Source organism: Arthrobacter sp. NPDC057009 (assembly GCF_042673905.1).
In the GTDB taxonomy this organism is placed as follows: Bacteria; Actinomycetota; Actinomycetes; order Actinomycetales; family Micrococcaceae; genus Arthrobacter.
Genome location: NZ_JBHUSB010000008.1, coordinates 114565 through 214284 on the forward strand (window position 1 = coordinate 114565; position 99720 = coordinate 214284).

Annotated in this window: 84 protein-coding genes and 4 pseudogenes (1 of these 88 only partly in view); 44 read left to right on the plus strand and 44 right to left on the minus strand. The window is 64.2% G+C overall.

What is annotated here, in order from left to right; all coding sequences use genetic code 11:
- From ACFTR6_RS10670 to ACFTR6_RS10680, 3 genes are all read left to right on the plus strand, one after another.
- Positions 1-727 carry the 3' portion of an amino acid ABC transporter ATP-binding protein gene (locus tag ACFTR6_RS10670; RefSeq protein WP_377957892.1) on the plus strand. It extends 65 nt beyond the left edge of the window, so 727 of the gene's 792 nt are visible here — the last part of the coding sequence; the start codon falls outside the window, past its left edge; the stop codon is at positions 725-727.
- Positions 727-1770 carry a Gfo/Idh/MocA family oxidoreductase gene (locus ACFTR6_RS10675; RefSeq protein WP_377957893.1) on the plus strand — a complete coding sequence of 348 codons (1044 nt, stop codon included), beginning with the start codon at positions 727-729 and terminating at the stop codon, positions 1768-1770. Before ACFTR6_RS10670 ends, ACFTR6_RS10675 begins: the two co-directional genes overlap by 1 nt.
- Before the next feature lie 125 nt (positions 1771-1895).
- Positions 1896-3014 (plus strand): NAD(P)/FAD-dependent oxidoreductase, encoded by a 1119-nt coding sequence (locus ACFTR6_RS10680; protein WP_377957894.1) that lies wholly within the window; start codon positions 1896-1898, stop codon positions 3012-3014.
- Between the two features lie 562 nt (positions 3015-3576).
- On the opposite strand, the gene ACFTR6_RS10685 is transcribed toward ACFTR6_RS10680, so the two are convergent.
- The 12 genes from ACFTR6_RS10685 to ACFTR6_RS10740 all read right to left on the minus strand — a co-directional run bounded on the left by ACFTR6_RS10685 (position 3577) and on the right by ACFTR6_RS10740 (position 20505).
- Positions 3577-4515, minus strand: a complete 939-nt coding sequence (locus tag ACFTR6_RS10685) for a carbohydrate kinase (RefSeq protein ID WP_377957895.1) — start codon at positions 4513-4515, stop codon at positions 3577-3579.
- A 28-nt stretch (positions 4516-4543) separates the two neighbouring features.
- The gene (locus tag ACFTR6_RS10690; protein WP_377957896.1) at positions 4544-6049 is read right to left on the minus strand and encodes a glycoside hydrolase family 32 protein; all 1506 of its coding nucleotides are present in this window, start codon (positions 6047-6049) and stop codon (positions 4544-4546) included.
- Between the two features lie 118 nt (positions 6050-6167).
- Positions 6168-7778, minus strand: a complete 1611-nt coding sequence (locus tag ACFTR6_RS10695; RefSeq protein ID WP_377957897.1) for an ABC transporter substrate-binding protein — start codon at positions 7776-7778, stop codon at positions 6168-6170.
- A gap of 87 nt (positions 7779-7865) precedes the next feature.
- Positions 7866-8825: a carbohydrate ABC transporter permease gene (locus ACFTR6_RS10700; protein ID WP_377957898.1), complete on the minus strand. Its 960-nt coding sequence runs from the start codon at positions 8823-8825 to the stop codon at positions 7866-7868.
- A 7-nt stretch (positions 8826-8832) separates the two neighbouring features.
- Positions 8833-9807 (minus strand): ABC transporter permease, encoded by a 975-nt coding sequence (locus ACFTR6_RS10705; RefSeq protein ID WP_377957899.1) that lies wholly within the window; start codon positions 9805-9807, stop codon positions 8833-8835.
- Positions 9804-10847, minus strand: coding sequence for a LacI family DNA-binding transcriptional regulator (locus ACFTR6_RS10710; protein ID WP_377957900.1), 1044 nt, complete (start codon positions 10845-10847; stop codon positions 9804-9806). The genes ACFTR6_RS10705 and ACFTR6_RS10710 overlap by 4 nt, the downstream gene beginning before the upstream one ends.
- A gap of 883 nt (positions 10848-11730) precedes the next feature.
- On the minus strand, positions 11731-13110 hold the full coding sequence (locus ACFTR6_RS10715; protein WP_377957901.1) for an MFS transporter: 1380 nt from the start codon (positions 13108-13110) through the stop codon (positions 11731-11733).
- A 161-nt stretch (positions 13111-13271) separates the two neighbouring features.
- Positions 13272-14000, minus strand: coding sequence for a GntR family transcriptional regulator (locus ACFTR6_RS10720; protein ID WP_377957902.1), 729 nt, complete (start codon positions 13998-14000; stop codon positions 13272-13274).
- A 54-nt stretch (positions 14001-14054) separates the two neighbouring features.
- Positions 14055-15008, minus strand: a complete 954-nt coding sequence (locus tag ACFTR6_RS10725) for a TAXI family TRAP transporter solute-binding subunit (RefSeq protein WP_377957903.1) — start codon at positions 15006-15008, stop codon at positions 14055-14057.
- The gene (locus ACFTR6_RS10730) at positions 15005-16519 is read right to left on the minus strand and encodes a sensor histidine kinase (protein WP_377957904.1); all 1515 of its coding nucleotides are present in this window, start codon (positions 16517-16519) and stop codon (positions 15005-15007) included. The genes ACFTR6_RS10725 and ACFTR6_RS10730 overlap by 4 nt, the downstream gene beginning before the upstream one ends.
- Before the next feature lie 3 nt (positions 16520-16522).
- Positions 16523-17182, minus strand: a complete 660-nt coding sequence (locus ACFTR6_RS10735; RefSeq protein ID WP_377957905.1) for a response regulator transcription factor — start codon at positions 17180-17182, stop codon at positions 16523-16525.
- Between the two features lie 83 nt (positions 17183-17265).
- Positions 17266-20505: a 2-oxoglutarate dehydrogenase E1 component gene (locus ACFTR6_RS10740; RefSeq protein ID WP_377957906.1), complete on the minus strand. Its 3240-nt coding sequence runs from the start codon at positions 20503-20505 to the stop codon at positions 17266-17268.
- 158 nt (positions 20506-20663) lie between these two features.
- Here ACFTR6_RS10740 and ACFTR6_RS10745 point away from each other — a divergent pair, with 158 nt between their 5' ends.
- Positions 20664-21593 carry a LysR substrate-binding domain-containing protein gene (locus ACFTR6_RS10745; RefSeq protein ID WP_377957907.1) on the plus strand — a complete coding sequence of 310 codons (930 nt, stop codon included), beginning with the start codon at positions 20664-20666 and terminating at the stop codon, positions 21591-21593.
- A 35-nt stretch (positions 21594-21628) separates the two neighbouring features.
- Here ACFTR6_RS10745 and ACFTR6_RS10750 read toward each other — a convergent pair whose 3' ends face one another.
- Complete coding sequence (locus ACFTR6_RS10750) at positions 21629-21874, minus strand: hypothetical protein (RefSeq protein WP_377957908.1); 246 nt, start codon at positions 21872-21874, stop codon at positions 21629-21631.
- Positions 21875-21883: 9 nt separating this feature from the next.
- Positions 21884-23047: an acyl-CoA dehydrogenase family protein gene (locus ACFTR6_RS10755; protein WP_377957909.1), complete on the minus strand. Its 1164-nt coding sequence runs from the start codon at positions 23045-23047 to the stop codon at positions 21884-21886.
- A gap of 209 nt (positions 23048-23256) precedes the next feature.
- Here ACFTR6_RS10755 and ACFTR6_RS10760 point away from each other — a divergent pair, with 209 nt between their 5' ends.
- The 7 genes from ACFTR6_RS10760 to ACFTR6_RS10790 all read left to right on the plus strand — a co-directional run bounded on the left by ACFTR6_RS10760 (position 23257) and on the right by ACFTR6_RS10790 (position 29847).
- Complete coding sequence (locus ACFTR6_RS10760; protein WP_377957910.1) at positions 23257-23823, plus strand: MaoC family dehydratase; 567 nt, start codon at positions 23257-23259, stop codon at positions 23821-23823.
- Positions 23820-24686: an HpcH/HpaI aldolase/citrate lyase family protein gene (locus ACFTR6_RS10765; RefSeq protein ID WP_377957911.1), complete on the plus strand. Its 867-nt coding sequence runs from the start codon at positions 23820-23822 to the stop codon at positions 24684-24686. Before ACFTR6_RS10760 ends, ACFTR6_RS10765 begins: the two co-directional genes overlap by 4 nt.
- Positions 24687-25847: a CaiB/BaiF CoA transferase family protein gene (locus ACFTR6_RS10770; RefSeq protein ID WP_377957912.1), complete on the plus strand. Its 1161-nt coding sequence runs from the start codon at positions 24687-24689 to the stop codon at positions 25845-25847.
- 196 nt (positions 25848-26043) lie between these two features.
- Positions 26044-26826, plus strand: a complete 783-nt coding sequence (locus tag ACFTR6_RS10775) for an RraA family protein (protein ID WP_377957913.1) — start codon at positions 26044-26046, stop codon at positions 26824-26826.
- Between the two features lie 11 nt (positions 26827-26837).
- Entirely contained in the window at positions 26838-27827 is a 990-nt protein-coding gene (locus tag ACFTR6_RS10780; RefSeq protein WP_377957914.1) for a Bug family tripartite tricarboxylate transporter substrate binding protein, read from the plus strand.
- Positions 27820-28314: a tripartite tricarboxylate transporter TctB family protein gene (locus ACFTR6_RS10785; protein WP_377957915.1), complete on the plus strand. Its 495-nt coding sequence runs from the start codon at positions 27820-27822 to the stop codon at positions 28312-28314. Before ACFTR6_RS10780 ends, ACFTR6_RS10785 begins: the two co-directional genes overlap by 8 nt.
- A gap of 9 nt (positions 28315-28323) precedes the next feature.
- On the plus strand, positions 28324-29847 hold the full coding sequence (locus tag ACFTR6_RS10790) for a tripartite tricarboxylate transporter permease (RefSeq protein WP_377957916.1): 1524 nt from the start codon (positions 28324-28326) through the stop codon (positions 29845-29847).
- Here ACFTR6_RS10790 and ACFTR6_RS10795 read toward each other — a convergent pair.
- The 6 genes from ACFTR6_RS10795 to ACFTR6_RS10820 form a co-directional block, all read right to left on the minus strand.
- Positions 29813-30736 carry a LysR substrate-binding domain-containing protein gene (locus ACFTR6_RS10795; protein WP_377957917.1) on the minus strand — a complete coding sequence of 308 codons (924 nt, stop codon included), beginning with the start codon at positions 30734-30736 and terminating at the stop codon, positions 29813-29815. The genes ACFTR6_RS10790 and ACFTR6_RS10795 overlap by 35 nt on opposite strands.
- 499 nt (positions 30737-31235) lie before the next feature.
- Positions 31236-31907, minus strand: a complete 672-nt coding sequence (locus ACFTR6_RS10800) for a carboxyltransferase domain-containing protein (RefSeq protein WP_377957918.1) — start codon at positions 31905-31907, stop codon at positions 31236-31238.
- A 33-nt stretch (positions 31908-31940) separates the two neighbouring features.
- A complete protein-coding gene (locus ACFTR6_RS10805; RefSeq protein ID WP_377957919.1) occupies positions 31941-33683 on the minus strand; it encodes an acetyl/propionyl/methylcrotonyl-CoA carboxylase subunit alpha in 1743 nt (580 codons plus the stop codon).
- On the minus strand, positions 33676-35295 hold the full coding sequence (locus ACFTR6_RS10810; RefSeq protein ID WP_377957920.1) for a 5-oxoprolinase/urea amidolyase family protein: 1620 nt from the start codon (positions 35293-35295) through the stop codon (positions 33676-33678). The genes ACFTR6_RS10805 and ACFTR6_RS10810 overlap by 8 nt, the downstream gene beginning before the upstream one ends.
- Positions 35279-36610, minus strand: coding sequence for an MFS transporter (locus ACFTR6_RS10815; protein WP_377957921.1), 1332 nt, complete (start codon positions 36608-36610; stop codon positions 35279-35281). The genes ACFTR6_RS10810 and ACFTR6_RS10815 overlap by 17 nt, the downstream gene beginning before the upstream one ends.
- Positions 36611-36677: 67 nt before the next feature.
- Entirely contained in the window at positions 36678-37436 is a 759-nt protein-coding gene (locus ACFTR6_RS10820) for a LamB/YcsF family protein (protein WP_377957922.1), read from the minus strand.
- A gap of 137 nt (positions 37437-37573) precedes the next feature.
- Between ACFTR6_RS10820 and ACFTR6_RS10825 the strand changes: the two genes are divergently transcribed.
- Entirely contained in the window at positions 37574-38284 is a 711-nt protein-coding gene (locus tag ACFTR6_RS10825; RefSeq protein WP_377957923.1) for a GntR family transcriptional regulator, read from the plus strand.
- 75 nt (positions 38285-38359) lie between these two features.
- On the opposite strand, the gene ACFTR6_RS10830 is transcribed toward ACFTR6_RS10825, so the two are convergent.
- Genes ACFTR6_RS10830 through ACFTR6_RS10860 form a run of 7 tightly spaced genes read right to left on the minus strand, consistent with a single transcriptional unit; the run spans position 38360 to position 44313 of the window.
- Positions 38360-39898 (minus strand): amino acid permease, encoded by a 1539-nt coding sequence (locus tag ACFTR6_RS10830; RefSeq protein ID WP_377957924.1) that lies wholly within the window; start codon positions 39896-39898, stop codon positions 38360-38362.
- Positions 39899-39953: 55 nt separating this feature from the next.
- A complete protein-coding gene (locus ACFTR6_RS10835) occupies positions 39954-40799 on the minus strand; it encodes an alpha/beta fold hydrolase (protein ID WP_377957925.1) in 846 nt (281 codons plus the stop codon).
- A gap of 54 nt (positions 40800-40853) precedes the next feature.
- Positions 40854-41141, minus strand: coding sequence for a hypothetical protein (locus ACFTR6_RS10840; protein ID WP_377957926.1), 288 nt, complete (start codon positions 41139-41141; stop codon positions 40854-40856).
- Positions 41138-42310 (minus strand): pyridoxal phosphate-dependent aminotransferase, encoded by a 1173-nt coding sequence (locus tag ACFTR6_RS10845; protein ID WP_377957927.1) that lies wholly within the window; start codon positions 42308-42310, stop codon positions 41138-41140. Before ACFTR6_RS10845 ends, ACFTR6_RS10840 begins: the two co-directional genes overlap by 4 nt.
- 59 nt (positions 42311-42369) lie before the next feature.
- Positions 42370-42987, minus strand: coding sequence for an RraA family protein (locus ACFTR6_RS10850; RefSeq protein ID WP_377957928.1), 618 nt, complete (start codon positions 42985-42987; stop codon positions 42370-42372).
- Positions 42987-43643 carry an RraA family protein gene (locus tag ACFTR6_RS10855; protein ID WP_377957929.1) on the minus strand — a complete coding sequence of 219 codons (657 nt, stop codon included), beginning with the start codon at positions 43641-43643 and terminating at the stop codon, positions 42987-42989. Before ACFTR6_RS10855 ends, ACFTR6_RS10850 begins: the two co-directional genes overlap by 1 nt.
- Position 43644: 1 nt before the next feature.
- Complete coding sequence (locus ACFTR6_RS10860) at positions 43645-44313, minus strand: RraA family protein (RefSeq protein WP_377957930.1); 669 nt, start codon at positions 44311-44313, stop codon at positions 43645-43647.
- A 236-nt stretch (positions 44314-44549) separates the two neighbouring features.
- On the opposite strand from ACFTR6_RS10860, the gene ACFTR6_RS10865 reads away from it, so the two are divergent.
- Together ACFTR6_RS10865 and ACFTR6_RS10870 are read left to right on the plus strand one after the other, a co-directional pair.
- Entirely contained in the window at positions 44550-45362 is an 813-nt protein-coding gene (locus ACFTR6_RS10865) for an alpha/beta fold hydrolase (protein ID WP_377957931.1), read from the plus strand.
- On the plus strand, positions 45362-46270 hold the full coding sequence (locus ACFTR6_RS10870; protein ID WP_377957932.1) for a LysR family transcriptional regulator: 909 nt from the start codon (positions 45362-45364) through the stop codon (positions 46268-46270). Before ACFTR6_RS10865 ends, ACFTR6_RS10870 begins: the two co-directional genes overlap by 1 nt.
- 31 nt (positions 46271-46301) lie before the next feature.
- Here ACFTR6_RS10870 and ACFTR6_RS10875 read toward each other — a convergent pair whose 3' ends face one another.
- Entirely contained in the window at positions 46302-46940 is a 639-nt protein-coding gene (locus ACFTR6_RS10875; protein WP_377957933.1) for a GntR family transcriptional regulator, read from the minus strand.
- A 102-nt stretch (positions 46941-47042) separates the two neighbouring features.
- Positions 47043-47726 carry a DUF2848 domain-containing protein gene (locus ACFTR6_RS10880; protein ID WP_377957934.1) on the minus strand — a complete coding sequence of 228 codons (684 nt, stop codon included), beginning with the start codon at positions 47724-47726 and terminating at the stop codon, positions 47043-47045.
- 199 nt (positions 47727-47925) lie between these two features.
- Between ACFTR6_RS10880 and ACFTR6_RS10885 the strand changes: the two genes are divergently transcribed.
- From ACFTR6_RS10885 to ACFTR6_RS10920, 8 genes and pseudogenes are all read left to right on the plus strand, one after another.
- Complete coding sequence (locus ACFTR6_RS10885; protein ID WP_377957935.1) at positions 47926-49248, plus strand: MFS transporter; 1323 nt, start codon at positions 47926-47928, stop codon at positions 49246-49248.
- 46 nt (positions 49249-49294) lie between these two features.
- Positions 49295-50113: a carbon-nitrogen hydrolase family protein gene (locus tag ACFTR6_RS10890; RefSeq protein ID WP_377957936.1), complete on the plus strand. Its 819-nt coding sequence runs from the start codon at positions 49295-49297 to the stop codon at positions 50111-50113.
- A 94-nt stretch (positions 50114-50207) separates the two neighbouring features.
- Complete coding sequence (locus tag ACFTR6_RS10895; protein ID WP_377957937.1) at positions 50208-50546, plus strand: cupin domain-containing protein; 339 nt, start codon at positions 50208-50210, stop codon at positions 50544-50546.
- Between the two features lie 149 nt (positions 50547-50695).
- A complete protein-coding gene (locus ACFTR6_RS10900; RefSeq protein ID WP_377957938.1) occupies positions 50696-50926 on the plus strand; it encodes a hypothetical protein in 231 nt (76 codons plus the stop codon).
- A gap of 110 nt (positions 50927-51036) precedes the next feature.
- Positions 51037-51318, plus strand: a pseudogene (locus ACFTR6_RS10905) (DUF1016 domain-containing protein); the annotation flags it as partial.
- A gap of 67 nt (positions 51319-51385) precedes the next feature.
- Positions 51386-51550: a PDDEXK nuclease domain-containing protein gene (locus ACFTR6_RS10910; RefSeq protein ID WP_377957939.1), complete on the plus strand. Its 165-nt coding sequence runs from the start codon at positions 51386-51388 to the stop codon at positions 51548-51550.
- A gap of 305 nt (positions 51551-51855) precedes the next feature.
- Positions 51856-54258 (plus strand): phosphoenolpyruvate synthase, encoded by a 2403-nt coding sequence (gene ppsA, locus ACFTR6_RS10915; RefSeq protein ID WP_377957940.1) that lies wholly within the window; start codon positions 51856-51858, stop codon positions 54256-54258.
- Positions 54259-55101: a pyruvate, water dikinase regulatory protein gene (locus ACFTR6_RS10920; protein ID WP_377957941.1), complete on the plus strand. Its 843-nt coding sequence runs from the start codon at positions 54259-54261 to the stop codon at positions 55099-55101.
- Positions 55102-55411: 310 nt separating this feature from the next.
- On the opposite strand, the gene ACFTR6_RS10925 is transcribed toward ACFTR6_RS10920, so the two are convergent.
- From ACFTR6_RS10925 to ACFTR6_RS10940, 4 genes are all read right to left on the minus strand, one after another.
- A complete protein-coding gene (locus tag ACFTR6_RS10925) occupies positions 55412-57841 on the minus strand; it encodes an AAA family ATPase (protein WP_377957942.1) in 2430 nt (809 codons plus the stop codon).
- A gap of 465 nt (positions 57842-58306) precedes the next feature.
- The gene (locus ACFTR6_RS10930; RefSeq protein ID WP_377957943.1) at positions 58307-59905 is read right to left on the minus strand and encodes an ATP-dependent endonuclease; all 1599 of its coding nucleotides are present in this window, start codon (positions 59903-59905) and stop codon (positions 58307-58309) included.
- Positions 59906-61469: 1564 nt separating this feature from the next.
- Positions 61470-62054, minus strand: coding sequence for a hypothetical protein (locus tag ACFTR6_RS10935; protein WP_377957944.1), 585 nt, complete (start codon positions 62052-62054; stop codon positions 61470-61472).
- Positions 62055-62134: 80 nt separating this feature from the next.
- The gene (locus ACFTR6_RS10940) at positions 62135-62851 is read right to left on the minus strand and encodes a TetR/AcrR family transcriptional regulator (RefSeq protein WP_377957945.1); all 717 of its coding nucleotides are present in this window, start codon (positions 62849-62851) and stop codon (positions 62135-62137) included.
- Between the two features lie 132 nt (positions 62852-62983).
- Here ACFTR6_RS10940 and ACFTR6_RS10945 point away from each other — a divergent pair.
- From ACFTR6_RS10945 to ACFTR6_RS10955, 3 genes and pseudogenes are all read left to right on the plus strand, one after another.
- Positions 62984-64408, plus strand: a pseudogene (locus tag ACFTR6_RS10945) (flavin monoamine oxidase family protein); the annotation flags it as partial.
- Positions 64409-64461: 53 nt separating this feature from the next.
- Entirely contained in the window at positions 64462-65976 is a 1515-nt protein-coding gene (locus ACFTR6_RS10950; RefSeq protein WP_377957946.1) for an APC family permease, read from the plus strand.
- Positions 65977-66065: 89 nt separating this feature from the next.
- Positions 66066-66548: a pyridoxamine 5'-phosphate oxidase family protein gene (locus ACFTR6_RS10955; protein WP_087872058.1), complete on the plus strand. Its 483-nt coding sequence runs from the start codon at positions 66066-66068 to the stop codon at positions 66546-66548.
- Positions 66549-66613: 65 nt separating this feature from the next.
- Here the strand turns inward: ACFTR6_RS10955 and ACFTR6_RS10960 are convergent, their stop codons facing one another.
- A complete protein-coding gene (locus tag ACFTR6_RS10960; RefSeq protein WP_377957947.1) occupies positions 66614-67942 on the minus strand; it encodes an MFS transporter in 1329 nt (442 codons plus the stop codon).
- 223 nt (positions 67943-68165) lie between these two features.
- Between ACFTR6_RS10960 and ACFTR6_RS10965 the strand changes: the two genes are divergently transcribed.
- The 4 genes and pseudogenes from ACFTR6_RS10965 (at position 68166) to ACFTR6_RS10980 (ending at position 73159) form a co-directional block, all read left to right on the plus strand.
- Positions 68166-68888 carry a GntR family transcriptional regulator gene (locus ACFTR6_RS10965; protein WP_377957948.1) on the plus strand — a complete coding sequence of 241 codons (723 nt, stop codon included), beginning with the start codon at positions 68166-68168 and terminating at the stop codon, positions 68886-68888.
- 192 nt (positions 68889-69080) lie between these two features.
- Positions 69081-70427 (plus strand): L-fuconate dehydratase, encoded by a 1347-nt coding sequence (locus ACFTR6_RS10970; protein ID WP_377957949.1) that lies wholly within the window; start codon positions 69081-69083, stop codon positions 70425-70427.
- Positions 70424-71955 (plus strand): annotated as a pseudogene (locus tag ACFTR6_RS10975) (aldehyde dehydrogenase (NADP(+))). Before ACFTR6_RS10970 ends, ACFTR6_RS10975 begins: the two are co-directional and overlap by 4 nt.
- Positions 71952-73159: pseudogene (locus ACFTR6_RS10980) on the plus strand (fumarylacetoacetate hydrolase family protein). Before ACFTR6_RS10975 ends, ACFTR6_RS10980 begins: the two co-directional pseudogenes overlap by 4 nt.
- Here ACFTR6_RS10980 and ACFTR6_RS10985 read toward each other — a convergent pair.
- From ACFTR6_RS10985 to ACFTR6_RS11000, 4 genes are all read right to left on the minus strand, one after another.
- A complete protein-coding gene (locus ACFTR6_RS10985) occupies positions 73143-74306 on the minus strand; it encodes a cytochrome P450 (protein ID WP_377957950.1) in 1164 nt (387 codons plus the stop codon). The pseudogene ACFTR6_RS10980 and the gene ACFTR6_RS10985 sit on opposite strands and share 17 nt — an antisense overlap.
- Before the next feature lie 96 nt (positions 74307-74402).
- A complete protein-coding gene (locus ACFTR6_RS10990; RefSeq protein ID WP_377957951.1) occupies positions 74403-75326 on the minus strand; it encodes an AEC family transporter in 924 nt (307 codons plus the stop codon).
- A gap of 155 nt (positions 75327-75481) precedes the next feature.
- Positions 75482-75688 carry a hypothetical protein gene (locus tag ACFTR6_RS10995; protein ID WP_076799368.1) on the minus strand — a complete coding sequence of 69 codons (207 nt, stop codon included), beginning with the start codon at positions 75686-75688 and terminating at the stop codon, positions 75482-75484.
- 42 nt (positions 75689-75730) lie between these two features.
- Positions 75731-76366 (minus strand): hypothetical protein, encoded by a 636-nt coding sequence (locus ACFTR6_RS11000; RefSeq protein ID WP_236783166.1) that lies wholly within the window; start codon positions 76364-76366, stop codon positions 75731-75733.
- 97 nt (positions 76367-76463) lie between these two features.
- On the opposite strand from ACFTR6_RS11000, the gene ACFTR6_RS11005 reads away from it, so the two are divergent.
- From ACFTR6_RS11005 to ACFTR6_RS11020, 4 genes are all read left to right on the plus strand, one after another.
- Positions 76464-76841 (plus strand): VOC family protein, encoded by a 378-nt coding sequence (locus ACFTR6_RS11005; protein ID WP_076799367.1) that lies wholly within the window; start codon positions 76464-76466, stop codon positions 76839-76841.
- A gap of 6 nt (positions 76842-76847) precedes the next feature.
- Positions 76848-77870 (plus strand): PHP domain-containing protein, encoded by a 1023-nt coding sequence (locus tag ACFTR6_RS11010; RefSeq protein ID WP_076799366.1) that lies wholly within the window; start codon positions 76848-76850, stop codon positions 77868-77870.
- A gap of 118 nt (positions 77871-77988) precedes the next feature.
- Positions 77989-79371 carry an MFS transporter gene (locus ACFTR6_RS11015; protein WP_076799365.1) on the plus strand — a complete coding sequence of 461 codons (1383 nt, stop codon included), beginning with the start codon at positions 77989-77991 and terminating at the stop codon, positions 79369-79371.
- 14 nt (positions 79372-79385) lie between these two features.
- Positions 79386-80162 (plus strand): SDR family NAD(P)-dependent oxidoreductase, encoded by a 777-nt coding sequence (locus ACFTR6_RS11020; protein ID WP_076799364.1) that lies wholly within the window; start codon positions 79386-79388, stop codon positions 80160-80162.
- A 19-nt stretch (positions 80163-80181) separates the two neighbouring features.
- Here the strand turns inward: ACFTR6_RS11020 and pdxA are convergent, their stop codons facing one another.
- A complete protein-coding gene (gene pdxA, locus ACFTR6_RS11025) occupies positions 80182-82521 on the minus strand; it encodes a 4-hydroxythreonine-4-phosphate dehydrogenase PdxA (protein ID WP_076799363.1) in 2340 nt (779 codons plus the stop codon).
- 162 nt (positions 82522-82683) lie between these two features.
- Between pdxA and ACFTR6_RS11030 the strand changes: the two genes are divergently transcribed.
- The 11 genes from ACFTR6_RS11030 to ACFTR6_RS11080 all read left to right on the plus strand — a co-directional run bounded on the left by ACFTR6_RS11030 (position 82684) and on the right by ACFTR6_RS11080 (position 93270).
- Positions 82684-84258 (plus strand): ABC transporter substrate-binding protein, encoded by a 1575-nt coding sequence (locus tag ACFTR6_RS11030; RefSeq protein ID WP_377957952.1) that lies wholly within the window; start codon positions 82684-82686, stop codon positions 84256-84258.
- A 3-nt stretch (positions 84259-84261) separates the two neighbouring features.
- Positions 84262-85197, plus strand: coding sequence for an ABC transporter permease (locus ACFTR6_RS11035; protein WP_076799362.1), 936 nt, complete (start codon positions 84262-84264; stop codon positions 85195-85197).
- Positions 85194-86099 carry an ABC transporter permease gene (locus ACFTR6_RS11040; RefSeq protein ID WP_076799361.1) on the plus strand — a complete coding sequence of 302 codons (906 nt, stop codon included), beginning with the start codon at positions 85194-85196 and terminating at the stop codon, positions 86097-86099. Before ACFTR6_RS11035 ends, ACFTR6_RS11040 begins: the two co-directional genes overlap by 4 nt.
- 1 nt (position 86100) lies before the next feature.
- The gene (locus ACFTR6_RS11045; RefSeq protein ID WP_076799360.1) at positions 86101-87000 is read left to right on the plus strand and encodes an ABC transporter ATP-binding protein; all 900 of its coding nucleotides are present in this window, start codon (positions 86101-86103) and stop codon (positions 86998-87000) included.
- Positions 86993-87820 (plus strand): ATP-binding cassette domain-containing protein, encoded by an 828-nt coding sequence (locus ACFTR6_RS11050; protein WP_076799359.1) that lies wholly within the window; start codon positions 86993-86995, stop codon positions 87818-87820. Before ACFTR6_RS11045 ends, ACFTR6_RS11050 begins: the two co-directional genes overlap by 8 nt.
- A gap of 60 nt (positions 87821-87880) precedes the next feature.
- Positions 87881-88870 carry an aldo/keto reductase gene (locus ACFTR6_RS11055; protein WP_377957953.1) on the plus strand — a complete coding sequence of 330 codons (990 nt, stop codon included), beginning with the start codon at positions 87881-87883 and terminating at the stop codon, positions 88868-88870.
- Between the two features lie 54 nt (positions 88871-88924).
- On the plus strand, positions 88925-89716 hold the full coding sequence (locus tag ACFTR6_RS11060; RefSeq protein WP_076799357.1) for an HpcH/HpaI aldolase/citrate lyase family protein: 792 nt from the start codon (positions 88925-88927) through the stop codon (positions 89714-89716).
- 4 nt (positions 89717-89720) lie between these two features.
- Positions 89721-90968: an exo-alpha-sialidase gene (locus ACFTR6_RS11065; RefSeq protein ID WP_076799356.1), complete on the plus strand. Its 1248-nt coding sequence runs from the start codon at positions 89721-89723 to the stop codon at positions 90966-90968.
- Entirely contained in the window at positions 90965-91645 is a 681-nt protein-coding gene (locus ACFTR6_RS11070) for an SDR family NAD(P)-dependent oxidoreductase (RefSeq protein WP_076799355.1), read from the plus strand. Before ACFTR6_RS11065 ends, ACFTR6_RS11070 begins: the two co-directional genes overlap by 4 nt.
- A gap of 81 nt (positions 91646-91726) precedes the next feature.
- Positions 91727-92509, plus strand: a complete 783-nt coding sequence (locus ACFTR6_RS11075) for a DeoR/GlpR family DNA-binding transcription regulator (protein WP_076799354.1) — start codon at positions 91727-91729, stop codon at positions 92507-92509.
- Positions 92510-92538: 29 nt separating this feature from the next.
- Positions 92539-93270 carry an ANTAR domain-containing protein gene (locus ACFTR6_RS11080; RefSeq protein ID WP_377957954.1) on the plus strand — a complete coding sequence of 244 codons (732 nt, stop codon included), beginning with the start codon at positions 92539-92541 and terminating at the stop codon, positions 93268-93270.
- A gap of 63 nt (positions 93271-93333) precedes the next feature.
- Here the strand turns inward: ACFTR6_RS11080 and ACFTR6_RS11085 are convergent, their stop codons facing one another.
- The 5 genes from ACFTR6_RS11085 to ACFTR6_RS11105 form a co-directional block, all read right to left on the minus strand.
- Positions 93334-95493 (minus strand): transglycosylase domain-containing protein, encoded by a 2160-nt coding sequence (locus ACFTR6_RS11085; protein ID WP_377957955.1) that lies wholly within the window; start codon positions 95491-95493, stop codon positions 93334-93336.
- 108 nt (positions 95494-95601) lie between these two features.
- Complete coding sequence (locus tag ACFTR6_RS11090; protein ID WP_377957956.1) at positions 95602-96195, minus strand: histidine phosphatase family protein; 594 nt, start codon at positions 96193-96195, stop codon at positions 95602-95604.
- A gap of 37 nt (positions 96196-96232) precedes the next feature.
- On the minus strand, positions 96233-97258 hold the full coding sequence (locus ACFTR6_RS11095; RefSeq protein ID WP_377957957.1) for an ATP-dependent 6-phosphofructokinase: 1026 nt from the start codon (positions 97256-97258) through the stop codon (positions 96233-96235).
- A gap of 7 nt (positions 97259-97265) precedes the next feature.
- Positions 97266-98771, minus strand: coding sequence for a glyceraldehyde-3-phosphate dehydrogenase (locus ACFTR6_RS11100; protein ID WP_087871722.1), 1506 nt, complete (start codon positions 98769-98771; stop codon positions 97266-97268).
- Between the two features lie 159 nt (positions 98772-98930).
- Positions 98931-99593, minus strand: coding sequence for a DUF5134 domain-containing protein (locus ACFTR6_RS11105; RefSeq protein ID WP_377957958.1), 663 nt, complete (start codon positions 99591-99593; stop codon positions 98931-98933).
- Positions 99594-99720 lie beyond the last annotated feature (127 nt).

Sequence of the window (99720 nt, forward strand, 5' to 3'; positions counted from 1 at the left end):
CCACGGCTCAAGCCTGGAACTGCGGAACCTGACCATGGCCTACGGCGACATTGACGTGCTCCGGAACGTCAGCCTCTCCGTGGCCCCTGGTACCACCACCTGCATCATCGGCCCGTCCGGTTCCGGCAAGTCCACGCTGCTGCGCGGCGTCAACCGGCTGCATGAACCCAAGAGCGGCGACGTGCTGCTGGCCGGTGAAAGCGCCCTGCAGGTCAAGCCGGACACCCTGCGGCGCCGCATTGGCATGGTGTTCCAGCACTTCAACCTCTTCCCGGACCACACCGCGCTGGAGAATGTGGCCCTTGCCCTCTGGAGCGTCAAGGGCATGCCCAAGGCCGAGGCCATGGAACGCGCCCGCCGCCGGCTGGCCGAAGTGGGCCTTGCCGAGCGCGCCGACCACCGCCCCCGCGACCTGTCCGGCGGCCAGCAGCAGCGGGTGGCCATCGCCCGGGCGCTGGCCATGGAACCGGAAGTGATGCTGTTCGATGAAGCGACCAGCGCCTTGGACCCGGAACTGGTCAAGGGCGTCCTGAACCTGATGGCCGGGCTCGGCCGCCGCGGGATGACCATGCTCGTCGTCACCCACGAGATGGGCTTCGCCCGCAAGGTCGCCGACCAGGTTGTTTTCATGGACGAAGGCGAAGTGGTCGAATCCGGATCCCCTGCCGACCTGTTCGATAGCCCGCGCAGTGAACGCCTGCAGCGTTTCCTCTCGGAGGTGCTGTGATGGCGACGGTGACATCCGCACCTATCCGGACCGCCGTCGTCGGCTTTGGAATCTCCGGCAAGGTCTTCCATGCGCCGTTGATCGCGGCAGACCCGCAGTACTCCCTGGACGTGATCGTGACGGCGGATCCGGCACGGGCCGCCGAGGCGGCGCGGCTCTACCCCCGGGCGCGGATCGTTCCGACGCCGGAGGAGATGTTTGCGCTGTCCCCGGACCTGGACCTTGTGGTGCTGGGCACGCCGCCGCACACCCACCTCGACCTCGCCGCGGCCGCCATTGCGCACAGCCTTCACGTCGTGGTGGACAAGCCCTTCGTGCCCACCTCCACCCAGGGCGCGGAGCTGATCGCCCTGGCATCCGACGCCGGTGTGCAGCTCACAGTGTTCCAGAACCGCAGGTGGGACGCCGACTTCCTCACACTCCGGAAACTGCTTCAGCGGCAGGGTCTGGGGGAGGTGCGCACGTTCGAATCACGGTTCGAATGGTGGCGGCCGGAGGGCTTCGGTAACTGGCGTGACAGCACCGCCCTTGCCCAGGGCGGCGGAATCCTTCATGACCTCGGCGCGCACCTGATCGACCAGGCCATCCAGCTGTTCGGCCCGGTGGCACGGAGCCGTGGTGAGACCGCCAATCGGGGACCCGACCCAGACGCAGCCGACACGGAGGCCTTCGTCTCCCTCCTGCATGAATCCGGCGTCCGCACCAGGCTATGGATGAACGGCATGGCAGCCCAGGTCGGCCCGCGCTTCCACGTTCTCGGCTCCGCAGCCGGGTATACGAAGTGGGGCCTGGACGGCCAGGAGCCCGCGCTGGCCGCCGGCACGAAACCGTCCGACCCCGCCTACGGCATCGAACCCCAGGAGTCTTGGGGGCTTCTGGGAGTGGACGGTGCCACCAGCCCTGTTCCGGCAGAGCGGGGCGCATACCCCGAGTTCTACGTGCAACTCGCCGCCGCCCTCCGCGGGACGGGCCCCCTTCCCGTCGACCCGGCGGAACCGCTTGAGGTCCTCAGGATCATCGAGGGCATCCACGCGCTGGCCTGACTCGCAACGCCTTTCACAACCCGGTGCGGTGACGACCCGCCGCCCATCCTTTCCGGACGCAACCCTGTCTCAAATCCCCGCGTCCCTACCCAACCATGTCCAAAATCCACAGAAAGGGAGAACGCATGTCCTCCACCGCCACCCAGCACGTCGCCGTTATCGGCGGCGGTATTCTGGGCGTCTCCACCGCTGTCCACCTGCTCCGCGAAGGTGCATCCGTCACGCTGCTGACCGAACGCGGCCTGGCCAGCGAAGCCACCGGCCGTTCACTCTCCTGGCTCAACTCCGCCGGCGAACGTTCCACCCCCTACCACCAGCTCCGCCTCGCCGGCGTTGACAGGTACCGCACCCTCTTCGCGGCAGATCCCAGTCGGGAGTGGCTGCAGTTCGGCGGCGGACTGATGTGGAACGCCGGTGGACAGCGGGAGGCCACGGAGGCGCGGCATGCCTACGAGAAGTCCATCGGCTACGACTCAAAGCTGCTCACGCCTGGAGACATCGCCGGGGTCACGCCCGGCATCGATGCGGGCGCTGTTCCGGAAAACGCCATCTTCAACCCGGGTGAGGGCTGGGTCAGCCTGCCGGACCTCGTGGATTTCCTGATGGAGGAATTCTATGGGCTCGGCGGCAAGCTGGTCCTGAATGCCGGGAAGTCGTCGGTCGTCGTTGACGGTGGCCGGGCGGTGGGCGTTGAGACGGCAGCGGGTGAGACGTACGACGCCGACGCGGTGCTGGTGGCATGCGGGGCAGCGACGCCCGCCGTCGTCGCCCCCCTTGGCGTGGAGATCCCCAACGGATCCCCGGTATCCATGCTGGTGCTGACCAAGCCGGTGGACCATGAGGTCCGGGCCGTGATGAACACTCCGCGGGCCGCCGTCCGCCCCAACCCGGGCAGCACGTTCGCCCTCGACCACGACTGGTACGAGGAGCACATCACCGAACATGCCGATGGCACGTTCGGCGTCCCGGACGACGTTGTCCACGAACTCGCCGATGAAGCCTCGAAGCTCATTGCCGGCAACCCGGAGCTGAAGCCCGCAAGCTGGAAGATCGGCTACAAGCCCATTCCGGGTGACGGCGAGCCCGTGCTGGGAGAGCTCGGCCAGGTGCCCGGCTGCTTCGTAGCGTTCACCCACTCCGGTGCCACACTCGGACTCGTCGTCGGCGAACTCCTCGCCGGTGAGATCCTGACTGGCAACAAACACCCCATGCTGGCCACGTTCCGCCCCGCCCGGTTCTCCTGAATCACGCAAGCGGAAGCCCCGCACCGGACTCACGAAGAGCGGTGCGGGGCTTCTTTGGCAAATCCTCCGGGCTGGGGTCCCGAAGTGCTTCCCTAAAGCTACCCGTCAGTAACTAAAAGTCAAGAGGCGGTCAAAATCACGAGGCGGCTATCGGATGGTTCGGGAAAAGGGCCACTCTATAGCCAACGAGACGACCAGCATGACCCGGAACAGAGCTTCAGTGAGGCCAGGTGATGTCAGATTGATCTCTAAGAGCGTCTTGAGCCCGTGTCAGACAAGGCCGAAACGGACCCTGTTCTGACATCCCTGTGCCTGGTTTCTGACGTCAGGCTGGGGTGTGCCGCAATTGGACGCACTTCCCGGATGTCAGTCAAGGTCTCTGAACCAAAATGGGGGTCCGGCTACAAGAGGGGCGTTCCGGAAACTTTGAGGGGTCTGGTGCGACAGCATTTTTCGGGGCATGAATAGTTCGGTATCGAATATGCCTGCGGACTGTAGTTTGCTTGGTGTCGAATAGCGTGGGCTTCGAATACAGCCTTCCCCCTGTTTGTGCCCACGGCAGTTAGTGGTGTCGCTGAAGTTGGGCGCGGAGTTCATGAGCGGTCGGGGGGTTCGCACCGGCCCTGCCCACGGTAACGGCGGCGGCCATCCCTGCCGTGCCTCCGAGCTGCTCAAGGACAGAGGGCGCGTAGCCGTCGGTTGCTCGGGTGAGGAGTCCCAGGATCAGCGCGGACATGTAGGAGTCTCCGGCGCCGATGGTGTCAACGACGGGGGACTTGACGGCCGGGATGCCGAGGGAGGCGGAGGGCGTTGCCAGCAGAGAGCCGGATGAGCCCTTAGTGATGACAGCGAGTTCTGCGCCCAGGCCCAGGATGTGAGTTGCGGTTTCTTCTAAGGCCTTTTCCGGGTAGAGCCATTCGGCGTCCTCGTCGCTGAGTTTGACGACGTTGACGAGGTGTACCAGTTCCTCGAAAGCGGAGCGTGCTTCGGCGTGGGTTCCGAGCAGGGCTGGTCTGATGTTGGGGTCGTAGGTGATGGTGCAGTCATCACGGAGTTGTTGGAGGATTTCCTTGACCTTGCCGGCGCCCGGTGCCAGAAAACTCGCGATCGAACCGGTGTGAAGGACCCGGGGCGGGGTGGGCGCAAAGTCATGTGGGTCAACATCCCAGGTGATGTCGAAGCTGTAGCTGGCTGAACCGTCGAGGGTGATGGTGGCGGTCGCCGTCGAGGTCTTCTCCAGTGAGTTGTAGCCGGGCAGGAGGGCCACGCCGGCGCCGGCCAGGTGTGTTTCGAGTGCCGCGCCGCAGCGGTCACCGCCGATGGCGGTGACCAGCCCGGTGCTGACTCCCAGCCTGGCCAGGCCGTAGGCGACGTTGGCAGGTGACCCTCCGGGGTGTTCGGTGGTGCCCTCAGGTGTGGTGACGATGTCGGTGAGGGCTTCGCCGATGACGACGACGTCCAGCACCTGCCGGGGAGGGCTTGGCTTGCCGTTGTTCTGCATGTTTGTCTTTCCTGGCTGGGGTGCCGTCTTACGCGAACTGCGTGACCTGAAGGCTGTTGACGGTTGCTGTACCGCCGACGGCGTAGACGGAGAGATCGGTGCTGGTCTCGGCCGGGAAGATCAGTTCAGTCATGGTGACCTGGCCGCCCTGGGCGAAGACTTCAACCGAGCAGCGGTCCACGTAGATGGTGAGGTCGTAGGCCCCGTCCGTGGGTCGGATGGGCGCGGTGTCGATGGAGGGGAATGATTCGTGGAAGTCTGTCTGCCCGGATTCCCGCCGGTCGACGAACAGCGCGCCTTCGACGGGCCGGATGCCGACGCGCGTGCCTTTCGCTCCATGTCCTCGCAGGATGAGGCCGAATTCTTCTGCGCTTCCGGGCGTCACGGTGATGTCGATGCGCTGGACCGTGCCGGCCCCGCCGGGGAGCACTTGAACGCCCTCGTGAAGGATGGTGTCGGTTAGGCGAAACGACTCCGGACCGGCCATGGCCGTCCAATCGCCCGCGGGTTGCTGGACCAGGCGCAGTTTTCCGTTGCTGCTCTTGAGTGTGATTTCGCGGGCGAGGCTCATGGGGCTGCGCCAGGGTGTGGTGGGGATCTGGTTGGCGTATTCCCAGTTGTTCATCCAGGCGATCATGAGGCGGTGGTTGTCGGGGGCGTCGCTGAATGAGACGGCGGCGTAGTAGTCCCGGCCCCAGTCCAGCCACTGGTAGTCGCCCAGCCGGGCAGGGTCCTGCAGGCCTTCGGTCACGGTGCTGGTGGAGGTGAAGGTGGTTCCGTCGAAGTCGCCGATGAAGTATTGGCCGGCTGAGCCGTTGTTGGGTCCGCCGGGGTTGAGGTTGACGGTAAGGACCCACTTGAGGTTTTCCGGGTCACCGTCGACCGGCAACTGGAAAAGGTCGGGGCATTCCCAGACGCCGCCGGTGGCGTTGGCCGGGCCGAAGGTGCTGAGCAGTTCCCAGTCCTTCAGGTTCTCGGACTTGTAGAGCACCGCTTGGAAGTCTTTGGCTTCGACGGCGACCATCACCCAGTAGCTGCCCGCGGCGCCGTCGTAGCGGATGACTTTGGGGTCGCGGAATTCCGCGGAGCCGCGGGTCAGGACGGGATTGCCGATGTGTTTGGTCCAGGTGTAGCCGCCGTCGAGGCTGTAGGCCAGGGACTGCGCCTGAGTGCCCTCATGCGCGGAGCCGGGTTTGAAGGCGCTGGTGTAGATGGCCACGAGGGGCGCAACAGAGTCGTTGCCGAATCCGCTGGTGTTCTCGCGGTCATAGATGATGCTGCCGGAGAAGATGTCTTCGTTCTCGTCGCAGGCGATGGCGACGGGGTGTTCGGTCCAGGTCAGCAGGTCGGTGGAGGTGGCGTGGCCCCAGGACATGTTTCCCCAGACGTTGCCCAGTGGGTTGTTCTGGTAGTAGAGGTGGTAGACGCCGCCGTGAAAAATGAGGCCGTTGGGGTCGTTGAGCCAAGTGTTTTGGGCTGCGTAGTGCAGGGCCGGTCGGAAGGTCTCGGCTGTCGTGGCGGTCGCGGCAGTCATGAAGGTGGCATCTCGATTCTTGGCAGGTCTGGTTCCTGCAGGTTCTTGGGGATACCGCAGGTTGATGAGCGGGGTGGGGCCGGCGGGGTCGGCGCCGGCCCCACCCCTTTTCCGGTGGTTAGGAGTTCTTTTTGTAGCGGTCGTAGGCCTGCTGGTAGACCTCAATCATTTGGTCAACGCCGACATTCTTGAGCTGGGAGACGTAGCCGTCCCATTCCTGCTCGACTCCGCCGGAGACGATCCATTTGGCGATGTTCTGCTTTACCAGGGAGGTGACATCGGTCTGGATGGTGCTGATTTGCTGGAGCTCTTCGTTGGACAAAGCGACAGGGGGGTAGCCGTCGTTGCCGGCAAAGGGCTTGTAGAGTTCGTTGACGGTCTTCTGCCGCTCAGCTGCGCGGGGTTCGGGGGCGACGACGGTCTTGAAGTTCTCAACGGTGTTGGCCTTCGGCCCGCCCGGGGCGACCTTTTGGCGTCGTTCGCCTTCGCTGGTTCCCGCCGGAGCCGGGATCTGGACCAGGAGCCCGGTGGCGGGGTCCTTCTTCAACGTTTCGCCGATCGGTCCCCAGTTGGCCTGGGCAGACTGGGTGGGGTCATAGAGATTGTCGGCCCAGCGCATGGTCGCGGCCGGGTACTTGTTCTCTCGGGTGATGGCGAAGGCGCCGCGGGCGATTTCCTGGTTGTTGGACTGGCTGGCGATCCGCTTGCCGTCCACACCTTCGAGTACGGGGACCAGGGAGTAGTTTTTGGCGCGGTCCGCGCCGACCATTTCAGGGATTTCCCACCAGACAAAGGACCCGAGGTTTTCCTGCGCGGCCTTGCCCTTGGCCAGGTAGGCCTTGTCGTCCTGCGAGAAGGACTCGGGGTCAATCAGGCCTTCCTTGTACCACTCGTGCAGGGTCTGGATGGCCTTTTTGTAACCGTCCTGGGTGGCGGTGAAGATGACCTTGTCGTCCTGGACGATGCGGTGGTCCATGTTGTCGGGCACGCCGCCGAGGGCTGCGATGAGGTCGACGATGTCCCCGCACCAGGATCCGGGCATGAAGCTCAGCGGGATCGTCTTGCCGGTGCCGGAGGCGTCCTTGGTCTTGAAGGCCAGCAACGCGTCGTGGAACTCGTCCACCGTCTTCGGCATGGGGATGTTGAGCTTTTTCAGCCAGGAGGTGTTGATCGCCAGGGTGTGGGGGAACTGGACCAGGCCGAGTTCCTCGATCGAGGGCAGGGAGTAGATGTGCCCGTCAGAGGAGGTGATGGCTGCCTTGATGTCGGGCCGTTCGGAAAGCAGTTTGGAGAGGTTGGGGGCGTTCTTCTCGATCAGGGACTCGAGCGGGATGAGGGTGCCGTTGGCGGAGTAGGTGGCGATCTCGGCATCGGTCAGGCCGGTGTTGAAGAACGCGTCCGGCAGGTCGCCGCTGGCGAGGATAAGGTTCTTCTTCTCCTGGAAGACCGTCTCGGGCAGGTTCTCCCAGTTGATGTGGATATTGGTGGTTTTTTCCCATTCCTTCACCACGGCCATGGTGTTGTAGTCCGGTGCCAAAGCGGTCTTCGTGCCGGAGAACGTCAGGTCAAGTTGCTTGCTGACGATGGGGAAGCCTGTTTCCTGGAAGCCGAAGTCAGCGGAGGCGTCTTTGATCTCCGTGGTGGCGGTGCCTCCGCCGGAGCAGGCGGTGAACATCAGTGTTCCGGCCAGGACTGCGCCGAGGGCGGCGTGTTTGCGGCTGAGTGCCATGGTCATTCCTTATCTGAAGTGTGTGGTGCGGGGTTGGGGGTTGCGGTGGCTGCCCGATGGCGGTTGCCGGGGCGTGCCGGGAAGGGGCTATTTGACGGCGCCGATCATGGCGCCCTTGGTGAAGTGCTTCTGCATGAATGGCAGGGCGATCATGAGGGGCAGGCTCGAAACGACGATCATGGCGTACTTGGTGAGCTCTGCGATGCGTTGCGCTGCGGCATAGGATTCGATGTCTCCGCCGGTGGTTCCGGTGGAGGAGACGTCGGACTGGATCAGGATGTTGCGCAGGACGAGCTGCAGCGGGTATTTGGTGTCGTCGTTGAGGAAAATCAGTGCGTCGAAGAACGAGTTCCAGTGCGCCACGACGTGGATCATGATCATGAGCATGATCAGTGGCTTGGACAGGGGGAGCACCATTTTGAAGAAGAACGTGAAGTCAGTTGCCCCGTCCATCTGGGCGGCTTCGCGCAGTTCGTTCGGGATGGTGTGTTCGAAGAATGACCTGGCAATGATCAGGTTCCAAACGCCTACGGCTCCGGGCAGGACGACTGCCCAAACGGTGTCGAGCATGCCCAGGTCGCGGACCACGAGGTACTTGGTGATGAGTCCGCCGTCGAAGAACATGGTGATGACGAACAGGAGCATGAGGATTTTTCGGCCTGGCATGTCCTTGCGGGAGAGGGCGTAGGCGCCGCAGAGGATGGTGCTGACGCTGACGGCCGTGCCGAGGACGGTGTAGATGAGGGTGTTGCCCAGTCCGTTCCAGATCCTGCTGTCGGCGAAGATCCGCTCGTACCCTTCGGTGGTGATGCCCGAGGGGAAGAGCCAGACCTTTCCTTCGTAGACGGCGTTCGGGTCGCTGATGGAGGCGATCACGATGAAGTACAGCGGATACACCACGGCCAGGATGGACAGCACGAGGACGATGGTCGCGGCGATGGTGAAGGCACGATCGCCGTACCTGTCCCGCAGCGATCGCTTGGGGCGGGCCTGGCTGACGGTCCGGTTGGGGGTGGCGGTAGGGCGGGGTTTGGTTGTCAGGGACATGTCGGCATCACCACAGGGTCGCTTGGTTGGCCCGGCGCGCAATCGTGTTGAAGACGAGCAGCAGTGCCAGGTTGAGGAGGGAGTTGAAGAGGCCGATGGCGGCCGAGTAGCTGAACTGCGCCTGCTGCAGGCCCGCGTGGTAGACGTACGTCTGGATGATCTCCGAGGATGAGATGTTCAGCGGCGTCTGCATCAGCAGTGCCTTCTCAAAACCGACGTTGAGCAGGTTGCCGATGGCAAGGATGAACAGGATAGTCACCACGGGCATGATGCCGGGCAGGTCAATGTGCCGGATGCGCTGCAGGTTTGAGGCGCCGTCCACCTTGGCCGCGTCATGCAGCGCCGGGTCGATTGCTGCAAGGGCCGCGAGGTACACGATCATCGAGAAGCCGGCATTCTGCCACACGTCGGAGATCACGTAGACGGGCCGGAACCATTCGGCGGAGCCCATGAAGAAAACGGGCTCCCCGCCGGCGAGCTGGATGGCGTTGTTCACCAGCCCCGACCTGGGGGAGAGGAGGACGAACATGATGCCCACCACCACGACGGTGGAGATGAACGCCGGCGAGTAAAGCACCGTCTGGGTGAACTTCTTGAACTTCTCGCTTTGAAGCTGGTTGACCAGCAGCGCCAGGATGATCGGGATCGGGAACGCGACCAGCAGGCCGAGTATGGCGATCCACAGCGTATTTCCAACGACCTGGCCGAACTGGTAGGAGTTCACAAACCTGATGAAGTGGGTCAGGCCCACCCACGGACTGTCCGTGAACCCGTCCACCGGGTTGTAGTTCTTGAAAGCGATCTGCACGCCGTACATCGGCCAGTACTTGAAGACCAGGATGTAGAGGACAGCAGGAGCTAGTAATACGTATAACTGCCAGGCACGAAAAATTCTCTTCAGGCGGAGCGAAAAAGAGTTTTTCCGCTGCGGCAACGGTGCCGCAGCTGGAACGCCGTGTCGGGCCGGGATGGTGCGGCTCATGGCATCTCCTTGGGATGGGTCACTGAGTTCCGTTCGATCAGAGGGCAGTCCATCAGCTCGACCCGGCCATCGGGTTCGGCGTCCTGGAGGATCAGTTCAACCGCGCGCCGGCCCATGGCGACGAACGGCAATTCAAAGGTGGTCAGGCCGGGCCGGAGGAACGGGGCCAAAGTCGCCTGGTTATCGAAGCCCACAATGGACACGTCCCCAGGGATTGAGAGGCGAAGGTCTGACACGGCCTGGTAGGCACCCCACGCACCGCGGTCATTGACGCAGAAGATCGCGGTTGGCGGTTTGCCGGAGGTCAGCAGCTCCATCGCGTACTTGTAGCCGTCTTCCTCCCCGCCTTTGCCGAAGCGGACCAGGTCCGGATCAAGTTCCAGCCCTGCCTCCTCAAGGGCTTTCCTGTAGCCCTCGTACCGTCCGACGGCGGCCGGCAGTCCACTTTCCAGGCTCTCGATGTTGATCAGTGCTATCCGGTGGTGCCCTGCATCGAGCAGCCGGCGGGTGCCCGAGTAGCCTCCCTTGACTTCATCCGGAGCCACACTCGCAACCCGTCCAGCCCGGTCCTGGGAATTCAGCACCACGGAGCGGACCCCCGTCAGGGCCTCCGGAACATCCAGGCGCCGGTGATACATGCCGGCATAAACCACTCCGGCAACCTTGTACGAGAGCATGGTGTCCAGGGAGGCCGCTTCAAGTTCCCTGTCTCCGCCGGTGTTGACGGTGAGCAGGAGGAGTCCGTCCTCCCAGGCCCGCTGCTGCGCACCTTCGATGATGGCGCCGGCAAAAGGAGTGGTGGCAACCGTATCGCCGATAAAGCCGATCATGCCGGCCACGCCTTCGCGAAGCGTCTTGGCGTGGGCATTGGTGCGGTAGCCCAGCCGGTTCACGGCGTCCCGGACCTTCTTCCGCGTCTCCTCGGAGAACCGTGAGCCGGACGCCGCATTAAGCACCAGGGACACGGTCGCCTGCGAGACGCCGGCGGCAGCAGCAACGTCATGCATCGTCGGTCCGGACTTTGGCCGTGCTCCAGCCACGGGCACCTCCTCGGGCCTCTACTAATCAGGGAGTTATTCGTATAACTGCTTCAACTGTAGCTTGCATCACACCGAGCGTCAACAGGGAACGCGGCCCTGCAACGCTTGCAGACATATCGCTGCTGCGGGGTTGTTAACCGGTCTAAAGACAACCCTGTCCGAACGCCGGTAACGGATATTCGGTCAAATAGCGGCGGGTTATGCCGGCGGGAACAGCACCCCGAGCAGGGTCCGGTACACGCCCCACCCGCCAACGCCGCGTCAGAATAGGGCGAAATTCCATTTCATTGACAGTCGCTCCGTACTGCTCTCAGATTCCACCTTGACAGCTAGGAGGGCGGGAAACCCGGATGCAGTGCATCGAGAATCATCGGCCTAGTCCCGAGAAATCAGGGCTGGTGAAAATCTCTTGGGATGCGGGCTGGCGAGGTCACCTCTTGCCGCTCTACAGGTATCCAAGAACCGACCTGAACTCCGCAGCTAGGTGAATCCTCGCTGGTCACGCGTCCCCGACGTCAGGTTGGGGTGTACGTGAGTTGAAGTACCAAGGCGCCCGGGGCGTCAGATTAGAAACTCATCTTTCATTCGGGGAACCTGTCACCGGCTGTCGTTAGGGGGGTTATGACGGCGGGCCAGTGCCCATTCATGCGAGGGCTGACCCTGTATGCATGTCTAGTCTTGGCCTACGCGCCCGTTACGACTTTTTGGTGAGGCGGGCTCCTGCGATACGCGAATGTTTGAAAAGGCAGGCTTGGTCAATGTTCTCGGTTCGGTGCGGATGTTCGATCTGCTTCTGTCACGGCCTGAGCCTTGCCACTAATTGAAAAGAGCGCACGACGGGGAGAAGTCCGCCGTCGTGCGCTCTTTTCAGGTGTGTTAAGAACTAAACTGCCGAAGCCTGGGGGCTGGGGACTCCTTCCTTCTGTCCCTGAAGGGGCTGCAGGTCAGCTTCCAGCATCGAATTCTTCGAGGGGTCCTTGACCATGATTGCCGCGATGAGTGTCAGGGCGATGCAGCCCGTGACGTACCAGAAGAACGTGGATTCCATACCACCCTGCTTCAGTGCGAGGGCGATCGGCTCGGCGGTGCCACCGAAGGTGGCTGCCACCAGGGCGTGTGGGAGGCCTACACCAAGGGCGCGGACCCGGGTCGGGAACATCTCGGCCTTGACGATGGCAGCGCAGGCCGTGTAGCCGGAGACAAACAGCAGACCGAGCATCATCATTCCGAAAGCGGCCCAAACGTTGGTGGTCCCGGCGAGCAGGGTCATGACGGGGACGGTGATGAGGGTGCCGCCAATGGAGAAGAAGAGCATGACCTTCCGCCGGCCGACTCGGTCGGATGCGGCACCGGCGATGGGCTGCAGGAACATGAAGACCAAGAGGGCGAAGAAGCTGATGACGGAGGCGTCTTCCTTGGCGATGCCGGAGGTGTTCACCATGTACTTCTGCATGTAGGTGGTGAAGACGTAGAAGGAGACGGTACCGCCGATGGCGAGGGCGAAGACTGCTGCGAGCTGCTTGGGGTACTGCATGAGGGCGCGGAGGGAGCCGACGGGCTTGGCACCTTTTTCCAGGCCTGCTGCTTCGCGGGCTTTTTCGATCTTGTAGTGCTCGGATTCATCCATGGTGCGGCGCAGGATCATTACTGCGAGGCCGGCGACGGCGCCGATGATGAAGGGGATGCGCCATCCCCATTCGCCCATTTGTTCGGGGGTGAGGATGCGCTGGAGGATGATCATGACCAGCAGGGCTGACAGTTGGCCGATGATGATGGACACGTACTGGAAGCTGGAGAAGAACCCGCGCCGGCCCGGCGTGGCTACTTCAGACAGATAGGTTGCGCTGGAGCCGAACTCGCCGCCGACGCTGAGTCCCTGCAGGAGCCGGGCGATGACGAGGATGATTGGGGCCAGCAGTCCGATTGCCTCGAAGGACGGCGTGAGTCCGATGGCGAGTGAGCCGCCACTCATGAGCAGTACGGAGAGTGCCAGTGCGTTGCGGCGGCCGTGCCGGTCGGCGTACATCCCGAGCAGCCAGCCTCCGAGGGGGCGCATGAGGAATCCGACCGCGAAAACAGCGGCAGTGGAAAGCAGCTGCACCGTGGCATTGCCGGCCGGAAAAAATTCAGCGGCGAAGTAGATGCTGAACGAGGCGTAGACAAACCAGTCATACCATTCGATCAGGTTGCCTAGGCAGCCCTTGACCACGTTACTGACAACGCGCGACTTTGCTGCCGGCGCAGGGGCTTGGTGCGTGTTCATTTGAACTCCTTTGTCCTTGACTGACGCCGTTGGCAATCTCTGCCGCTGGCCTCCATTCGGGTCTTTCACCCGAGAACTAGTTCAAATGTGTCCCAAGTCACCGCTAATGAATATGGAAACGCTGAATTCTTAGGAGTCCCTTAGGGTTGTTGTGGTTTGGCCTACACCCGGGCGAGTCCGGGTGCCTTTTTGGGCGTTTCGTCCGGCGTCGTCTCGGCGGACTTCTCCGACGATGCCACCCGCTCGTCGAAATGGGCGGCGAGCAGCTCTCCGGAATGCATGATGTGTTCTTCCATTTCCTGCCTGGCAGTGTCTGCGTCCTTGGAACGGATGGCTTCGAGCAGCTTGGAGTGGTCATCCACGGTTGCCTGTGGCCAGCCTTGGATAGTGGAGTAAAAGCGGCGCGGCACGTACCGGGATACCAGGCCCATAACCCAGATGATCTTGCGGGAGTCGGCAAGGAGATTGATCTCGCGGTGGAACGCATGGTTCTTTTCCTCAAGAAGCACTTCGTCGTGTCTGGCGGCAGCGGCGATGAGTTCATGGTGAAGGGCTTCAAGCTCGGCGAGATCGCTTTCTGTCGCTTTCAGGGTGGCCCTTGCAGCAAGTTCACCGCCGATCAGGGCCTGTACGCGAAAGATGTCGCGGATATCCTGCCCGGTGAGTGGCGCTACCTGAAAGCCTTTGCGCGGCACCAGTTCCAGGAAGCCTTCGACACGCAGGGACTGCAGAGCTTCCCGGACAGGCGTGGTGGAAATTTGGAGTGCCTCGCCCAGGACTTCCGGCCGTACCTGTGCTCCGGGGCGGAGGCTCCCGGACATGATCAGGGCGCGGATGTAGGCGGATGCTTCGTCACTTAGTTGCGGACGAACCCTTTTGCGCTCGATCATGGCTATTTCTCTCTCTACTGGCGTGCATTTCCAAGTTACGGCATTCGCGTGTGGTTAGCCGTGGTGGCGCCGGTACGCTGCCGCCGCACCGGGGTGCAGCGGGACACCGGAGGTATAAATGAGGGCACGGGTGTCCAGGTATTGGACGCCGGCTGTCCCTGGAGGAACCAATTCTGAGGATCGATCGATGAGAACATCGACGATTCGGCCGACGATGTCGTCCGGGAGGTCTTCCCTTGCCAGCAGCAGGCTGGCGATCCCGATTGACCCTACTTCAACCTTTGATCCGTAGAGGCCGACAGGTAGCCGGACCTGCTGGTAAACGGGTCCGTACTCGGCCTGGAGTTTCGGCAGCTGCCCCGACAGGTCGATCAGGCGGATGCCCGAGGCGGGCCCACGCCCGCTGCGGGTGTCGATCTCCGGGTGCGGGACGCCGCCGGCAAACAGCGCGGCGTCGACTTCACCGCTGGCCAAGGCGTCCAGCACACCCGTGATCAGAACCGGCCGGACGTGGATGTCGGACTCGGTCAAGCCTCCTGCGGCGAGCAGCAGTCCACCTGCTCTGGTCGTCGCTGAGCTGGCCCCCAGGCTAACGGTCCGACCCCGAAGGTCGGCCAAGGTTCGAATGGAGGAATCCGCTGGAACGGCCAGTTGCAGATAGTTCAGGTAGACCCGGCCTACTGCCCGCAGATTCTTCCGCTCAGTCGCGGCGACGTCGGCGAGGGCCAACGCCAGGTCCAGTTTGCCAGTCATGACGTCGGGTATGTTTTGCACCGAGCCGCCCGTGATCTTTGGATCCAGGTGGAAGCCAACGTTTGCGTGCGCAACGGCAGTCGTCAGGGATTGGCCAAAGTCGTAGAAGAATCCCCTTTCTTCGGCTGTGCCCAGGCTGTAGGTCCGAAGCTCTTGCCGGCAACTGCTCAGGAAGGTGGCCGCCGCAAGCGCTGCCATTCCCGTGATCACCCGACGTCGGGAGAGCGGGTGTGGCGCGTTCAGGTGCTTGATCACGCGCCACCCGCCTCCGCCGTGCGGCCCGCTTCCGGGCCGGGTTCCGAAACGGGACGAGCGGTTTCATCAGGAGCGGCTTCGAAAGCCAGCTCCACTGTGAGACCTCCGCCTTGTGTGTGCCGTAGTTCAAGGTGGCCGCCGTTGCTTTCCACGAGTGCTTCGACGATGGATAAACCCAGGCCGGTGCCGGCGGGATGTGTTCTGCCTTCGGTCAGGGTGCTGCCGGAACCACCGCGGTAGAACCGGCGCGAGATCAGCTGCAGCTCCGCATCTGCCACCCCTGCGCCGTTGTCCGAGACTGTGAGGACCGTGCGCCGGCCGGTGTCGCTGCCCGGCCGGAGAGTCGTGTCGGTTGAGATCGTGACAGTTGTCCCGGACCCCGAATATTTGCAGATGTTGTCGAACAATACGTCGAGGATCTGCTCCAGATCCGCGGCGCTGACTCTTGCCACGGGCTCCTTAGCGGATTCCAGGACCTGGAACGTTACACCTGCTTCCTCGGCCATTTCGTGCCAATAGTCTGCACGTTCGGCAGCCACAACGTACGGGGTGCAGCTGTGTGTGGCGCCTTTGGGCCTGGGCACTTCCGCCACGGAAAGTGCCAGCAGGTCATCGAGGATCTCCTCGAGCCGGATGGCTTCCCCAACGGCGCGCTCATGGCTTCGCCGGCCTTCCTCCTGCACACGGGGGCCCAGCGTATCCAGCCTGAGCTGAAGCGCGGCCAGCGGGTTCCGGAGCTGGTGGGCAGTGTCGGCCACCAGCCGGCGCTGGGCTGCGGCCGAGGTCTGGACGGCGGTGTCCATTGTCTGAAACGCCGCGGAAAGCGCCCGCAGTTCCGGCGGTCCACCCCTGCCGGCAGAGGGCGAATCGTCGGTGCTGCCGCTGTTGAGCGCCACAAACGGAAGGCTCTTGATCAGCAGCTGCATGCGGGCACTGACTTCTGCCAGTGGTCGGAGCACCCACCTGCTTACCACCAGGGCAAGGACGCCGAATCCGATGACGGCGGCCGACGCTCCGATGCCGATTGCCAACCAGCCCCGTGAAATATCATTGCGCGCTGATTCAGTGGAGGCCACGATCACGACCGCCCCGTTGACTTGAGCACCGGTACCAATGGGCTTGGCAAAGACCGCGGTGCCGGCGCTCCATGGAGTGACCAGTTCCACGGCCGAGGATCTCTCGTTTCGCAGAGCCCGCCCGATGGCCTCCGAGACAATCGGGGCCTCCAAGCTGGTGCCGTTCGTTATCGGGGCAGAGCCCCTCGTGGACACCACAGCCAAAGCTTCGCCGTAGAGGGCGTGATAGGCCTCTGCCTCTTCCCGAAGCAGGCCGGGCGTTCCGTTCCGGGTGTAGCCGTCCGCGAGGTCAGCGAAGCGCTGGAGGTCAGCATCGCGGCTGAGAACAAACTCGCGGGTGCGCGCTTCGGCCACCGAGACCGCCAGCGGGAAAGCGAACGCAGCGACGACGGCGGCGCCCAGCACTGCCAGAACCACGAGAAGACGTGTCCGCATGGCTCAGCCGATCCACCGATAGCCGAAGCCACGGATGGTTTCTATCCTGGCCGGACGCCCGAGTTTGGCCCGGAGCGCAGTCATATGGACGTCCAGAGACTTCGACACGGAGACAAAAGCGTCACCCCAAACCTGGTCCATAAGCTGCTGTCTGCTGACGGCTGCCCCTGGATTGTCCACCAACGCGGCCAGCAAGTCGAACTCCTTGGTAGTCAGGGTTAGCGGCTGCCCGGCAAGGCTGAGGCTTCGGGCCGCCAGATCGATGGTGAGGTCACCGAACTGCCGTGTTGACGTGGTCGTTTGCCGGGCGCGGGAGGCACGTCGGCGGATGGCCTCAATACGGGCCAGCAGTTCGGTCATGCGTGCGGGCTTGACCAGGTAGTCGTCGGCACCGTTACGCAGTCCGCGGACCACCGACCGCTCGTCGTCGCGGGCGGTGAGGATGATGACCGGCACGGCCGAGACCTGACGAAGACTGCGAAGCACTTCGATTCCGTCCATGTCCGGCAGGCCCAGGTCCAGGAGGACAAGATCGAATTCAGGGTGCCGGGTCAGGAGGTCACGGCCCCGGACCATGCGTTGTGCAGGGATCCGGTGGGCAGCCAGCGCGTCAATCAGCGCGTCAGCTACGCCGTCATCGTCTTCGACGACTCCTATGCGCATATTCCGTTTGCTCCTTCCAACGACAGCGGGCGATGCAGGAAAGCCTGCACCGCCCGGCGTCTTTCGATACTGTAGGCCTCCGGTCAGCCGATGCGGTAGTCCACTTCGCCGACCAGGGCGCCGGACGCCAGCAGCCGTTCCTGCCCGGCCTTGTGGGCAGCGGAGTATCCGTCGGCAGGGGAGGCTGCTTCGGGCCGGCCGACGTAGCCCAGCTGGAACTTGCCTAGCCCCAGCTTGAGCAGTTTCGGCAGCACGTAGTTCCATGCCCCCATGTTCTCTGGTTCCTCCTGAAGCCAGACGATCTCCTCAAGCGAGGTCGCGGCGGCGACTTCCTGCATGATTTCCTCGTGCGGGAACGGGTACAGGCCTTCGACCCTGAGCAGGCGTACGCCTTCGCCGAGGCGGTCCATGATTTCCACCCCGACCTTTCCGGAACAGAGCAGCAGCCGACGTGCCTGGCTGCTGTCAGCACCGTTGGCCAGCACCGGCCGGAAGCTGACCGGAGCAAAGTCCTCCACCGGCGATTTCGCAGCCTCTGCCCGAAGCAGCGACTTCGGCGTAAAGATCACGTGCGGGCGGGGATCGTCGGCAGCAGCAGCTCCAACCAGCGCCGCAAAGTACTGGGACGCCGTGGTGGGCACCAGAATGCGGGAATTATCCCGTGCCGCAAGCTGAAGGAACCGCTCCAGACGGGCGGAGGAATGCTCCGGTCCGGCTCCCTCCCAGCCATGCGGGAGGAGCACGACGATCCGGCTGTCCCGGCCCCACTTGTCGCGTCCGGCCATGATGAACTGGTCGAACATCACCTGGGCCACGTTGACGAAGTCGCCAAACTGGGCTTCCCAGATCTGCAGTGAGTCAGTGTTCGTCCGCCCATAACCGTACTCGAAGCCGACGGTAGCCACTTCGGTCAGCGGCGTGTTGGCGACCAGGAACGGTGCACCGTCGAACGCGAGCCGTTCCGTTTTGTCTCCGGTGGCGGCATCATGGACCACGATATGGCGGTGGCTGAAGGTTCCGCGCTCGACATCTTCACCGGTCAGTCGGACAGGGACGCCCGCTTCGTTGATCAGCTTGAGAGCCAGGAGTTCGGCCTGCCCCCAGTCAACCAACGTGTCTTTTGCCCTGGCCGAACGGCGCTTGGAGAACTGGCGCATCAGCTTGGGATGGATGGTGAAATCGTCCCGGTCCTGCTCGGCATCGTCAAGGACCTGCAAGGCCCACTCTGCGGGCGCGGCTTCCAGGGCTGATTGGATGTTGGGGCGGCTCTGCAGGTGCTGGTTAACGACGCTATCCAGGTCGAACATCCTGGCCTTCTCCAGTCCGTCAACCAGGGCTGCCCGGGCTGCAGATTTCGTCGTCTCCACGTAGCCGGAGGGCACCAGGCCTGCGGCTTCGAGCCTGGCGGCGTAAATCTCGTGCACGGGGGGATGCTCGTCGATATCGGCATAGTAGACCGGTTGGGTGTAGCGCGGTTCGTCGGTCTCATTGTGTCCGTGCCGCCGGTAGCCCAGGACGTGGATGATCACATCTTTGCCGAAACGCTCGCGGTATTCGAAGGCGATCCTGGCAGCGACCAGGTTGGCATCAACGTCGTCCGCGTCCGTGTGGATAACCGGAACGTCGAATCCCTTAACGACATCGGAGGGCCACAGTGTGGAGCGCAGTTGGAAGGGGGTCGCGGTGAAGCCCAGGCGGTTGTCCTGGACAATGTGAACGCTGCCGCCCACATCGTACGGGGCGAGGTTTTGCAGGTTCAGGGTTTCGTAGACCACGCCCTGACCGGTAAAGGCGGCATCGCCATGCAGGAGCACGGGCAGGACCCGCCGTCGGGCTTCTTCACGCGACATTCCGTCCGCGACAAGCTGGTCCTGCTTGGCACGGACTGCACCCAGTGCCACCGGTGAGACAAATTCGAGGTGGCTGGGGTTCTGTTCCAGGGTGACGTTGATGGAGGCGCCATCGACGTCGTCAAAGCGCCCTTCGCCGCCCAGGTGCTGGCGGACGTCGCCCACGGGTGCGTTGGGGGTGGCGTGGGCTGTGGGCAGGAATTCTGCGAGGAGCCTTTCGGCGGGCCAGTTCAGAATACGGGCCATGATGCTTAACCGTCCGCGGTGCGCCATGCCCAGAACAGTGTCTGTGTAGCCGGCCTTGGCGGCATGCCCCGTCATTTCGGCGAGGGCCAGGACTGTTGATTCGAGCCCTTGGACCGACAGTGTTTTCTGGCCCAGGAACTGGGTCTGCAGATATGCCTCAAAGACGTCCAATTCGGTGGCCAGCTTTAATGCCTGAAGCCGTCGGGAGGAAGCGGGCGTCGGCATGCCGTTGCGGAGCAGTTCGGCAAGCCACTGGCGGGATTCCGGGTCGGAGAGGTGGCTGAACTCCACTTCAACGCCGTTGGGAAGCCAGGACCCTTCGTCACGGGCGCGGACAGGCTCAAGCCGTGCGACCGCGGAGCTGGCGGTGCTTTCGTATTCTGCCAGTCGGATATCGTCGTGGTCCGTGCCCGGCTGGGCGGGAAGGTCCAGCAGGACGCCCGACGGCGTGCCGCGGAGCTCGCTTTCGAGTTGGTCCAAAAATTCCGAAGACCTGAGCAGTTTTTCGACGGTGCCCAGGAACAATCCCGAGTCTGCGCCTTGAATGGCGCGGTGGTCATAGGTGGAGGACAGGGTGATGACCGGATCCACGTGCTGGGTGCGGGCAAGGGTCTCCAGTCCGGCGGGGATACCGATTGCTCCGGCGGCGACGATAATTCCCGGGCCGGCTGGCAGCAGGGGCACACCGGTGGTTGAGCCGAACCGGCCGGTGCTGGTCAGGATCAACGTGGCGCCGCGGAGGTCCGCCACGGCCACGGTTCCCGCGCGGCAGGCCTCGGACAGCTCACCGAGGCGCCCGACGAATTCAGGGAAGGTAAGGCTGCCGGCGTGCCGGATGACAGGAACCATGATGGAGTGGCCCGCGGCAGTTTCCACATCCACGGCCACACCGAGGTTCACAGTGCCTTCTTCCACCATGATCAGATCTTTGTCCGCAGCTTCGATCCGCCGGCGCGCCGCTGGTACCTGGGTTTGGGCGGCCCGCGCCATGGCAGTTGCCAGGACAGCGGCGATCGGGACATTAAATCCCTCGGCCCGCAGACGGTCACGCCATTGCATGAGGGCAGAAACTTCGAAGGTGCGGATCGTCGAGGCGGTAGGGATTGCCAGACTGGCCTCCATGTTCCGCGCCATCGCGGCTGCCCGGCCGCGCAGGACTTTACGGGAGTCCGCCTCTGGGGCCGGACCGGGCTGGCTGGAATGCGGGGTGCTGGTGTCTTGAAGCATATCTTGTCTTTCGCACAGGGTTAGCGGGCTGGGAGGAAGGGCCAAAGTTAGGCGCTGGAGGTGATCTATCCCATACTGTCTGTTATGGATGAGCCTTACCAATACCTATTCACGATGGCAACATGCCGTACTGTTATCCCTTCGCCCGGGAGCACGGCATGGAAATAAGGCAGTTGCAGTCTCTGCTGGCCGTCGCAGACACCGGAAGCGTGACAAGAGCAGCCGAACTGCTCCATGTCGTCCAACCCGCGGTCACCCGGCAGATCCACAACCTGGAGACGGAACTCGGCGCGTCCCTGTTCGAACGAAGCCGAACCGGCATGAGACCGACGGAAATCGGACTCCAGGTTGTCGAAAGGGCCCGGCGCGCCCTCGCAGAGCTTGAACGCGCACGTGAGGAAGCGCGGTCTTCGGGGGCAGGTTTGCACGGAATCGTGACTGTCGGCCTCCTAGCCAGCACTGCACCGTTGCTCGCTGTGCCCTTGGTTGCAGCTGTGACGGAGCGGCACCCCGGGGTGAGGCTGCGGATAGTCACAGGCTTTGGAGGACACCTAAGCAGATGGCTCGAAGCCGGTGACGTGGACGTTGCCCTGACGTATAACCTGCCGCCGGCAGCAGCCCTGAGCGTGAAACCCCTGCTGGAAGAGGACCTGTGGGCGGTCGCACCACCGGCGACCGCCACTCTCGCCTCTGACGGAATTGAGCTCCGGGACCTCCTCCAGCGCCCGCTGGCGATGCCCAGTGCCCCACACGGCATACGGTCGCTGGTGGAAAGTGCTGCCGCGCGCGCCGGCCTCTCACTCGAAATCGCCGTGGAAACGAATGACGCCGGGGTCCAGAAGCAGCTCGTGGAGAACGGCTTCGGTTGGACGGTGCTGCCGGGCATCATGGTGGCCGACGAAGCCGCTGGCGGCAGACTCAATTCGGCCCCCATTGTCAATCCCGGAATACCACGGAGGATTGTGCTGGCCAGGCCAAGCAACGCCCGATCCTCCGGTGCGCTCAGAATGGTCGCGGATCTCCTTGAAGAGACTGTTCTTAGCCGCATTGAAGCCGGAGGCTGGCCGTCCGCACGACTGGTCCATTGATCGGGGTGCTCCCGCGCCGCAACCACCAGTGGCTCCTAGCCGAACTTGATCGATGATCCGAGTTGCCGCGGATGAATCCACACCTGGTAGTCATCTGCGGCAGCGTACATCATCCGCTGATTGGTGGCGTCCGCAGCCAACCACAATGCGGACGAGTCCGGCATCGCGTCCTCCACGACGCCTCGCCGAACTGTTCGCTGGTCCCGCCGGATCTCGACGAACGCACCAACCAGCCGCGCCCAGTTTCCGTTTCCGCGGCTGCCCGCTGTTTGAGCGTTCATCTGGCTTTCCTAGTAAGACCGGGGGAGGCCCAGTACCTTGGTGCCGATGAAGGATTTGATCATGTTGTTGTTGATCGGTGCTACTTGGAACATGCGGGTCTCACGGAACTTTCGCTCGACATCATACTCATCCACGAAGCCGTAGCCTCCGTGCGTGTCAAGGCAGGCGTTGCCGGCGGCCCAACTGGCCTCTGATGCGAGATGCTTGGCCATGTTCGCCTCTGCCCCGCATGGTTCACCGGCGTCGAAGAGCCGAGCCGCTTCGTAGCGCATCATGTCCGCCGCCCGCACCTTCATATAGGCGTCAGTAATGGGGAATTGGACGCCCTGATTTGTGCCGATCTTGCGGCCGAAGACGCTCCGCTGGTTGGCGTACTCAACGGCGCGGGTCGTGAACCAGTAGCCGTCACCGATGGCTTCCGATGCCAGCAGGATGCGTTCGGCATTCCATCCGTCAATGACGTAGCGGAAGCCCTTGCCCGCTTCACCGATCACCGCGGACGCCGGAACACGCATGCCCTTATAAAAGATCTGGTTGGTGGCGTAGTTGAACATCGTCCGGACCTTGACCACTTCCAAAGTCTCCGGCTGTTCGGCGCGCACTTGACGCAGGTCCACCAGGAAGAGCGTGAGGCCATGCGTCCGGTCCTCTGCACCCTTGGCCGAAGTGCGGGCGAGTACGAACGCGAGGTCTGACTCGTCGATGCGGCTGGTCCAGCTCTTATGGCCTGTAATGATGTAGTCATCGCCATCCTTGACCGCGGCGGTCTCGATGCTGGTTGTGTCGGAACCGGCGGCGTCCTCAGTAATGGAGAACGCCTGAAGGCGGAGGTCGCCCGACGCGATAGCCGGCAGATAGGCCTGCTTTTGTTCCTCATTTCCGTGGCGGAGCAGCGCGCCCATGGTGTACATCTGCGCATGGCAGGCAGCGGAATGGCCGCCGGACTTGTTGATTTCCTCCATGATCACGCTTGCCTCGGTGAGGCCGACGCCAAGGCCGCCATATTCAGCGGGGATCAGCGCGGCCAAGAGTCCTTCCTTGGTCAGCCTGTCCACAAACTCCTGGGGGTACCGGCGGTTGCGGTCGGTCTCACGCCAGTATTCGTCGGGAAACAGGGCGCAGAGAGAGCGGGTCTTGTCCCGCAGTTGCTCAACAGAGGTTTGGGCAGTCATGGAGTGCTCCTTAGAGGTATTTGGCTAGGGCATCATTGGTAGCCGACATCAACTCTACAAAATATATTTCGCTAAAGGCAAGCCCTCCATGCGCGGCGGATCGCACTCAGGATCCTTGACAACACGGGCGTAATGCGCGGATCCTTGAGTTACTGCATAATATATTTGCGACAATCTGTTGCGAGCCCACCAGTCGAAGGAGACATGAAATGGCAGAAACCATGCCCGCCCCAGCCGGAGATCGGACCCGGGTGGTTCAGGGATGGACGGGAAGGCTCTTCGAAGACTTCGCCGTTGGCGACATCTACTATCACCCCTTCGGCAAGACCGTGACTGAGGCCGACAACCACAGCTTCACCCTGATGACACAGAACGTCGCCAAAACCCACATCGACCGCAACTTCGCCGAAGCCACAGAGTTCGGGCGGCCGTTGGTTAATTCAACATTCACTCTCGCCCTGGTGACCGGGCAATCCACCATCGATTTGTCCATGAACGTTTTCGCAAACATGGGATGGGATGACGTCCGCATGCCGAATCCGGTCTTCGAAGGCGACACGATCTATTCTCGTTCCAAGGTCCTTGCCATCCGTGAGTCAAAGTCCCGGCCCAACCTGGGTCTGGTGACTGTTGCCACCGAGGGGTTCAATCAGGACGGCAAAATTGTCATCACGTACCGCCGCACCTTCATGGTGTACCGGCAGGGCCACCTTCCCGGAGTGGAAGCCGCACGTCCGGACGAATCCACCCTCCCAGCAACGGGGGACTTCCAGTGACATTTCCCAAGGCGCTGCCGCATGACCCCGTCGCCGCAGAGATCGTTTCAGCCGCGGTCACCGCACTCTTCGTGCCGGGTGACCGTCCTGAACGGTTCGGCAAAGCAGCCGACTCCGGTGCCCACGTCGTCATCATTGACTTGGAGGACGCGGTGGCCCCGGACCAAAAGCCCGCAGCCCTGGCTGCGACGGTGGACGCCCTGGCCCGCGGAGGACTCCGCGCCCTGGTGCGGGTAAACGCCGCAGAATCCGAATCGCACGGCTCCGAAGTCGCTGCGCTGCTGTCCCTGACCGAATGGCCGCATCATGGCCTGCTGGGCATCGTCCTGCCCAAAGCAGACAACCCGGAGGCTTTAGCCGCACTCAGCGGCCGGCTTCCGGCTCATCTCGCACTGGTTCCCCTTATCGAGTCAGCTGCCGGTGTAGTTCACGCACTGGAGCTTGCGCAGGTTCCCGGCGTCACGCGCCTGGCCTTCGGTGCCATCGACTTCGCGCTCGACATCAACGCGGACAGCGGCGACCGGTTCCTGGACCGTGCCCGCTCCGAACTCGTCTTGGCATCGAGAGCCGCGGGCATCAGTGCACCGCTCGATTCTCCCTGCATTGAGATCCAGGATACTGGCCTCGTCGCGGCATCAGCCAGGCTGGCCAGAAACTTCGGATTCGGAGGCAAACTCTGCATCCACCCGCGACAAATCACAGCGGTGGCCAGTGCCTTCATCCCCACTGAAGCCGAAGTAGCGTGGGCTTTGTCGGTATCCACTGCCGAAGGCGCCGCCGTGCAAGTAGACGGGCAGATGATCGACCGGCCCGTCACCGAGCGGGCCAAGCGCATCCTTGCCCGGGCCGGAAAGGACCTCTAAATGACGCGCTTGCCTTTGGAAGGCATAACAGTGGTCTCACTCGAACAGGCCGTGGCAGCCCCGTTCGCTACCAGGCAGCTCGCGGACCTCGGGGCACGCGTGATCAAGATAGAACGCGATACAGGCGACTTCGCCCGTGGCTACGACACCAAAGTGAATGGCATGTCGAGCTACTTCGTGTGGCTGAACCGGGGTAAGGAGAGCGTAGTCCTCGACCTGAAATCGGACGACGGACTGGCCGTCCTGAAGAAACTGGTTGCCCAGGCGGACATCCTGGTGCAGAACCTGGCGCCCGGAGCTGTGGAACGGCTCGGGCTCGGCCCGGATGACGCCCTCGAACTCAATCCCAAGCTCATCCACGCCTCCATATCAGGCTATGGGCGCGGAGGCTCACACGAGCAGAAAAAGGCCTATGACCTGCTCATCCAGTGCGAGTCAGGGCTGTTGAGCGTGACGGGCGACCCCGGCAGCCCGGCCAAGGTTGGAGTGTCAATAGCCGACGTCTGTGCCGGCATGTACGCATACTCCGGGATACTCACGTCCCTGCTGAGCAGGGCCAGCACCGGACGGGGAGACGTCCTGGAAATCTCCATGCTCGAAGCCTTGGGCGAATGGATGAGCCAGCCCTACTTCTACGCCGAGTACGGCGGCGCACCCCCGGCCCGCAGCGGCGCCCAACATGCCAGCATCGCCCCCTACGGACCGTTCCAGGTTCAGGACGGCACCGTGTTCCTCGGAATCCAGAACGAACGGGAATGGGCCACCTTCTGCGCCAAGGTCCTCAACCGTCCGGAACTGGCCCAGGACCCGCGCTTTTCGACCAACACACTGCGGGTGGCGAACCGTGCCGACCTCCACGACGTGATCAACGCCGCCCTCAGCTCAGCCACGGCGGATGCAACCCTGGCCAGCCTGGACGCAGCCGGCATCGCCAATGCGCAGCTGCGCGACATGCACGGCTTCTCACAACACCCGCAGCTGAGCCACCGCAACCGGTGGCGTGACGTGGAATCCCCCGTCGGGCCCCTTCGCAGCCTGATTCCCCCCGTGACGTCCCGGGAACTGGACTTCCGCATGGCAGCCGTGCCGGCCCTTGGTGAACACACCGAGAAGGTCCGAGCGGAACTCGGGCTGGCCGACAAAGGCCAAACACCCTCCTGACAGGACCCGTAAACGAGAAAAGCCGTCCAGGGACTGAACCGTCCCCGGACGGCTTTGTCCATCCCGGCGCACACCGTCATCTATTAGTGAAACCAATAATCCGATACCAAAATCATGGATTGTCCTATGAAAAACCGCTGGTTAGTGTTTCAGTGACGCTCACCACAGAGCCGTTGTCATATTCAAAGGAGAAGTAATGACCACCCTCGAGCAGGAGTACCGAGAGTACGAGGAAGCCGGACGGATCTGGGGCCTTGTGCCGCAGGAACGCATCAAGAAGATCAAGTTCGAACGGGTCTCGCAGGACGTCATTCAGCGCTACCTCGCCGTGGAGGATCTGACGACGTCGGTGTCGGACATCCTGGACGGCCTGGGAATCGTAGGCGCCGTCCCGGCGTCGTACCTGAAGCCGCTGCAGACCGGCCGCAAGGTCGTGGGGCCGGCAGTGACCATCCGCAACATGGTGGAGCGGAAGACGCCGACGCAGGGCTATGTCGACAAGGACTTCATCCGCATGTCGACGCGTGACATCTACTACCTCTCGGAGCCTGGTGACGTGCTGGTGACTGACACCGGTGGCAACCTCGATGTGTCGAACATGGGCGGGCAGTCCTGCACGGTGGCGAAGACCAAGGGCCTGGCCGGCTCCATTGTCTACGGCGCCGTGCGTGACGCAAGCACCATCCGCAACCTCGACTACCCCGTCTGGAGCTGCGGCATCACACCGATCACGGGCAAGTTCCGGATCGAGGCCATCGAAATGAACGGCCCCGTCAGGCTCCACGACGTTCAGGTTCGGCCCGGGGACCTTATTGTCGCCGATGACTCCGGCGTCTGCGTGGTGCCCTTCGAGCACGTGAATTACGTCATTGACCAGATAGAGCAGATCGCCGCTGACGAGGCGTTTACCGCGAATCTGATTGCCCAGGATGTTCCGCTCGACGAACTGCGTCCTCACTTCCGGAAGCGCTACAGCTGATGGGTCCACTGATGAAGAAAGTACGCCTCGCGGGCATCGCAAGCGCCGTGGTTGCCCTCGTCGCCGGGTGCAGTGTGGGCCCGGGAAGCCAGGGCGGGGGCAACGGTGCCAAATACCCCGACGGCCCGGTTGAGATCGTTGTGACGTACCAGGCCGGCGGGGCCAGCGACCAGCTCGCAAGGACCCTGTCCCCGTCACTGGAGTCCACCCTTGGAACATCTGTCATTGTTCAGAACCAGGCTGGCGGATCGGGCACTGTTGCCCTGACATCGTTGGTGAAAGCCGATCCAAATGGCCGGAGCCTGGCCTTCATCGCCGGCGGTCCCCTCACGGTGCAGCCTCACTATGGCCGGACGACGTACAAACAGGATGACGTCCGTCCGATCGCCCGCGTCGCCACGGCTCCTCTTCTGTTGGCGGTGCGTGGCGATGCACCTTGGAAGAGCGTGCAGGACCTTGTCGAGCACCTGAAGAAGAACCAGGACAGCTTCTCCTATGCCAGTACCGGTGCCGGCAATCCTGCCAACATCGCGATGGAGAAGTTCGACAAGGCAGCCGGAGTGGAGACAAAGCAGGTCCCCTTCGAGAGCAGTGGTGAAGCCACTTCTGCGCTGCTGGGAGGCAACGTTGATGCGGCAGCTGGCCTGCCCTCGGCTTTTGCCGCCTCCGTCCAATCAGGCGACTTGAAGATTCTTGCCAACCTCGGCGACGTCAAGGGCGCCTTCTATGAGTCTGTTCCTACCTTGAAGGACAGCGGTTATGACGCGGTGACCAATGTGACGAACGGTGTGGTCGCGCCTAAAGGAGTCAGCGACGATGTGGTCAAGACCCTCTCGGATGCTATCGAGGCGGCCCTCAACGACGATGAGATCGCCAAGAAGATTACCGCTTCAGGCTTCATTCCGGATTTCGGTGACAGCACTGAGTACTCCGATGCACTGTCCAAGGAGTACAGCGAAACGGGCCAGGTGTTGAAAGAGCTGGGATTGCTGAATGGCTGACATCCCAGCCGTGGAGGAGGTGCGGCCCGACGCCGAGCGCGGGGGCCGCATCTACTCAACAGTCGTCCCCCTGATACTGGCATGTGCGGGCGCTGCTGTGGCGTTCAACGGGGTGAACTTGGGTGTGGGTGCTGCGGATCGTCCTGGTCCGGGAATGTGGCCTGTTGGCATCGGCGTTGTGTGGACCCTTGCCGCTTTAGGGCTCGCTTTCTCTGCATGGACAGGAAAGATGCATCTCGAGGCTCTCGTGCAGCTCCGCAAGCCGGCGACCGGGCTCATCCTGGCTATCCTTTTCGTCGCTCTTTTCAGTTACGTAGGATTCGTCCCGGCCATAGTTCTCATGCTCGTACTGTGGTCACGGCTGCTGGCGGGCTTCACCTGGCGCCGCACTGCATGGGTGACAGCCGTCATCACTGCGATCCTGTACGTGCTTTTCGCCGTTGTGGTGGGTACCAGGTTCCCTTCATCACTTCTCGGGCTAGGTTAGGAGGCTTTCATGGACGGACTCATCGCAGGATTTGGAGTCGCCATGTCCTGGGAGAACATTCTGGCGGTCGTCATCGGATGCTTCCTGGGAATGCTTGTGGGTGTGCTGCCCGGGCTGGGGCCGGTCACCACCATCTCGTTGCTTCTTCCGTTCACATTCAATTTTGAACCGACCACGGCAATTATCCTCCTCGCCGGAGTGTACGCCGGGGTCATGTACGGCGGAACGATCACCTCGGTGCTGCTCAAGCTGCCAGGCGAGGCGGCGTCAGTGGTTACAGCCATCGACGGACACGAGATGGCACGTCGTGGCCGGGCAGGTCCTGCGTTGGGCATCTCAGCTATCGGTTCTTTCATCGGCGCCTCAGTGGCGCTCGTTGGCCTGACACTCTGCGCGCCGCAACTGGCCGACCTTGCGCTGCGGCTGGGGCCGCCCGAGTATGCACTGCTGGCACTGCTGGGTCTGCTGCTGATCGCCTACATGGGCAACGGTTCCTTCGGCAAGGCCGTCCTGGCAGCCGGCATCGGATTGTTCATTGCGGTGATCGGCCTCGACCCCGTGTCAGGACATGCCCGTTTCGACGCCGGCTCCGAGCAACTCGTGGACGGAATCGACATCGTGGCGGCCGTCTTGGGACTGTTCGGTATCGGTGAAGTCCTCTACCAGCTGCGCCACCCGGATGGAGACACCGGAGCCGTCACATCCAAAGTGGGACGGGTAATGCCGACGCGGCAGGACTTCCGCGACAGTGCGGCCCCCATTGCCCGTGGCTCTCTGATCGGTACATTGATCGGGCTGCTGCCGGGCGGCGGCGGCGTCGTCTCATCACTGGTGAGTTACGGCACGGAACGTCGTCTGGCAAAGCGGCCGGAAGAATTCGGGAAAGGCGCAATCCAAGGCGTAGCCGGACCGGAAACGGCCAACAACGCGTCGTCGACCTCGGCGTTCATTCCACTGCTTACCTTAGGTATTCCGTTCAACGTCGCGATCTCACTGATGTTCAGTGTCCTGTTGATCAACGGCATCACGCCCGGGCCCAGGCTGATTGAGGACGAACCCGACCTGTTCTGGGGTGTCATCGCTTCGATGTACCTTGGCAACATCGTCCTGCTGATACTCAGCCTTCCCCTTGTGGGCCTGTTCATCCAGATCCTGCGGGTGGACCCCCAGATCATGGCGCCGTTCATCATCCTGCTGAGCTTGGTCGGGGTCTACACGATCGACAACAACACCTGGAACATGTGGGTTGCCATTATCTTCGGGGTGATTGGATACCTGATGCGGATCTGGGGCCTGCCGACTGGCCCGCTGGTCCTGGCCTTCATCATCGGTGGAATGCTGGAAACGTCGATGCGCCAGTCACTGCTTCTCAGCGACAACGGCTTCCTAATCTTCGTCCAGCGGCCCGGCGCACTGGTGCTCCTCGCCCTGTGTGTGCTGCTGGTGATTTCAGCAATCACCGGGGCCAGGCCTAAACGCCGGGCCAAGGTGGCGCCTCTCAGCCTCCAGCCCCGGCAGAAAGCGAAGCGTTAATCTCCCGTGCCCGAACCTGCGCGGCAGCTATAAAGCACCTGATCAGCTCTGAGTCGGTGTCTTGGGTGAGAACCTGGAGCGGAATCTCCAGGTTCTCACCCACAGCCACGAAAACGATATCCTCACGTCCCAAATCCCGGTACAGCACAGACTGCACTGCCACTCCCACTTCAGCGCCGACTAGAGCCAACTGGCTGTGCAGGCCGTTGGATTCGATGAATTGCGAGGGTGAACAGCCGCGCCGGTGATAGAGGCTGACTAGTTCGTCGTGGAAGGCCGGGTTGCGCGACCGCGGTGCCATGATGAAGGACTCGCCTGAAAGCTCCGCGAGCTTGATCTTCTCCCGCGACGCAAGTGGGTGAGCGGCGGGAAGTACGGCGAGCAGCGCATCGTTCATCAGTTCCGTAGCGACAAACCCAGGAACGGAATCCGCAGTACGAACAATGGCAATGTCCAGCCGACCATCGCGAAGAGCGCGCATCAGCGCAAAAGACGCCATTGGCTGAAGGCTGATCCTCACATCCGGATAGGACCGGTGCACAGCCTGAAGGATCTGCGGCATCAGGCTCCCCATCGCCGGGTTGACCGCACCGACGCGCAGTTCCCGCCGCATCCCGGCCCCGACATTGCGGACTTCTATCTCCAATTTCTTGGCATCACCCAGGAGGAGCTCGGCACCCTCATAGAGAGTCCTGCCCGCCTCTGTGAGGTGGCTTTTTCTGGTGCTCCGTTCGATGAGCGTCGACCCGAGGAGCCGTTCCAGACGCTGCAGGGTCTGCGTCAACGTTGGCTGCGACACGTGGAGCCGGTCCGCCGCGAGCCGGAAGTTCAGTTCCTCGGCCAGGACAAGGTACTGCTCGAGGTCACGCATAGACAACATCAATTTCATCCGATCACACTGCTGCAAAATATCCCTGCAGAACGACCCGCGGGCCTTTCGCAGTTGCCTCCCCCCAGCACGCACCGTGAGGCAAAAGCTGTTGGCTTAATTAACCCCAGAGTAAAGCGTCGCGGTGGCTATGCGGCTGGTGCCAGTGGTTAGTCTTCCAGCACCACACGCGGGTTGGGGTGTACCCAACTATTCAGAGCCATGAGCCACACGTTTGTAGACTAAGTGTGAGGTGAGGCCGCTGCAAGAAGCTGCCGCTGACGCCGGAACCAACGGTTCGCTGGTTCGTCAGCGCTTCGCGTGATCGCGTTCGTGAATGAAGCCGTATGGCACGGTCGGAGTCACAGCGACAGAGAAACCGGCGAAAATGATGTCTGGTCACCAGGATGCCGGCTTTTCCGTGCATCGCCGCTTTTACCTGGGCATGGGAGACGGCTTCCAATAACTTGTAGTCACGTTCCGGCCGTGTGGCGACTTCGAAATCCGCGACAAGCATCGCCTAGAACTCCTTCTTCAGATGACGGAAATGTACCCGGTCTCCGATGCGGAATGATGCTGTCTCCGTGGAGACCGACCCGGGCGGGATATGCCCGATGACCAAGTCCTCGGTCATTGTTTCGCAGGTCTTAATGCTCAGGCCTTCACTGGAGAGGGCCACGGCTCCGCAAGGTACTGTACGCGGGTTCTCGTGGGGGGCGATTCCGGGCTTCAACCGGGGGAAACCCCGGCTGAAGAGCTGGGGTGAGAGGCCTGGCATGCGGAAGTCTTTGATGATGTAGGTTCTGCGGGTTATGCGTGCCAGGAACGCTTCTGCGGTAAGTCCGTGGGCTGCGGCAGCCAACTGGAGGTCGCTCTCTTCTGTGCACCCGCCGAGCAGGGGCCAGTCGAAGTGCTTTAGTGGCTGGGCTTCCTCGGGCCGGGCGACGGTGGATTCCAGCGCGATCAGTGCTGCTTTCATGGTTCCCTGGGTCCAGTGCGAGGGGTCGTAGTCGACCAGAAGGGAGCGACCGATGGAGGTGACTTCGCTGACGCCGGGCAGCGCGTACGATTCCATGGCCTTTTGAAGAGCTACGATCTTGCGCCGGATGGCTAGGGCGTCTATGCCTCCGGCGATGGCGGTTGTTTGGGTGGGGCCGGAGGGGATCACCGTGAAGGCCGGTGAGATTCTCATGGGTTACTTTCTTGCCGGAAGCTCTGTGCGGTGTCAGGCGAGGGTGGCCAGTTGGGTTCCGGTTTTCACGTCGTCTCCGGCCACAACAGCGAGTTCTTCGATCGTTCCTGAGCGGGGGGCCGGGACGTGGGATTCCATTTTCATGGATTCCAGGACCAGAAGCGGCTGGCCTTCGGTTACTTGGTCGCCTTCTTCGACGAGCCATTTAATGACTTTGCCGAACATTGGCGACTGTACGATTCCGTCGTTAGGGTCGCTGTCGTCCTGCTCGTGCAGCTCCGCCCGGGGGCGGCCTGTGCCGGAGGTGAGCAGCGCGAGAAGCTGCGCTGGGAGGCCCACCGTGTGGCGGCGTCCGTCGATTTCGAGCGGGAGCTGGTGCAGTCCCTGTTCGGTTGTCGGTAATGGACGATAGGCGGGGTCGGGAAGGATGTCGGCCTGGAATTCGGTCTCGATCCATCGGGTGTGCACTTTGAAGGATGCAATGTCGCAGAAGTCGACGGCGTCCACGACGGCGCGGTGGAACGGCAGAACTGTCGGAACGCCCTCGATGGAAAGGTCGGCCAGTGCGCGGCGCGCCCGGCGCAGTGCTTGCTGCCGGTCTGATCCGGACACGATGAGCTTGGCGATGAGCGAGTCGAATTGGGGCGGCACCGAGGAGCCGCCGGTGATCCCGGAGTCGAAGCGTATGCCCGGCCCGGTCGGGGTGCGAAGGGATTCGACGTCACCGGGGCTGGGGAGGAAACCGCGGCCGACATCCTCGGCATTGATGCGGAATTCGATGGAATGCTTGAGCGGGCGCAGCCCATCGGACACTTCGAGTGGTTGGCCCTGTGCGATGCGCAACTGTTCGAGCACGAGGTCGACACCGTAGGTTTCCTCGGTGACGGGGTGCTCCACCTGCAGGCGAGTGTTGACTTCCAGGAAGGCGATGTCGCCGGCTTCTGAGACGAGGAATTCCACCGTCCCGGCGCCCCGGTATCCGGCTTCGCGGCAGATGGAGCGGGCGGCGTCGTGGATGGTTTCTTCCTGGGCGGCGGTCAGGAGGGGTGCCGGAGCTTCCTCGACCAGCTTTTGGTTTCGCCGTTGGAGGGTGCAGTCACGGGTTCCGACGACAACGACGCGGCCGAAGTTGTCGGCGAGGATTTGTGCTTCGACGTGCCGGGGCCGGTCAAGGTACTTTTCGACGAAGCATTCGCCTCGGCCGAAGGCTGCCTCGGCTTCCCTGACTGCGGAGTCGAAGTATTCTTCGACGTTGTGGATGTCCCTAACGACTTTGAGGCCGCGGCCGCCGCCACCGTAGACGGCTTTGATCGCGATGGGAAGGCCGTGTTGTTCGGCGAAGGCCCGGGCTTCGGCAGCGGACCCGACGGGTCCGTCGCTGCCGGCGACGAGGGGGACCTCGGCGCGGATGGCGAGCTGGCGTGCGGTGACTTTGTTGCCGAGTTCGCGGATGGTCGCCGGCTGGGGGCCGACCCAGATCAGTCCGGCGTCGATGACGGCCTGGGCGAAGTCGGCGTTTTCGGAGAGGAACCCGTAGCCGGGGTGGACTGCGTCCGCTCCCGAGCGGCGGGCGGCGTCGATGAGTTTGTCGATGTTGAGGTACGTATCGGCGGGAGCGTTTCCGCCCAGCCCGTAGGCTTTGTCGGCGGCGCGGACGTGGAGGGCGTCGATGTCGATGTCGGCATACACGGCCACGGATTCCAGCCCTGCGTCGTCGCAGGCTCGGGCGACGCGCACGGCAATTTCGCCTCGGTTGGCAATCAGGACTTTATGCATCAGTGGATTCTTTCTGGCGTGGAACTATGCGGAAGCGGATGGTGGCTCCGGGCCGGATCTGGGCTGCTTTGTCGAGCTGGTCCTCGGCCAGGACCGCGATGACGGGGTAACCGCCGGTTGTGGGGTGGTCGGAGAGGAAGATGACGGGCTGGCCGTTGGGCGGGACCTGGATGCTGCCCGCGATGGTGCCTTCGCTGGGCAGTTCCCCGCTCTTCTGCCACTGCAGGGCCGGCCCTTGAAGGCGCATCCCTACCCGGTTGAGTTCATTGCCGGCTGTCCAGTCCGTGCTGCCGAACAGGGTGAGCGCTTCACCGGTGAACCAGTCGTCCCGGGGACCGGGCGTGACGTCGAGGACAGTGGCGTCGGTTCCCGCGAGTTCCGGCTGGGGCTCGGGCCAGCCCACGGTGTGCAGGCCCTTTGGCCGCGCTACGGGAAGGATTTGTCCGGCGGCGACGGGGTCAGGCCCCAGGCCGGACATGGTGTCGGTGGAGCGGCTGCCCAACACCTGGGGACTATCGAACCCGCCGCGCGCGGCAAGGTAGCTGCGGAACCCGTTCGTGGGCTGGCCGAGGGTGAGGACTTCGCCGACAAGCAGGGCGAAGGGGTGTGCCATCGGGACGGTCCGTTGCCCGTGCACAGAGGCGATCCGTAGCTCGAGAGGTGCACCGGTGACGGCGAGGACCTGATCGTCCGTGGCTTCGACGCCGAGCCCTCCGTCGACGATTTCGATGCCGGCTGCTCCGGGGGCGTTCCCGACGATGCGGTTGGCCCGCTTCAGTGAGGCCCGGTCCATGGCTCCGGAGGAGGAAACACCAATGGCAGCGTGTCCGGGTCTTCCGAGGTCTTGGATGAGGGTCAACGGAAGGGACCGGATAACGCGCAGTCCGCGGCCGTTGTCATGCTGGTTTTCAGGGGTGCGGGTGGGGGTCGCAACGGTGGAGGTGAAGGCCCTGACGGGCTGGAACGTAACCCGTGTTCCGGGCATGACCAGGGCAGGTTTTTCCCGTCCCAAGTCCCACATGGGGGCCTGGGTGTGGCCGATGATTTGCCAGCCGCCAGGAGACTGTCGCGGGTAGACGGTGGAGTATTTTCCCGCCAGTGCGACTGCTCCCGGAGGAACGGCTGTGCGCGGGCTTGACCGGCGCGGGACGTCCAGGAGCCTGTTTTCACCCACCAGGTAGGCCAGGCCAGGAGAGAACCCGGTGAACGCGGCGCTCCAGGTCTGTGAGGAGTGGATGTTGACGACGGCCTCGGGGGTCAGGCCGCACCGGTCTGCGACGTCCCGCAGGTCTTCCCCGTCGTAGACCACCTCGATGCGGACCAGTTCGCTGTCTCCCTGTTGCCGGGGCGGGAAGACCAGATTGAGGAGCGTTTCGCGGATGCATCGGGCCGCGTCAGGGTGGGAGCAGAGGACCAGGACGGTTTCGGCTGCGCTGATGACTTCGAGCTGGCCCGGCAGGGGCTGCCGGGTGAGGTGTTCCTGGAGTGCCAGGACATCCTCGGGGTGTTCAAGTTCTGCCAACAGCGCGCGTTGCCCGACGAATCTGACGCCGCGGACCCGGCCGCCGCCGGTTCCGGCGACGGGCGGGGTGGGGTCACACGTGAGCTTCATCGACCAGCCTCAGGTCTTCTTCGGGGCGCGGGTTGCGGCCGATGGCCATGCCGATGACGGTGATGACACACATCGCGCTCAGGTAAACGGCGATGAAGTGCCAGCTGCCGCCGTTGGCTGCGGAGAGTGCTGTGAAGACCAGCGGAGCGATGGCACCGCCGACGACGCCGGCGAGGGTGTAGGCCAGCGAGCTTCCTGCGTAGCGCAGCCGGGCGGGGAACTGTTCGGTGATGTAGGCGGCCTGCGGTCCGTACATGAGGCCCTGGATGGACAGGGCGGCTGCGACGCCGATGGTGAAGGTCAGCGGGGACTTGTCCTGGGTCATGATGAAGAACAGCGGGATGTAGATGGCCGCGCCGACAGCACTGAGGGCGTAGACGAGGCGTCGGTTGTAAATGTCGGTGAGGATGCCGGCGAGGGGAATGACGCACATCTGGCATGCCGAGCCGATCAGGATGGCGGCCAGCACGTTCCCGGTGTTCAGTCCCAGCTGGGTGGTCGCGTAGACGGCGACGTAGACGGTGAACAGCGAGTACATGACGTCGGGGAACAAGCGCGAGAGGGCTGCGGAGACCAGGGCGCGGGGCTGGGTCTTGAACACTTCGGTGACCGGGGCGTTGGACCGCTCGTCCTTTTCAACCAGGGCCTGGAAGATCGGGGTTTCTTCGAGCTTGAGCCTGATGACGAGCCCGAAGACCACGAGAAGGGCTGAGGCGAGGAACGCTACGCGCCAGCCCCAGCCGAGGAAATCCGCGGTGCTGAGGGTCGCGGCAAGCAGGGCCAGGACGCCGTTGGCCATCAGGTTGCCGGCCGGCGGGCCGATCTGGGCGGCCGAGGACCAGAAGCCGCGGCGCCGGGGGTTGCCGAACTCGCTGGAGAGCAGGACCGCTCCGCCCCATTCGCCGCCCACACCGATGCCCTGTGCTAGACGCAGGAGCACCAGCAGGGCGGGGGCCCAGATGCCCAGGACCGAGTAGTCGGGCAGGACACCGATCAGGACGGTGGCGATGCCGATCAGCAGCAGGGTGATGACCAGAACGTGACGGCGGCCGATCTTGTCACCGAGCCTGCCGAAGAAGATGCCACCGATGGGTCGGGCGAGGTAGCCGACGGCGAAGGTGGAGAAGGACAGCAGCAGCCCGACGAACTCGTCGTTGCCCGGGAAGAAGATCTTGGGGAAGACGAGGGCGGACGCTACGGAGTAGATAGCGAAGTCGTAGTATTCGAGCGCTGTGCCGCTCAGGGACGCGACGTAGGCTTTGACGGCGCTTCTGGTCCTCCGGCGTTTAGCGGCGGAGAGGTCTTGCTCTGACATTGTTGCTCCCATGATGTGCTCCAAATGATGAGGGGAGTTGTTTGAGTTTGGAAAGGTGCTTTGCCGGTTAGACAAAGCTCTTGATGACGATTCCTGCCGATTCGAGGGCTTCGCGGACGCGGAAGGCCATCGTGACCGCTCCTGCCGTGTCGCCATGGAGGCAGATGCTCTCGGGGGTGACGTCGATGTCCACCCCGTTGATCGTGGTGATTTTTCCTTCGGTGACCATCCGGAGGACGCGTTGTGCCACGTCGTCTGCATCGTGCAGCACCGCTCCCGGCATGGACCGGGATGCGAGGCGGCCGTCTGAGGTGTAGGCGCGGTCTGCGAAGGCTTCAGGAACACCGCGGAGGCCGGCGGCGTCTGCCCGGGTCAGGATCTCTGAGTTGGGTATGGCCAGGATCGGCAGTACGGGGTCGACGGCTTTCACGGCGTCCACGACTGCCTGGGCGTGTCCTGCGTGGTGGACGATCGCGTTGCCCAGCGCCCCGTGGGGTTTGACGTATTTGACGCTGCTTCCGGCGGTCTTGGCTATGGCCTGCAGGGCGCCGATCTGGTACACGATTTCGTCGGTCAGCTGGACCGGGTCGACGTCCAGAAACCGCCGGCCAAAGTTGGCCAGGTCCCGGTAACCGGGGTGCGCGCCGACTTGGACACCGCTCGCCGCCGCGGAAGCGCATGTGGCACGCAGGACCGAGGGGTCACCGGCGTGGAAGCCGCAGGCAACGTTGGCACTGGAAACGGAACGGAACATCGCGGCGTCATCGCCGAGTTCCCAGCGGCCAAACGATTCGCCGACGTCGCTGTTCAGATCGATTGTCTGCATGCTGTGATTCCTATCTCGATCGGTGTTCACACCATCATGCCTTAAAACTTGGAATCGTTCTACGATTTTCCAATAAAAGCACCATTTCGTTCAACGAAATCGTGCTGCACTGAGGGGATGCGTGTACATTTCTGAGTATGGAAACGCTGGAGACCGTCGACCCTGCTGCTATGGGCGCGCCCGGGACGGGAGCCGCCGCCAAGACGGTCAGTGCAGCAGGTGAGGTTGCTGCGGAGTTGCGTCGGCAGCTGACTACGGGGCTATTGAAGCCGGGGGAGCGCCTGAGTGAACCGGGTCTGACGAAGAGCCTGGGGGTTTCGCGCAATACACTGCGGGAGGCCTTCGCGGAGCTCACCGCGGAGCGCCTGGTGGTCAGGCTGCCCAGCCGTGGCGTTTTTGTGGCCTCGCCGGGACCGGCAGACCTGCGGGACTTTTATGTTGTGCGCCGGACGGTCGAAGTCAGCGCGGCGCGCAACGGCGGGTCATCCGAGAGGATCGCCGCGGTGCGCAAGGCTGTGGCAGAGGGCCGCCGGGCTGCTGAATCCGGGGACCTCAGCGCCTTGGCCACAGCGAACCAGCGCTTTCACGGCGCCATCGTGGAGCTGGCCGAGAGTGACCGGCTAAACAGTCTGATGCAGCAGGTTCTTGCCGAGATGCGCCTGTTCTTCCACAAGGAGACTGTCGATGTGGCCTTTTATACGCGCTACCTGCAGGAAAACGAGCTGATCGCAGATGCCTTGTCCGCGGGAGATTTCCGCGGGGCCAGCGAGATGCTGCTGGAATACCTGCACCGCTCGGAACACCATCTGATGTCCATCTACCTGTACGGCGAGGGACGCAAGGGCTGAAAAACCTGTGCGCGGCGGGACGGACGGCGGTTGCCGGTCGTCCCGCCGCGCAGGCGGAGTCCAGGGCTCGTGGCCCTAGCGTTCCGGCCGGTTTGCCACCACGGGGAAGCTGCCGGTATGGCCGTGCCGTTCCCGGGCGGCGGCGTAGATTCCCTTGCGGGCGGCGAACCATCCTGCAATGAGCAGGGGAATCACGATCAGAAGGGAAGCCAGGACCCAGCGGCCGGTTTCCGAGAACCCCATGGACGCCAGGACGAAGGCCAGGAAGGCCAGTGTCAGCCAGGCGGTGAACGGGGCGCCGAAGAGCCGGAAGGCGGGCCGGATGAGTTTGCCTTCCCGGGCCTGCCGGTGCAGCTTCATCTGGCACAGGAGGATTGTGGCCCAGCAGCCGATGATGCCGAGGGCTGATACTTCCAGGACGATTTCGAACGCCTGCGAGGGGACCAGCGCATTGAGCCCGACGCCAAGCAGCGTGAGGACGGTGGTGAGGAGGATCCCGCCGTAGGGGACTCCGTTGGCGCTCATCCGTGCGGTGAAGCCGGGGGCTGAGCCGTTGAGCGCCATGGAGCGCAGGATGCGGCCGGTGGAGTAGAGCCCTGCGTTGAGGCTGGACAGCGCGGCGGTCAGGACGACAAAGTTCATGAGTGAGCCGGAGGCGACGCCGGCCTCGGGGTTGCCGAGGTGGGAGAAGAAGGTGACGAAGGGCGATTCGCCGGCCTTGTACGAGGTGAAGGGCAGCAGCAGGGACAGCAGCAGCACCGACCCCACATAGAACACGGCGATCCGCAGGACCACGGTGTTGATGGCTTTGGGCATTACCTCGGCTGGTTTGGCGGTTTCACCGGCAGCCGTGCCGATCAGTTCGATGCCGGCGTAGGCGAAGATGACGCCGCTTGCAGCCAGCAGGGGAGCGATTCCTCCGGCGGGGAAGAAGCCCCCGTTGTCGGCGAGGACGCTGAAACCGGTCGGCCCGGCATCGGTGGCCGAGCCGGTCAGGATGAAGATCACGCCGATGATCAGGAATCCGACCAGGGCGAGGATCTTGACCAGTGCGAACCAGAACTCCATCTCGCCGAAGAGCTTGACGGACACCAGGTTCAGGGCCAGCACGACGACCAGCGCGATCAATGCCAGAGCCCACTGCGGGGCAGCCTGAAGGGGCTCCCAGTACTGGGCCCAGAATTTGAGGTAGAGGGCTGCGGCGGTGACGTCGACGATGGAGGTCATCGCCCAGTTGAGGAAGTACAGCCAGCCCGCGGCGAAGGCCATCTTCTCTCCGTAGAACTCCCGGGCGTAGGAGACGAATGAACCCGAGGACGGCCGGTGCAGGACCAGCTCACCGAGGGCGCGAAGGATGAGGAATCCGAAGAATCCGCAGACGGCGTACACGAGGACGAGCGCCGGGCCGCTGTTGCTCAGTCGGGCCCCGGCGCCCATGAACAGGCCCGTGCCGATCGCGCCGCCGATGGCGATCATCTGGATTTGCCGGGGTTTAAGGGTCTTGTGGTACCCCTGTTCCTCGCTGGAAAAGTCGCGGACAGCGCTGCTGACGTCGCCGGTGAGCTCCCGCTCGTTTTCCAGTTCGTCGGCGCGGTCGTGTTGAGGTGCTTTCATTCAGTTTTCTCCGAAGGGGATTGTTCCGACACGTCGTTGTGCCGTCAGATGGGGGTCAGCTGCGTGCGCTGTGTGCAGCCGATGCCGGTTCGTGGGCTCCGGCCTGGAAGGCGGCGATTCTGCGCCACATTTCCGGTGCGTTGGAGTACATGGGGAAGTGGCCGCTGTGCGGGATCTCGGCCAGGACAACCCCATTGGAGGCCAGGTGGGCCAGGTAGCTAAGGGTCTTGTTTTGCTCGCCGTACATGAACATGCGGGGCAGCGGCAGGGCCAGGAACTTCTCCATGAGCCCTGCGTTGTCCGAGAGGTCCACCATGGATTCGAAGATCCCCCGGACGGCGCGGGCCCGGACCTTGTAGCGGACGCTGGTGGCGTACAGCGGGCTCGAGTAGAAGGGTGCCGCCCAGTTCCGGGCGATGAAGTCCTCCAGGAACTGCTCCGGGTCTTCGTCCGGGTGGAGGAAGATCTGCCGGCTGAGGAAGCAGTCTTCCGGGGCGACGTTGCCCTCGATGTCGGTGAAGCTGGCCACCATGTCGGGATGCTGGTGGGCGAGCATGAGCGACGTCAGGCCGCCCATGGAGTGGCCGACCAGATCGAACCGTTGGATGCCCTGCTCAGCCAGCGCTGCCAGCGCTGTCTTGACCAGGAATGGGATGGAGATTTTCTTCAGGTCTGAGCATTCGGAATCCCCGCAGCCGGGGGCGTCATAGGCGAAGATGGGCCTTCCGGCGAACGACGGGTACAGCGCGACGTCGGCGTAGTCCTCTTTGGTGGAGCCGAAGCCGTGAAGGAGCACAATGGGAAGCCCGGAGCCTTCCCTGCTGATGCAGGAAAGGCGCACCTCGGCTCCATCGATTGTCAGCGGTATCCAGTGCCGGGTAAGGGGGGTGGTGATGGTCAAGAACTTTCCTTCGCTTGTAGAGCTTTGCGGGATGTGGCTGCGGCGGGCCGCTGCTTATCCCAGTGCGGGCGCGCGCCGGAGCAGGGGTTGCAGGTCGCGGGGGCTGATCCAGGCCTCATACCCGTCGTTTTTCGAGAAGTAGCGCCGTTCGTGCACGGGGTCACTGTGGAGCCAGAGGGCGGACGAGTCGGGCATGACCAATTCGACGACGCCGGTCTGGACGATGTTGCCGTGGCGGCGGATCACCACCCGGCCTCCGGTAAGGGCCGGCCAGTCGTCGTACCGGATGCTCCGTGGGCCGTCCAGATGGGTGGCGGCCCGGAAGAGGTCCCTGCGTTTCATCCCAGTTCCTTAATGGTTGCTGCGAAGCGCGTCAGTCCTTCGGTGAGGCTGTCGACGTCGATGGCGAAAGAGATGCGGATGTGCCCTTCCCCGGAGGGACCGAATTCACTGCCGGAGCGGACCAGGACGCCGGCTGCTGCGAACCGGGCGGTCAGCTCGTCGGAGGTGAGCGAAGAGTCGATCTTGGGGAAGGCGTAGAACGCTCCCTGGGGCGGCAGCATGGAGACGCCTGGCAACCCTGACAGGAACTCGACGACGATGTCCCGGCGCTGCTGGTAGGAGGCCGCGGCTGCCTGAAGATCAGCCGCGGAGGTTTCCAGGGCAGTGAGGGCAGCGTCCTGGATGAAGGTGCTCAGGGGTCCGTTGATGGTGCGGTGGATGGTGTTGATTCTGTTGGCAAGTTCAACGGGGGCGATGACGTGGCCAAGGCGCCACCCTGTCATGGCGTAGGTCTTGGAGAAGGTGCTGCAGCAGATGATCTGGTCCCGTGCGGCTGCGAGTGTGAGTGCGGAGGTGAAGGTGCCGCCGTCGAAGGTGATGTCGGCGTAGGCCTCGTCGGCCAGGAGCAGCAGTCCGGGGTTGTCCTGGAGGAGCTGTTCGAGCCGGTGCAGGTCGCTGTCGGGGTAGACGCGTCCGGTGGGGTTGCCGGGGTTGCACAGGATGATCATCCTGGCGGTGGCGGCTTCGCGCTGGAGGGTGTCCAGGTTGAGGGAGCCGTCGGCGCGGTTGGGTACCCAGATGACCTCGGCGCCGATCATGGCCGCGTGGTCGGCATACAGCGAGTACGTGGGTTCCGGGATCAGGATCCTGTCGCCGGGGTTGATCAGGGCGAGCATGGTGGCTGCGAGCCCTGCGCTGCCACCGTGCGTCAGTACGATCTCCTCGGACATCGTGGGGCGGCCGTACCTGGCGGTGGTGTGCGTGGCGATGGCGTGCTGCAATTCGGGGGAGCCTGCCATCGGGGCGTAGCGGGTCCGGCCGGAGGCCAGTGCCTTGGTGGCGGCTTCGACGATGGGTGCGGGGGTTCCCGAGTCCGGTTCGCCCATGGCAAGGGAAATGGCGCCGGGTCTAGTGGCGCCGAGGGTCTTGGGCCGCCTGCTGCTGCTGATGATGCGCTCCACGGCTGCGGATCCGGTGGTGCGGGGACGTGGCGTTGTTGCAGTTTCCATGATGTCTTTCGCCGGTGGTACCGGGGACGGGGTCGTCCGTCCCCGGTACCGGTGATGGGTTAGCGGGCGCTGAAGGTGCCCTCGGGGCGCAGGTTGTAGAGCTCGAGCGTGCTCTTCCCGGCGCGGATCTCGTTGATGATGCGGTGTTCGTCGGCGACGCGCTGGTCGGCGCGGCTGATGATGGCTGCGGCTTTGCCTTGGGGCAGGACGACGACCCCGTCCGCGTCCCCGACGACCAGGTCGCCGGTGTGAATCACAATTCCGCCGACGCGGACGGGGGAGCGCAGGTCTCCGGGGTAGTCCTTCACGGTGCCGACAACCGTGACGTGCCGGGCGAAGACGGGAAAGTCCATGGCGGCCATTTCCGCGGAGTCGCGGACGCCGCCGTCGACGACGAGCCCGGCGATGCCGCGGTGCTGCGCGGCCACGGCGAGCACTTCGCCCCAGTGGCCGTAGGCTGCGCCCTGCAGATCGACGACGAGGACACTGCCGGCGGGTGCGGCGAGCACCGCGTTGTGGAGGGCGAGGTTGTCCCCGCCGATGCCCCGGACGGTGAACGCCGGGCCGGCGACCTTCGCCCCGGGCCAGGCTGCTTTCAGGCCGGGGTCGCAGGCACAGGGGAGCTTGGCCGCTTCATAAAGGGTGGCGGCGGAGTGGCCGCCGGCTGCGTTGGTCATTACTTCCTCCACTGCAGGTCGTGGTAGCCCAGCTCGGCGCGGGCCTCTACCAGAGTGGAACCGGCCTTGACGGCCTCGACGATACGCGCTTCGACATCCTCGATGCGCTCGGCGACATCGGCGATTTCTTCAGCGCGGGCGGCGGGGACGGCGAGGGCGCCGTCGGCGTCACCGCAGATGATGTCCAGCGGCGAGATTTCAACGTCGTTGATGGTGACGGGGGTGTTCACGGCGACCAGGCGGACGCGGTCCTTGCCGGTGCGCATGAAGCGGCCGCGGCTGAACAGCGGGTAGTCCTGGCGGAGGGCGGTGGTCAGGTCGCGGCAGACGCCATTGATCACGGTTCCGCCGATGCCGCGGGCGGCGGCGATTTCGGTCATGATGCCGCCCCAGACCGTGACGTCGGTGCGGGCGTGGTTGTCGATGAGGACCACGGCTCCGGCCGGGACGTCGTCGAGGAAGTCACCGACGCTGCCGCGCTCGGACCCGGCGGGTTCGTACTGGATAGTGAACGCAGGTCCGCCGACACGGAAGTCGTAGGTCAGGGGGGCCAGGCCATGGAGGGTGCCGTGGATGCCAAGGGAATCCATCGCATCTGAGATGGACGCGGTGGGGATGGCCTTCAGCCGGGCCGCGATGTAAGTGGTGGTGGTCATGTCAGTGTCCTTCGGTGGTTCCGGCCAAGCGCGCGTCGCGCATGGCTTCATGGAGTGCGACGCCGGCCCGCAGGTCAGCGGCGATACCGCGTTCGCGCTCGGCAACTGCCTGTGCCTTCTCCAGAACTTCCTCGGCATAGGCGCGGGGCACGACGACGACGCCGGTCTCGTCCGCGAAGACCACATCCCCCGGGGTGACGGTGACATTACCGAGCTGGACAGGCTCGCCGGTGGATTTCTGTTGGAGGCGGCCGCGGGCGGTCGCCGGGATCCGGCCTTTGGCGAACACGGGGAAGCCCGTCTCACGGGCTTCGTTGACGTCCCGGCAGGCGCCGTCGGCGACGACGCCGCGGACACCGTTCAGGGCGGCGCCTAGGCTTAGCAGCCCGCCCCAGCAGGAGACATCGGTGCGGCCTTCGTTGTTCACCACGATCACGTTTTCCTCCGTCGCCGCGGCTACGGCGGCGGATCCGATGTGGGCTCCGGACGGGCCCGGAACATACGGTTCGAGCTGGACGGTGACGGCGAAGCCGACGATTTTCGGATGGCCCCACACGGGCAGGAATCCGGCTTGGCCTGGGGGCAGGTCCAGGGCATCAAGGGCGTCAGAGACAGCCGCGGAATCAAGCTCCGCGAAGCCCTCCAGAAGGGCACTGTTGGAAGTAGTCATGCATCAAGTACAACTGTCCCGTGCACTATAGTGAAGGTCTAAATACGTATAGCTGGAAGACGGGTAACGACTAGATCGCTGCCTGCTAGCATCAGGACGCTGAGCAAAGCGGCAGAGTGCCCGACTGCGGGGGCCAGGAAAAAGAATGACTGGCCCCGAGGGGCGCCGGCAAGCTAGTCGGGCGGGGAGTCGGCCTCTGTAGTGCTTGGTGGGATTCGGAAAGAGGAATCGTGAACGTGGCTACCGCCCCTGACGGGACGCAGCTTCAGTGGGCCGCCGAAGGAGAAGGCGAGCCGCTGCTTCTGGTTGCCGGGCAGGCCACTGCAATGGCGGGATGGGGTCCCGCCGCGGCGGCTCTGGCACAGCACTTCCGGGTTATTCGCTTCGATCACCGTGGCACCGGCGGCAGCGGCAGCGGCGACGCAGGGCGTTACACCACCCGGCTCTTCGCGGCCGACGCAATCTCGGTTCTGGATGCAGCGGGTGTTGACGGCGCGCATGTATATGGCCACTCGATGGGAGGCCGGGTGGCCCAGTGGCTTGCCATCGATCACCCGGGCCGGGTGCGGACCCTTGTTCTTGCCTCGACAAGTGCCGGCCGCCGTGGCGAAGGCGCGGACGAGGAGGCTGCGACTGCCCTGATCAGCGGTGACCTGCAGCGGATGAGTCCCTATTTCTTTGACCCTGGCTGGGCGGCCGAGAATCCTGACGCCGTCCGGGCGTTCTTTGACTCCGGGGCCTCCGCGTGGGCAAAGACCCGGCATTTTGCGGCCAGCAAGGCACATGACGCAGCTGAGTCGCTTGCGCTCATCCAGGCACCGACGCTCGTTCTGCACGGGACCAGTGACCGGCTCTCCCCGTTGGCCAATGCACGCATTCTCCAACGGATGATTCAGCATGCGACCCTGGCCAAGGTCTCTGGTGCCCGCCATGGAATCCACCTCGATCACCCGGAGACCGTGGAGTGGATCCGGCAGTTTGTCGACAGACAAGGCCGCCGGAACGGCCCGGCTAAGGACATGCGCACAATGGATGACGGTTCGAGCTGATGGTGGAGGTACGACAGGCCCGGTACTTTATTGCCGTTGCCGAAGAACTGAATTTCAGTCGCGCTGCTGCCAGGCTCAGCATGTCGCAGCCGCCGCTGAGCCAGGCCATCCTCCAGCTGGAACGCCAACTCGGCACCACGCTGCTGACCAGGTCAAGCCGCAGCGTGCTGCTGACCGATGCGGGGCAGGTATTCCTGGCCCACTGCCGCCAGCTTGTTGGCGCTTCTGAGCGTGCGCGGGAAGTGGCGGCCCTGGCGAACGGTGGCCTGACCGGCACGTTGCGCATCGGTGCGGTGACGTCGGCCTTCGAGGAGGTGCTGCCCGGCATACTGCAGCGATTCCGGGCATCCCGTCCCCTCGTGGAACTGCATGTCCGCGAGATCGACTCGCATCATGGCCAGGACGCGCTGAAGCGGCGCGAGCTGGACGTGGCAGTGATTCGACAAGCGGTGACGGGCAGGCGCCTGCGCTCGGTGCCTTTACGGCGGGACCACTTCGTGGTTGTAATGCCCGAAGGCCACAGGTTTGCGGGGGAGGGGGCGATCGGTCTTGCCGAGTTCCGTGATGAGCCCTGGGTCTGGCTGCCGCGGCATATCTCGCCGGACTATCATGATGAGCTGGTTGCGGCGTGCCGCCAGGCGGGGTTCAGCCCCGAGGCGCAGCACTACGCCAACTCGATCAATTCCCAGCTGGCCATGGTCCGGTGCGGCCTGGGCGTGACGCTGGTTCCGGAATCATCGGTCCTGCACCAACCACGGGGGCTGTTGTGGCGGGAACTGCGCGGGCGCGTCGACCTGGTCGAGCTGTCCGTTGTTGTTCGGGCCGAGGGCCAGGAACCACTCGTGGACCACTTCCTTGCCTGCTCGGAAGCGGAAAAGCCCGGCGGCACGGCGTCCGCTCCGGAATAGAGGCGGTTCTCAGGTGCCCGATGCAGGGAGGCTAAATTTCCGCGAGCCCTGACGCCGTGGTGCGGATGTGTCCCAGGAGGGCAGCCTTCGCGACCTCCGGGTCTTCGGATTTGAGCCCTTTCACGATGGCCTGGTGCTCTGCAATGACAGCCTTCTGCCGCTCAGGAGTATTCATCAGTGCCCGTATGCCAATCCGGATGTGGCGCGCACGTAGATCCGCGTACGACTTGGTCATCAGCGAGTTACCCACCGCTCTGACCAGGGCGAGGTGGAACTCGTTGTCCCATTCAACGAACTCCCGCTCATGGCCGGCGTCGGAACTGTCCACCTGATGCTTCAGCGCACGCTCCATCGCCTCTACCGGGATGGTCCCGCGCTCAATCACGATTTCCGCGGCCTTGGTCTCAATGAAGGACCGGAACTCAAGAGCCTCATTAATTTCCTGCCGTGTCACTGGTGGCACGTAGGCACCGTGTCTTGGCACCAGCTGCAGCAGACCTTCCGAGGCCAGCAGCAGGAAAGCTTCCCGGACGGGCGTGCGGGAGGTGCCGCCTACGCGCTCGGCCACCTGCTCCTCGGTCAGAAAACTGCCGTGCTGGGTTGTATCGGGAAGAATCTCATCACGAATGAACGCGTACACGCGGTCACGGTTGGACGGCACAGTCTGCATGGACATAGTATACGCTCCGCATACATTGATGGTGGGATTACGCTCGACAGGCGGAAGTGTCGGGGCGGATAGGCGAAGCCACCCGCCCCGACACCGGGCCACTTAGCCGATGGGTGTGGCCATCTGCACTACGTCGTAATGCAGGGCGATGGTCCGCCCCAGCTTCGGGTCTTGCAGTTCCGCGCGCCACGAGTCGGCAAACTGGTTGACTCCTTCGATCATGTTCACCGTGCCGGAGATCAGGACCGTGCCGGGCTTGAGCAGGTCGCGTTCCTTTAGGACCTGCACCCAGTGGGCCGGCGGGAGCAGATCCGCGAAGGATGCGGCTTGGATCTTCTCCTCGACGCCATCGTTGGTGACCCAGGCGGTGAGGGTGAGCTCATCGATATGGTCTTCCACCTCGTCCAGAAACCACGCGTCGGTCGCCAGCACATCCGGGGATGCGTTCTTTGACCAGGCGATGCCGTGGACCTCCAACGCGCGGTCCGTGTGGTCGCAGGCGAGAGTGAGCAGGATTCGGCCGTCCTCGGCGACGACGATGGCCCACTCAACCTCCCCGGAGGTCTTCTCGTGCTGGACAGGAACAACCGTGGCCTGCTGGGCGAGGTATGGGGAGACGGGGTACATCGTCGGCGTAACCGTCGGGGCGGGAACGCCCAGCAGGGCCAGCTCTTCCACGTGTGCCCGGACGTGCTCCTGATGGCGACCGGCGTAACCACCGTTCAGGAGATTGACGACGTCAACTGCGAGTGCTTCGCCGGAAGGAAGGGTGAATTTCAGGGACATGGAGGCTCCTCAGAAACAATTTGTGATGGGTATTGCTGCGATCAAGATCACAGTATATGGTCAGCATACAGACTCCATACGCTTCTGTATACGCAGAACATACGAACACAGTGCCGGAACTTTTCCCACCGGTCAAGGGTCCCCGGCAAGACTTTCCCGGCACATCCCCATTTCGCATTCATCCCAAAAGGAGCAATCCGTGACTGAGCAAATCTCCACGGCGCAACACCCTGCCGGCACCGGCCACAAAGGTCAGGGCAAGCGCGGTTTCGTCGTCGCGCTGACCGGTACCAGCCTTGAGTGGTACGACTTCGCCATCTATTCCGCAGCCTCGGCGCTGGTCTTCGGCCAGGTTTTCTTCTCGTCCAGTGATCCCCTCGCCGGCACACTGGCAGCCTTTGCAACCTACGCGGTGGGTTATGTCGCACGCCCCCTCGGCGGTGTGCTCTTTGGCCGGCTCGGTGACCGTATCGGACGCAAGAAAGTGCTGGTCTGGACACTGCTGCTGATCGGCGTCGCCACCTTCGCCGTCGGCCTGATCCCGGCCTACGCGACCATCGGCATCACGGCGCCCATCCTCCTGGTATTCCTCAGGCTATGCCAGGGCGTCGGCGTCGGTGGCGAGTGGGCCGGCGCGGTCCTGATCTCCGCCGAACACGGTGACCCCACTAAGCGCGGACTGTTCGGGTCCGCGGCCCAGATCGGCCCTCCGCTGGGCAACCTGATGGCCAACGGCGCCCTGGCGCTGCTGGCCCTGATGCCGAAAGAAGACTTCCTCTCCTGGGGCTGGCGCATCGCCTTCCTAATTTCCGCCGTCTTGGTCGTGGTCGGCCTCATCATCCGCTTCAAAATCGAGGAAACCCCGGTCTTCGAAGCCATCAAGGATCAGGGGCTGACCCCGAAATCCCCCCTTATGGATCTCTTCAAGACCGAACGCAAAGCCCTGCTGGCCGCCACCATGGCCCGCATTGCCCCCGATGTCATGTACGCACTGTCCACCGTCTTCATCCTCACCTACGCCACCCGCGAATTTGGCCTGCAGCCTGGCCAGGCGCTGCTCGCCGTCGTCATCGGCTCCGCATGCCAGACCTTCATGGTGCCCGCGGCAGGCTACCTGTCCGACCGGATGAACCGCCGCCTCGTAACCGCCATCGGCGCCGGACTGTCCATCATCTACCCCTTCGTGTTCTTCCCGCTCATGGCCACCGGATACGCCGGCATCGTCTTCGCTGTCATCTTCGGCCTGCTCTGCAACTCCCTGATGTACGGACCCCAGGCAGCACTCGTCTCCGAACAGTTCAGCCCCCGCCTGCGCTACGCCGGCAGCTCCATGGCCTACACAATCGGCGGCGTCTTCGGCGGTGCCATCGCCCCGCTGCTGTTCACCTGGCTGCTCGGCACCTACGGAAGCTGGCTCCCGCTGGCGCTCTACATCGTCGTAGTCGCCGCCATCACCCTCGTCGGCGTCAGCATGGCCAAAAACCCTGATGCCCGGGAACTCGCAGGCCACAGCGTCTACTGACCCCACCACCAAACCGACTTCAGCAACTCACAAGAAGGACAAACCCATGACTGCACAGCAACTCACCATCGCCGTCGAACAGATCGCCACCACCACCGACCCCTCCACCAACCTGCAACTCGTCCTAGACGCCGTCCGCAAAGGGGCCGCCACAGGGGCACGCGTCGTCGTGCTCCCCGAAGCATCACTGGTCCGCTTCGGGGCAGCACCGGCCGCGCACGCCGAAACCATCGAAGGCCCCTGGGCCACCGCCGTCCGCGACCTGGCCCGCGACCTGGGAGTCATCGTCCTCGTCGGCACCTTCCAGCCCGCAGCAGACGGCAGGGTCCGAAACACCATCCTCGTCACCGGCGAGGGCATCCACGACGGCTACGACAAAATCCACCTCTACGACGCCTACGGATTTTCCGAATCAGCCGACGTCGAGCCGGGCAGCGAACCATTTACCTTCGAAGTAGACGGCATCACCGTCGGCGTCGCAACCTGCTACGACGTCCGCTTCCCGGAACTCTTCCGCGAACTCGCTGACCGCGGAGCCCAAGCCATCATCGTGACGGCCCACTGGGGCGCCGGCGAAGGCAAAATCGACGCATGGCGGCTCCTCAACCAGGCACGCGCCATCGACTCCACGACCTGGATCATCGCCTGTGACCAAGCAGATGCATCGGCCGCCGGCATCGACGAACCGGCCGGTCCGCGCTTCGGTATAGGCCACAGCCTGCTCGTCTCCCCCATGGGAGTCGTCCTCGAAGAACTCGATGAAAACGTCGGCGAACTCGTGGCAACCGTCGATACGGAAACGGTCGAAAGGACCCGCAAGGTAATCCCGGTCCTCGCCAACCGCCGGCTCGGCGCAGGCGTCTGACCACCACCACCATCTGCCACTGCCGCGTCAGCAAAGAAAGAGTGACGCGGCAGTGGCATCGGCCGAGCAACAAGGCCCTGACCCAAGGATAAGGATGCAAAAGCCGGAACTGGAACTCCACGAACCCAGCGCACCATGGAAGCAGGTAGATCCCCACGAGAGCCACGGGATCTGGGAACAGACCTTATCCCACGACCCGTCCGAACGCTATCGCACCATGCTTCAGCGCTACGACCCTGGTGCCGCAACCAATGGCGGCGTGTTTACACACAACTACTGGGAAGAAATACTCATAATCTCCGGAGAGATCACCGACCAGACACTAGGCAAAACATTCAGCAGCGGAGCGTATGCCTGCCGTCCACCCGGAATGCCTCACGGGCCATATCACAGCATTACAGGGTGCCAAATGATCGTTTTCATACACCCGTGAACCCACAGCCGCTGCAGGTTTCGCTTGTCGAATGAAACTCAGAGCAAACGCCGATAATGGGGATTCCGTCAACGTGCAGGACACGAGCGGTGGTCCATCGCAAATGTGCCACAGCCTGTGGCACATTTGCCGGTCGGCAGGGTTGAGGCATGGTGTCTTCAGAAATCGATCTGCCAGCGGACTACGCGGACTTGCTGGAGGAGTTGAAGACCCGGATCTCTGGTGCCTGGATTCATGCCCAGAGGACTGTCAACACGCTAATCATCGAGTTGCATTGCTCGCTGGGCAGGGACATCATCGTCCGGCAGGAAAGCCCGGGCTGGGGAGTGGCATCATCCGCCGCCTGGCTGCGGATCTGGCGATCGCCTTTCCGGATATGAAGGGCCTGTCGTACCGGAGCCTGCAGTACATGACCGCGATGGTGCGGGTCTAAGGTGAGGACGAAAATGTGCCACAGCCTGTGGCACATTTGTCGTGGGGCCACATCCCGATGATTCTGGACAAGACAACGACCCCCGAAGAACGGGACTGGTACGCCGCCGCCTTCCAGTACGGCTGGTCCCGCAACATGCTGCTGAGCATGATGATGAACCGGTCCATGGAACGCACCGGTACAGCGCCTTCCAACTTCACCCGGCATCTGGCGGCCGCAGACTCTGAGCTTGCCCAGCAAATGGCGAAGGTCCCCTACAACTTCGAATTCCTCGGCGTTTCCGGTGAAGTCGCAGAACGCGACCTGGAGAGAGAACGCACTGACAAGCCGATCACCGAGACACTGCAGGAGCTGGGCCCGGGTTTTTCGTTTGTCGGCCGCCAGGTTCATTTCGACGTTGATGGCGATGACCTACTACCTCGACCTGCTCTTCTTCCACATCGAGAAGCTCCGGTACGTGGTCATCGAACTCAAAACCGGGAAGTTCCAGCCCGAATACGCCGGCAAGCTCAACTTCTACGTCGCCCTGGTCGATGACTGCTCCGCCGCATTGGACGTTCCAAAGAAGTAGAAGATCAAAGGCGGTTAGCGACCCACGGATGACCAGTTGGGGCGGTGTCCCCAGTGGAGAACGCCGGTAAGCGTGATTCCGTCACGCTGCTGCAAATTCTGCCGACAGGGGGAGTCGGTCGAGGGTGTCAACCAAAGACTGGTGCGGCTACCTCTTCTTCGTTTCCGTGGTTCGTGCCGTTTCGTTACGGGTTATGGGTGTTGTTCCCATCACATGCATTTGCTTCCGGGGAGTCGCGGCCCGCACTCTTTCATCACTCTATTGTTCAGCGCTTGTCAGAGCGTGCCCAACGAAGGACACCACTTATGACTGACGTTCTCTGGTTTTCGGACCTTGGCCTGACCGACCTTGACCAGGTTGGCGGAAAGAATGCATCTCTCGGGGAAATGGTTCGTAGTCTCGCCTCTGCGGGGGTGAAGGTTCCGGACGGTTTCGCTACCACGGCCGATGCCTATCGGCGGTTCCTCAGCGAATCGGGGCTGGATGCCCGGATTGAAAATATTCTGGAGGGCCTGGATAGCGGTGATGTGGCCGCCTTGGCCAATGTCGGCCGGCAGATCCGGGATTTGATTCGCGACACTGCGTTCCCGGGCGGGTTCGAGGAGGAAATCCGTGCCGCGTACTCCCGTCTGACGGAAGAACACGGCGGCGATGTGTCGTGGGCCGTGCGGTCGAGCGCTACGGCCGAGGACTTGCCGGACGCTTCCTTCGCAGGGCAGCAGGAGACCTTCCTGAACATCCGGGGCATCGACAACATCCTTCTGGCGATCAGGGACGTCTTTGCCTCGCTCTACAACGACCGGGCCATCGCCTACCGCGTCCACCACGGATTCACCCATTCCGAGGTTGCGCTTTCAGCCGGTGTGCAGCGCATGGTCCGCTCCGACGTCGGCGCGTCCGGTGTCATGTTCACCATGGATACCGAAACCGGATTCAACGACGCCGTCTTCATCACCTCCTCCTACGGGCTCGGCGAGGCAGTGGTGCAGGGCGCTGTGAACCCGGACGAGTTCTACGTCCACAAACCCGCCCTCGCCGCGGGCCGGCCCGCCGTCCTGAAACGGGGGCTGGGGGAGAAGGCCGTGCAAATGGTCTACACCGACTCCCGCGAGGTTGGCCGGACCGTGGACTTCGTCCCTGTCCCGCAGGACCTCAGGAGCCGCTTCAGCCTGACCGATACCGAGGTGGAGCAGCTCGCCCGGCACGCCCTGGCCATCGAAGCACACTACGGCCGTCCCATGGATATCGAATGGGGCAAGGACGGCGTCGACGGGGAACTGTACATCCTCCAGGCACGCCCCGAAACGGTCGAGTCCCGCAAAGCCACCGGCAGCGTTTCCCGTTACACCCTCACCGAGCGTTCCACTGTGCTGGTGGAGGGCCGGGCCATTGGCCAGCGCATCGGCGCCGGGCAGGTGCGCGTGCTGTCCTCGATAGACCAGATGGCCTCCTTCCAGGAAGGCGACGTGCTGGTGGCGAACATGACGGACCCCGACTGGGAACCGATCATGAAAAAGGCCGCCGCGATCGTGACCGACCGTGGCGGACGTACCTGCCACGCGGCCATCATCGCCCGGGAACTCGGCATCCCCGCCGTCGTCGGCACCGGCTACGCTTCCCAGATCCTCAAGGACGGCACCCCGGTCACCGTATCCTGCGCCGAAGGTGAGGCCGGGCTCGTGTACGAGGGACTGTTGGAGTACACGCTGCAGGAAACCAGCCTGGAGACCATGCCGGAAGCGCCGGTGAAGATCATGATGAACGTCGGCACCCCGGAACAGGCGTTCAGCTTCGCCCGGCTCCCACACCACGGCGTCGGCCTGGCACGCCTGGAATTCATCATCAACCGACAGATCGGCATCCACCCCAACGCCCTGCTGGCGGTGGCCGGCGAGATCGAGCGCCCGGCAACCCTGGATGACTACACTGTGCGGCAGATCCGGGAAAAAACCGCAGCCTACGACGGTCCCCGGGATTACTACGTCCGGCGCCTGGCCGAGGGCATCTCGACCATCGCCGCGGCCTTCGCACCGGAACCGGTGATCATCCGGCTCTCGGACTTCAAGTCCAACGAGTACGCCAACCTCCTGGGCGGGCCGGCCTTCGAACCGGAAGAAGAGAACCCGATGATCGGGTACCGGGGCGCCTCCAGGTACCTGTCCGAGTCCTTCCGGCAGGCCTTTGAGCTGGAATGCGAGGCCCTGAAGTACGTGCGCAACGAGATGGGCCTGACCAACATCAAGCTCATGGTCCCGTTCGTGCGGACCCTCGACGAGGCCAAGGGTGTCACCGAGCTGCTCGCCGTGAACGGGCTGCGCCGCGGCGAGAACGGGCTGGAGATCGTGATGATGTGCGAACTGCCCGCCAACGCCCTCCTGGCCGATGAGTTCCTGGAGTACTTCGACGGGTTCTCCATCGGGTCCAACGACCTGACCCAGCTCACCCTGGGACTGGACCGTGACTCCGCGCTGGTCGCCGACGGGTTCGATGAACGCAATCCCGCCGTGACCAGGCTCCTGGAACTGGCCATCACGGCGTGCCGGGCCAAGGGCCGGTACGTCGGCATCTGCGGCCAGGGCCCCAGCGATCACCCGGACTTTGCCGAATGGCTCCTGGCCCAGGGCATCAGCTCCATCTCCCTGAACCCTGACGCCGTGACCGAGACATGGCTGCGGCTCGCACGCACGGGCAGCCGCGCGGCCGTCTAAATGCCCGACCAGCCCGCTGTGGGGGCGGGCGGCACTCCCGCCCCCACAGTGTTTTTCCTCTCCGACAGCACCGGCATCACCGCCGAAACCCTCGGCAACACGCTGCTGACCCAATTCCCCGCCCGACGGCTGGAGCGGCGGACCATCCCGTTCATCACCACCGTCGAGCAGGCACGAGACGTCGTGGCCACCATCGACCGGGTCGCCGCGTCCGGGCCCCGGCCGCTCGTTTTTTCAACGACCGTCAGCCCGGACGTCCGGGCTGTCCTGGCCCAAAGCGCCGGGCACTTCTTCGACCTGTTCGGCGCCCACGTCGGCCAGCTTGAACAAGCGCTCGGTTCCCCGGCCAACGGCCTGCCCGGCCAGGCACACGGGGTCGGCGACGCTGTGCGGTACCAGTCCAGGATGGCGGCGGTCGAATACGCGATTGAGCATGACGACGGCCAATCCCTCCGGGCGCTGGAACGGGCCGAACTGATCCTTATCGCCCCGTCACGCTGTGGCAAGACACCGACCACCATGTATTTGGCCCTTCAGCACGGCATCCTGGCAGCGAACTTCCCGCTCGTGGAGGAAGATTTCGACACCATGGTCCTGCCCAAACCCCTGCGGCCATTTGCGAACAAATGCTTTGGCCTCACGTCCCAGCCCGTCAGGCTCAGCCAGATCCGCCAGGAACGCCGCCCCAACAGCAGCTACGCATCGCTCGCCCAATGCACTTACGAGCTGCGAAACGCAGAGGACATGTACCGGGCCAACAACATCCCCTACGTCAATTCCGCGTCCATGTCAGTCGAAGAAATCTCCGCCACCGTGCTCCAACGCATGCAACTTCACCACTGAAGACCTAATGCCTCAGCCGAGCGTGTGATTAGATGCTTGTTCTCCCGCCAACCGATCACCCCGGGCGAAACGCCGATAATGGGGATTCCGCCAACCTGGGGGAGTGGTCCGATGAGTCCATCCACTTCCGGCTAACGCTATTTGCGGGGCCTGGCTAGTCTTCCAGCACTGCGGGCCGCTGCGGGTGTGCTGGAGTTCGTAGAGGTACTTCACCTGCCATTCGATCTTGCGAGGGTAGGAGTCGGGCAGCTTGCTTGGTACTGCCCAGGACAGCCACGCTCGATGTAACGCCGGGAAGGATGGACCGCCCTCAAGCAATTGCAGTTTGAAGGCCGCTTCCGGAGTTGGGCGCCCGGCTTGCTAAAAGCACGGGATCCAGCTCGAGCGCAGTACACATGTCCGTAAAGTGCTTGGCATCATGGTTACGCATGAGTTCAAACACGGCATGAAGAACGGAAACAGCCTCGGGGCGATTGACTCCCCGCGTGGTCTCCACACGTTCTTGGTGCGAGTACTGATGCAGGTAAGTGACCAGTCGCTGACGTGTCAGGCCATCATCAACCTGGTCAATTGCTGCCTGCATCTGAAGTCTGAAGTCACCCATTAGGGCGGGGAATTTGAAGCTGAGGAATCCCTCCAACATCCGTCGGCAGATATTCGGAAGGATGATGGCCGCGTCCATCTCGTGCTCAATTGTGGGTTCGCCTTGGCACGAGATCAGAGTTGAGGCTGCCCTCCAAAACAGATAGTGGTATTCCGATCTCAGGCGTGTCCGGAGCGCCTTGTGCTCCTTGTTTTGGTCAGACCCCCAATCACGCCAGACCGGCACGCGACGTGCAACCCCCACTTCTGCTCTCCTGCCCTGAGCCTGTAGCTCGAGAATCTTGAAGCGACGCCCTTGTTTCAACACGCCGCTTTGGAGTCGATCGAGTTGGTTGGACCAAATCCGAAAAAGTTCGAAGTTGTGGGTCATCAGGAAAACCTGGCCACAGTCGCGTGTAGGCTTCTGGCCGCATGAACAATCCAGCGGTGCCCCGCATGAGCAAACGGAAGGCTGGACCAATTCCGACCAAAGGAGGCTGGATGCGCCGACTGTAAAGTTCTCGTCCAAGCTGGACACGGGATCATCAATAACGATGATTTGGTCGCGACGGCTCCGACCTCCGGTGTTGAGGCTCCGAACGAAGTAGAGCAACGCCAGAGCCGTGCATTCGCCCTCGCTCAGGTGCAGGGCCGGCTCACCGTGCCTATATACCGCGTAGCGATTGCCTTCTACAGGCTCCACCCTGAGGTCGGACCTGCCCAAAAGGGTTTGGAGACGCTGATTTAGCCATTCGGCCGGGGGCGCAGGATCAAGTTCGGCATTCTCAAGCTCAGTGATGACACGCCGAGTATGTTTGATCGCCTTGGCATTGTCTTCAACAGCCGTTGCGGCAGCGTTTGCATCATTTAGTGCGGTCGTATAGGCCTCTTGTTGCTCACCGATCCAGAATGCTTCCAGTTTTTGGCAAGCTGACTTCCGAACAGCTTCAAACCGTGTACTTCTGTCATTGTGGGCAGCAAGGAGCTTCTCGAGCCTCCTGACGTCTGGAATAGAAAACGACTTATTCCGCCAACTCTCTGGAAGAGGAGCCGCAGTATGTATGTGCTGCTCCTTGCGTTCGACGAACTCCCGGAGCTTCTCCAGTTCGCTGAGATCTTTTTGAATTTGGATCTTCACTGAGCTTCGAAGCAGGTCATATTCCGTCCGAAACTCTGGATAGAGCAGTCCCGACTCAGGAAAAAACGCATGCAACTTGCCTAACGAAGCGACCAGGGCCTCGAGCTGTTTGCCGAGCAAGCGTAGATCATTTTGCAGCTCACGCGAGCTGGAGTCAAAGTGCCGGTTTAGAGCCTCTAGGCGCTCTCGGGACAACTCACCGGTACAGAAGAGGCACAGATGCTCATGGTTGTGGAGATCCAAACCTCGTTGTACCCAAGCAGCCCGTTCGGGGTGTGCCGCCAAAGTATCAATAACTCGCGCTGTTGGGATCCGCTCCAAAACACCGCTGATAGTCGAACATATTAGAGCCTCTGTAGCTGAAATCAGAGGTATGTCGACCTTCTTCAGAAAGGTACTCTGAGCTTTCGCTATCTCTTCCTCGGCATTAAAGTCATTTCGCTCCTCAAGCGGCATCGCGAAGGGTAAGCGCTTCAGGACGTTGCGAGCGTCGTAACCTCGACCGTAGCCGTCTACGCCGCCAAGGGTGGACGTAACGAGCGTCCCGATGCTTTTGAGAATAGCGTTAGGAACCGCCTGCTTGCGCTTGGCTTCCTTCGCCAAAGAATCGGTTAGGCGCGACAAGTCATCCAAGCGCGTACGCGCGGCTCGGAGCTCTCTCTCACGGTTCGCGTTTGCCTTGCCGATTGCCAACAGTGCTTTGGCCTCGCCGACTGAAAAGTCGAAGCACTCGGAAACGTATGCCTTATTGAAGACTGACATCCGATCCCAAAAGGCGTCCTCAGAAGATACAACGGTTCTTGTCTCTGTCATTCCCGTACCGGAAACCTCCACAGAGACGCCAGCTTCCCATGCATCGGGCGACTGGGCGGGGGAAAGGAGCGCCGCTAAGGTCGACTTGCCACTGCCATTATTAGCGTAAATGAGATTGATGTCGCTGAAGCCTGTGAAATCACTGCCAGGAGACCAGTTTTGGAAGATGCGGAAGTTCTTGATGGATCGGACGTTCTCTATACGCAATTTTCCCCCGACTTTTCATTTGCCTGAGTCATCCTAGTTTCGTGCTGGGGCCGTGTCGACGATGACACGGCGGCACCAGGAAAACTAGGGACGGAGGGGTAGATGCCGCAGGGTCAGCTCAAAGTTCTCAGCGCTCGATCAGCTGGCGTGTGCCGTCGTGGGGGAGGTCGCCGAAGTTACCCGAACCCTCACGATGTGCAGAAATCGCACTTAGAGTAAATCTACTTGACATAACGTGGACTATCGGCTCCGGAGAATCAGCCCGAAGTGGCCCGGGACAACAAATTAGGTGGCCAAGATTGTCTTTTCCACTCTCACGCAGGAAACGTATTGCGGCCGCCCCTATTCTGCTGGCCGCGCCGATCCCGTAGTTGCGGCTCCGACTTCCCGGCCAAATAATCGGCCCCGAAATGCTGTTCGGCCATTGTTAAGCCTAGTTGATGTTGAATCACCTTTTGAAAGGTATCAATTGGCAAGCACCCTTCCGACGTAATCTTTGACCGCTTGGCATGTTTTATGCAGGTTCTCCTTCAGCGCGCCGCTGACCCATTCTGAACCATGCCCGTCAATGGAGCGGTCGAAGCCCTCCATCTCACCAACAGGGATTACATGTACTCCGATGGCATGAAGGCTCTCAATCAAGCGCATGCAGGCTCTCAACGGCGACCCGGTGGGAACAGCGTTCAGGCCAATCTTTTTGGAGAGGTCTACCTTGTTCTCGCTGCGCATGGGGTTGAAAAATGACAAGTAGTCCGCATCGAAGTCTGTCCAGTCCCCACCCATGGATTCCACGATGGCCTTGATATCTTTTTTGACCCGTAAGACGTCGAAGTCCAACAAAGCGTGCGTTTCAACGCCCAAGCCACCAAGGGCTCCGGCGAGGGCCGGCACACCGTGCTTCCCTCCCGCTGGGACAAACAGGACGTCGTCCGCTTCTTTTCTCTGCCCGGTCTCGTCTGCCAGCTGATCCAGGACGGCACCAAAGAAGCGGCAATCCGCGTCAGCCTCGCATACTACTACCCGTCTATGAAATAGCCCTTGAAGAATGTTCGAGTACCGTAATACTGGATTCGTCCACGTTTCCCGAATCTGCTCGGATGACAGCTCGTAAAACTGGCTGGAGCTCTGATCACGAACGACGCGGATCAGATGTACAGGTGAATCGTTCTCACTGTGCAATAAGCCGAGTACGAAGTCGCGGTCGTGAGTTGCAATGATGACCTGCAGATCACGCTTTTTGGCCTCCCTCCCGATCCACCGACCCAAGGCCCGGGCTTGCGCCGGATGCAGGAAGGCTTCTGGCTCGTCAATAAGCAGGATTTGTGATCGGCCAGCTATAACAGTGAGTGCTAGGCCAATGAAGCTCTTTACTCCGTCTCCCTGATCAAATAGCGGGGGCAACGCAATAACGGCGTCGGCGTACTCTTTGGTGGGGCGGTTCAGAGGCGGAACCTTCATCGTGGGGGGAATTTCTCCAACCCGAAGGATCACTTGGGGATTGATGCGATCCAAGGTGAGAGGTAATTGAAACACCTGTTGAGACAACTGCGACAGTTCTTCTTCGAGCTCACCGTTAATGTATAGCTGATGCATGGCAGTACCCCTGTTTTGCATCCCCGCATGTATAAAGCCATCACTTCCGGCTCCCGCCAAGGACCCGGCGGTAAGATGATTGACGAAAAAACTCGCCACCTGCATCAACGAGTTATCTCGTTGCAGATCGATCAAGTTTTCGGCACTTACCATTGTGTGCGTCGGATCTTGCTGATCCTCAAGATATGGCGAGTACATAAGCGGATACCCGATCGTAGGCGGGTGCGGAACTGCGTTGGTGTTAAGCCATTCGACTACTTCATGGCGCGTCGGTGAGTTCCTAACGAGCTTTATGTTTTCCAAGACCACCGTGTGCGCATCCTCGCTACGCAACAATGCCAATAGATCGCGGAGTATTTGCGACTTTCCGACATTATTGCCTCCGACGATGCAGGTCACCCCAGATTGCGAAATAGTTAGCTGTTGCTTGGCTTTGGAAGTCAGGCTGCCGACACGGGCGTACACGGTCATGCCTCCAAGCTTATGCGAGCTGGGACTAACGGCCCGCGTTTGCTCTGGTCGAAAAATAAGCCAGGGACGGCGGGGAAGTTCCCTCCAACAGCCAAATAACTTTGACCCATGACGTGCTTGTCGGCGCTGTCAATGGCCGCCAGACACCCGTGAACTGTCCCTCACCTGGCTCGGTCTCTGAGGGAAGTCCCCTTCCGCATTCTTGTGCGATAAGCCAGGTAGGGGTCAACAGGTTCTTGCCGATCGATCCGGATTTAGAAGCCCCTATCGAAGCGGCTGTGGCGTTGGACCAGATCTTCTGACCCTCGCACCGAAGTCATTCAGTTTCTCTGCGACATAAATCCGATGACTTGTTTTAGCGGGATCACAGCAAGAAGGACAGTGCGACTCGCTAGTTGGGGCGAACGATTTCGATGGGCTCCAGCGTGTCATAGCCCGCGGGCTTCGGATGGGAGTAGACAGCATTCACTTTTTGGTCGAGAGCCATATCCAGCAGTTGTCTGGAGGCGTTGGAATCAGCGAGCCCAACATAAGGAAGTACGTCCCTGGCTCTGGCTTGTCGCCCCCGAGCTGCTGCTCCCCGCAATCAAACGTCTTGGCGCTCTCGTCTGTTGTGCACAATTGGATCACGCTGAAGCCTGGGGCCGAAGGGCTTCCGCTGTCACCGTCGCCGGTGCTCCGTCTTAAGGCCGTCCAGATCAGTCTCCCGCTAGGCAAAGCACCGTTTATCGTGCCCTTGAGATGTACAGTCAAGGCGTCTTTGGGGATGACCGTGTGTGCGGACAGGGACAAGCCGCTGAGTATGTCCTTCGAGGCATTTTTGGGTTCAGCGCTTGCCCTCTGCTGCGAGCCCTGTAGGAAACCTACGGCAAAACCCCCAACCGCGGTGATGAGGGCAGCGGCTACGGCACCCACCGCCCCGATGCGCGCCGCAGTTACTTGCGAATCTCTGCTGCGGCTCGACTGTCCCATGAAGCTCCAATTACAGTGCGTGAACCTCATGGTACGCGTCGCACACTGCATGTACAGGCGCCCGCCTCGCCTGGGAATTATGGGGACGTTAATTGTTTACTTGACATAAGAACGGTTATCGGCCTTCAGGACGAACACAAGGAGAATATGAAGAGAGGCTGGTTGAGGCTCCAGCCAGCGATCCGGTGCCACGTTCAATTACCTCCCAATCCTCGCCGGCTTCCAGTTCGTAAAGCCGGACCGCATGGTTATCCGATTCATTCGGGAGCACGCGGTGTTCGGAGAGCGAGAGCTATCCAGATTAGACGCGGCGACGCTGATTAAAAAGGTCGCCGAACTCTATCCCACCGAGCCCAGGCGACTTCACCTGTGATCTGGCGGCACGTTTCGGGTCGAGACGTATTCCGAGAAGAGGAAGTGGTGGCTGCGGACAACGCCGCGCCCGGTGAAATGTCCGTCGAGGATTCCGGATCCCTAATTGACCAAAGCATACGAAGGCTCTCCTTAGCCCCCGTACCGGCCGCCGGGCTGGACCGCTGGTTCACCTCGTCCCGGCTGGACAGCGGGCTGCCGTCGGCGTGATGGAGGCGGGTCAGGCCAGGATCTTCTTGTGGAAGAACACGAGGTAATCGCCCGTGGCGTCCTCGAACCCGAAGTCCTGCCAGTATGCCCGCAGCGCGGCCTTGGCCTCCTCGTACTCCGGCGAGTCCGCGGGCGGGGATCCTTCCCCGTCTGCCGGCGCGGCGTGCACCACCACCAGGTTCACCGACCGGCCCACGGTTTCGACGATGGCATTGAGCACCGAGTAGCCCGTCTTGCCGCCGCGGTATTCCGGGAAGATCTCCAGCGAGGAGACGATCATCAGGTCGCCGCCGTCCTGAAGATACTCCCTGATCAGGTCGGGGCGGTCCATGGTGAGCATCTCTACGGCCTTGGCCATCTCCTGGTCGGCCTTGCCGGTGGTGAGGAAGAGGTTGATCATGCCGGCTTTGGGGACAACCTGGACGACGGCGCTGCCCAGCTGCCGTTCCTCATCACCGCCCGGGGTGGGGATGGGGCAGCTCACCGCAACATCCCAGCGCAGGGGATAGTCCGCGGGATCGTGCTCCAGGCCCGGCGTGCCGCGGTACCGGAGCTTGTACTCAAAGAACAGCGATTCCGGGTCGATTACGGTCATGGCGCCGTCCTTGAGCTCGCAACGTTGCGTGTAAGGAATCTTAGTCCTCGGGGACGGCGTCAGGAATGGGCCGTTGACCCTTAGCTGCCAGGGTTCCGCAGCCCGCCCAGCCCGCTGATCAGCGCCTCGAGCCCAAGGGTGAAGGCGACGTCGGCCGGCCGTTCGTGCCCCTGCTCGGCCAGGCTTCGCACAGCACCCGTGAAACTGGGCGTCGCCTCCGCCATGGTGCCGGGGTCGAAAATGTCCGCCGGCGCGGTGACGTCGTAGGCAGATCCGAAGATGAAGGACTCCAGCGCGACGATCGAAGAGACGATCCGCTCCTCGGGAAAACCGGCGTCCCGGAAGCCGGCGCTGACCGTTTCGTACATGGCCAGGGTCTGCGGCGCGTCGGTCACGGGCAGCACGGCAATGACCGGAATGAGCGGAGTGTGCCGGGAGAACACGTCGCGGTAGCTCCACGCCCACTTCCGGACGGCGTCCTCCCACGGGCCGGCGCCGAAGGCCGAGACATCCACCAGCGAGGCAAGGTGGTCCTCCATCAGCAGGAGCACGTCCCCTTTGGATTTCACATGGTTATAGAGGGCTGACGGCGCCACGTTCAGCGAGCGGGCCAGCGCGGCCATGGTCAGGCCGTCATAGCCCTTCTTCTCGATCAGCCGCAGGGCGGCTTCCGTGATGCCGCCCTTGTCCAGCACGCCGCCCACGGGGCGTCCGGCGCGGCGCCGGTTCCCCTGGCGATCTGTTGCTGAGCCTGCCGTTGCTGAACCGGCTGTTGCTACGGCTGGTGTTGCCGGCATGGCTGCCCTTTCTCCGGTGAACGTCCTTTCGCATTATTCCATCAGGCTCTTCCGCTTCCCCGCCAAAGCCTCTATAGTTCTTATAAATGAATGGCATTCATTTAGTGGTTCGCCTCACTTACGCGGCCACAGAGAAAGGACATCATGCTGAATCTTGACCGCGACGTAGTGATCGTAGGTGCCGGCCCCTCCGGCCTCACCGCTGCCCGCGAACTGAAAAAGGCTGGCCTGACCGTGGCCGTGCTGGAAGCCCGTGACCGCGTGGGCGGCCGGACGTGGACCGACACTGTGGACGGTGCCATGCTCGAAATCGGCGGCCAGTGGGTCTCGCCGGACCAGACCGCACTGCTGGCCCTGCTGGACGAGCTCGGCCTGGAAACCTACTCCCGCTACCGCGAAGGCGAGTCCGTCTACATCGGCGCGGACGGCGCACCGGTCCGCTATACCGGGGACATGTTCCCGGTCAGTGCCACCACGGCCGCCGAGATGGACAAGCTCACCGCCCTGCTGGATGAACTGGCGGCGGAGATCGGCGCCGCGGAACCGTGGGCGCACCCCAAGGCGCGGGAGCTGGACACCATCTCCTTCCACCACTGGCTGCGCCAAAACTCCCGGGACGAGGAAGCCTGCAACAACATCGGGCTGTTCATCGCCGGGGGCATGCTCACCAAGCCGGCCCACGCCTTCTCCGCCCTGCAGGCCGTCCTGATGGCCGCCTCCGCCGGCTCCTTCACGCACCTGACGGACGAGGACTTCATCCTGGACAAGCGGGTCATCGGCGGGATGCAGCAGGTCTCCCTGCTGCAGGCAGCGGAACTGGGGGCCGACCTCGTCCTGAACAGCCCGGTGCGCACCATCCACTGGGAGGCCGACGGCGGCAACGGCCACCGCGTCACCGCAGTCTCCGACCGGGCCACCGTAAACGCACGCTTCGTGATCATGGCCGTGCCGCCCAACCTCTACTCCCGCGTTTCCTTCAACCCGCCGCTGCCGCGCCGCCAGCACCAGATGCACCAGCACCAGTCCCTCGGCCTGGTCATCAAGGTCCACGCCGTTTACAGCACGCCGTTCTGGCGCGAGGACGGGCTCTCCGGTACCGGTTTCGGCGCCGGCTCGCTGGTCCAGGAGGTCTACGACAACACCAACCACGGCGACACCCGCGGAACATTGGTTGGCTTCGTCTCCGATGAAAAGGCCGACGCAGTCTTCGAACTGGATGCCGCAGACCGCAAGCGGGCCATCCTGGAATCGATCGCCGGCTTCCTCGGGGACAAGGCCCTGGAACCTGAGGTGTACTACGAATCCGACTGGGGTTCGGAGGAATGGACCCGCGGAGCCTACGCTGCCAGCTACGACCTCGGCGGACTGCACCGCTACGGCAAGGACCAGCACGCACCTGTCGGCCCGATCTACTGGTGCTCCTCCGACCTCGCCGCCGAGGGCTACCAGCACGTGGACGGCGCCGTCCGCATGGGCCAGTCCACCGCCGCCCGCATCGCCGAAGCAGCAGGCGCAGCGGCACCTGACCTGGCGGACGCAGCGGCCGCCGTCGGCTAACAGCCCAGCGCCCGCACCCATTCGACGATGAATGACTCCGGAGAGGCAATCCCATGAGTACAAAAGCCCCCGTCAGCCAGGACACACACAAGAGCCTGAGTGAAAAGGGCCTTAAGGCCGGGTCGGTCGGGCTGGTCGGCGCAGTGGTGATCGGGGTGTCCTGCATCGCTCCGGCGTACACTCTCACCGCTGCCCTCGGTCCCACCGTGTCCGAGGTGGGTGTGCACCTGCCGGCGGTCTTCCTCGTGGGATTTATCCCCATGCTGCTCGTGGCGCTTGGCTACCGGGAGCTGAACAATGCAATGCCCGACGCCGGAACCTCCTTCACGTGGGCAACGCGCGCCTTTGGCCCGTGGATCGGCTGGATGGGAGGGTGGGGGCTGATCGCCGCCACCATCATCGTGCTGTCCAACCTGGCGGCGGTCGCCGTCGACTTCTTCTACCTGATGCTGGCCCAGCTCCTCGGCAATCCCGAGGTGGCTGGGCTGAGCGCGAACCTGCCGCTGAACATCGCCACCACCCTGGTGTTTATCGCGGCGGCCTGCTGGATCTCCTACCGCGGCATGGAAACCACCAAGGGCGTCCAGTACGTCCTGGTGGGTTTCCAGCTGCTGGTGCTGGGCTGGTTCGCCGTTGCAGCGTTCGTGCATGTGGCCAACGGGACAGCCTTCGACGCCACCGCCATCTCGCCGGACTGGTTCAACCCCTTCGCCGTGGATTCCTTCTCCGCCTTCGCGGCCGGGGTGTCGCTCTCGATCTTCATCTACTGGGGCTGGGACGTGACCCTCACCATGAACGAGGAGACGCGCAACCCGGAAAAGACGCCCGGACGGGCGGCGACCGTAACCGTCGTCGTCATCGTGGCCATCTACATGACGGCCGCGCTGGCCACGCTGTCCTTTGCCGGCGTGGGTAGCACCGGCCTCGGCGCCGGGAACCCGGACAACCAGTCCAGCATCTTCGCCGTCCTGTCCGGGCCGGTCATGGGGCCCTTCGCCATCCTGATGTCCCTGGCCATTCTGAGCAGTTCGGCGGCGTCGCTGCAGTCAACGTTCGTCTCCCCGGCCCGCACGCTGCTGGCCATGGGCCACTACCGCGCCTTGCCCGCAACGCTCGGCAGGGTCAGCCCCACGTTCAAGTCACCGAGCTGGGCCACGATTGCGGCGGGCGTCGCTGCGGCGGCGTTCTACGTCATCACGCGGACCACCTCGGAGAATGCGCTGTGGGACACCATCACGGCGCTGGGCATGATGATCTGCTTCTACTACGGGATCACGGCGCTCGCATGCGTCTGGTTCTTCCGGGCCGTGGCGTTCACAAGTATTCGGGCGTTCCTCTTCAAATTCCTGGCCCCGCTGCTGGGCGGCGTCATCCTGCTGGTGATGTTCGTCAAGACGGCCTACGACTCCATGGACCCGGAGTACGGTTCCGGGTCATCCGTGGGCGGCGTGGGCATGGTGTTCATCCTGGGCATGGGCGTCATCCTGCTCGGCGTAATCGCGATGCTGGTCATGGCCCGGATCCGGCCCGGGTTTTTCCGGGGGAAGGTGCTGGCGCGGGGGCTCTGACTGGAAAGTAAGCACACTTACCAATAGGCTGGGGCCGGGCAATGACCCGGATCAACCGAACGTACTGACAAGAACCGCGAGGTGACAGCATGACGGGCACGGAAAGCATCAGCAAGGTCACGGACATCATCAACGATTCCCACATCGGAATGTTCACCACCATCAACGGGGAAGGCGCCCTGGTCAGCCGGCCGCTGGCCGTCCAGGACGTCAAGGACGACGGCGACATGTGGTTCTTCACGGGGGAGGGCACGTCCCAGGTGGCCCACGTTGCCGCCGACGCCAGGGTCAACGTCTCCTTCGGCAAGGGCACCGAGTGGGTGTCGGTGGCCGGTACCGCTGAAGTGGTGCGGGACCGCGCCAAGATCCGCGAACTGTGGAACCAGTCGGTCGAGGCCTGGTTCCCGGACGGGCCCGACACCCCGGAAGTGGTCCTGCTCCACGTGGACTCCGACTCCGCTGAGTACTGGACCAGCCCCGGCGGCACCGCCGCGACGGTTCTGCAGTGGGTCAAGTCGAAGGTCACCCACAGCCGCATGAGCGTCGGCGAGAGTGGAACCGTGGAGCTGTAGCCCCGCCAACGACAGCAATGGGACCCACACCTTCGGTGTGGGTCCCATTGCTTTGTCTCTTGTTGCTAGGCTTCCTTGACCGTCAGGGGTTCGATCTTGCCCATGATGAACAGGTAGTTCGCGGCGCCGATCAGCGACACCACGCCGATGACCGCCAGCGGGGCGATGAATGAGCCCGTCTGGTCCACCAGCACGCCGATCAGGATCGGGGTGAAGATGCCGGCGAGGTTGGAGGCGAAGTTCTGCAGGCCGCCGATGGAGCCCACGTGCCGGGAGCTTGGTGCCACATCTGCCGGCAGCGACCAGATGCCCGTGGCGGCGACGGTCAGGCAGGAGTACGCCACGGACAGCAGGGCGAGGGCCATCCAGGCCTCGGGCACGAGGGCGGCGAACATGATGACCGAGCCGCCGGCGAGGCCACCGGCGATGGCGGTCTTGCGGACCTTGGTCACGGACGCTCCGGAGCGGACGGCGCGGTCGGCGAGATACCCGCCCAGCCAGCCGAACAGCACCGCGCAGATGCCCGGGATGGCACCAAAAAAGCCCAGCTTCAGCAGGTCGAAGCCGCGCTCCTTCACGAGGTAGCTCGGGAAGAACGTGATGAAGAAGTAAATGGCACTGTTCAGGCAGAAGAAGCCGAACATCATGCTGAGCACCGTGCGGTACTTGAAGAGGGACCGCCACGGCAGCTTTGCGGCACCTGCATCATCGCTGGCCTCACCGCGCGCCCCGCCTTCGCGGATGTAGTCCACTTCGGCGGCATTGGCACCCTGATGCTCTTCGGGGCTGCGGTAGTACTTCCACCACGCAGCGGCCCAGATGATGCCGGCGAGGCCGATGATAATGAACACCGCGTGCCAGGAGGTGAGGGCAACAATCAGGGTGACGATCGGCAGTGCAATCACTGCCCCCACCCGGGATCCGGAATCCCAGATGCTTGTGGCGAAGGCGCGTTCCCGGACCGGAAACCACGTTGCCACCACCTGGGCAACGGTGCTGGGTGCCGGGCTCTCACCGACGCCCAGCAGGAACCTGGCAGCGAACAGCGACCAAAAGTTCGATGCAGCGGCGGTCACCATGGTGAAAGCGGACCACCAGACCGCCGCCAGGGAGAATGACCGGCGCGGACCCACCTTGTCCACATACCAGCCGGCCGCGAGCTGGCAGAAGTCGTAGGCCCAGAAGAAGGCGGCGAAAATAAGCCCCTGCTGGGTGGCGGTGAGTTCAAAGTCCTTGCCCATGAACGGCAGGGCGACGCTGAGGCTTGAGCGGTCGAGGTAGTTGATGCTGAGGCCCACAAAGGCGAGCCAGATGATGACCCAGCGCTTCCGCGTCATGATGCGGGGTGCCGTGGCGGATGATGTGGCGGCGGTCTTGCTTCCGAGCGTAGTCATGCGGTCTCCTTCGACGTGAACATGGCTTCGGGTGCTGTAGGCACCGGCGGGAGGGGAAGACGCCGAAGAGATCGGCGCCAAAATCATATAGGAATCTGGTTAATCATATAGATTCACTTCCGGGGATCAAGTGGCTGCCGAAAAAAGTTTCCCGGACGGCTGGAGCGGGTGGCTTATGATTCCCCCAGCGAGTCCAGCCAGAGCAGAACCAAGAGGTAAACGCGTGCCACCACGTCAAGCATCCGACACTTCCCGCGGAAAGGCCGCTGTCAGCGACGTCTACGCGTCGATGCGTGCGGCCATTCTCGAGGGTGACATGGCCCCGGGTGCGCGCATCAACATCGACGCCGTTGCACGCAGCCTGGGCGTTTCCCAGACGCCTGTCCGCGAGGTGCTGCAGCGCCTGGAGGGCGACAACCTGGTGGTGTACAGCCCCGGCCGGGGCTACAGCACCACGCCATTGCTGGATATCGCGGAGCTGCGCTCGCTGTTTGAGTTCCGGCTGCTCGTTGAACCCTGGGCGGCCAGGTCCGCCGCCGTTGACAGGCTGGCCAATCCGGCGCCCTCCCTGGAGAAGGAGCTTGCCGCGTTCAGGGAGACGATGAAGGTCACCAGGGACCTGCGCCAGGACCTCGTCGCTCACGACACCCGTTTCCACGACACCATCCTCGCCGCCTCGGGGAACCCCGTGGTGAGGCACGCCTTCGCCCAGACCCACTGCCACCTTCATACCTTCCGGCTCTATCCTGCGGACGTGGACGGCGCCATCACCGTGAAGGAGCACTCTGCCGTGACGGATGCCATTGAGGCGTGCGATCCGGAGGCGGCCGAGACGGCCATGACCCGGCATATCCGCAACTCCTTCGACAGGTTCGCCCAGGCCTTCGAGGGTGACCTGGCCCCGTTGTCCGAGGTTGGTGTGCCAGGAAAGCGGATCATCAAGTAGCGGCGGTCATGGAGGCGCCGACAGGCCCCGGCCCTTGCGGCCGGGGCTTTTTCGTGCCCGAAACGCGGCGGCGCGTCCGGTTTTGAAGCAAGGGGCTTGATCTGCATCACATGTCCTATATGATTATTGAAATTCATATAGGAAATCATTCTGATCCCTGACCTGCCGGTCACAAGACGCGAAAGAAGCGCCATGCCTTCCATCACCTCCATCAACACCCAGGACGTCCGGTTTCCCACTTCACTGGAACTGGACGGTTCCGATGCGGTCAACGTTGACCCCGACTACTCCGCCGCCTACGTGGTCATCCGCACCGACGCCGGCGACGAGGGCCACGGCTTCGTCTTCAGCTGCGGCCGCGGCAATGAAATCCTCACTGCGGCCATCGACGCCTACGCCCGCCTCCTTGTGGGCCGTGACATCGACGAACTGATTTACGATCTCGGCGCTGCGTCCCGGCGGCTGATCCACGACTCCCAGCTGCGCTGGCTGGGGCCTGAAAAGGGCGTGACCCAGATGGCCTGCGGCGCGCTGGTCAGTGCCCTGTGGGATATCCGGGCCCGCCGCGAGAACAAGCCCCTGTGGCTCCTGCTCAGCGAAATGAGCCCGGAAGAGCTGGTCAGCGTCGTGGACTTCACCCACATCCGGGACGCCCTCAGCCCGGAGGAAGCGCTGGAAATCCTGCGTGCCGGACAGGCCGGCAAAGCTGCAAGGATTGCCGCGCTCAAAGCCGACGGATTCCCGGCGTACACCACCTCGCCCGGCTGGCTGGGGTACAGCGATGAGAAGCTGGTGCGGCTGAGCAAGGAGGCAGCGGCTGAGGGCTTCTCCATGATCAAGCTCAAGGTGGGCGGCGACATCAATGACGACCGCCGCCGCATGGCCCTCGCCCGCGAGGCCGTGGGAGACCTGCCCATCGCGATTGACGCGAACCAGCGCTGGGAAGTGTCTGAAGCAATCACCTGGGTCAACGAGCTTGCCGAATTCGATCCGTACTGGATCGAAGAGCCCACCAGCACGGATGACATCCTGGGCCACGCCGAAATTCGAAAGGGCGTTGAACCGGTCCGGGTGGCCACCGGCGAGGCCGTGGCCAGCCGCATTGTATTCAAGCAGCTGCTGCAGGCCGGAGCCATCGATGTCCTCCAGCTCGACTCAACCCGTGTGGGCGGCGTCAACGAGAACATCGCCATTCTCCTGCTCGCGGCCAAGTTCGGCATTCCGGTCTGCCCTCATGCCGGAGGTGTGGGCCTCTGCGAACTGGTCCAGCACTTCTCCTTCTTCGACTATGCGGTCGTCAGCGGCAGCCAGGAGGGCCGCATGATCGAATACGTCGACCACTTGCATGAGCACTTCGCCGAACCGGTGCGGATCATCAACGGGCGGTATGCCGCCCCGGTCCTGCCCGGAACCGGTGCGGAGATGCTGAGCGCCTCCCGGTCCCGGTGGGAGTTCCCTGCCGGTGCCGGATGGCAGGAAGTGGGCAGCCGTGCCGCCGTCACGGGTGCAAACCTCGCTCCCGCGGGAGCCGCCCAGTGACCGGCGGGCTCGTGGGGGCCGTCACCGATGAAACCACAACCGCCGGGGAGCTCGCTGCGGCCGTTGAGGCTGCGCAGTCGGCCTTCGAAAGGGGCAGGACCGCCACGCCGGCCACCCGCGCTGCCTGGCTCGAGGCCGTGGCGGACGGGCTGGCGCAGGACGCCGAAACACTGGTGGAGATCGCCGCACGCGAGACCCACCTCGGCGTTCCAAGGCTGGAGGGTGAGCTCAACCGCACCGTCTTCCAGCTCCGGCTGTTCGCCGCAGAGATCCTGCAGGGCGAGCACTTCGACGCGACCATCGACCACGCCGACCCGGCGTGGGGCATGGGTCCCCGCCCCGACCTGCGGCGCTACAACGTTCCGCTAGGCGTGGTGGGCGTCTTCGGGGCATCCAACTTTCCCTTTGCCTTCAGTGTGATGGGCGGGGACAGCGCGTCCGCGCTCGCTGCCGGCTGCGCCGTCGTGCACAAGGCGCACGACGGCCACCGCGGCCTGGCAGCCCGCACTGCGGAAACGGTGACCGCCGCGCTTGCTGCGTCCGGGGCGCCGTCGGGTCTGTTCTCACTTGTTACCGGACGGCGTGCCGCCGAGGCTCTCGTGGACCACCCGCTGGTGAAGGCCATCGGCTTCACGGGTTCGACGGCGGGTGGCCGGGCGCTGCTGGACCGGGCCGCCGCGCGGCCCGAGCCCATCCCGTTCTTTGGCGAGCTGGGCGGCATCAACGCGGTTTTTGTCACGCCGAACGCCTGGGCGGCCCGCCGCGACGAAATCCTCGCAGGGTACGCCGGCTCCTTCACCCTGGGAATGGGCCAGTTCTGCACCAAGCCGGGGCTGCTGTTCATTCCCGCCGCAGGGTCCGCCGGGGAAACGGAAGAGGCTCGGCGTGTCCTGGCCGGCGCGCTCGCCGGTTTCACTCCGGCGCAGTTGCTGAGCGAACGCCTGCACGGCGGTTACAGCGACGCCGTCCGGGACTCAGCGGCGCCGACGGCGTTGAAGTGCTGCTGGAGGGTGACTTTGCTGAAGCGCCGGCGCCCACCATCCTGCGCACCACGGCGGACGCCGTGCGCAGGGATCCCGCCCTCCTGAAGCAGGAGATGTTCGGCCCCGCCAGCCTGGTGGTCGAATACACGGACGGGGCTGAGCTTCCGGGCCTCGCCGAACTGCTCGAAGGACAGCTCACCACCACGCTCCAGGCCGAGGAGGACGACGACGTCACCGAGCTGGGTGCCAGGCTGACCGACATCAGTGGCCGGGTGCTGTGGAACGGCTGGCCCACAGGCGTCACTGTCAGTTACGCGCAGAACCACGGGGGACCGTACCCGGCCACGACGTCGGCCACAACGTCCGTGGGGACGGCCGCTATCCGCCGCTTCCTGCGGCCTGTGGCCTACCAGTCGTTCCCCGCTGCCCGGCTGCCCGAACCGCTGCGGGACAGCAACCCCTGGAATGTGCCGCAGCGCGTGGACGGCGTCTGGCGGCGGCCATCGGATCCCGTCCCGGGTACGGAAACCGGAGGCCGCCCGTGACCGCCCCGGCAATTCCCGAGGCAGTCCTTCCGGAGGACGCGGACCAGGCGCTGCTGATCGGCAGGGTCTGGGACCCCGAGACCGGGGGCCCGCGCGTGGCTGCGGTCAGCGGGGACTCGATATTTGACCTGACCCGGCTGGCCGGCACAGTGTCGGAGCTTCTCGAACTGCCCAGCCCCGCCGCGGCCGTCCGCGCGGCGCTCGCCGATCCGGAGCTGACGGAACAGCGGTGGGTGACAGCCGACGTCGTCCGCTCTTCCCTGGCGGGGGACACCGCCCGCCCGCACCTGCTTGCCCCGGTGGATCTGCAGGTCATCAAGGCGTGCGGCGTGACGTTCGTGGACAGCATGATTGAGCGCGTCATCGAGGAAGATGTGCCGGCGATGCGGGGCGGGCAGCCGAGATGCGGGAACTGGTCGGGAAGGCCCTCGGCGGCAGCATCTCCATGGTCCGGCCGGGTTCCCCGGCGGCGGCCGAGGCCAAGCGGATCCTGATTGCCGAGGGTCTCTGGTCCCAGTACCTCGAGGTGGGCATCGGGCCGGACCCGGAGGTGTTCACGAAAGCCCCGGTGCTGTCCTCAGTGGGCCTGGGCGCAGGCATCGGAATTCCGTCGTTCTCCTCCTGGAACAACCCCGAACCCGAACTGGTGCTGATCGCCACGTCCCGCGGCGAGGTGGTGGGAGCCACACTCGGCAACGACGTCAACCTCCGCGACGTTGAGGGCCGCAGCGCCCTGCTGCTCGGCAAGGCCAAGGACAACAATGCGTCCAGTGCGCTGGGGCCGCTCATCAGGCTCTTCGACGGCGGTTTCACTCTCGATACGCTGCGCGAGGAGGAGATCCTGCTGCGCGTCGAAGGACCGGACGGCTATCTGCTCGAGGGGCGGAACACCCTCGCCCGGATCAGCAGGCCCTTCGAGGAGCTGGTGGCTGCCACCCATGGCAGCCACCACCAGTACCCGGACGGCTTCGCCCTGTTCACGGGCACGCTGTTCGCGCCGACCCAGGACCGCGACGAGGCCGGGCAGGGGTTCACGCACAAGCACGGCGACGTTGTGACCATCCGGAGCCGCCACCTGGGTGCCCTGGTCAACCGCGTGGGAGCGGCCGAGGAACTGCCGGAGTGGACCTTCGGGCTGCGGCAGCTGTTCGGCTACCTCGCGGAACAACCGAGGGCTGGGCTTCCTTTCACGCCTGCCAGGTGACGGGCAGCTCCTTGACCCCGTAGACGATGGTGCTGTCCATCCGTTCCAGGTGCGCTCCCGGGGCGAGGGCCAGTCCGGGGAGCCGCTGCAGGATGCCCTGCAGCGCCGTCCTGGCTTCGAGCCTGGCCAGCGGGGCGCCGAGGCAGAAGTGGATGCCATGGCCAAAGGCCAGGTGCCGGTTCGGTGTGCGGTCCATGTCGAACTGTTCGGGGTGCTGGAACTGGCGCTCATCCCTGTTGGCTGAACCGATCCAGGCCACCAGCGGGGCGCCGGCGGGGACCTGGCAGCCGCCGAGCTCGGTTTCGGCGGCTGTCACCCGGTACATCGACTGGACCGGTGAGCGGTAGCGCAGCACTTCCTCGATGGCCTGGGGGAGCAGTGCCGGTTGGGCGCGCAGCCGTTCCATCGTTTCCGCCCCTTCGGTGAAACAGAGGACTGCGTTGCCGATCAGGTTGGTGGTTGTCTCATTACCGGCCACCAGCAGCAGGGCGCAGAAGCCCAGCAGTTCGGGGACGCTGAGTTTCTGCCCCTCGATTTCGGCCTCCAGCAGGTTGCTGATCAGGTCGCTTCCGGGGTTGCGCCTGCGGTGTTCGATGAGGGCAAGAAAGTACTCGGTCATCTCCCGGTTGGTGGAGCTGTGATCGCCGGTCTGGTCTCCGGTCTGGGTCTGGCTGACGATGACGTCCGACCAGTGTTTGAAACGGTCCCGGTCCTCCGCGGGAATGCCCATGAGCTCCGCGATGACGATCACCGGCAGCGGATAGGCAAGCTCGTCGATGAGGTCTGCGGAACCTTTGGGGGCCATCGCGTACAGCAGTTCCCCGGTCAGCGCGGAGATGCGGGGAGCAAGCGCTTCGACTGCCTTGGGCGTGAACGCCTGGGTTACGAGGGAACGCAACTGCCGGTGCCGGGGCGGGTCTGCCGTGATCAGGCTCGCCGCGAAGAGCTGGCCTGTTTCGGACGGATCGTCCCCTCCCATCCTTGACGAGAAGGTGCCGTGGTCGGACAAAACCCGCTGGACGTCGTCGTACCGGAACACGTGCCAACTGCCGGACTCCTCGTCGTGGAACACGGGAGCGGATGCCCGCATCCGCTCGTAGTGGGGGAAGGGGTTCAGTGGTGACTCATCATCGCGTCGGAAGTCCATGGCTGGCCTCTCTCTGCCGAACGGCCCGTAGGAGCCGAGTGTATTCCGCGGAGGCATCCGCCGTCAGTAGCGCCGGCAGGACTCCACCAGCGGGACTCACCCAAACAGCCAGGCTGCCCCCAGCAGCAGCGGGACAGCCAGGGCGGAGGTAACCACTGCCGTTGTTTGCGCCAGATTCTGGCCCACGCCGTACCGGACCGAATACAGGACCACGTTCTGTCCGGTGGGCAGGATGGCGCAGGCCGTGACCACGAACGTGCTGAAGGTATCCAGGCGGAACACGAGCACGGCCAGCAACCACGCGAGCACAGGCTGGACAGCCGACTTGAGGATGACGGCGAACAGCGTGGGAACGCGGTCAGCCACGTCCTGGCGCGGTGAGAGGCCATGGAGTGACATACCGAAGATGATCAGCATCAGCGGCACCGTCAGCTGGGCCACCAGTTCCAGCGGATCCAGGACCAGGTCAGGCAGCTCAATTTCGGCGGCGCTGACGATGACGCCGAGAATGGCCGCCACCGTAACGGGATTGCGCAGCGGTGTGGACAGGATGCTCCACACCGACGACCTTTTGCCCTCGGGATCGGTCAGATCCAGGATGGTCAGCGCCACCGGGGTGAGCAGGGCCAGCTGGAACAGCATGATGGGGGTGACGAAGGTGGCACTGCCCAGAATGTACAGCGACAACGGAACGCCAAGGTTCGTGGAGTTGACGATTCCTGTGGCCAGCGCCCCGACCGTGGTGCGTCTGACGCCCCATCTGCCTATGGCCCCGCTCAGGGCGAACAGCGCCATGACGCACAGTGCCGTGACGACGGAGATGAGGCCTGTCTGGCTCAGGATCTCGGAAATATGCCGGGACGCAATCGTGGAGAACATCAGGCTCGGCAGCCCCACCATGAACGTCAGGGTGGACAGCACCTTTGTCCCGTGGGGACCGAGGGCATTGGTTCTGGCGAGGATGTACCCCACGAGCAGAACCACGCCCACAACAAAGAATCCCTTTAAGACTCCGTCCAAACTGTTGTCCTCACACCATTTCCGCTCCTGGGCCGACGTCTAAGCCTATATTTTCTGCGGCAGGGCACCGGACAGATGAGGCCAAAACCACAAGGAGAAGACGGGCCCCGGAAGGAACCCGTCTTCTCAGTAGTGCTGTCGGCCAGGGGGCCTGGCTACAAGCCGAGGCCGCCGAGCTTGTCCCCCAATCCTCCGGGGAGTTTGCCCAGCAGGTCCGCGGGGTTGATGCCAAGCTGGGAGAGCAGGCCGGCATGCTGGTCGGTGTCCACCTGGTCAGGCAGCTGCGTCTCGGCCTGGGCAGCCTTGTCGTTGTCACCCTGGGACCTGAGGAATTCGAGGATCTGGGACTTGTCGATCTGCATGGTGTTCTCCTTTGCGATTTCCGGAACTGCTAAGGGTGCTTACTACCCTTCCCGAAAAAGGCCCGTTGAACAAGTCCCGCGTGTCGCCGGCCGGAGGCCCGCCGGGACGCCCGCCGCGGTTTCCGCACGTTCCAGCGCCAGGCCCAGACGCTCGACGGCGCGCGGATATGCGGGATCAGCAAGGGCTTTCAACGCATCGGCCTCCCGGAGGGCCTTCACAATTGCAGCGGTTTCGGGCTGCCTGACGTCGGCCAGAGCGGGGTAGCTGATGGCCAGCGCTGGGTCCAGTTCGTACTGGGCCCAGCGGCCCAGAATCTCTTCCTGCGTGGCGGCAGCGGTCCGGCACAGCGGCCCGTCCACCCGCCGGCGCCGCCGCGCCTCGAACCAGGAAAGCACCGCAGGGCTGCTGCGGTAGGCAGCTACCCCGCTCGCGCCCGCCACCGCGGCCAGGGCCAAGCCCGCCGGCGGCGAGGCCACCGCCGGAATGAGCAGGGACGGGGCAATTACCACTGCACCGCCGAAAAGGTCCCAGAACAGCAGGTCCGGGCTGTCGCCGTCGGACGTCCTTAGATGGTGCCGCACCACAAAAACCGTGCCGGCGACGGCGGCCATCAGCACCGCGCTCCAGAGGACCAGTTGCAGCAGCCCCCAGGGGGCGGCTTCGGAAAGTACGGACACCACTGCACCTCCAAGGACGGGCGCTGCCCGGCAACTCGGGCCGCAATTAAATTGCAGCCCCTGTGGGCGTCCCGGTCAATGGCGTAGCGTAGGCGCCATGCGACTCAAAATGTGCAGCATCCACGTCCAGGACCCAGCCGCGGCCCACTCCTTCTACACGGAGACCCTCGGCTTCGACACACTCATGGCCATGCCCGAGCACAACCTCTTCATCGTCAAGGACCCCGGAGCGTCCGGCACCGTCGGACTGCTGCTGGAGCCGAGCGACAACCCCATCGCGTCGGCCTACAGCAAGGGACTGTACGACGCCGGGCTCCCGGCCATCGTCTTCGGCACGCCGGACGTCAAAGCCGAGTACCAGCGGCTGTCCGCCGCCGGCGTCCAGTTCCGGGGCGAGCCCGCCGAGGATCCGTCCGGGATTTCCGCCGTGTTCGACGACGGCTGCGGCAACTTCATCCAGCTGCACCAGGACTAGTACTGCATGGACGCCGCTGATGCCCTGAATGAGATTGCCTTCTGGCTTGAGCGCAGCGCAGCGCCCACTTTCAAGGTCCAGGCTTTCCGGAAGGCGGCCGGCGTCATCAGCGCACTGACTCCGGACGAGGTGGCGGAGCGGGCCCGCGACGGCCGGCTCAAGCGGACGAAAGGAATCGGGGACACCACCTTCAACGTCATCCGGCAGGCGGTGGACGGCGATGTGCCCGACTACCTGGAAAAGCTGCGCCAAGGCGGCGCCAAACCACTCGCCGCCGGGGGAGACGGGCTGCGCCCGCTGCTCCGCGGTGACCTGCACAGCCACAGCGACTGGTCCGACGGCGGTTCTCCTCCCGAGCTGATGGCGGACGCCGCCCGCTCGCTCGGCCGCGAATACCTCGCCCTGACGGACCACTCGCCGAACCTCAAGATCGCCAACGGGCTCAGCGCCGAGCGGCTCAGCGAGCAGCTGGACGTGGTGGCCGGGCTGAACGGGGGTGCCGACGGGAAGTTCCGGCTGCTGTCCGGCATCGAGGTGGACATCCTGGAAAACGGCGAGCTGGACCAGACGCCCGGGATGCTGGACCGGCTGGACGTGGTGGTGGCCAGCGTGCATTCCAAGCTCCGCTCGGACCGCCGCACCATGACGGAGCGGATGCTCGGCGGCATCCGTGATCCACACACCAATGTGCTGGGCCACTGCACCGGCCGCCTGATGCAGGGCTCGCGCGGCACGCGGCCCGAGTCCGAATTCGATGCCGAGCGGGTCTTTGCGGCCTGCGCGGAAGCCAATGTCGCCGTCGAAATCAATTCCCGGCCGGAACGGCAGGACCCGCCGGACAACCTGATGCAGCTGGCGCTTGAGGCCGGCTGCCTGTTCAGCATCGACAGTGATGCCCACGCCCCCGGCCAGCTGGACTTCCTGCAGTACGGCGCCGAACGGGCCGAACGCAACGGCGTCCCGGCCGAGCGGATCGTCACCACCTGGCCTCTGGACCGGCTCCTGGAGTGGCTGAACAGCAGGAATTAGCAGCACGGCCTTAGCTCAAGAATTTAGTAAGCATAATGACTATCTATGCACGGAGTGGTACACCTTAATTGTTCCGTCGCGGAACCCGGCGGACCCGTCACTCCCTGCGAGGTGCACCATGACTGCTATGAATCCAGCGGACCACTTGGACGAGCTGGGCCAGAGGACCCTCCGGAAAGTGCGCGGCCGCCTCATGCCGCTGATTGTGCTGCTTTACTTCATTGCGTATCTGGACCGCAACAACGTCGGCTTCGCCAAGCTGACCATGAGCGAGGACATCGGCCTTAGCGCCGCAGCCTACGGCCTGGGCGCCGGCATCTTCTTCCTGGGCTACGCGCTCCTGGAGATTCCCAGCAACGCGGGCATGTACAAGTTTGGTGCCCGCAAATGGATCGCCCGCATCCTGATCTCCTGGGGCATCTTCGCCACGGCCATGGCCCTGGTGAACGGAGAGGTCACCTTCTACATCATCCGCTTCCTGCTCGGCGCGGCGGAGGCCGGCTTCTTCCCGGCTATGCTCTTCTATCTGACCCTGTGGTTCCCCGCGCGGCAGCGCGTCACCGTGCTGGGCATCTTCATCCTCGCCCAGCCCATCTCCAACGCCCTCGGCGCCCCGGTGTCCGGCCTCCTGCTGCAGATGGACGGAATCTGGGGCCTGCAGGGGTGGCAGTGGCTGTACATCATCGAGGGCATCCCGGCCATCCTCCTCGGGCTGCTCACTCCGGTGCTCATGACTGACAAGCCAAGCCACGCGCACTGGCTGGCTGCCGATGAGCGGGAATGGCTGACCCGGACCATGGACGAGGAACTCGCCCACAAGCAAAAAGGCCAGCCGCACCACTTCCTGGCCGGCCTGAAGGATTCCAGGACGGTCGCCTACTCAGCCCTGTACTTCGGCCTGGTCTGCGGCATCTACGGCCTGGGCCTGTGGATGCCGACCATCGTCGCGGCCCTGGGCAAGTTCAGCACCACCGAGGTGGGCTTCATCGTTGCCATTCCCTACACGATTGCCGCCATATTCGTTTACTACTGGGGCAAGCGGTCAGACCGCACGGGCAACCGGGTGCTGCACGCCAGCATCAGCATGGTCATGGCCGCCATCGGCCTGATCGCGGCCGGCAACCTTGTCCAGGTCAACGCCATCCTGGCCATGATCGCCCTGACCCTGGCGGCCATGGGCATTTACTCCGCCATCGCGCCGTTCCTGGCCATGCCCTCCACGGCCCTCGTGGGAGCTGCAGCCGCGGCCGGCCTCGCCATGGTGAATTCGCTCGGTAACCTCGGCGGCTTCGTGGCGCCCTACATCGTGGGCGTGCTCAATGACGCCAGCGGCGACAACCGGTCCGGCCTCGTGTTCCTGGCCGCCTGCCTCGGCGTCACCGCCATCGCCACCTACCTCTACGCCCGCAAGCGTCCCGAGGGCCACGTGAAACCCGGCACTCCCGCCGCGGTCGGTGAAGAGGCGGTTGCCGCCGACGAGTTCGACGACACCAAGTACTAGAGGGGATTACGGACATGGCACACCACGACACGTTCCCGGCCGAACGCACCGCGGTGCTGACCGGGGCCGCTTCAGCACGGGGCATTGGGCGGGCTACAGCGGAAATGCTGGCCAGCGGCGGCTGGTCCGTGGCCATCCTTGATATCGACGGCGACGCGGCCCGGCGCGCGGCGGAGGACATCTCCTCCGTGTACGGTGTCCTGGCCAGGGGCGTGGGGGCCGATGTCTCCGACCAGGCCACCGTCAACGCAGCGATCGACGAGGTGGAGGCCAACATGCCACCCATCGTGGCGCTCGCGAACCTCGCGGGCATCAGCTCGCCCACCGAGTTCATGGACGAGACACTTGAGGCCTGGGAGCGTGTGTTCCGCATCAACATGACCGGCACGTTCCTTGTCACCCAGCGCGTGCTCCGCGGAATGATCGAACGCCGGCTTGGCCGGGTGGTCAGCGTCTCCTCCATCTCGGCCCAGCGCGGCGGCGGCACCTACTCCAAGGTGGCGTACAGCGCCTCCAAGGCGGCCATCATCGGCTTCACCCGGGCGCTCGCACGGGAGATGGGGCAGCACAACATCACCGTCAACTGCATCGCCCCCGGCCCCGTGGACACCGACATCATGGGCGGCACCCTGAGCGATGAGCGAAAAGCCGACATGTCCAGGGACATCCTCATGGGCCGTGTGGGCACCGTCCGCGACATCGCCGCCCTCATGGTGTTCCTGATGGGGGAGGATGCCGGCTACATCACGGCCGCGACGTACGACATCAACGGCGGCCTGCAGATCTCCTAATACCTAAGCTGCCCAGTACCTATGCTGCCGCGGGGCTGGGCGACATCTCCGCCGCCTGGCGCAGCGCCTCGATCATGCTGCGCACGTCCACGATGCCCTTGCCGGCAATGTCGAAGGCGGTGCCGTGGTCCACGGACGTGCGGATGACGGGCAGGCCCACCGTGATGTTGACGCCGGCCTCGATGCCGAGGACCTTGACCGGCCCGTGGCCCTGGTCGTGGTACATGGCCACGATGAGGTCGTAGTCGCCGCGGCCTGCCAGGAAGAACGCGGTGTCGGCCGGGAGGGGGCCGACCGCGTCGATGCCGTCGGCCTGGAGCTTTTCGATGGCCGGGGTGATTTTCTCCGCTTCCTCGCCGTAGCCGAACAGGCCGTTCTCGCCGGCGTGCGGGTTGATGGCGCAGACGCCGATCTTGGGGTTGGCGATGCCGGCGCGCTGCATGGCGCTGTGCCCGCGGCGGACGGTCCGTTCCACCAGGCCCGGCTCGATCTTGTTGATGGCGTCGATGAGGCCGATGTGGGTGGTGACGTGGATGACCTTGACCTTGGGCGTGGAGAGCATCATGGACACTTCCTCGATGCCCATGAAGTGCGCCAGAAGCTCGGTGTGCCCGGGGTAGATGTGCCCGGCCTTATGCAGCGCTGCCTTGTTCAGCGGCGCCGTGCAGATGCCCTGGACCTGGCCGCTCATCCCCAGCTCGCATGCGATCCGGATGTAGTGGTACGCGGCGTTCCCGGCCTCGGCGGACTCCTGGCCCCAGGGCAGGTCGGCGGACAGCAGCTTGGGGTCGATCACGTTGATCCGGCCGGCCTCGAAGACCGCTTCGCCCACCGTCTCCACCTCGACGATGTTGGCTTCCACACCCAGTGCCTTGGCGCCGAGCTGCAGCCGGTGGACGTCGCCGATCACCACCGGGCGGCAGTCCCGGTAGGCGTTCTGGTCCAGGAGCGCGCCCACGGTCACCTCGGGGCCGACGCCGGCGCCGTCGCCCATGGTCACGGCGATGAAGGGCCGGGTGTCCTGTTCGGTTGCGTTCACTGCTGATGTCATTGGAGCTCCAGGTATGTGGGAGGGATGGGAAATGCTGTTGGAAGACCGAAGGTCTTTGATGGCGGAGTAAAGCTGGACCAGGGCGTCGTCGTCGCCAAAGCTGCCGGGCTTGGTGCCCACCAGCCGCCCGTCGTCGGAAAGGCTGACCACGGCGCCGTGCTGCACGGACGCCAGCGGCGTCAGCGACCGGACGCCGAGGGCGTCGAGTACTTCGCGGGCGGTTTCGCCCCCGGTCAGGATCAGGTCTGTTCCGGTGGGAGCCGCTGCCGCCTCCGCTGCCAGCCGCGCCAGGTTCCGCACGATCCTGCCGGACTCCTGCGGATTGACGACGTCGGCGCTGACAGTCAGGGCAGTTGGCTCACCGGCCGCCAGGAGCTGTTGTGCTTCCGCGAGCCTCGGGCGGACATCTTCGGGCCACTGCAGTTCGCCGGGCGTGATGTGCAGGCCGGTGACACCGCGGGCTTCCAGGTTCCGCAGCTGCGCCGCGGCCTTCGTGGACGCGGAGCCGACGGCGGCCAGCACCGGCCGCGGTGCGCCCGCCACAGCCTTTACGCGGGATGATCCGGGTTCCTGCGCGTTTCGCGCAGAAGCCGGGCCGAGTTTCGCCGCCAGCAGCAGGGCCATGCCGCCGGTCCCGGCCAGCACTATGCGCCGTCCGCCGGCACTGAAGTTCAGGGCCAGCAGAGCATCGGCGACCTTTTCCAGGTCAGCCGGAGTCTCGCCGTCGACGATCACTGTGGTGGGAGTGGCGCCGGCTGATGGTCCGGAGAGGGCTTCACCGAGGACGGCCGTCAGGCTGTCCGCCCGCACGGTGGACAGGTCCGTTAGCTGCACTGCAGAGCCTTCGTGCAGCAAGTGCGCGATCTCCGCGGGCGGGGCCGCTGCCTCTGCCCGCCAGAGGTTCGTGCGGTCCAGCCGCACACCGTCGGCGAAAGGCCGGCCGCCGACGACGGTCCGGTTCAGCTGGGGGAGTGCGCCGGCCACCACCACGTGGTGCCCCAGTGCGGAAAGTGCCGCGAGTTCCGGCCCAATATTGCCCCGCCACAGCGAATCGATTTTCTTGAACAGCACGCCTGCGCGGCCTGCGGCCGGGCTGCCAAAGACGGCAGCCGAAGCAGCGGCGGCGGCCTCCGGAACCATAGCCCGTGAGTGGGTGTCGACCACCAGGACGTCCGGGTGGCGGCCGGTGCCAGTGCCAGCCTCGGGGGCGGACAGGAGGAGCCGCGTGTCCAGCCCCTGGGTTGCAAAGCATTGCCCCACTTCTGCTGCGCCGGAAAAGTCGTCGGCCTGGATAAGGACTGCAGCCACGTCGTCCTCCCTTCTTCTGTGGATCGGTAGCACCATGATGTCATGACTGCGCGGATTGCGCTAGATCAGTTGCGCATTTCGCGCAGAGGTGGCAGAGTGATGCATGTAACACGGCGCAGGCCATCCGGCCGCCAGCCGTCCCAATCAACCGAGAGGTCAACGATGACCGTTCTTCCTCAAGGAAGTGAGATCTCACGGCGCCGCCTCCTGCAGTTCGGCGCAGCCGCCGGATTTCTCCTGGGCACAGGCTCCGTGGCCGGATGTGCCGGCCCGACCGGACTGCCGGGCCCCAGCACCCTGACGCTGGCGCTAAACAGGTCGCTCGTCAGCCTGGACAACAAGCTCAACCAGTTCGACGCCGCCGTCACCGTCCAGCGCGCGGTGCGGCAGGGCCTGACGGCCATCGGCCCCGAAACCAAGCCGATCCTGGTCCTGGCGGACCGCTTTGAAATGACTTCCCCCACGGTATGGACCGTGCGGCTCCGCGAAGGTGTCAAGTACTCAGACGGCACGCCGCTGAAGATCGAGGACGTTGCCACCGCGCTGAAGATGTACCAGCAGGTGCAGGGTTCCTTCGTGGCCGGGTTCTTCCCCGAATTCCCCACCGTGGTGCCCGTGGATGAGCGCACGTTCCGGATGGAATCGAAGAACCCCATCCCCATCCTCGACTCCCTCATGAGCATGATCCTGATCAGCCCGGCAGCCCGGAACAAGCCGGAAGAGCTGCAGGAAGGCGTGGGCACGGGCCCGTACGTCGTGACGAAGTTCAACCGCGGCGCCGGCACCTACAGCCTCAAGCGCAATGAGAACTACTGGGGCCCCGCCCCCAAGGTGGACAACGTCGAGGTCCGCTTCCTGCCGGAGGAATCCAGCCGTGTCATTGCACTGCGCAGCGGCGAGGTGGACGTCATTGACTCCATCACGCCCGACTCGCGCGAACAGCTGGCCGGACTTCCCGGCGTCGTCCTGGCCGAGGCGTCCAGCCTCCGCCTGAACCAGATCTTCTACAACTTCCGCAAGCCGGCCAGCCACCCGCTCTCCGACGTCCGGGTCCGCCAGGCGCTTAGCTGGGCGGTCGACGGCGAGTCGCTGGTCAAGGACGTCCTGGTCGATTCGGTCAGTGAGGCCGAAGGCGTGGTCCCGTCCAGCCTTACGGGCTTCGCCAAGACCGGCAATTACACCTTCGACCCGGAGAAGGCCAAGGCCACGCTGAAGAGCCTCGGTGTCACCGACCTGAACCTGAAGATCATCTGGGAAACCGGGGAGTTCGCCTCCGACACCTCCGTCATGGAGGCGCTCGTGGAGATGTTCGGCAACATCGGCGTGAAAACCCAGCTGCAGCAGTTTGAGCCCGGCGGCAACATCCTGGCCTGGCGCCAGGGCAAGCAGGGCGACTGGGACCTGCTCGGCAACGGCTTCAGCAGCCCCACCGGCCTGGCCATCACCATGATGCAGGGCATGTACGCCGGAACCGCGGAAAAGGAAAAGACCCGCGACACCTACCAGGGCTACGTGGTGCCGGACGTGCAGGCCAAGATCCAGGCCGCCTCCTCCGAGGTAGACCCGGCGCGCCGCGAACAGCTGCTGGCCACCGCGCAGAAGGCCATCTGGGACACCTGGCCGTGTGCCTGGGCGTTCGTTCCGAAGTCGGTGCTGGCCCACCAGAAGCGCGTGGCAGGCCTGGCGCTGGCGCCCACCAACTCCTACCCCCTTGTTGACGTCCGGCTGGAGGCCTGAGCCATGACCAAATACATCCTCAAGCGGCTCGGCCAGGGCCTGCTGACCGTGTTCCTGACGGTCTCCACGGTCTTCATCCTGATCCGCCTCGCCCCCGGTGATCCGGCCGTCTCCTACGCCGGCCCGCTGGCCACCACGGAGCAGCTGGCCAAGGTCCGCGAACAGTTCGGCCTGGACCGTCCCGTGCTGGAGCAGTACTGGATCTTCCTGCAGCAGCTGTTCACCGGCAACCTGGGCACCTCCTACTCCTTCCAGGCGCCGGCCATGCAGGTCGTGGCGGAGCGGATGCCGTACACGCTGACCCTCGCCACCGCCTCCATCCTCCTTACCGCCGTGATCGCCATCCCGCTGGGCGTGTGGATGGCCCGCCGTCCGGACACCAACCGCGAACTCGGCGTCAACGTCCTCACCATCGCCGGACAGTCCATGCCGGACTTCTGGACCGGCATCATGCTCCTGACCGGCTTCGCCGTCCTGATCCCGCTGTTCCCGGCTTCCGGCTTCGCCACCTGGGGCGGCCTCGTCCTCCCCACCGTCACCATCGCCATCCTGCAGATCGCGCTGATCTCCCGGATGGTGCGGCGGGAGATGACCGCCAACTTCGCGGCCCCGTACCTGACCGTCGCACGGTCCAGGGGAGTGGGCAGCTCCGCCCTCACCTGGCGCTACGCCATGGGGAACTCCGCCATCCCGGTCTTCACCGCCCTGGGCACCCGCTTCGCGGCCATGCTCAACGGCGTGGTGGTGGTGGAAGTGGTGTTCGCCTGGCCCGGCGTCGGCTCCCTGATTGTCCGGGCCCTGGAAACCCGTGACTACCCCCTCATCCAGGCAACCGTCCTGCTGACGGCGCTGCTGGCGGTAGCCGTGCAGCTGGTCATCGATCTCGCCTACCCGCTTCTTGATCCCCGCGTTCGTCTTGGAAAGGCGGCAGCAGCATGAGCCTCAGCGACACCGCAACACGCACCCCGTCTCCGAGCGCCGTCACCAGGGAACTCGTAGCCAAGGCCGGCGCCACCCGCCGCCGCAACGCCGCCAAGTGGAAACTGCGCATCGGCGCCGTCTGCACGCTGATCGTCATCATTCCCATCCTGCTGGCCCAGGTGCTGCCCCTGCCGGACGCCAACCACCAGGACCTCTCGGCGCGCAGGCTCGCCCCGCTGGTGGACGGCCACCTGTTCGGCACCGACCAGCTGGGCCGCGACCTGCTCTCCCGCGTCCTGCACGGCGGACAGGTATCCCTGACCATCGGCATCCTGGCGGTTGTGGTCTCCGGCGCCATCGGCATCATCCTCGGTGCAGCCGCCGGCTACTTCGGCGGCTGGGTGGATACGGTGGTCTCCCGCGTCCTCGAAGCCCAGATGTCCCTGCCGCTGCTCATGATGCTGCTCCTGGTGGTGGCGCTCTTCGGTCCGTCCATCCCGGTGATCACCTTCGTCATCGCCATCGCCCAATGGCCGGAAGTGGCCAGGCTGACCAGGTCCATGGTGCTGGTGGAACGCGAAAAACCGTACGTCTCCGCGGCGCGCATCCTCGGCCTGCACCGCATCCAGATCCTGATCCAGCACATCATCCCCAACGTCATCAAGCAGGCAACCCTCGTGGTGCTGCTCCTCCTGGCCCAGGCCGTCCTGCTCGAGAGTGCGCTCAGCTTCCTCGGCGCCGGACCCCAGCGGCCGTTCGCCACCTGGGGACGCATCATCTCCGACGGCCAGGACTACATCACCACCTCCTGGTGGATGGTCACCCTGCCCGGCCTGGTGATCGTGCTGATGGTGGTGGGCGTAAACCTGCTGGGCGACGGCCTCCGCGACCGTCCCCGCCGCAAGAAGAAGGGTGCCTGACATGGACGCCAATAAGGAACAGCCGCTCCTCGAGGTCCGCGACTTCCAGGTGGAGCTGATCACCGACGCCGGAATCATCCGGGCCGTCGATTCGGTGAACTTCAGCATCCACCGCGGCGAAACGGTCACCATCATCGGTGAGTCCGGTTCCGGCAAATCGACGACGGCGATGGGCATCCTCCGTCTTCTGCCGGACGATCTGGCCGTGCTTTCCGGCACCGTGCTCATCGACGGCGTGGACGTGGTGGCCGAGCCGAAGGCCATCGACAAGGTCCGCGGACGGACGCTCGCGCTCATCCCGCAGGACCCGATGACGGCCCTGAGCCCCGTCCACTCCATCGGCAGCCAGCTGTCGGAGGCCATCCGGATCGCCGGCGCCGCCTCCAAGGACAAGGACGCCGTCCGGGCCCGGGCTATCCGGCTTCTGGAACAGGTGCACATCCCGACGCCGGACGTGCAGCTGAAGAAGTACCCGCACCAGCTCTCGGGCGGCATGCTCCAGCGCGTGCTGATCGCCATCGCACTGGCCAGCGAACCGCAGCTCCTGGTGGCCGACGAACCCACCTCGGCACTGGATGTCACGGTGCAGGCCGGCATCCTGGACCTCCTCCTCGAGCTCCAGGAACAGCGCGGCATCGGCATCCTGATGATCACCCACGACCTCGGTGTCGCCCGGCTCATCTCGGACCGCATCCACGTGATGAAGGACGGCTCCTTCGTGGAGTCCGGCGAGGTCCAGCAGATCGTGGAGCACCCGGCCACCGAGTACACCCGCAGCCTGCTGGCCGCGGTGCCGGTCCTGGGTCCCTGGGACGAAACCCCGGCAGCCAACCCTTCCCCGTCCACAGCCGCATCACAGTCCACAGCCGCACTGACCAGCACCGGAGGCCAGCATGACTAAGCCGTTCCTCTCCGTCGAGAACCTCGTGGTGGATTACCACGTGCCGGGCGGAACGTTCCGTGCCGTGGATGACGTCTCCTTCTCCGTGGACAAAGGCAAGACGATCGCCGTCGTCGGTGAATCCGGCTGCGGAAAGTCCACCGTGGCCAAGGCGCTGATGCGGCTGGTGACGCCGGCCAGCGGCCGGATTGAGCTGGACGGCACGGACCTGGCGGCGCTCAGCGAAGCCAAACTGCGGCCGCTGCGCTCAAAGTTCCAGATGGTTTTCCAGGATCCCTACGGCTCGCTGGATCCGCACCTCACCGCCCAGGAGATCGTGGCCGAACCGCTGAAGCTGCAGGGCGTCCGCTCCAAGGCCGAGCGGCACAAGGAAGCCGCAAAGCTGATCGACCAGGTTGGCCTGCCGGCCAAGTCCCTGGACCGCCACCCCGCTGAGTTCTCCGGCGGCCAGCGGCAGCGCATCGGCATCGCCCGGGCACTCGCCTCCAAGCCGGAACTGCTGGTCTGCGACGAGGCCACGAGCGCCCTCGATGTGTCCGTCCAGGCCCAGGTGCTGCGGCTGCTGAAGTCCATCCAGGACGAAACCGGCATCACCTACGTGTTCATCTCCCACAACCTTGGCGTGGTGCAGGAGATCAGCGATAGCGTCATGGTCATGCAGCGCGGCAAGCTGGTGGAATCCGGCAGCACCGCATCCGTGCTGACCGCGCCGAAGGAGGACTACACCCGCAAGCTCCGCCGCGCCGCGCTGGACCCCTCCACCATGCGGGGCCTGAAGCCGCGGCACGTTGTCCGGTCGCTGGCGCTGAAGGGCGCCTGAGGCCGCGGCCCTTTGAAGAAACCGAAACCCGACCCGCACTGCAACCACGGAGAAACACGCATGAGCAAGCAGCCAGAAGGCACCCCGGTGGAAGGACTGAAGCTTCCCATTTCACGCCTGGTCCTGGGCACCATGACGTTCGGCGACACCGCCGACGAAGCCACCGCCGGGAGCATGGTGGACGAGGCGCTCAACGCCGGCATCACCACCATCGACACCGCCAACGCCTACGTGGGCGGCGTGACGGAGGAAATGCTCGCCCGCCTTCTCAAGGGCCGCCGCGACGAGGTCATCCTCGCCTCCAAGGCCGGCATGCCGCACGCCGACCACGGCCAGCACTCGCCGCTGTCCCCGCAGGGGCTGCGCAACAGCGTGGAGGGCAGCCTGCGCCGGCTTGGCGTGGACAGCATCGACCTGTTCTACCTGCACCAGCCGGACCGCGCCACCCCGCTGCAGGACACCCTGCGCACCGTGGCCGAACTGGCTGAAGAGGGAAAGATCGGGGGGCTGGGTGTCTCCAACTTCGCGGCCTGGCAGATCGCCGATGTGATCCACGTGGCCCGCGAGGTGGGGGCACCCCGGCCCGTGGTGGCACAGCAGCTCTACAACCTGGTGGCCCGCCGGGTGGAGGAGGAGTACCTCGAGTTCGCCGCCACGCACAACGTCCACACCATGGTCTACAACCCGCTGGGCGGCGGCCTGCTCACCGGCAAGCACAGCTTCGAGGCCAAGCCCTCGGAAGGCCGCTTCGGTGACTCCAAGCTGGCTGCCATGTACACCCAGCGCTACTGGGACAAGCAGCTGTTCGACGCCGTGAACGCCCTGGCCGGCATCGCCGAGCAGGCCGGCATCACCCTCGCCGAGCTGTCCCTGCGCTGGCTCGCCTACCGGAAGGGCGTTGGCTCCATGCTGTTGGGCGGCTCCAAGGTGGAGCAGCTGAGCGCCAACATCGCCGCTGTGGCCAAGGGGCCGCTGCCCGAGGACGTCACCGCCGCCTGCGACGCCGTCGGCTCCGGGCTCCGCGGGCCCATGCCCGCCTACAACCGCTGAGCCCCCACCCGGCAATCGCCAAGACCACCCACGACCTGAAGGTAGAAGATACAGATGACATCGGACCTGGCCATTGAATTCGCCCGCAAGATCCGCGCCCGTGAACAGGCCGTCGGCTACTGGGCGGTGCTGGACGCGCCCGTGGCAACGGAACGCATCGGCCGGCTCGGCTATGACTACGTGGCCCTGGACGCCCAGCACGGCCTGCTCGGCTACTCGGGCGTGCTGAACGGCTTGATGGCCATCGACGCCGGGCACACCGCCGTCGGCATGGTCCGGGTCGAGGCAAACGACTTCACCGCGATCGGCAAGGCGCTGGACGCCGGCGCCGTCGGCGTCATCGTCCCGCTCGTCAACAACGCCGCAGACGCGGCGGCAGCCGTGGCTGCCGCCAAATACCCGCCCATGGGCGGGCGGTCCTACGGGCCCATGCGCTCGGCCCTGCGGATCGGCCCCGTACCGGGCGACTCCAACGCAGCCACCCTGGTCTTTGCCATGATCGAGACGCCCGAGGGCCTGGCCAACGTCAAGGAGATCTGTGCGACCCCCGGCCTGGACGGCATCTACGTGGGCCCGTCGGACCTGGCGATCGCCGTCGGTGGCGCCTTCCCGGGCGATCCCGCCATCGAGGCCGAGTTCAATGCGGCGCTGGAAACCATCGCCGATGCGGCTGCCTCCGCGGGCATCGCCGCCGGCATCCACACGGCCGCCGGGGAGATCGCGGCCCAGCGGCTGCGGCAGGGTTACACCTTCACCACGGTCGCGTCCGACCTGACCCACCTCGAGCTGGCCGCCAAGGCGCACCTGGCAGCGGCCCGCTCCGATGCCGGCAACGCGGAGGGCTAAGGCCATGCAGACCACCAACACCGAGTACAGCAGCATCACCCCCGACGGCGCCGTGAAGCGCGCGGACGGTGCCGACTTCGCGTACCTGCCGGCACCCACCGTGCAAAGCCATGCCGCCAATCTCCTGACCCTGCCCGACGGCCGCCTCGGCTGCGTGTGGTTCGGTGGCACCCAGGAGGGCGTGCCGGACATTTCCATCTGGTTCTCCACGCTGGAACCGGGCAGCAGCCAGTGGTCACCGGCCCAGCAGCTTTCGGACGACTCCACCCGCTCCGAGCAGAATCCGATCCTGTTCAACGCGCCGGGGGATTCCCTGTGGCTTCTGTACACCGCGCAGAAGGCGGGCAACCAGGACACAGCCGAGGTCCGCCGTCGTACTTCCACGGACAGCGGCCGGACGTGGGGACCGGTGGAAACGCTGTTCCCGGCAAACGAGACAGGCGGCGTGTTTGTCCGCCAGCTGCCGGTCCTGCTGCCGTCCGGCCGCCTGATCATCCCGGTCTTCCGCTGCATCACCACGCCGGGGGAGAAATGGGTTGGCAACAGCGACGACAGCGCCGTCATGATTTCCGACGACGGCGGAGCCACCTGGAGCGGGACGGTCCTGCCCGGCAGCCTCGGCTGCGTCCACATGAACATCCAGCCTGTGGCTGACGGCTCGCTGCTGGCGCTGTTCCGCAGCCGCTGGGCGGACTCGATCTACGAATCCCGTTCCACGGACGACGGGACCACGTGGAGCGAGCCGGTTCCCACGGAGCTGCCGAACAACAACTCATCCATCCAGTTCACGGCGCTCGCGGACGGCCGCCTGGCGCTGGTCTACAACCACAGCCGGGCGGAAGCGGACACCGAGCGGCGGCTGTCGCTCTACGACGAAATCGACGACGACGGCCTGGCCGCCGAACAGGGCCAGCTCACCGAACCCGATCCTTCCGTCAGCGCCGGAACGGACGACGGCGGGCGCCGCGCCTTCTGGGGGACGCCCCGCTCGCCCATGACGCTGGCCATCTCCGAGGACTCGGGCCGCAGCTGGCCCATCCGGCGCAACCTCGATGTGGGGGACGGCTACTGCCTCTCCAACAACTCCCGCGACGGCCTGAACAGGGAGTACTCCTACCCGTCCATCCACCAGGGCCCGGACGGTGCGCTGCACATCGCGTACACCTACTTCCGGCAGGCCATCAAGTACGTCCGCGTGGACCCGCAGTGGGCCTACGAGGGCAGCGCAACGCCGGGAGGAGACAAGCAGTGACCGGGACCCGCCACGCGGTTGTCACGGGCTGCAGCTCCGGCATCGGCAAGGCGATCGCCGAACGGCTGCTGGCAGACGGCTGGACCGTTACCGGGCTGAGCCGCGGCGAGACCTCGCTGGGACCGGGGTTCCGGTGGCTGCGGGCAGACCTGTCCGATCCGTCGTCGCTGGCGGATACGGCGGCGCGGATTGAGCCGGCGGATGCGCTGGTGCACGCCGCCGGCTACCAGCGCACGGCGCTGCTGGGTGAGCTGGACCCGGAGGCGCTCGCCGGCATGTTCGCTGTCCACGTCGGGGCCGCCAGTGTACTGGCCAACGAGGTGGTTCCGCGGATGCCCGACGGCGGCCGCGTGCTCCTGATCGGCAGCCGCACCTCGACGGGCGCGGCGGGCAAGAGCCAGTATGCCGCCACCAAGGCCGCGCTGATGGGCATGGGCAGGACCTGGGCGCAGGAGCTCGCCCCGCGCGGCATTACAGTGAACGTGCTGTCCCCGGGGCCCACGGATACCCCCATGCTGGCTGATCCGGGGCGGGCGGCCACGCCTCCTAAGCTGCCGGCGCTCGGCCGGCTGGTGGATCCGGAGGACGTTGCCGCGCTCGCCGGCTTCCTGCTGGGCCCGCACGGAAAGTCCATCACAGGACAGAACTACGTCATCTGCGGAGGCGCCTCCCTGTAGGACGCTTGCAGTAAACGCCGTCTGCACAGGGCGGCACCGCCGCCCGACCCCTACGATGGTGACAGCAAAGGAGAGCCACAGATGACCACCGCCAAAGCCAGGCGCGAAGAGATCTACCACCTCGCCGTCACCACGGGGCTGGCGTCCGTGGAGGAACTGTCGCGGCATTTCCGGGTCACGGCCTCCACCATCCGGCGGGACCTCGCCCATTTGAACGAACAGGGGAAGCTGGCCCGGACCTACGGCGGGGCCGTGGCCCTGGGCGCGCACCCCGAACCGTCCCTGCGGCAGCGGACCGGCGAGGCATACGAGCAAAAGCACGCGATCGCGGCCTGGGCGGCTGCCGAGGTGAAGGACGGCGAGAACATCCTGCTCGACGGCGGATCCACCGTCGGCGCCCTGGCACACGCCCTGCGCGGACGGGAGAACCTGTCCGTCACCACCCCCGGGATCAACACACTGCAGGAGCTGGCCGACTCGCCGGGGATCCAGGTGGACTGCCTTGGCGGCCGGCTGCGCGGCGTGAGCCAGACGTTTGTGGGTCCCCTGGCGGAGGCGGCCCTGGAACGCATGAGCTTCGACCGCGTCTTCCTGGGCGCGGACGCCGTCACGGCTGATGACGGGCTCTGCGAAGCTGACCACGCACAGACCAGGCTCAAGGAGCTCATGGCCCGGCGCGGTGACGCGGTCTATGTCCTGGCGGATTCCGGCAAGCTGGGCAAACGCCCGTTCCACGCGTGGGCGAAACTTGCCCTGCCGTGGACCCTTGTGACGGACTCCGGCGCAGACCCCGGCCAGGTGGCACTGTTCAGGGATGCGGGCGTGCGTGTGCAGCTGGTCCAAACGGGGGAGCAGGCAGCCTAAAGCGGACTTTTGGCGTCTAGCATTGTGGAATGACCGAAGCGAACGAGGGAACGGCTGTACTCCAACTTCAGGACATCCTGATTGGAGCCGAAAACGTTGACAACTTCCTTGACGGGCTGGCCGCGTTCGCCGCCTCCACGCTCAGCGGCCTGGCCGGTACCGGCATCGAGTGCGCTGTGACGCTCAAGCGGCGCAGGCATACCACCACCGTTGCCGGCAGCAGCCCCCGTGCGGTGGAGCTGGACCACATCGAGCAGCGCGTGGGGGACGGACCCTGCATCCGGGCTCTGTTCACCATGGCCCCTGAATTGCTCAACGATGTCAACACGGACGATCGGTGGCCCGAGTACCAGAGGCGGCTCGCCGAGCAAGGCGTCTACTCCACCCTGGGCGTTCCCCTCGACATCGGGGAGGGGACCAGTGCGGCGCTGAACTTCTTCGGCTCGGCACCGGGCATTTTCACCGCCGAACTCTTCGACAAGGCAGTGGAGTTTGGGGAGCTGGCCAGCCGCACGCTGCACCTCTCCGTGCGGATGGGTGATGCCCAGACGCGTGCACAGAACCTCGAGGCCGCCATGCAGAGCCGGACCGCGATCGACGTGGCCTGCGGGGTGATCATGGCGCAGAACAGGTGCTCACAGAAGGAAGCCATGGACATCCTGGCCAAGGTCTCCAGCAACCGCAACCAGAAGCTGCGTGACGTGGCCGTGGAGCTCCTGGGCAGGCTCTCCGCATCAGATGTCGAGACGCACTTCGAGTAGGCCCTGCTGCTTCTGAGTAGGCCCTGCTGCTTTGAGTAGGCGCGGCTGCCGGCAGTTCCGGCGCTACTTGCCGCCCTTGCGGATCATGGACGCTGGGGGCTTGGGGAACGGTTTGGCCGGATACATCTTGGCTACCTTGAGCATGTAGTTGGCCCATTGCGGCCCGGCGATCATGTAGCCATCAATGCGGTCGTAGTGCTTGCCGTTGATGGTGATGTTCCTGCCCGGCCGTTTCTGGCCGTTCAGGGCATCCCCGAAGAAGGACGCGGTGGCGAGGCCGGTGGTGTAGCCGAGCACCCAGGTGGCGCCGTTGCTGTTGTTGGTGCCAGTCTTGGCCGCCACGGGGACCTTGCTCTGGACCTTCGGTTTGATGTACACGCCTGAACCCTTCTTGAGCACGTCCTGCAGCACCGAGTTCACACCGCGGGCAATATTCGGCTCCACGGCGGTCCGGCATGCCGGCTGCTGGCTGGACAGGGTCCGACCGGCGAAGTCGGTGACGCGCTGGATGGCAATCGGCGCGCAGTAGCGCCCGTCGGCGGCGAAGGTGGCGAAGGCCATCGCCAAGGTGAGCGGCGACACGGCAGTTCCACCGAGTATGTTGCCCAGCTGGTGCATGTTGATCTCGGACCCGTCGAGGCCGCTGTGCAGGCCGAGAGTCTTGACCATCTTGTGGATGCCGCAGATGTCCAGTTGTGCCACCTCGGCAAAGGTGGCGGTGTTGATGGAGTTGTAAAGCCCGTAATCGGCCGGCATCTTGCGGTAGTAGCCCGCTGACGCATTCTGCAGATCGTCCGCGGTCTCCAGGCCCGCAGCGCGCTGCTTGCTGCTGTAGCCGCCGACCACCTTGGCGCACGAGTCCCGCCAGCGGAATCCCAGCGGGTACTCCCGCCGCGAGGCGTCCACCACCTCGGTGATCTTCCGTCCCTGGTGCAGCCACTCGGCGAATGTGAACGGCTTCATGGTGGAGCCCGGTTGGAACCCGCCGGCGCCGTTGAGGTCATTGCCGTTGGGATCCTTGGCGTCCACGTTGAAGTTCAGCTGGGTGTCGAACTTGCCGCGCTGCGGAAGGAATACCGTGTTCTGCGCCATCGACAGGATCTTGCCGGTGCCTGGCTGGACCGTCACCAGCGAAGCACCCCACTTGCCCGGGTTGGCCCCGGCGGTGGAGTTCACCTGGGCCTGTGCCGCCGCCTGCAGCCGGCTGTCCAGCGTAGTCCTGATGGTGAGGCCGCCGCGGCGCAGCCTTTGCTCCCGCGCTTCCGCATCCGACCCGTAGGCCCGGTTATTGAGGATCAGGTGGGATACGTAGTCGCAGAAATAAGGGGCGATGGTTGCGGCGGCGCAGCCCTGCTTGGAGACACGGAGCTTCAGGCCCACGCCGGTGGCGGCCGCTGCGTCATGCTGCTTTTTTGTGATTTTGCGTTGCTCCAGCATGGCATCCAGAACCAGGTTGCGGCGCTTGAGGGCGTTCTCCGGGTTGGTTACAGGGTCATAGAGGCTCGGGCTGTTGACGAGTCCTGCCAGCATTGCGGCCTGCGGCAGGTTGAGCTTGCTGGCGGAAACACTGTAGAAGTGCTGCGCGGCAGCCTCGATGCCGTACGCGCTGCGGTTGAAGAACACGATGTTGAGGTAGCCCTCAAGGATTTGGTCCTTGGTGAATTTCTTTTCCAGCTCGATCGCGAGCTTCATTTCCCGCACCTTGTCGCCAATGGTCTTGTCCCCGCTGAGGACCACCTCGTCCTCGCGTCCGGACGTGATCTTGGCTTCGTTGGCCACGTTGGTGACGTACTGCTGCGTCAGCGTGGATGCCCCTTGCCGCTCCCCGCCGGAGACGTTGGTCACCAGCGCCCGCAGGACGCCGATGGGATCAACGCCGCTGTGGTCGTAGAAGCGGCTGTCTTCAATCGCGACTACGGCGTTCTTGACATATGGCGATATCTTGTTCAGCGGAACGCGGACGCGGTTTTCCTCGTAGAACGACGCGATCAGTTTCCCGTCCGACGTCAGGATCTTTGTGGTTTGTGCAGGGGGACGCACAGCCAGTTCCGACGGGAGGCCGCTGTAAAAGTTGACCGTGCCGCTCACGGCAACGCCGGCGGCGGCAATCTGGGGAACGAAGTATGCGGCCACCAGGGCGCCACAGAGGCAACTGAGGAGCACGAACCCCAGCATCCTTGCCAGGGCCGTATGAGATCGCGATGCCAAGCTTTTGCGTACCATGACTGCGGTTCACACCCCAAAAAAAGCGTGCCTTCAGGATACGCTTCGCGCCGCGGCCGGGCCAGAGCCGCGGGTGCGGCAAAAGGCAGGACGCGGCGTCCGTAACCGCTAGCCGTGCACCGCCTCTACTACCGGTTCGCCGTTGAAGTATTCGAGCCGCCAGCCGTCGACGACGTGGTGGTGGGCCAGGTTCAGCACGGCATTATCGATGCTGTGCAGCGTGCTTCCGGTGGCCAGGCTGAGGGTCAGGCGGAGGAGCGTGCCATGCGCTACGACCAGCACCCGGCGTCCGGGGAACTCCTCGGCCAGTGCCTCCAGGGCGGCCAGGCCCCGGGAGGCCGCTTCCTCGTCGCTTTCGCCGCCGCGGAAGCCTCCGGGGATGCGCAATGCCTCCAGCTCCGGGCCCGCCTGCAGGCCCTCGGCAAGTCCGAAGCTGCGCTCGGTGAGCTCCGGCACATGGCGGGCCACCGTGAGCCCGAGCCCTGCGGCGATCAGTTCGGCGGTTTCCGCCGCGCGGCGCAGCGGCGAGGAGACGATTGTGTCCCATTCCTGCCCGGACAGCGCGGCGACGGCGTTCCGCGCCTGCCCGCGGCCGACGTCGTTCAGCGGGATGTCGCTGGACCCCTGCAGCCGGCGCTGCGCGTTCCAGTCTGTCTGGCCGTGGCGGATGAGGGCGAAAGTCGTGAGGGTCATGCCATCCATTGTGTCCGAACAGGAGCGCTCAACCGAACAACGCTGCTCAACCGAACAGCACCGCAGCTTCGTCGTAGCGGTGCTGCGGGACAGTCTTGAGGCGGCCAAGGGCCTGTTGGAAGCCCACGTGTTCAATGTCCGTGCCCTTCTGGGCCACCATGGTGCCCCAGCGGCCCTCCACCACCAAGTGGACGGCCGCCATGCCCAGGCGGGTGGCCAGGACGCGGTCGAACGCGGACGGGACGCCGCCGCGCTGGATGTGGCCCAGGATGGTGGCGCGGGTTTCGATGCCGGTCCGGGTTTCGATTTCCGGGGCCAGCTGGTCGGCGATGCCGCCAAGCCGGGGCCGTCCGAACGTGTCCAGGCCGCGCTCGGAGTGCGGTGACTCCATGTGGTCCGGAACAAACCCTTCAGCCACCACCACCAGCGGGGCGCGCCCGCGGGCATGGGCTTCCTTCACCCACTGGGCGATCTGTTCGATGCTGACTTTCTGCTCCGGGATGAGGATGGCGTGGGCGCCTGCGGCCATGCCGGCGTGCAGGGCGATCCAGCCGACGTGCCGGCCCATGACCTCGGCGATCATGCACCGGCGGTGGGACTCGCCGGTGGTCCGCAGCCGGTCGATCGCTTCGGTGGCGATCTGGACGGCGGTGTCGAAGCCGAAGGTGTAGTCGGTGGCGTCGAGGTCGTTGTCCACGGTCTTGGGGACGCCGACGATTTTCAGCCCGGCGTCGGTGAGGCGCTGGGCGGCAGCAAGGGTTCCTTCGCCGCCGATGGCGATGATGCCATCGATCCCCAGGCGGTGCATGTGCGACTTGATGACGTCCGGGCCACCGCCGTTCTCGAACGGGTTCGTCCGGGAGGTGCCCAGAATGGTGCCGCCCTGCTTGGCAATACCGCGGACCGTGGTCCGGGGGAGGTCGATGACGTCTCCCTCAACCACTCCGCGCCAACCGTCACGGAATCCCACGAATTCGTGGCCGTGGATGGCAATGCCCTTGAGGACGGCGCCGCGGATGACAGCATTCAGTCCGGGGCAGTCGCCACCGCTGGTGAGGATTCCAATTTTCATGTTCAGCTCAAATCGTGGGAGTGGCCGGTTCCGCGGCAGCAAGCACGGACATTGCCTCCTCGACGACATCCGCCGCGGGGAATGACGGCCGGTTTACGCCGGCCATTTCCTCCATGACGCGGACCACCTGGCAGCTGTAGCCGAACTCGTTGTCGTACCAGACGTAGAGCACCAGGTTCTTGTCGTTGGAGATGGTGGCGAGGCCGTCGACGATGCCGGCGTGGCGGGAGCCGACGAAGTCGGTGGAGACCACTTCGGGGGAGTCGATGTAGTCGATCTGCTGGCGCAGGTCCGAGTGCAGCGCCATCTCGCGGAGGTAGTTGTTGACCTCGTCCTTGGTGGTGCCGCGTTCCAGGTTCAGGTTCAGGATGGCCATGGACACATCCGGGGTGGGAACGCGGATGGAGCTTCCGGTGAGCTTGCCCTGCAGTTCGGGCAGTGCCTTGGCCACGGCCTTGGCGGCGCCGGTTTCGGTGATCACCATGTTCAGCGCGGCGGAGCGTCCACGGCGGTCGCCCTTGTGGAAGTTGTCGATCAGGTTCTGGTCGTTCGTGAACGAGTGGACCGTCTCGACGTGTCCGTGGACTACGCCGTACTTGTCATTGAGGGCCTGCAGGACCGGGGTGATGGCGTTCGTGGTGCAGGAGGCAGCCGTGACGATCCGGTCCGAATCGGTGATGTCGCGGTGGTTGATGCCGTGCACGATGTTCTTCAGGTCGCCCTTGCCCGGCGCGGTTAGCAGTACGCGGGCCACGCCCTTGCTCAGCAGGTGCTGGGACAGGCCCTCGGCATCGCGCCAGCGGCCGGTGTTGTCCACCAGGAGGGCGTCCTTGATGCCGTAGGCGGTGTAGTCGATGGTGGCCGGGTTGTCCGAGTAGATAACCTGGATCCGGACGCCGTTGGCCGTGATGGTGTTGGCCTCGGTGTCCACGCGGATGGTTCCTTCGAAGGAACCGTGCACGGAGTCGCGGCGCAGCAGGCTGGCGCGCTTGGTGAGGTCGTTGTCGGAGCCGCGGCGGACCACGATGGCGCGCAGGCGCAGGCCGTGGCCGCCGCCGGCCTTTTCGATGAGCAGGCGGGCCACGAGGCGGCCGATGCGGCCGAAGCCGTAGAGCACGACGTCGGTGCTGGTGCGCTCGTCGGCGCCCCGCTTGCCCACGACCTCGGCCAGTTCGGCGCGGAGGAATTCCTCCAGAGTCCGGTCCCCGCCGTCGGCCTTGAACTTCTGGTTCAGCCGGGCGATGTCGATGGCAGCGGCACCCAGGTCCAGCTGGGCCAGTGTGTTCAGCAGCGGTGCCGTCTCTTCCAAGGGCAGCTCGTCCTTGCTGATCCGGCGGGCAAAACGGTGCGCCTTCAGGATGCTCATGGTGGACTTGTTGACCAACGTCCGGCCATGGATGCTGGTCACCACGTTGTTTTCACGGTACAGCTGACCGATCACCGGAATCATAGCCTCGGCGAGGGCTTCCCGGCCCATCCACGCATCAAGATATGAATCAGAGGTATGTAGCATCGGACTGCCTTTCCAAAAGGGTGTGGTCTGGTTGAGCTCTAGCTCGTGTGATGGTCCAGAGAGGGGCTTGACATCCATCGTCCTGCCATTGGCGGGGCGGGGAAACGCTAATTCCGGATGGTTTTAAACGACCCTTTTGGGTAGGTGGTGTGGGGGGGGTTAGGTGGTCATGGTGGCGAACATGAGGGCCATGGTGGTGGCGCCGAGGGCTTCGAGGGCGTGTTCGGTGCGGGTGGGGTGTTTGCGGCCGTGGTGGGTGGTTGTGGTGGTGCGGTGGCGGAGGATGAGGATGAGGAAGGTGGTTGCGGCGGCGGCGAAGACGAGGGTGAGGGCGATGGCGGGGGTGTTGCCCAGGGCTGCGGTGGTTGTGGTGTCGGTGGTTGTGTAGGCGCTGCCGTGGTGGGCGGTGTGGGTGCCCGCTGCGGTGGTTGCGGTTCCGGTCCCGGTCCCGGTTGTGGTTGCTGTGGGGGTGTGGGTGGTCATGAGGGTGATCATGGTGGCGGCGGCGGCCATGGTGAGGCTGTGGTAGGCGCATTTGAGTCTGCCTTGGTTGCCGGCGCAGAGGAGTTTGAATTCGGGGCGGGCGACGGCCTGGAGGGTGAACCAGAGCGCGGCGGCGGTCAGGATCGCGATTTGGGCGAGCAGGGTGGAGGGGCCGAGGTTCCAGAGCATGGCGGTCATGAGGGTGTTCATGAGGGCGTGGAGGGTGTTGTTGACCCGGTCGGTGAGGTGGCGGGCGCGGACTGCCTGGGCGAGGTGGTAGCTTCCGGCGATGAGCAGGACGGCTGTGAGGGTCCAGGTGAGTGCGGGGATATGGAACACGTTCGATCACGCCCTACTGTCTGGGTGGGTCGGGGGTGGGGTTCGGTCCCCGGTGCGGGTGCCGTCAGCACCGGGGACCGAAGACTAAGGAAGTTTTGGGGGTGGATACAGGTGGTCCCCGGGTGCT

Coding starts and splice junctions, on each gene's coding strand:
- ACFTR6_RS10675 (WP_377957893.1), top strand. CDS start 727: ATGGCGACGGTGACATCCGCACCTATCCGGACCGCCGTCGTCGGCTTT.
- ACFTR6_RS10680 (WP_377957894.1), top strand. CDS start 1,896: ATGTCCTCCACCGCCACCCAGCACGTCGCCGTTATCGGCGGCGGTATT.
- ACFTR6_RS10685 (WP_377957895.1), bottom strand. CDS start 4,515: ATGCAGAACAACGGCAAGCCAAGCCCTCCCCGGCAGGTGCTGGACGTC.
- ACFTR6_RS10690 (WP_377957896.1), bottom strand. CDS start 6,049: ATGACTGCCGCGACCGCCACGACAGCCGAGACCTTCCGACCGGCCCTG.
- ACFTR6_RS10695 (WP_377957897.1), bottom strand. CDS start 7,778: ATGGCACTCAGCCGCAAACACGCCGCCCTCGGCGCAGTCCTGGCCGGA.
- ACFTR6_RS10700 (WP_377957898.1), bottom strand. CDS start 8,825: ATGTCCCTGACAACCAAACCCCGCCCTACCGCCACCCCCAACCGGACC.
- ACFTR6_RS10705 (WP_377957899.1), bottom strand. CDS start 9,807: ATGAGCCGCACCATCCCGGCCCGACACGGCGTTCCAGCTGCGGCACCG.
- ACFTR6_RS10715 (WP_377957901.1), bottom strand. CDS start 13,110: ATGAACACGCACCAAGCCCCTGCGCCGGCAGCAAAGTCGCGCGTTGTC.
- ACFTR6_RS10720 (WP_377957902.1), bottom strand. CDS start 14,000: ATGATCGAGCGCAAAAGGGTTCGTCCGCAACTAAGTGACGAAGCATCC.
- ACFTR6_RS10730 (WP_377957904.1), bottom strand. CDS start 16,519: ATGCGGACACGTCTTCTCGTGGTTCTGGCAGTGCTGGGCGCCGCCGTC.
- ACFTR6_RS10735 (WP_377957905.1), bottom strand. CDS start 17,182: ATGCGCATAGGAGTCGTCGAAGACGATGACGGCGTAGCTGACGCGCTG.
- ACFTR6_RS10740 (WP_377957906.1), bottom strand. CDS start 20,505: ATGCTTCAAGACACCAGCACCCCGCATTCCAGCCAGCCCGGTCCGGCC.
- ACFTR6_RS10745 (WP_377957907.1), top strand. CDS start 20,664: ATGGAAATAAGGCAGTTGCAGTCTCTGCTGGCCGTCGCAGACACCGGA.
- ACFTR6_RS10750 (WP_377957908.1), bottom strand. CDS start 21,874: ATGAACGCTCAAACAGCGGGCAGCCGCGGAAACGGAAACTGGGCGCGG.
- ACFTR6_RS10755 (WP_377957909.1), bottom strand. CDS start 23,047: ATGACTGCCCAAACCTCTGTTGAGCAACTGCGGGACAAGACCCGCTCT.
- ACFTR6_RS10760 (WP_377957910.1), top strand. CDS start 23,257: ATGGCAGAAACCATGCCCGCCCCAGCCGGAGATCGGACCCGGGTGGTT.
- ACFTR6_RS10770 (WP_377957912.1), top strand. CDS start 24,687: ATGACGCGCTTGCCTTTGGAAGGCATAACAGTGGTCTCACTCGAACAG.
- ACFTR6_RS10775 (WP_377957913.1), top strand. CDS start 26,044: ATGACCACCCTCGAGCAGGAGTACCGAGAGTACGAGGAAGCCGGACGG.
- ACFTR6_RS10780 (WP_377957914.1), top strand. CDS start 26,838: ATGAAGAAAGTACGCCTCGCGGGCATCGCAAGCGCCGTGGTTGCCCTC.
- ACFTR6_RS10785 (WP_377957915.1), top strand. CDS start 27,820: ATGGCTGACATCCCAGCCGTGGAGGAGGTGCGGCCCGACGCCGAGCGC.
- ACFTR6_RS10790 (WP_377957916.1), top strand. CDS start 28,324: ATGGACGGACTCATCGCAGGATTTGGAGTCGCCATGTCCTGGGAGAAC.
- ACFTR6_RS10795 (WP_377957917.1), bottom strand. CDS start 30,736: ATGAAATTGATGTTGTCTATGCGTGACCTCGAGCAGTACCTTGTCCTG.
- ACFTR6_RS10800 (WP_377957918.1), bottom strand. CDS start 31,907: ATGAGAATCTCACCGGCCTTCACGGTGATCCCCTCCGGCCCCACCCAA.
- ACFTR6_RS10805 (WP_377957919.1), bottom strand. CDS start 33,683: ATGCATAAAGTCCTGATTGCCAACCGAGGCGAAATTGCCGTGCGCGTC.
- ACFTR6_RS10810 (WP_377957920.1), bottom strand. CDS start 35,295: ATGAAGCTCACGTGTGACCCCACCCCGCCCGTCGCCGGAACCGGCGGC.
- ACFTR6_RS10815 (WP_377957921.1), bottom strand. CDS start 36,610: ATGTCAGAGCAAGACCTCTCCGCCGCTAAACGCCGGAGGACCAGAAGC.
- ACFTR6_RS10820 (WP_377957922.1), bottom strand. CDS start 37,436: ATGCAGACAATCGATCTGAACAGCGACGTCGGCGAATCGTTTGGCCGC.
- ACFTR6_RS10825 (WP_377957923.1), top strand. CDS start 37,574: ATGGAAACGCTGGAGACCGTCGACCCTGCTGCTATGGGCGCGCCCGGG.
- ACFTR6_RS10830 (WP_377957924.1), bottom strand. CDS start 39,898: ATGAAAGCACCTCAACACGACCGCGCCGACGAACTGGAAAACGAGCGG.
- ACFTR6_RS10840 (WP_377957926.1), bottom strand. CDS start 41,141: ATGAAACGCAGGGACCTCTTCCGGGCCGCCACCCATCTGGACGGCCCA.
- ACFTR6_RS10845 (WP_377957927.1), bottom strand. CDS start 42,310: ATGGAAACTGCAACAACGCCACGTCCCCGCACCACCGGATCCGCAGCC.
- ACFTR6_RS10850 (WP_377957928.1), bottom strand. CDS start 42,987: ATGACCAACGCAGCCGGCGGCCACTCCGCCGCCACCCTTTATGAAGCG.
- ACFTR6_RS10855 (WP_377957929.1), bottom strand. CDS start 43,643: ATGACCACCACCACTTACATCGCGGCCCGGCTGAAGGCCATCCCCACC.
- ACFTR6_RS10860 (WP_377957930.1), bottom strand. CDS start 44,313: ATGACTACTTCCAACAGTGCCCTTCTGGAGGGCTTCGCGGAGCTTGAT.
- ACFTR6_RS10870 (WP_377957932.1), top strand. CDS start 45,362: ATGGTGGAGGTACGACAGGCCCGGTACTTTATTGCCGTTGCCGAAGAA.
- ACFTR6_RS10875 (WP_377957933.1), bottom strand. CDS start 46,940: ATGCAGACTGTGCCGTCCAACCGTGACCGCGTGTACGCGTTCATTCGT.
- ACFTR6_RS10880 (WP_377957934.1), bottom strand. CDS start 47,726: ATGTCCCTGAAATTCACCCTTCCTTCCGGCGAAGCACTCGCAGTTGAC.
- ACFTR6_RS10890 (WP_377957936.1), top strand. CDS start 49,295: ATGACTGCACAGCAACTCACCATCGCCGTCGAACAGATCGCCACCACC.
- ACFTR6_RS10895 (WP_377957937.1), top strand. CDS start 50,208: ATGCAAAAGCCGGAACTGGAACTCCACGAACCCAGCGCACCATGGAAG.
- ACFTR6_RS10900 (WP_377957938.1), top strand. CDS start 50,696: ATGGTGTCTTCAGAAATCGATCTGCCAGCGGACTACGCGGACTTGCTG.
- ACFTR6_RS10910 (WP_377957939.1), top strand. CDS start 51,386: ATGACCTACTACCTCGACCTGCTCTTCTTCCACATCGAGAAGCTCCGG.
- ppsA (WP_377957940.1), top strand. CDS start 51,856: ATGACTGACGTTCTCTGGTTTTCGGACCTTGGCCTGACCGACCTTGAC.
- ACFTR6_RS10920 (WP_377957941.1), top strand. CDS start 54,259: ATGCCCGACCAGCCCGCTGTGGGGGCGGGCGGCACTCCCGCCCCCACA.
- ACFTR6_RS10930 (WP_377957943.1), bottom strand. CDS start 59,905: ATGACCGTGTACGCCCGTGTCGGCAGCCTGACTTCCAAAGCCAAGCAA.
- ACFTR6_RS10935 (WP_377957944.1), bottom strand. CDS start 62,054: ATGACCGTAATCGACCCGGAATCGCTGTTCTTTGAGTACAAGCTCCGG.
- ACFTR6_RS10940 (WP_377957945.1), bottom strand. CDS start 62,851: ATGCCGGCAACACCAGCCGTAGCAACAGCCGGTTCAGCAACGGCAGGC.
- ACFTR6_RS10950 (WP_377957946.1), top strand. CDS start 64,462: ATGAGTACAAAAGCCCCCGTCAGCCAGGACACACACAAGAGCCTGAGT.
- ACFTR6_RS10955 (WP_087872058.1), top strand. CDS start 66,066: ATGACGGGCACGGAAAGCATCAGCAAGGTCACGGACATCATCAACGAT.
- ACFTR6_RS10960 (WP_377957947.1), bottom strand. CDS start 67,942: ATGACTACGCTCGGAAGCAAGACCGCCGCCACATCATCCGCCACGGCA.
- ACFTR6_RS10970 (WP_377957949.1), top strand. CDS start 69,081: ATGCCTTCCATCACCTCCATCAACACCCAGGACGTCCGGTTTCCCACT.
- ACFTR6_RS10985 (WP_377957950.1), bottom strand. CDS start 74,306: ATGGACTTCCGACGCGATGATGAGTCACCACTGAACCCCTTCCCCCAC.
- ACFTR6_RS10995 (WP_076799368.1), bottom strand. CDS start 75,688: ATGCAGATCGACAAGTCCCAGATCCTCGAATTCCTCAGGTCCCAGGGT.
- ACFTR6_RS11005 (WP_076799367.1), top strand. CDS start 76,464: ATGCGACTCAAAATGTGCAGCATCCACGTCCAGGACCCAGCCGCGGCC.
- ACFTR6_RS11010 (WP_076799366.1), top strand. CDS start 76,848: ATGGACGCCGCTGATGCCCTGAATGAGATTGCCTTCTGGCTTGAGCGC.
- ACFTR6_RS11015 (WP_076799365.1), top strand. CDS start 77,989: ATGACTGCTATGAATCCAGCGGACCACTTGGACGAGCTGGGCCAGAGG.
- ACFTR6_RS11020 (WP_076799364.1), top strand. CDS start 79,386: ATGGCACACCACGACACGTTCCCGGCCGAACGCACCGCGGTGCTGACC.
- ACFTR6_RS11030 (WP_377957952.1), top strand. CDS start 82,684: ATGACCGTTCTTCCTCAAGGAAGTGAGATCTCACGGCGCCGCCTCCTG.
- ACFTR6_RS11035 (WP_076799362.1), top strand. CDS start 84,262: ATGACCAAATACATCCTCAAGCGGCTCGGCCAGGGCCTGCTGACCGTG.
- ACFTR6_RS11040 (WP_076799361.1), top strand. CDS start 85,194: ATGAGCCTCAGCGACACCGCAACACGCACCCCGTCTCCGAGCGCCGTC.
- ACFTR6_RS11045 (WP_076799360.1), top strand. CDS start 86,101: ATGGACGCCAATAAGGAACAGCCGCTCCTCGAGGTCCGCGACTTCCAG.
- ACFTR6_RS11050 (WP_076799359.1), top strand. CDS start 86,993: ATGACTAAGCCGTTCCTCTCCGTCGAGAACCTCGTGGTGGATTACCAC.
- ACFTR6_RS11055 (WP_377957953.1), top strand. CDS start 87,881: ATGAGCAAGCAGCCAGAAGGCACCCCGGTGGAAGGACTGAAGCTTCCC.
- ACFTR6_RS11060 (WP_076799357.1), top strand. CDS start 88,925: ATGACATCGGACCTGGCCATTGAATTCGCCCGCAAGATCCGCGCCCGT.
- ACFTR6_RS11065 (WP_076799356.1), top strand. CDS start 89,721: ATGCAGACCACCAACACCGAGTACAGCAGCATCACCCCCGACGGCGCC.
- ACFTR6_RS11075 (WP_076799354.1), top strand. CDS start 91,727: ATGACCACCGCCAAAGCCAGGCGCGAAGAGATCTACCACCTCGCCGTC.
- ACFTR6_RS11080 (WP_377957954.1), top strand. CDS start 92,539: ATGACCGAAGCGAACGAGGGAACGGCTGTACTCCAACTTCAGGACATC.
- ACFTR6_RS11085 (WP_377957955.1), bottom strand. CDS start 95,493: ATGGTACGCAAAAGCTTGGCATCGCGATCTCATACGGCCCTGGCAAGG.
- ACFTR6_RS11090 (WP_377957956.1), bottom strand. CDS start 96,195: ATGGATGGCATGACCCTCACGACTTTCGCCCTCATCCGCCACGGCCAG.
- ACFTR6_RS11095 (WP_377957957.1), bottom strand. CDS start 97,258: ATGAAAATTGGAATCCTCACCAGCGGTGGCGACTGCCCCGGACTGAAT.
- ACFTR6_RS11100 (WP_087871722.1), bottom strand. CDS start 98,771: ATGCTACATACCTCTGATTCATATCTTGATGCGTGGATGGGCCGGGAA.